The 110,523-nt window shown below is 62.4% G+C and carries 114 protein-coding genes (1 of these 114 only partly in view); 57 read left to right on the top strand and 57 right to left on the bottom strand.

The features are described 5' to 3' along the window. The 4 genes in view from hisB to hisA are tightly spaced (at most 21 nt apart) and all read left to right on the top strand, a layout consistent with a single transcriptional unit that may run on beyond the window. On the top strand, positions 1–179 hold the 3' end of the coding sequence (gene hisB / locus ACTIFE_RS05270; protein WP_439528112.1) for an imidazoleglycerol-phosphate dehydratase HisB. The gene continues 415 nt to the left of window position 1, outside the view; only the last 179 of its 594 coding nucleotides appear in the window; its start codon lies beyond the left edge, outside the window; its stop codon occupies positions 177–179. 12 nt (positions 180–191) lie between these two features. Next, positions 192–692, top strand: a complete 501-nt coding sequence (locus tag ACTIFE_RS05265) for a DUF2628 domain-containing protein (protein WP_439528111.1) — start codon at positions 192–194, stop codon at positions 690–692. Then, the gene (hisH, locus tag ACTIFE_RS05260) at positions 689–1,342 is read left to right on the top strand and encodes an imidazole glycerol phosphate synthase subunit HisH (protein WP_439528110.1); all 654 of its coding nucleotides are present in this window, start codon (positions 689–691) and stop codon (positions 1,340–1,342) included. Before ACTIFE_RS05265 ends, hisH begins: the two co-directional genes overlap by 4 nt. 21 nt (positions 1,343–1,363) lie before the next feature. Continuing rightward, positions 1,364–2,101, top strand: a complete 738-nt coding sequence (gene hisA, locus ACTIFE_RS05255) for a 1-(5-phosphoribosyl)-5-[(5-phosphoribosylamino)methylideneamino]imidazole-4-carboxamide isomerase (RefSeq protein ID WP_439528109.1) — start codon at positions 1,364–1,366, stop codon at positions 2,099–2,101. A 141-nt stretch (positions 2,102–2,242) separates the two neighbouring features. Here the strand turns inward: hisA and ACTIFE_RS05250 are convergent, their stop codons facing one another. Beyond that, the gene (locus tag ACTIFE_RS05250) at positions 2,243–2,980 is read right to left on the bottom strand and encodes a DUF3800 domain-containing protein (protein ID WP_439528108.1); all 738 of its coding nucleotides are present in this window, start codon (positions 2,978–2,980) and stop codon (positions 2,243–2,245) included. A gap of 45 nt (positions 2,981–3,025) precedes the next feature. On the opposite strand from ACTIFE_RS05250, the gene hisF reads away from it, so the two are divergent. From hisF to coaA, 3 genes are all read left to right on the top strand, one after another. Further along, positions 3,026–3,805 carry an imidazole glycerol phosphate synthase subunit HisF gene (hisF, locus tag ACTIFE_RS05245; RefSeq protein WP_268137749.1) on the top strand — a complete coding sequence of 260 codons (780 nt, stop codon included), beginning with the start codon at positions 3,026–3,028 and terminating at the stop codon, positions 3,803–3,805. 54 nt (positions 3,806–3,859) lie between these two features. Continuing rightward, positions 3,860–4,183, top strand: a complete 324-nt coding sequence (locus tag ACTIFE_RS05240; protein ID WP_439528107.1) for a phosphoribosyl-ATP diphosphatase — start codon at positions 3,860–3,862, stop codon at positions 4,181–4,183. Positions 4,184–4,276: 93 nt separating this feature from the next. Next, the gene (gene coaA / locus ACTIFE_RS05235) at positions 4,277–5,242 is read left to right on the top strand and encodes a type I pantothenate kinase (RefSeq protein WP_439528106.1); all 966 of its coding nucleotides are present in this window, start codon (positions 4,277–4,279) and stop codon (positions 5,240–5,242) included. Between the two features lie 92 nt (positions 5,243–5,334). On the opposite strand, the gene ACTIFE_RS05230 is transcribed toward coaA, so the two are convergent. The 4 genes from ACTIFE_RS05230 to ACTIFE_RS05215 form a co-directional block, all read right to left on the bottom strand. Further along, on the bottom strand, positions 5,335–7,020 hold the full coding sequence (locus tag ACTIFE_RS05230) for a methyl-accepting chemotaxis protein (protein WP_439528105.1): 1,686 nt from the start codon (positions 7,018–7,020) through the stop codon (positions 5,335–5,337). 109 nt (positions 7,021–7,129) lie between these two features. Beyond that, on the bottom strand, positions 7,130–8,926 hold the full coding sequence (locus ACTIFE_RS05225; protein WP_439528104.1) for an MliC family protein: 1,797 nt from the start codon (positions 8,924–8,926) through the stop codon (positions 7,130–7,132). Between the two features lie 213 nt (positions 8,927–9,139). Then, positions 9,140–9,697 (bottom strand): ActR/PrrA/RegA family redox response regulator transcription factor, encoded by a 558-nt coding sequence (locus ACTIFE_RS05220; protein ID WP_106754433.1) that lies wholly within the window; start codon positions 9,695–9,697, stop codon positions 9,140–9,142. A gap of 51 nt (positions 9,698–9,748) precedes the next feature. After that, positions 9,749–11,116, bottom strand: coding sequence for an ActS/PrrB/RegB family redox-sensitive histidine kinase (locus tag ACTIFE_RS05215; protein WP_439528103.1), 1,368 nt, complete (start codon positions 11,114–11,116; stop codon positions 9,749–9,751). 170 nt (positions 11,117–11,286) lie between these two features. Here ACTIFE_RS05215 and secB point away from each other — a divergent pair, with 170 nt between their 5' ends. Continuing rightward, the gene (gene secB / locus ACTIFE_RS05210; protein WP_439528102.1) at positions 11,287–11,766 is read left to right on the top strand and encodes a protein-export chaperone SecB; all 480 of its coding nucleotides are present in this window, start codon (positions 11,287–11,289) and stop codon (positions 11,764–11,766) included. Between the two features lie 80 nt (positions 11,767–11,846). Here the strand turns inward: secB and ACTIFE_RS05205 are convergent, their stop codons facing one another. Continuing rightward, entirely contained in the window at positions 11,847–12,608 is a 762-nt protein-coding gene (locus ACTIFE_RS05205) for an SDR family NAD(P)-dependent oxidoreductase (protein ID WP_439528101.1), read from the bottom strand. A 119-nt stretch (positions 12,609–12,727) separates the two neighbouring features. Between ACTIFE_RS05205 and ACTIFE_RS05200 the strand changes: the two genes are divergently transcribed. Then, positions 12,728–13,330, top strand: a complete 603-nt coding sequence (locus ACTIFE_RS05200) for a TetR/AcrR family transcriptional regulator (RefSeq protein WP_439528100.1) — start codon at positions 12,728–12,730, stop codon at positions 13,328–13,330. A gap of 71 nt (positions 13,331–13,401) precedes the next feature. Here ACTIFE_RS05200 and ACTIFE_RS05195 read toward each other — a convergent pair whose 3' ends face one another. After that, on the bottom strand, positions 13,402–13,557 hold the full coding sequence (locus tag ACTIFE_RS05195) for a hypothetical protein (protein ID WP_439528099.1): 156 nt from the start codon (positions 13,555–13,557) through the stop codon (positions 13,402–13,404). Positions 13,558–13,891: 334 nt separating this feature from the next. On the opposite strand from ACTIFE_RS05195, the gene trpA reads away from it, so the two are divergent. The 3 genes from trpA to ACTIFE_RS05180 all read left to right on the top strand — a co-directional run bounded on the left by trpA (position 13,892) and on the right by ACTIFE_RS05180 (position 17,169). Next, positions 13,892–14,719 (top strand): tryptophan synthase subunit alpha, encoded by an 828-nt coding sequence (gene trpA, locus ACTIFE_RS05190; RefSeq protein WP_439528098.1) that lies wholly within the window; start codon positions 13,892–13,894, stop codon positions 14,717–14,719. Between the two features lie 56 nt (positions 14,720–14,775). Next, the gene (gene accD / locus ACTIFE_RS05185; RefSeq protein WP_439528097.1) at positions 14,776–15,690 is read left to right on the top strand and encodes an acetyl-CoA carboxylase, carboxyltransferase subunit beta; all 915 of its coding nucleotides are present in this window, start codon (positions 14,776–14,778) and stop codon (positions 15,688–15,690) included. A 162-nt stretch (positions 15,691–15,852) separates the two neighbouring features. Next, the gene (locus ACTIFE_RS05180) at positions 15,853–17,169 is read left to right on the top strand and encodes a bifunctional folylpolyglutamate synthase/dihydrofolate synthase (protein ID WP_439528096.1); all 1,317 of its coding nucleotides are present in this window, start codon (positions 15,853–15,855) and stop codon (positions 17,167–17,169) included. A gap of 28 nt (positions 17,170–17,197) precedes the next feature. Here the strand turns inward: ACTIFE_RS05180 and ACTIFE_RS05175 are convergent, their stop codons facing one another. Beyond that, positions 17,198–17,998 (bottom strand): DODA-type extradiol aromatic ring-opening family dioxygenase, encoded by an 801-nt coding sequence (locus ACTIFE_RS05175; RefSeq protein WP_439528095.1) that lies wholly within the window; start codon positions 17,996–17,998, stop codon positions 17,198–17,200. Positions 17,999–18,215: 217 nt separating this feature from the next. Here ACTIFE_RS05175 and dut point away from each other — a divergent pair, with 217 nt between their 5' ends. The 3 genes from dut (at position 18,216) to ACTIFE_RS05160 (ending at position 20,314) form a co-directional block, all read left to right on the top strand. After that, positions 18,216–18,665 (top strand): dUTP diphosphatase, encoded by a 450-nt coding sequence (gene dut, locus ACTIFE_RS05170; RefSeq protein WP_439528094.1) that lies wholly within the window; start codon positions 18,216–18,218, stop codon positions 18,663–18,665. A 201-nt stretch (positions 18,666–18,866) separates the two neighbouring features. Next, the gene (gene cysK, locus ACTIFE_RS05165; RefSeq protein WP_439528093.1) at positions 18,867–19,832 is read left to right on the top strand and encodes a cysteine synthase A; all 966 of its coding nucleotides are present in this window, start codon (positions 18,867–18,869) and stop codon (positions 19,830–19,832) included. 71 nt (positions 19,833–19,903) lie between these two features. Next, complete coding sequence (locus ACTIFE_RS05160) at positions 19,904–20,314, top strand: hypothetical protein (RefSeq protein ID WP_439528092.1); 411 nt, start codon at positions 19,904–19,906, stop codon at positions 20,312–20,314. A gap of 308 nt (positions 20,315–20,622) precedes the next feature. Here ACTIFE_RS05160 and ACTIFE_RS05155 read toward each other — a convergent pair whose 3' ends face one another. Beyond that, positions 20,623–22,905: an NADP-dependent malic enzyme gene (locus ACTIFE_RS05155; RefSeq protein WP_439528091.1), complete on the bottom strand. Its 2,283-nt coding sequence runs from the start codon at positions 22,903–22,905 to the stop codon at positions 20,623–20,625. 159 nt (positions 22,906–23,064) lie between these two features. Between ACTIFE_RS05155 and mutS the strand changes: the two genes are divergently transcribed. Beyond that, positions 23,065–25,845 (top strand): DNA mismatch repair protein MutS, encoded by a 2,781-nt coding sequence (mutS, locus tag ACTIFE_RS05150; protein ID WP_439528090.1) that lies wholly within the window; start codon positions 23,065–23,067, stop codon positions 25,843–25,845. A 190-nt stretch (positions 25,846–26,035) separates the two neighbouring features. Further along, complete coding sequence (locus ACTIFE_RS05145) at positions 26,036–27,202, top strand: MFS transporter (protein WP_439528089.1); 1,167 nt, start codon at positions 26,036–26,038, stop codon at positions 27,200–27,202. A gap of 51 nt (positions 27,203–27,253) precedes the next feature. Here the strand turns inward: ACTIFE_RS05145 and ACTIFE_RS05140 are convergent, their stop codons facing one another. Both ACTIFE_RS05140 and ACTIFE_RS05135 read right to left on the bottom strand, forming a co-directional pair. Continuing rightward, positions 27,254–27,898: a DUF2799 domain-containing protein gene (locus tag ACTIFE_RS05140; RefSeq protein WP_439528088.1), complete on the bottom strand. Its 645-nt coding sequence runs from the start codon at positions 27,896–27,898 to the stop codon at positions 27,254–27,256. 111 nt (positions 27,899–28,009) lie between these two features. Then, positions 28,010–28,552: a DUF2244 domain-containing protein gene (locus ACTIFE_RS05135; protein ID WP_439528087.1), complete on the bottom strand. Its 543-nt coding sequence runs from the start codon at positions 28,550–28,552 to the stop codon at positions 28,010–28,012. A 22-nt stretch (positions 28,553–28,574) separates the two neighbouring features. On the opposite strand from ACTIFE_RS05135, the gene nth reads away from it, so the two are divergent. Both nth and ACTIFE_RS05125 read left to right on the top strand, forming a co-directional pair. After that, entirely contained in the window at positions 28,575–29,414 is an 840-nt protein-coding gene (gene nth / locus ACTIFE_RS05130; protein WP_439528086.1) for an endonuclease III, read from the top strand. Beyond that, a complete protein-coding gene (locus ACTIFE_RS05125; RefSeq protein ID WP_439528085.1) occupies positions 29,411–29,977 on the top strand; it encodes a GNAT family N-acetyltransferase in 567 nt (188 codons plus the stop codon). The genes nth and ACTIFE_RS05125 overlap by 4 nt, the downstream gene beginning before the upstream one ends. A gap of 30 nt (positions 29,978–30,007) precedes the next feature. On the opposite strand, the gene irrA is transcribed toward ACTIFE_RS05125, so the two are convergent. Next, positions 30,008–30,463 (bottom strand): iron response transcriptional regulator IrrA, encoded by a 456-nt coding sequence (gene irrA / locus ACTIFE_RS05120; protein WP_341871594.1) that lies wholly within the window; start codon positions 30,461–30,463, stop codon positions 30,008–30,010. Positions 30,464–30,816: 353 nt separating this feature from the next. Between irrA and fabA the strand changes: the two genes are divergently transcribed. The 3 genes from fabA to fabI all read left to right on the top strand — a co-directional run bounded on the left by fabA (position 30,817) and on the right by fabI (position 33,532). Further along, positions 30,817–31,323, top strand: coding sequence for a 3-hydroxyacyl-[acyl-carrier-protein] dehydratase FabA (gene fabA / locus ACTIFE_RS05115; protein ID WP_439528084.1), 507 nt, complete (start codon positions 30,817–30,819; stop codon positions 31,321–31,323). A 117-nt stretch (positions 31,324–31,440) separates the two neighbouring features. Beyond that, complete coding sequence (fabB, locus tag ACTIFE_RS05110; protein WP_439528083.1) at positions 31,441–32,658, top strand: beta-ketoacyl-ACP synthase I; 1,218 nt, start codon at positions 31,441–31,443, stop codon at positions 32,656–32,658. 61 nt (positions 32,659–32,719) lie between these two features. After that, on the top strand, positions 32,720–33,532 hold the full coding sequence (gene fabI / locus ACTIFE_RS05105; RefSeq protein ID WP_439528082.1) for an enoyl-ACP reductase FabI: 813 nt from the start codon (positions 32,720–32,722) through the stop codon (positions 33,530–33,532). A 47-nt stretch (positions 33,533–33,579) separates the two neighbouring features. Here fabI and ACTIFE_RS05100 read toward each other — a convergent pair whose 3' ends face one another. Next, entirely contained in the window at positions 33,580–34,134 is a 555-nt protein-coding gene (locus ACTIFE_RS05100) for an SH3 domain-containing protein (protein ID WP_439528081.1), read from the bottom strand. Positions 34,135–34,418: 284 nt separating this feature from the next. Here ACTIFE_RS05100 and ACTIFE_RS05095 point away from each other — a divergent pair, with 284 nt between their 5' ends. Further along, positions 34,419–35,405 carry a 2-hydroxyacid dehydrogenase gene (locus ACTIFE_RS05095; protein ID WP_439528080.1) on the top strand — a complete coding sequence of 329 codons (987 nt, stop codon included), beginning with the start codon at positions 34,419–34,421 and terminating at the stop codon, positions 35,403–35,405. Between the two features lie 295 nt (positions 35,406–35,700). Here ACTIFE_RS05095 and dnaQ read toward each other — a convergent pair whose 3' ends face one another. From dnaQ to ACTIFE_RS05065, 6 genes are all read right to left on the bottom strand, one after another. Further along, positions 35,701–36,432, bottom strand: coding sequence for a DNA polymerase III subunit epsilon (gene dnaQ, locus ACTIFE_RS05090; protein WP_439528079.1), 732 nt, complete (start codon positions 36,430–36,432; stop codon positions 35,701–35,703). Positions 36,433–36,559: 127 nt separating this feature from the next. After that, positions 36,560–37,147, bottom strand: a complete 588-nt coding sequence (gene coaE / locus ACTIFE_RS05085; protein WP_439528078.1) for a dephospho-CoA kinase — start codon at positions 37,145–37,147, stop codon at positions 36,560–36,562. After that, positions 37,144–37,986 carry a shikimate dehydrogenase gene (locus ACTIFE_RS05080; protein ID WP_439528077.1) on the bottom strand — a complete coding sequence of 281 codons (843 nt, stop codon included), beginning with the start codon at positions 37,984–37,986 and terminating at the stop codon, positions 37,144–37,146. The genes coaE and ACTIFE_RS05080 overlap by 4 nt, the downstream gene beginning before the upstream one ends. Beyond that, positions 37,983–38,576, bottom strand: coding sequence for a Maf family protein (locus tag ACTIFE_RS05075; protein ID WP_439528076.1), 594 nt, complete (start codon positions 38,574–38,576; stop codon positions 37,983–37,985). The genes ACTIFE_RS05080 and ACTIFE_RS05075 overlap by 4 nt, the downstream gene beginning before the upstream one ends. A gap of 24 nt (positions 38,577–38,600) precedes the next feature. After that, positions 38,601–39,449 carry a pyruvate, water dikinase regulatory protein gene (locus ACTIFE_RS05070; protein WP_439528075.1) on the bottom strand — a complete coding sequence of 283 codons (849 nt, stop codon included), beginning with the start codon at positions 39,447–39,449 and terminating at the stop codon, positions 38,601–38,603. A 45-nt stretch (positions 39,450–39,494) separates the two neighbouring features. Continuing rightward, positions 39,495–39,830, bottom strand: a complete 336-nt coding sequence (locus ACTIFE_RS05065) for a hypothetical protein (RefSeq protein ID WP_439528074.1) — start codon at positions 39,828–39,830, stop codon at positions 39,495–39,497. Positions 39,831–39,880: 50 nt separating this feature from the next. Between ACTIFE_RS05065 and hemE the strand changes: the two genes are divergently transcribed. The 9 genes from hemE to ACTIFE_RS05020 all read left to right on the top strand — a co-directional run bounded on the left by hemE (position 39,881) and on the right by ACTIFE_RS05020 (position 49,900). After that, the gene (hemE, locus tag ACTIFE_RS05060; protein ID WP_439528073.1) at positions 39,881–40,909 is read left to right on the top strand and encodes a uroporphyrinogen decarboxylase; all 1,029 of its coding nucleotides are present in this window, start codon (positions 39,881–39,883) and stop codon (positions 40,907–40,909) included. 10 nt (positions 40,910–40,919) lie between these two features. Further along, a complete protein-coding gene (hemJ, locus tag ACTIFE_RS05055) occupies positions 40,920–41,348 on the top strand; it encodes a protoporphyrinogen oxidase HemJ (protein ID WP_439528072.1) in 429 nt (142 codons plus the stop codon). Between the two features lie 269 nt (positions 41,349–41,617). Further along, positions 41,618–42,883 (top strand): transcription termination factor Rho, encoded by a 1,266-nt coding sequence (rho, locus tag ACTIFE_RS05050; protein WP_439528185.1) that lies wholly within the window; start codon positions 41,618–41,620, stop codon positions 42,881–42,883. A 113-nt stretch (positions 42,884–42,996) separates the two neighbouring features. Beyond that, positions 42,997–43,539 (top strand): GNAT family N-acetyltransferase, encoded by a 543-nt coding sequence (locus tag ACTIFE_RS05045; RefSeq protein WP_439528071.1) that lies wholly within the window; start codon positions 42,997–42,999, stop codon positions 43,537–43,539. Positions 43,540–43,796: 257 nt separating this feature from the next. Then, the gene (mnmE, locus tag ACTIFE_RS05040) at positions 43,797–45,149 is read left to right on the top strand and encodes a tRNA uridine-5-carboxymethylaminomethyl(34) synthesis GTPase MnmE (protein WP_439528070.1); all 1,353 of its coding nucleotides are present in this window, start codon (positions 43,797–43,799) and stop codon (positions 45,147–45,149) included. Between the two features lie 351 nt (positions 45,150–45,500). Then, positions 45,501–47,375 (top strand): tRNA uridine-5-carboxymethylaminomethyl(34) synthesis enzyme MnmG, encoded by a 1,875-nt coding sequence (mnmG, locus tag ACTIFE_RS05035; RefSeq protein WP_439528069.1) that lies wholly within the window; start codon positions 45,501–45,503, stop codon positions 47,373–47,375. A 13-nt stretch (positions 47,376–47,388) separates the two neighbouring features. After that, positions 47,389–48,057 carry a 16S rRNA (guanine(527)-N(7))-methyltransferase RsmG gene (gene rsmG, locus ACTIFE_RS05030; protein WP_439528184.1) on the top strand — a complete coding sequence of 223 codons (669 nt, stop codon included), beginning with the start codon at positions 47,389–47,391 and terminating at the stop codon, positions 48,055–48,057. Beyond that, positions 48,057–48,881 carry a ParA family protein gene (locus ACTIFE_RS05025; RefSeq protein WP_106754466.1) on the top strand — a complete coding sequence of 275 codons (825 nt, stop codon included), beginning with the start codon at positions 48,057–48,059 and terminating at the stop codon, positions 48,879–48,881. Before rsmG ends, ACTIFE_RS05025 begins: the two co-directional genes overlap by 1 nt. Positions 48,882–48,973: 92 nt before the next feature. After that, a complete protein-coding gene (locus ACTIFE_RS05020; protein ID WP_439528068.1) occupies positions 48,974–49,900 on the top strand; it encodes a ParB/RepB/Spo0J family partition protein in 927 nt (308 codons plus the stop codon). A 257-nt stretch (positions 49,901–50,157) separates the two neighbouring features. On the opposite strand, the gene holA is transcribed toward ACTIFE_RS05020, so the two are convergent. The 3 genes from holA to leuS are packed head-to-tail and all read right to left on the bottom strand — an operon-like array spanning position 50,158 to position 54,397. Next, complete coding sequence (holA, locus tag ACTIFE_RS05015) at positions 50,158–51,201, bottom strand: DNA polymerase III subunit delta (protein WP_439528067.1); 1,044 nt, start codon at positions 51,199–51,201, stop codon at positions 50,158–50,160. Between the two features lie 9 nt (positions 51,202–51,210). Next, positions 51,211–51,786, bottom strand: a complete 576-nt coding sequence (gene lptE / locus ACTIFE_RS05010; protein ID WP_439528066.1) for an LPS assembly lipoprotein LptE — start codon at positions 51,784–51,786, stop codon at positions 51,211–51,213. Next, on the bottom strand, positions 51,773–54,397 hold the full coding sequence (gene leuS, locus ACTIFE_RS05005; protein WP_439528065.1) for a leucine--tRNA ligase: 2,625 nt from the start codon (positions 54,395–54,397) through the stop codon (positions 51,773–51,775). The genes lptE and leuS overlap by 14 nt, the downstream gene beginning before the upstream one ends. 226 nt (positions 54,398–54,623) lie before the next feature. Here leuS and ACTIFE_RS05000 point away from each other — a divergent pair, with 226 nt between their 5' ends. From ACTIFE_RS05000 to acs, 3 genes are all read left to right on the top strand, one after another. Then, entirely contained in the window at positions 54,624–55,292 is a 669-nt protein-coding gene (locus tag ACTIFE_RS05000) for a YggS family pyridoxal phosphate-dependent enzyme (protein ID WP_439528064.1), read from the top strand. Between the two features lie 27 nt (positions 55,293–55,319). Next, entirely contained in the window at positions 55,320–55,718 is a 399-nt protein-coding gene (locus ACTIFE_RS04995) for a DUF1761 domain-containing protein (RefSeq protein WP_439528063.1), read from the top strand. 130 nt (positions 55,719–55,848) lie between these two features. Next, positions 55,849–57,786: an acetate--CoA ligase gene (gene acs, locus ACTIFE_RS04990; protein WP_439528062.1), complete on the top strand. Its 1,938-nt coding sequence runs from the start codon at positions 55,849–55,851 to the stop codon at positions 57,784–57,786. A gap of 406 nt (positions 57,787–58,192) precedes the next feature. On the opposite strand, the gene ACTIFE_RS04985 is transcribed toward acs, so the two are convergent. From ACTIFE_RS04985 to trmD, 5 genes are all read right to left on the bottom strand, one after another. Continuing rightward, positions 58,193–59,569 carry a pilus assembly protein TadG-related protein gene (locus ACTIFE_RS04985; protein WP_439528061.1) on the bottom strand — a complete coding sequence of 459 codons (1,377 nt, stop codon included), beginning with the start codon at positions 59,567–59,569 and terminating at the stop codon, positions 58,193–58,195. A 142-nt stretch (positions 59,570–59,711) separates the two neighbouring features. Continuing rightward, positions 59,712–60,269, bottom strand: coding sequence for an HNH endonuclease (locus tag ACTIFE_RS04980; RefSeq protein WP_106754474.1), 558 nt, complete (start codon positions 60,267–60,269; stop codon positions 59,712–59,714). A 401-nt stretch (positions 60,270–60,670) separates the two neighbouring features. After that, the gene (leuC, locus tag ACTIFE_RS04975) at positions 60,671–62,083 is read right to left on the bottom strand and encodes a 3-isopropylmalate dehydratase large subunit (RefSeq protein WP_439528060.1); all 1,413 of its coding nucleotides are present in this window, start codon (positions 62,081–62,083) and stop codon (positions 60,671–60,673) included. A gap of 247 nt (positions 62,084–62,330) precedes the next feature. Continuing rightward, positions 62,331–62,813 (bottom strand): 50S ribosomal protein L19, encoded by a 483-nt coding sequence (gene rplS, locus ACTIFE_RS04970; RefSeq protein ID WP_439528059.1) that lies wholly within the window; start codon positions 62,811–62,813, stop codon positions 62,331–62,333. A gap of 251 nt (positions 62,814–63,064) precedes the next feature. Next, on the bottom strand, positions 63,065–63,844 hold the full coding sequence (trmD, locus tag ACTIFE_RS04965; RefSeq protein ID WP_439528058.1) for a tRNA (guanosine(37)-N1)-methyltransferase TrmD: 780 nt from the start codon (positions 63,842–63,844) through the stop codon (positions 63,065–63,067). Between the two features lie 211 nt (positions 63,845–64,055). Between trmD and ACTIFE_RS04960 the strand changes: the two genes are divergently transcribed. Next, positions 64,056–64,574, top strand: coding sequence for a VanZ family protein (locus ACTIFE_RS04960; RefSeq protein WP_439528057.1), 519 nt, complete (start codon positions 64,056–64,058; stop codon positions 64,572–64,574). Here ACTIFE_RS04960 and rimM read toward each other — a convergent pair. From rimM to ffh, 4 genes are read right to left on the bottom strand one after another with little or no spacing between them, the layout of a single operon-like run. Beyond that, the gene (rimM, locus tag ACTIFE_RS04955) at positions 64,520–65,077 is read right to left on the bottom strand and encodes a ribosome maturation factor RimM (RefSeq protein WP_439528056.1); all 558 of its coding nucleotides are present in this window, start codon (positions 65,075–65,077) and stop codon (positions 64,520–64,522) included. The two genes, ACTIFE_RS04960 and rimM, sit on opposite strands and share 55 nt — an antisense overlap. Before the next feature lie 60 nt (positions 65,078–65,137). Further along, positions 65,138–65,509 (bottom strand): 30S ribosomal protein S16, encoded by a 372-nt coding sequence (rpsP, locus tag ACTIFE_RS04950; RefSeq protein WP_439528055.1) that lies wholly within the window; start codon positions 65,507–65,509, stop codon positions 65,138–65,140. A 19-nt stretch (positions 65,510–65,528) separates the two neighbouring features. Then, complete coding sequence (locus ACTIFE_RS04945) at positions 65,529–65,813, bottom strand: chorismate mutase (protein ID WP_439528183.1); 285 nt, start codon at positions 65,811–65,813, stop codon at positions 65,529–65,531. Positions 65,814–65,866: 53 nt separating this feature from the next. Then, a complete protein-coding gene (gene ffh, locus ACTIFE_RS04940) occupies positions 65,867–67,423 on the bottom strand; it encodes a signal recognition particle protein (protein ID WP_439528054.1) in 1,557 nt (518 codons plus the stop codon). A 396-nt stretch (positions 67,424–67,819) separates the two neighbouring features. On the opposite strand from ffh, the gene ACTIFE_RS04935 reads away from it, so the two are divergent. Together ACTIFE_RS04935 and ACTIFE_RS04930 are read left to right on the top strand one after the other, a co-directional pair. Beyond that, on the top strand, positions 67,820–68,203 hold the full coding sequence (locus ACTIFE_RS04935; RefSeq protein WP_439528053.1) for a VOC family protein: 384 nt from the start codon (positions 67,820–67,822) through the stop codon (positions 68,201–68,203). Positions 68,204–68,378: 175 nt separating this feature from the next. Further along, positions 68,379–69,821, top strand: coding sequence for a TrkH family potassium uptake protein (locus ACTIFE_RS04930; RefSeq protein ID WP_439528052.1), 1,443 nt, complete (start codon positions 68,379–68,381; stop codon positions 69,819–69,821). 48 nt (positions 69,822–69,869) lie between these two features. Here ACTIFE_RS04930 and ureG read toward each other — a convergent pair whose 3' ends face one another. The 9 genes from ureG to ACTIFE_RS04885 all read right to left on the bottom strand — a co-directional run bounded on the left by ureG (position 69,870) and on the right by ACTIFE_RS04885 (position 76,226). After that, complete coding sequence (gene ureG / locus ACTIFE_RS04925) at positions 69,870–70,487, bottom strand: urease accessory protein UreG (RefSeq protein ID WP_439528051.1); 618 nt, start codon at positions 70,485–70,487, stop codon at positions 69,870–69,872. Continuing rightward, a complete protein-coding gene (locus tag ACTIFE_RS04920; RefSeq protein WP_439528050.1) occupies positions 70,484–71,197 on the bottom strand; it encodes an urease accessory protein UreF in 714 nt (237 codons plus the stop codon). Before ACTIFE_RS04920 ends, ureG begins: the two co-directional genes overlap by 4 nt. Before the next feature lie 38 nt (positions 71,198–71,235). Beyond that, the gene (locus ACTIFE_RS04915) at positions 71,236–71,814 is read right to left on the bottom strand and encodes an urease accessory protein UreE (protein WP_439528049.1); all 579 of its coding nucleotides are present in this window, start codon (positions 71,812–71,814) and stop codon (positions 71,236–71,238) included. Then, a complete protein-coding gene (locus ACTIFE_RS04910) occupies positions 71,811–72,413 on the bottom strand; it encodes a glutathione S-transferase family protein (protein WP_439528048.1) in 603 nt (200 codons plus the stop codon). Before ACTIFE_RS04910 ends, ACTIFE_RS04915 begins: the two co-directional genes overlap by 4 nt. 52 nt (positions 72,414–72,465) lie before the next feature. Then, positions 72,466–74,178 carry an urease subunit alpha gene (ureC, locus tag ACTIFE_RS04905; RefSeq protein ID WP_439528047.1) on the bottom strand — a complete coding sequence of 571 codons (1,713 nt, stop codon included), beginning with the start codon at positions 74,176–74,178 and terminating at the stop codon, positions 72,466–72,468. A 74-nt stretch (positions 74,179–74,252) separates the two neighbouring features. Then, a complete protein-coding gene (locus tag ACTIFE_RS04900) occupies positions 74,253–74,558 on the bottom strand; it encodes an urease subunit beta (RefSeq protein WP_439528046.1) in 306 nt (101 codons plus the stop codon). Continuing rightward, the gene (locus ACTIFE_RS04895; protein WP_439528045.1) at positions 74,555–74,767 is read right to left on the bottom strand and encodes an LPXTG cell wall anchor domain-containing protein; all 213 of its coding nucleotides are present in this window, start codon (positions 74,765–74,767) and stop codon (positions 74,555–74,557) included. Before ACTIFE_RS04895 ends, ACTIFE_RS04900 begins: the two co-directional genes overlap by 4 nt. Before the next feature lie 317 nt (positions 74,768–75,084). Next, the gene (locus tag ACTIFE_RS04890) at positions 75,085–75,387 is read right to left on the bottom strand and encodes an urease subunit gamma (protein ID WP_439528044.1); all 303 of its coding nucleotides are present in this window, start codon (positions 75,385–75,387) and stop codon (positions 75,085–75,087) included. Between the two features lie 29 nt (positions 75,388–75,416). Beyond that, entirely contained in the window at positions 75,417–76,226 is an 810-nt protein-coding gene (locus ACTIFE_RS04885) for an urease accessory protein UreD (RefSeq protein ID WP_439528043.1), read from the bottom strand. Positions 76,227–76,646: 420 nt separating this feature from the next. On the opposite strand from ACTIFE_RS04885, the gene ACTIFE_RS04880 reads away from it, so the two are divergent. Together ACTIFE_RS04880 and ACTIFE_RS04875 are read left to right on the top strand one after the other, a co-directional pair. Next, on the top strand, positions 76,647–78,032 hold the full coding sequence (locus ACTIFE_RS04880) for a D-alanyl-D-alanine carboxypeptidase family protein (RefSeq protein ID WP_439528042.1): 1,386 nt from the start codon (positions 76,647–76,649) through the stop codon (positions 78,030–78,032). Between the two features lie 30 nt (positions 78,033–78,062). Next, a complete protein-coding gene (locus ACTIFE_RS04875; RefSeq protein WP_439528041.1) occupies positions 78,063–79,313 on the top strand; it encodes a CobW family GTP-binding protein in 1,251 nt (416 codons plus the stop codon). Positions 79,314–79,316: 3 nt separating this feature from the next. Here the strand turns inward: ACTIFE_RS04875 and tesB are convergent, their stop codons facing one another. Then, the gene (gene tesB / locus ACTIFE_RS04870; RefSeq protein ID WP_439528040.1) at positions 79,317–80,180 is read right to left on the bottom strand and encodes an acyl-CoA thioesterase II; all 864 of its coding nucleotides are present in this window, start codon (positions 80,178–80,180) and stop codon (positions 79,317–79,319) included. Positions 80,181–80,371: 191 nt separating this feature from the next. Here tesB and ACTIFE_RS04865 point away from each other — a divergent pair, with 191 nt between their 5' ends. From ACTIFE_RS04865 to ACTIFE_RS04820, 10 genes are all read left to right on the top strand, one after another. Further along, positions 80,372–81,610, top strand: coding sequence for a ubiquinone biosynthesis hydroxylase (locus ACTIFE_RS04865; RefSeq protein WP_439528039.1), 1,239 nt, complete (start codon positions 80,372–80,374; stop codon positions 81,608–81,610). Positions 81,611–81,633: 23 nt separating this feature from the next. Continuing rightward, on the top strand, positions 81,634–82,509 hold the full coding sequence (locus tag ACTIFE_RS04860) for an SDR family oxidoreductase (RefSeq protein ID WP_439528038.1): 876 nt from the start codon (positions 81,634–81,636) through the stop codon (positions 82,507–82,509). An 86-nt stretch (positions 82,510–82,595) separates the two neighbouring features. Beyond that, complete coding sequence (locus ACTIFE_RS04855; RefSeq protein WP_439528037.1) at positions 82,596–82,793, top strand: twin transmembrane helix small protein; 198 nt, start codon at positions 82,596–82,598, stop codon at positions 82,791–82,793. A 31-nt stretch (positions 82,794–82,824) separates the two neighbouring features. Next, positions 82,825–83,400: a cob(I)yrinic acid a,c-diamide adenosyltransferase gene (locus ACTIFE_RS04850; protein WP_439528036.1), complete on the top strand. Its 576-nt coding sequence runs from the start codon at positions 82,825–82,827 to the stop codon at positions 83,398–83,400. A 33-nt stretch (positions 83,401–83,433) separates the two neighbouring features. Continuing rightward, on the top strand, positions 83,434–84,123 hold the full coding sequence (locus tag ACTIFE_RS04845; protein WP_439528035.1) for a rhomboid family intramembrane serine protease: 690 nt from the start codon (positions 83,434–83,436) through the stop codon (positions 84,121–84,123). A 231-nt stretch (positions 84,124–84,354) separates the two neighbouring features. Next, positions 84,355–85,104 carry an electron transfer flavoprotein subunit beta/FixA family protein gene (locus ACTIFE_RS04840; protein ID WP_439528034.1) on the top strand — a complete coding sequence of 250 codons (750 nt, stop codon included), beginning with the start codon at positions 84,355–84,357 and terminating at the stop codon, positions 85,102–85,104. 27 nt (positions 85,105–85,131) lie between these two features. Continuing rightward, positions 85,132–86,070, top strand: a complete 939-nt coding sequence (locus ACTIFE_RS04835) for an electron transfer flavoprotein subunit alpha/FixB family protein (protein WP_439528033.1) — start codon at positions 85,132–85,134, stop codon at positions 86,068–86,070. Between the two features lie 236 nt (positions 86,071–86,306). Beyond that, entirely contained in the window at positions 86,307–87,188 is an 882-nt protein-coding gene (locus tag ACTIFE_RS04830; RefSeq protein WP_106754499.1) for a 3-hydroxybutyryl-CoA dehydrogenase, read from the top strand. Between the two features lie 4 nt (positions 87,189–87,192). Next, entirely contained in the window at positions 87,193–88,683 is a 1,491-nt protein-coding gene (locus tag ACTIFE_RS04825; protein WP_439528182.1) for an acyl-CoA synthetase, read from the top strand. Between the two features lie 57 nt (positions 88,684–88,740). Next, complete coding sequence (locus ACTIFE_RS04820) at positions 88,741–88,938, top strand: hypothetical protein (RefSeq protein ID WP_439528032.1); 198 nt, start codon at positions 88,741–88,743, stop codon at positions 88,936–88,938. A 113-nt stretch (positions 88,939–89,051) separates the two neighbouring features. On the opposite strand, the gene ftsY is transcribed toward ACTIFE_RS04820, so the two are convergent. The 5 genes from ftsY to ACTIFE_RS04795 form a co-directional block, all read right to left on the bottom strand. Then, positions 89,052–90,251 carry a signal recognition particle-docking protein FtsY gene (ftsY, locus tag ACTIFE_RS04815; protein WP_439528031.1) on the bottom strand — a complete coding sequence of 400 codons (1,200 nt, stop codon included), beginning with the start codon at positions 90,249–90,251 and terminating at the stop codon, positions 89,052–89,054. Between the two features lie 47 nt (positions 90,252–90,298). Continuing rightward, on the bottom strand, positions 90,299–91,567 hold the full coding sequence (gene mtaB, locus ACTIFE_RS04810; protein WP_439528030.1) for a tRNA (N(6)-L-threonylcarbamoyladenosine(37)-C(2))-methylthiotransferase MtaB: 1,269 nt from the start codon (positions 91,565–91,567) through the stop codon (positions 90,299–90,301). Next, the gene (dapF, locus tag ACTIFE_RS04805; RefSeq protein ID WP_439528029.1) at positions 91,564–92,475 is read right to left on the bottom strand and encodes a diaminopimelate epimerase; all 912 of its coding nucleotides are present in this window, start codon (positions 92,473–92,475) and stop codon (positions 91,564–91,566) included. The genes mtaB and dapF overlap by 4 nt, the downstream gene beginning before the upstream one ends. A 136-nt stretch (positions 92,476–92,611) precedes the next feature. Beyond that, positions 92,612–93,499: a KPN_02809 family neutral zinc metallopeptidase gene (gene ypfJ / locus ACTIFE_RS04800; RefSeq protein ID WP_439528028.1), complete on the bottom strand. Its 888-nt coding sequence runs from the start codon at positions 93,497–93,499 to the stop codon at positions 92,612–92,614. A gap of 50 nt (positions 93,500–93,549) precedes the next feature. Next, positions 93,550–94,101, bottom strand: a complete 552-nt coding sequence (locus ACTIFE_RS04795; RefSeq protein WP_439528027.1) for a L,D-transpeptidase family protein — start codon at positions 94,099–94,101, stop codon at positions 93,550–93,552. A 158-nt stretch (positions 94,102–94,259) separates the two neighbouring features. Here ACTIFE_RS04795 and ACTIFE_RS04790 point away from each other — a divergent pair, with 158 nt between their 5' ends. After that, positions 94,260–94,943: a response regulator transcription factor gene (locus ACTIFE_RS04790; RefSeq protein ID WP_439528026.1), complete on the top strand. Its 684-nt coding sequence runs from the start codon at positions 94,260–94,262 to the stop codon at positions 94,941–94,943. A 26-nt stretch (positions 94,944–94,969) separates the two neighbouring features. Continuing rightward, on the top strand, positions 94,970–95,473 hold the full coding sequence (locus tag ACTIFE_RS04785) for a cyclic nucleotide-binding domain-containing protein (protein WP_439528025.1): 504 nt from the start codon (positions 94,970–94,972) through the stop codon (positions 95,471–95,473). A gap of 25 nt (positions 95,474–95,498) precedes the next feature. Here the strand turns inward: ACTIFE_RS04785 and ACTIFE_RS04780 are convergent, their stop codons facing one another. After that, complete coding sequence (locus tag ACTIFE_RS04780; protein WP_439528024.1) at positions 95,499–96,548, bottom strand: DUF2125 domain-containing protein; 1,050 nt, start codon at positions 96,546–96,548, stop codon at positions 95,499–95,501. 102 nt (positions 96,549–96,650) lie between these two features. Here ACTIFE_RS04780 and ACTIFE_RS04775 point away from each other — a divergent pair, with 102 nt between their 5' ends. Beyond that, on the top strand, positions 96,651–97,169 hold the full coding sequence (locus tag ACTIFE_RS04775) for a gamma-glutamylcyclotransferase (protein WP_439528181.1): 519 nt from the start codon (positions 96,651–96,653) through the stop codon (positions 97,167–97,169). Positions 97,170–97,178: 9 nt separating this feature from the next. Here the strand turns inward: ACTIFE_RS04775 and ACTIFE_RS04770 are convergent, their stop codons facing one another. The 4 genes from ACTIFE_RS04770 to ftsE form a co-directional block, all read right to left on the bottom strand. Next, positions 97,179–97,949, bottom strand: a complete 771-nt coding sequence (locus ACTIFE_RS04770) for a lysophospholipid acyltransferase family protein (protein ID WP_439528023.1) — start codon at positions 97,947–97,949, stop codon at positions 97,179–97,181. A gap of 69 nt (positions 97,950–98,018) precedes the next feature. Further along, a complete protein-coding gene (locus ACTIFE_RS04765; RefSeq protein ID WP_439528022.1) occupies positions 98,019–98,744 on the bottom strand; it encodes a YdcF family protein in 726 nt (241 codons plus the stop codon). 58 nt (positions 98,745–98,802) lie between these two features. After that, entirely contained in the window at positions 98,803–100,005 is a 1,203-nt protein-coding gene (locus ACTIFE_RS04760) for an FtsX-like permease family protein (RefSeq protein ID WP_439528021.1), read from the bottom strand. Between the two features lie 26 nt (positions 100,006–100,031). Further along, positions 100,032–100,691: a cell division ATP-binding protein FtsE gene (ftsE, locus tag ACTIFE_RS04755; protein WP_439528020.1), complete on the bottom strand. Its 660-nt coding sequence runs from the start codon at positions 100,689–100,691 to the stop codon at positions 100,032–100,034. A 184-nt stretch (positions 100,692–100,875) separates the two neighbouring features. Between ftsE and ACTIFE_RS04750 the strand changes: the two genes are divergently transcribed. Genes ACTIFE_RS04750 through ACTIFE_RS04740 form a run of 3 tightly spaced genes read left to right on the top strand, consistent with a single transcriptional unit; the run spans position 100,876 to position 102,964 of the window. Beyond that, positions 100,876–102,009, top strand: a complete 1,134-nt coding sequence (locus tag ACTIFE_RS04750; protein ID WP_439528019.1) for a zinc-ribbon domain-containing protein — start codon at positions 100,876–100,878, stop codon at positions 102,007–102,009. After that, complete coding sequence (gene hpt / locus ACTIFE_RS04745) at positions 102,006–102,566, top strand: hypoxanthine phosphoribosyltransferase (protein ID WP_439528018.1); 561 nt, start codon at positions 102,006–102,008, stop codon at positions 102,564–102,566. Before ACTIFE_RS04750 ends, hpt begins: the two co-directional genes overlap by 4 nt. Positions 102,567–102,568: 2 nt before the next feature. Next, positions 102,569–102,964, top strand: coding sequence for a response regulator (locus ACTIFE_RS04740; protein ID WP_439528017.1), 396 nt, complete (start codon positions 102,569–102,571; stop codon positions 102,962–102,964). Positions 102,965–103,040: 76 nt separating this feature from the next. Here ACTIFE_RS04740 and ACTIFE_RS04735 read toward each other — a convergent pair whose 3' ends face one another. The 4 genes from ACTIFE_RS04735 to argH form a co-directional block, all read right to left on the bottom strand. Then, positions 103,041–105,620 (bottom strand): TIGR02302 family protein, encoded by a 2,580-nt coding sequence (locus ACTIFE_RS04735; RefSeq protein WP_439528016.1) that lies wholly within the window; start codon positions 105,618–105,620, stop codon positions 103,041–103,043. Between the two features lie 101 nt (positions 105,621–105,721). After that, on the bottom strand, positions 105,722–106,996 hold the full coding sequence (lysA, locus tag ACTIFE_RS04730) for a diaminopimelate decarboxylase (RefSeq protein WP_439528015.1): 1,275 nt from the start codon (positions 106,994–106,996) through the stop codon (positions 105,722–105,724). A gap of 39 nt (positions 106,997–107,035) precedes the next feature. Beyond that, positions 107,036–107,260 carry an LPS translocon maturation chaperone LptM gene (lptM, locus tag ACTIFE_RS04725; protein ID WP_439528014.1) on the bottom strand — a complete coding sequence of 75 codons (225 nt, stop codon included), beginning with the start codon at positions 107,258–107,260 and terminating at the stop codon, positions 107,036–107,038. A 150-nt stretch (positions 107,261–107,410) separates the two neighbouring features. Further along, entirely contained in the window at positions 107,411–108,796 is a 1,386-nt protein-coding gene (gene argH / locus ACTIFE_RS04720) for an argininosuccinate lyase (RefSeq protein WP_439528013.1), read from the bottom strand. Positions 108,797–108,853: 57 nt separating this feature from the next. Here argH and tlpA point away from each other — a divergent pair, with 57 nt between their 5' ends. Continuing rightward, a complete protein-coding gene (gene tlpA, locus ACTIFE_RS04715; RefSeq protein ID WP_439528012.1) occupies positions 108,854–109,510 on the top strand; it encodes a thiol:disulfide interchange protein TlpA in 657 nt (218 codons plus the stop codon). Positions 109,511–109,544: 34 nt separating this feature from the next. On the opposite strand, the gene ACTIFE_RS04710 is transcribed toward tlpA, so the two are convergent. Together ACTIFE_RS04710 and ACTIFE_RS04705 are read right to left on the bottom strand one after the other, a co-directional pair. Beyond that, positions 109,545–109,757 carry a hypothetical protein gene (locus ACTIFE_RS04710; RefSeq protein ID WP_439528011.1) on the bottom strand — a complete coding sequence of 71 codons (213 nt, stop codon included), beginning with the start codon at positions 109,755–109,757 and terminating at the stop codon, positions 109,545–109,547. A 62-nt stretch (positions 109,758–109,819) separates the two neighbouring features. Next, on the bottom strand, positions 109,820–110,068 hold the full coding sequence (locus ACTIFE_RS04705; RefSeq protein WP_439528010.1) for a hypothetical protein: 249 nt from the start codon (positions 110,066–110,068) through the stop codon (positions 109,820–109,822). Between the last annotated feature and the right edge of the window lie 455 nt (positions 110,069–110,523).

Raw genomic sequence — 110,523 nt, 5'->3', positions numbered from 1 at the left:
GGGCCTTTGCCATGAATGCCGGGATCACCCTGCATATCGCCAATCTCTATGGCTCCAACTGCCACCATATCGCCGAAACCTGCTTCAAGGCGGTGGCCCGGACCCTGCGCAAGGCCATCGAGGTCGATCCGCGCCAGGCCGGCCGCGTTCCCACCACCAAGGGCCAGCTCGGCGGCTGAACGAGGCGAGACATGAGCGTTTACATGGTGATGCTTCCGCCCGAAGCGGATGCGGTCGCGCCGTCCGGCCTGCCGTCGCCGCGTGCGGCGGAGCGGGTCGTGTTCGTGCGCGACGGGTTTTCGGCGCTGGCCTTCGTCTTTTCCGGGCTCTGGATGCTCTGGAACCGGCTTTGGCTGCCGTTTCTCGGGTATCTGGTGCTGACGCTGGGCCTGGAGCTCGGCACGCTAGCGCTCGGCAACTCCGTTCCTGGCATTGCGGCCTTCTGCGCCAGCCTGCTGATCGGCTTCGAGGCCGGCACCCTGCGCCGCTGGCAGCTTGAGCGGCGCGGCTACCGCTTTGCCGCGGTCGTCGCCGCAGACACCGCCGAGGAAGCCGAAATCCGTTACTTCATGGGCACGCAGACCCCGCGTCCCGTTTCTCCCCGCCCGTCTGCGCCGGTCGGCGGCATCGTTCCGCGCATCGGCACCCAACCGGTCGTCGGTCTCACGCTTGGCCAGGGAGGCATCCGTTGAGCGTCGCCATCATCGATTACGGCTCCGGCAACCTGCGCTCCGCCGCCAAGGCCTTCGAACGCGCGGCCCGCGAACATGCGCGTGCCCCGGATGTGTTTGTGACGGCCGATCCCGACCGCGTGGCGAGGGCGGACCGCATCGTGCTGCCGGGCGTCGGCGCCTATGCCGACTGCCGCCGTGGCCTTGACGCCGTCTCCGGCATGACCGAGGCGTTGGAAGAGGCGGTCCGTGGCAAGGGACGGCCGTTCCTCGGCATTTGCGTCGGCATGCAGCTGATGGCCTCGCGCGGGCTCGAGTTCGAGACCGTGGCTGGCCTCGACTGGATCCCGGGCGATGTCACGGCCATGCAGCCTTCTGACCCGTCGCTGAAGATACCGCACATGGGCTGGAACACGATTTCCGTCCGTCCGGAGAGCCATCCGGTTCTCAGGGGTCTCGATGTTGGCCCCGATGGCCTGCACGCCTATTTCGTCCATTCGTTCCATTTCGCCTGCACGAAGGACGAGCATCGGCTGGCCACCTTCGACTACGCCGGCAGCTTCACCGCCATGGTGGCACGCGACAACATGGTGGGCACGCAGTTCCACCCGGAAAAAAGCCAGCATCTCGGCCTCGGCCTGATCGCAAATTTCCTGGACTGGGCGCCCTGAGCGGCGCGGGAGCACGACAGCATGATTCTCTTCCCCGCCATCGACCTCAAGGACGGCCAGTGCGTTCGCCTGAAGCTCGGCGACATGAACGAGGCCACCGTCTTCAACGACAACCCCGGTGCCCAGGCCAAGACCTTCGAGGACCAGGGCTTCGAATGGCTGCATGTGGTCGACCTCAACGGCGCCTTTGCCGGCGAGAGCCGCAATGGCGCCGCCGTGGACGCTATCCTCGCTGCAACGAAGAACCCGGTGCAGCTGGGTGGCGGCATCCGCACATTGGCCCATGTCGAGGCCTGGCTTGCCAAGGGCATCGCCCGCGTCATCCTCGGCACAGTCGCGGTGCGTGATCCGGAGCTGGTCAAGGCAGCCTGCAAGGCCTTTCCGGGCAAGGTCGCCGTCGGCATCGACGCCCGCGGCGGCCATGTGGCTGTCGAGGGCTGGGCCGAGACTTCGGAACTCACCGCCGTCGATCTCGCCCGCCGCTTCGAGGACGCCGGTGTTTCCGCGATCATCTATACCGACATCGACCGGGACGGCGTGCTGAAGGGCCTCAACATCCCCTCGACGCTGGAACTCGCCCGCGCAGTCTCTATCCCGATCATCGCCTCCGGCGGGCTTGCCTCCATCGACGACATCCATCGCCTGCTGCAGCCGGATTGCGCCATCCTTGAAGGCGCGATCTCCGGCCGCGCGCTTTATGACGGCCGGCTCAACCCGGCCGAGGCGATGCGCCTGATCCGGGCGGCAAGGGAAAGCTGAATCAGATGAAAGGGTTGGGACTGTTTACTTAAGCCTATGAAAAGGCTTGACAAAATTTGAAAAGCCCTTATCTTTGATCTAAATGGATTGGGGGTTCCCGGTCGGCGTCAGGCTCTGGAGTAATCCGGGGCCTTTCGCTTTTCAGGCGAAGATTCCACGTCCTTTCGCATCCAGGGATATGCCGCCGATCATCTTTTGGGACAGGATCTCGAGGGCCCGGTTCGGCTGACCCTTGCGGAAAACGCTGAGGGCCAGGGGCCGGGCGGTTAGATCAGCAATCTGTAGACCCGTTGAATTGGATTTCTTGTCGAGAAAAATCACCTCAAAACCGGGCATTGGCTTCCGGATCTGGTTGTCTCCGGCAATGATCCGGCGAAAGGCCAGTTCCAGTTCCTGATCCTCACGTGCCCCGCGCTTCTCGAAGATGAAGAACGTCCGCCTGCCGGCTTCCTTCTTCGCCTTGAGGAACTGGTAAACCTTCACAAGACAGACCCCGAGAGCGATGGCGTAGGGATTGTCCGGAAAGAAATCGAGCTTCAGCTCACTTTTCAGGATGACGCATCCGGCGATCCGGACGGACGAAGCCTCGATGCAGTCCGACACATCTTGCAGGAAGCTTTCGCGCAGCCTCTGATCAGTGAAAAGCCTGAAATCGCCCTTCTGCTTTCTGATCTCGTGCTCGTGTAGAATGACCGCATCATGGCCGAAGTAGTGGAACTTGATCCGCTGGAAGCGGGGAACGATCTGACTGCAATAGCTTGATTTTTTAAAGCCACAGAGCGACAAGGCAAAAAGTGGGAAGTTCACGTCGATGGACGTCAGCGAATGATCGCCGCTTTCGTCTGCATAGAAGATGTAAGAGCTGTCTGCCTCTGCCATTCAGATTCCATATCTGCGTGGCCATGAAATTGCAAAGGCCCGCGCATGACCCTCAAGGCCCGCATCATCCCCTGTCTCGATGTCAAGGACGGCCGCGTCGTCAAGGGCGTCAACTTCGTCGATCTGGTCGATGCCGGCGATCCGGTGGAGGCTGCCAAGGCCTATGACGCTGCCGGCGCCGACGAACTCTGCTTCCTCGACATCACGGCGAGCAGCGACGGCCGCGACACGATCTATGACGTGGTGCGCCGCACCGCCGAGGCCTGCTTCATGCCGGTGACCGTCGGCGGCGGCGTGCGCAAGGTGGAAGACATCCGCAAACTGCTCAACGCGGGCGCGGACAAGGTGTCGATCAACACCGCTGCCGTCACCAACCCGGACTTCGTGCGCGAGGCGGCCGAGAAGTTCGGTTCGCAGTGCATCGTCGTCTCCATCGATGCCAAGCAGGTCAGCGCCGAAGGCGAGCCGTATCGCTTCGAGATCTTCACCCATGGCGGACGCAACGCCACCGGTATCGATGCGGTCGAGTTCGCCCGCAAGGTTGTCGAACTGGGCGCAGGCGAGCTGCTGGTAACCTCGATGGACCGCGACGGCACCAAGGCCGGCTACAATATCCCGCTGACCCGGGCCATCGCCGATGCGGTGCCGGTGCCCGTGATCGCCTCGGGCGGTGTCGGAACGCTCGACCATCTGGTGGACGGTGTGCGCGATGGCCACGCCACCGCCGTGCTGGCCGCCTCGATCTTCCACTTCGGCACTTACACCATCGCAGAGGCCAAGGCGCATATGGCTGCCGCCGGGATACCTATGCGAATGGATACCTGATTTGCGAAAAGATCCGGTGTAAGACATTCCCAAACGAGAAAAGACGCTGATCAGATGACCGCCTTTACCCTGGCCGACCTCGACGCCATCGTTGCCACCCGTGCGGCCAGCGAGGACGAGACGTCCTACACCCGCAAACTGGTCGGCAAGGGCGTTGGTAAATGCGCCCAGAAGCTGGGCGAGGAAGCCGTGGAGGCGGCCATCGCCGCTGTTCAGGGCGACCGCGACGGCCTAAAGGGCGAGGCTGCCGATCTTCTGTTTCATCTGCTCGTCGTGCTTAAGGTCTGCGACGTACCTCTGTCTGCCGTCATGGCAGAACTGGCCGCAAGGACCGGACGCACGGGGCTTGAGGAAAAGGCATCCCGCCCGGCGGACTGACCCCGCACCGGCGCCCTAGCCGCTCCCCGGACCATCGGCCCGGGGCACTGCCCCTGAATCGTATGGAACATACGCCTGAAACCGGGACCGCCGATGGACCAGACCACTCCCCGTGCCGACAGCATGGACCTTTCGCCCTACCGGGTTTTCACCATGGCAGAATGGGCGCGTTTGCGTGCCGATACGCCAATGACGCTGACGGCTGTCGAGGTGGACGAGCTGCGCGGCCTCAATGACCCGATCTCGATGGGCGACGTGGAAAGCGTCTACCTGCCCCTGTCGCGGCTTCTGGCCTATTACGCAGAGGCAACACTGATCCTGCATCAGGCGACCAAGCGCTTCCTGGGAGTGGAGGAGGGCAAGACACCCTTCATCATCGGCATTGCCGGATCGGTTGCGGTCGGCAAGTCGACCACATCCCGCATCCTGCGCGCACTCCTTGCGCGCTGGCCCGCGAGCCCGAAAGTCGATCTGATCACCACCGATGGCTTCCTGTTTCCCAATGCGGTGCTGGAACAGGAAGGCCTGATGCAGCGCAAGGGCTTTCCGGAAAGCTTCGACCGGCCGGCACTGCTGAAGTTCCTGTCAGATATCAAGGCCGGCAAGCGCAACGTTGCAGCTCCGGTCTATTCCCACTTCTACTATGACGTGATGCCCGGACAGACTGTAACCGTCGACAAGCCGGATATTCTCATCGTCGAAGGGCTCAACGTGTTGCAGACGCGCGAGCTGCCCAAGGACGGTCGTGCCGTTCCTTTCGTCTCCGACTTCTTCGATTTCTCGGTCTATATCGACGCGCCGGAGGATATGCTGGAGAAGTGGTACATCGACCGCTTCATGCGCCTGCGCGAGACCGCTTTTCGCGATCCCAACTCCTACTTCCACCGCTACTCCCGCATCACGGACAAGGAAGCGCTGGCCAAGGCCAAGAACATCTGGACGAACATCAATCTCCAGAACCTGCGCGACAACATCTTCCCGACCCGGCCGCGTGCGGATCTCATCCTGACCAAGGACGCCAGTCATGGCATCGCCAAGGTGGCGTTGCGCAAGATCTGAGAAGATTAGAGGCCCGGCAGTCCCCTGCATGAAATACAAAACCCCGCCGTGTCCTGCACGGCGGGGTTTGCTTTTTCTGTAGCGACGAGAATTCAGGAAGCCTGACGACGAACACCGCCAAGGAAGTCAGCGACCTGGCGGCGCAACTGGCCGGCATTCTGCTCGAGCTGCTGGGCCGCAGCATCCACCGTGCTGGCGGTCACGCGGGTCGTCTCGGCAGCGCGCGACACTTCACCGATGTTGGACGTCACTTCCATTGTGCCGCGCGAGGCTTCGGTTGCATTCCGGGCGATTTCCGAGGTTGCCGAGCCCTGTTCCTCGACCGACGAGGCAATGGATCCGGCGATGTCATTCATCTGGTCGATGATCTGCGTCACCGAGGAAATCGCCTGGGCGGCCTTCTCGGTTTCCGACTGGATCGCGGAGATCTGGCTCGAGATCTCTTCCGTCGCCTTGGAGGTCTGGGTCGCCAGTTCCTTCACTTCCGCCGCGACGACCGCAAAGCCTCGACCCGCTTCTCCGGCACGGGCCGCTTCGATGGTCGCGTTCAGCGCCAACAGGTTGGTCTGCTCGGCAATCGCCTGGATCAGCGTCACGACTTCGCCGATGCGGCCAGCGGCTTCCGACAGGCCCGTCATGCGCCTGTTGCTGGAACTGGCTTCCGCCGCAGCCTTCGAGGCAATCTGGGTCGACTGTTGCACCTGGCGCCGGATTTCAGCGACGGATGCGGAGAGTTCCTCGGCAGCGGCCGCGACGGTCTCGACGTTGCGGGCAGCCTGTTCCGATGCGGATGTCACGGTTTCCGTTTGACGCGTGGTCCGCTCGGCGCCGCTGATCATCTCGTGAGATGCGTCCTGCAGCTTCTTCACCGATTGCTCGATGACACCCATCATCTGGGTAATCTGGCTGTCAAAGTCGGCACTCAACCGCTGGACTTCCTCGCCGCGGCGCAGTGCTTCTTCCTGACGGGACAACTGGTCACTTTCGAGAGCCTTGCGGGCCTGCTCGTTGCGGACAAAGATCTGCATGGCAGCGGCCATGTGGCCGATCTCGTCGCCGCGGTTCGCGCCCTCGATAGTGATGTTGCTTTCGCCTTCGGCAAGGCGGCTCATGCTTGCAGTCAGGTTGGCAATCGGCCGGCCGATGCTGCGCACAGCGGCAACAGCGACAAGACCGGCGATGACAGCACCCACGGCAGCAATGGCAATAATCACCATCGCCTGGCTCCAGAACGCTGCATCAAGGTCATCTACATAGACACCCGTGCCAATCATCCAGCCCCAGGGAGCAAAACCTTCCGCCCAGCTCCACTTGTCGATGGCAACATCGCTGCCAGGGCGCGGCCAGTCGTAGACCAGTGAGCCACCGCCATTGCGCGCTGCCTTGATCAACTCCATGACAATGCGCGTACCGTCCTGGCTCTTGACCCCGCTCATATCGGTGCCGACGAGTTTGGCGTTGACGTGAACGAGGTTCTTGCCGGCTTCGTCATAGACAAACATGTAGTTGTCGCCGTCGAAACGCATGGCGCCAATCGCCTCCTTGGCGGCGGCCTGCGCCTCGTCGCGAGTCATCGCGCCGCTCTGTTCCTTGGCATGATACCCAGCCGCGATCGCCTGCGATGCCTTGGAGATGGCCCGGATCGAATTCAACCGCTCATCGAGCATAGCCGTGTTCAGCGCGTTCAGGCTGACAAGACCTAGGATCACGGTGAAGGCGAAAATCGTGAAAATCGGTATGGAGATTTTCCAGACCAGGGGCAGGCGGGTAAAAGACATGTTCTGACTTCCCGGTTATTTCTTACCTAGAAGCAGTTTGTTCTTGATAGGTAAATTCTTCCTTTCATTACCTAGGGATATACGTGTTTCGCTTTAACCTTTTCAGCCATCAATTGCGCGCGCAGAATGCATCGTAAAGACCAGGACGCGACCAGGTTGCATTATCGCGTTGCCCGGCAAGACTATAACCGCTGCTCTCATAACGGAAACCTGAGCCACTCGGGACACGGGGCAAGGTGACGGAGATCTGGCCAAACTCGGTCACAACAGCAATGTCCCTAGCCCCGTCAAACTGCACCTGAAGGTCAATGCCGGCCGTGCAGAGATAATTGACCGAATCAACGCCGCCGACCGGGGCGGGCGGCAGGGGACCTGCGGACATAGGCGCCGGAGACCCGAGGGGAGAAGGCCCGCCAGACACCCGATTGCCCACAACCACATCCTGACGCGGGGCTCGGCTGACATAAAGTCCCAGACACTGACCGCTGGCCGCCGTCACCATCCAGGCATTGGACAGGATGGATTCCTGATCAAGGACTTGTCCGGGCAGCAGCCGTGCGTAGAAACGTTGCGCACCGGCGTAGTCAATCCAGAAGACATCAACCGGTTCAATGCGCGCATTGCGAAACAGCATCCTTCCGCGAAAGCCGCCATCCAGCGAACGAACGGATCCGAATTCGGCGCAGGAGAGTTCCCCTGCACTGGCAAGCGCGGGATCCTGGCTGTCCTCGACGATCTTCTGCGGCTCGGCACAGGTCGCGGTGAACAGCCGGACCGGCTGCGCGCTGCCTTTCAGCGAAACGGCCTGCGATACGTCATCGACGATGACATCAAGCTGCACCTTGCGTGCCATCGCGTCCCACAGGAGATCCGTCAGACTGACATTGAACTCCGGCACGGTCTGGCCGGCCACAACGGTGCCGACCGCGTCATAGGTCGCATAGAACTCATCCGCACGGATGGTCACGGGAACCATTGCGCCCGGTGTGGTTCCCGGCGACGGACGCATCAGGCGCAGTGTGGCAACGCCCGACTGCGGCGTACAGGTGGCCTGAAAATCCAGGTCCGTTCCATGTGGCCCGGCATGCACGAGCACCGCAGACTGCGACCCAAGCTGCGTGCCGGTGACGCTCCAGCTGCGCTCGACAGGGAGGGCCGGCAAGATGGGCGCCGCGCCGGGGATGGTACCCGATATTGGGCCTGACGTGACTTGTTGACCTGGGGCCGGTTGGCCGAGCGGCTGGCCAGTCTGTTGCTGCCGGCCCAGCGCCTCGGTTACAGCGGAGGGAACCTCGACCGGAGCCGTCTGCGGGGCAGGCTGGGGTGCTGCCGGCTGGGTCTGCGCTTGGGCCTGCGGTTGCGGGGCAGGCTGAACCGATGGCTTCGTCTCAGCTTGCGGTGCAGGAGGCGACGACGGAGCCTGGGCCTTTGGCGCGGTAGCAGCCCCGGGAGACGGGGCAACAGGCACAGCATCCGTTCCGACAACCCGGGCGCGACCCGGACCGGGATCCTTGTTGACGTCAACGACGACTGTGCCACCCGAGCCACAAATGTCCGCGCTGCGGCGCAGGACCCGGCTGTTTTCGAGCGTTACCTCCAGTTCGACCTGGCAACCGACCGACGCCGTATCGCCGCCGCCGGGCGCTGTCTCGATAACAGCCCCCTCGATACCGCGGGAAATGATGGGGCGATAGCGCTTGTTGAGCAAGATCGAGCGGATACCGGGCTCGGCCGGAACCACCTGGATCCGCATCTGCGATGGCGGCGTCTGGGCCATCCCGGCGACGGGGAGGGCGAGTGATGCCAACAGGCTGCCAGCGAGCACACAGGCGACCTCGACCCGCGACCTGGCGCTGCGGGATGCCACGTCACGCTCCAGCTTTGCGGCGTTCCAGTTCGACAGCATCCGACCCTCACTTCCTTGCCCGCTGCAACTCTCGCGACACCGGGGAAATCGCACGTTCCTGTCGCGGCATTTAGCCGCCCCAGGCGCGCGCGCGCAATGGCACAGGCTCAAGGGAGCGCCAAAAGCACATGTCCTGACGCGCTGTAGAAACAGAACGTGGCAAGCATTTGGCGAAAATGGAGGGTCAGACTGGCGTGGAGCTTGCGCGACCTGTCACCGAGGCGCACGCTTGGCAAGAATGCGCTGCAGGGTCCGGCGATGCATGTTCAGCCGGCGCGCTGTCTCGGACACATTGCGCTCGCACATCTCATAGACCCGCTGAATATGCTCCCAGCGCACCCGGTCTGCCGACATCGGGTTTTCCGGCGGGGTTGCCTTTGCATCGCCCTCGCGCGTCAGCGCCACGAAGACATCATCGGCGTCAGCCGGCTTGGAGAGATAGTCGATTGCGCCAAGTTTAACAGCGGTGACGGCGGTGGCGATGTTGCCGTATCCCGTCAGGATCACGGCCCGGGCGTCCGGGCGGTGCTGCCGCAGGGCCTCGATCACATCGAGCCCGCTGCCGTCGCCAAGACGCATGTCCACCACCGCGAAGGCCGGGGCAGAGGCCGAAATCCGGGCAACCGCTTCCCGAACGCCGTCAGCACAGTCGGTGACAAAGCCACGCTTTTCCATGGCACGGGCCAGCCGCGTCTGGAAGGCCTTGTCATCGTCGACGATCAGGAGGCTCTTGTCGTCGGCCTCGATCTGGCGAAGCTCGGGATCGGTCATGGGTCCTGCAATCCTGTTTTCACGGGTGTACGTTAGTCACATCCTCCCGGTTCACGGCAGCAAGGCGCCGGGAACATTGAAGGAGTTATGGCCGGAATCCTGCGCCGGGTCCATATTGCCCTGCGCCTCGATGCTCGTCCGGGGCCAGGTGATCCGGACAATCGCACCCGTCTCCGGTGGCGGCCGGTTTTCAATCGACAAGCGTGCACCTGTCCGCTCCAGCAGGGTTTTGGCGATGAAGAAGCCCAGCCCAAGACCGCCCCCTGAGTGATTGGCAGGGTTGCGGACGGTTCGCGACGAAATGTAAGGATCACCGATCCGCGACAATACGTCTGCGGAAAAGCCCGGACCATCGTCCGAAATCGAGATGCGGGCGGTGCGTGCATCCCAGGTTGAGCTTACCTGGACTGTGGTACGGGCGAAGTCGACTGCGTTTTCCAGAAGGTTGCCAAGACCATAGCGAATTGCCGGATTGCGCGAGCCGACAGGCTCCGCGCCTTCTCCTGCCATGGAAACCCTGATCGCGATGCCAAAGCCGCGATGGGGTTCGACAACCTCCTCGATCAGCTGCGACATTGGCATGCGCTGGAAATGCATGTCCTTGTCGCTGGACAGGGTCGTCAGCTGGCGCAGGATGTCACGGCACCGTTCGGCTTGGGAACGGATCAAGGCAACATCCTCCGCGCGTGGGTCACTCGGCTCGAACTCGCGGCTCAGTTCCTTGGCGGTGAGAAAGATCGTGGCAAGCGGCGTGCCCAGTTCATGCGCAGCTGCGGCGGCCAGGCCATCGAGCGCGTTGAGATGCTGTTCGCGGGCCAGAACCAGCTCGCTCGCCGCCAAGGCATCTGCCAGCTGACGGGCTTCCAGGGCAACCCGGAACGCATAGGCCGCCATGAACGCAAGCGAACAGACCAGCGCGATCCAGACGCCAACAGAATAGACGATCGGCAGGGCGAAAACGGCTGCATCCGGCCAGGGCAGGGGCATGTGGAAGAAGGCCAGCAGCGTCGCACAGCCCGTCGCGAGCAGGCCCAGCGCCAGGGTGAGCCGGCCGGACAGACCGGTCGCCGATACCATCACCGGCGCCAGCAGCAGAAAGGCAAAGGGGTTGCCGAGCCCACCGGTCAGATAGAGCAGCCCGCACATCTGCAGGATGTCATAGCCGAGCTGGACTGCAGCCGAGCGGTCAGACAGGCGCAAGGTGGCGGGTGAGCGGATCTTGAGAAAGACATTGACCCAGGCCGAGAGCGCGACAAGTGCAAAAGCCGGCGCGACGGGCACCGGATAGCCAAGCCCGAGATGCACTACGAGGAGCGCGACGGTCTGGCCGCCAACCGCAAGCCAGCGCAGCCGCACCAGCGTATCCAGCTTGAGACGACGGTGCGCGAGAAGGAAACCGGGTTCTACATCTTCTGTCATGTGTCAGTATCTGTGCCGGAATTGGCGGCAAGGCAAGGCCTGTCCTCTTGTCTCGTCTGCCGTGAACGTGCTAGCCAGCCGGTCACGATCCTCTGACAGCACCAAGCTGCAGCGGTCCCATGCAATTGCCACCCCGCCCGGGGAGGCAGGTGACAACGGAACCATTGACGATGACCGACATCAATGACGGCGGCGCTGCCGCTCCGGAAGACGAGAACGCCGTGCCGGGCATGAACATCCTGGCCCAGTACATCAAGGATCTCTCCTTCGAGAACCCGAATGCCCCGCGTTCGCTGGCGCAGGGCGAGCAGCCCAAGCTGGACATCGCCGTCAATGTCAGCGCCCAGCCGATGGGTGAAGGCCAGTTCGATGTGGTCCTGTCGTTGACCGCTCGTGCCGAGCGCGACGATTTCCTGATGTTCAACGTCGAGCTGGTCTATGGCGGTTTCTTCCGCATCACCGGTGTGCCGCAGGAGCACCTGCACCCGTTCGTCATGATCGAGTGCCCGCGCATGCTGTTCCCGTTTGCCCGTCAAATCCTGGCTGATGCAACCCGCAACGGTGGCTTCCCGCCCTTGATGCTGGATCCGATCGATTTCGCCCAGCTCTACCGCCAGAACATGTCCCAGGAAGCGCCGCGCGCCAACTGAGGCTGATGGTTCGCCGAAACTGAAAACCCCTCCCCGGGCACAGACTTTGGGAGGGGTTTTTGTTGTCGGATATCGCTGTCTCAGGCCCCACGCATCATATGCCGCGCCAGGCTGGGCGAGAGCCGGTTGATGGCAGCAAGCAGTTTTACTTTTTCTACGAGAACCTCTTCCCGGCCCTGGGCGATGGCCTTCAGCACATCACGCGCCGCCGCCTCCGGCGCATATTTCCGCATCCTGTTCGGACGGGACAGCGTGGTGTCAACGAGAGTCATCAGGACATCGAACACACGTACCTTCAACTGCTTGGCTCGACATTGATCGCGCAAGGCGCGCGAGAAATGCGACAGGGCCGCCTTGGTGGCGCAATAGACCGCCGCGTCCTTCTTCGGCGCGATTGCAAGTCCGGACGAGATGTTGACGATCGCTCCACCTCGCGGACAGCGCGCCAGCGTGGGTAGAAGCAGGCTGCTCAGTTGCAAAGGCGCTGTCAGGTTGATCGCGATCTCTTGGGCAATGTCGGCTGCCCGTGTGTCTGCCGGCTCGGTCAGGTCGTCATACCGCATGATCGCGGCATTGTTGATCACGACACTCAAGTCCGGGTGCTCCTGAGCAACCCAGCCGGAAACGGCCGCTGCCGCGTTTGGATTGGCGAGGTCGATGTCCAGAGCAAAAACCTGATCCGGGTAGAGCTCCACCAATTTCTGAAGCGCATCGGCATTGCGGCCGACAATCAGCACCCTTGCGCCGTGGCCGGTCAATTGCCGCGTCAGCTCCCGGCCGATGCCGCGCGCACCGCCAGTGACCAGAACCGTACGATCGGACAGATCGAACATCTCAAACATGCAAGCCTCCTGTAGCCCTCGGTCCGGCCCGGCCATTCGTGCTGGACATCTGCTGTTTGAAATGTGAGTAATTACTCGCTTTCTTCAACTCGCAATCAGGCGCGACCTTGAGCACAGCCTTGAAGCCCAGAAAACAGCCGCGCCAGGGCCGCAGCCGCCAGACATGCGACGCGATCCTCGAGGCATCTGCTCGCATTCTCGAGGAAGACGGGATCGCCCGGTTCACCACGAACCGGATTGCCGAGCGGGCCGGCGTGTCGATCGGCTCGCTCTATCAGTACTACCCATCCAAGGAGGCAATCCTCGCGGCCCTGATCCGTGGCCTGCACGAAGAATTGCTGGAGGATCTGGGTGCTGCGATCAAAGGGGCAACCGGACGCCCCTTTGCCACGGCCATCGAGATGCTGCTGAAAGCCAGCCTGCTTCATCACGCACGACGTCCGGCACTGGCCTTCACACTGGAGCGTCTCGAAGCGGGCCTGCCCCTCGATCAAGAGACCTTCGAGCTGAAGCAGCGCATTCGTGTCCTGGTCACGGGATTGCTGCAGAGGTTCGGTATTGATGGCGTTGGCCAGACCGCCTTTGACCTGATCGCGATCATCCATGGCCTGGCCCAGGCAGCAACCGCCGCCGGGGAAACGGATATGGATGCGCTCTACCTGCGTCTGCGGCGGGCAGCCTTCGGCTATCTCGGGATGGACTGGCGTTCAACGCCGGAATGACCCCTGGCACGTCCACGTACAATCATCCCGGCATGGGTTTCGGGCACCGGGACATTCCGAACCGATCAGCCTCAACGTCCGCCGAGACCTCCAGCCAACATGGCGGACAGATAAAGCTCGAACTGGCCAGCGCGGGGTTCAGGCCGCCGCTGATGCCGGGGGGCTGACCCTTTGTCACTGAAAATGCGCCCGATGCGGGCAAGACGGGCGGAAACGGGTTCACGCATGACATGCTCCTTCTGGTTTTGGGATCGGGATCGGATCCCTTTGGCACGGATCAGAACCGTGCTGTTGTTAGCCAGATAAGCATGCACTGTGTGCACTTGCACCCCTAGGAATCGCGACCCTGAAGCGCACTGTGTGCATAACTCGGCCTTGACCCCGTCCTATTCGCTTGGCCAAATCTGCAGCGATGCAGCGGACTCGCGTTGACAGAAGCCCCGAAGGGCCCCTACATCCAACCCCCGGATGACACGTGGCTGCCGGTCCCTGTGCGGCCGCGCCCAAGCTCAGAACGGGCGCAACCCGCAGCGGGTGGCCCGCCACAGGATGGAAAGCCGTATGACCGAGACGCGCATCGACCGCCGCTTCAAGGCCTGCGCCGAGAAGGGCCGCCCGGCCCTGGTGACCTTCATCACCGCCGGTGACCCTGACCTCGCCACGTCGCAGGCTGTGCTGGACGCGTTGCCTGCCGCCGGCGCCGACCTGATCGAACTGGGCATGCCCTTTTCGGACCCGATGGCGGAGGGAGTTCCGATCCAGCGCGGCAACCAGCGCGCCCTGGCTGCTGGCCAGACCATGGACAAGACCCTCGACATGGTGCGCAAGTTCCGCCAGTCGGACCAGGACACGCCGATCATCCTGATGGGCTACTACAACCCGATCTATGTCCGTGGCCCGGAAGCTTTCGTTGCAGAAGCTCGGGAAGCCGGTGTCGACGGTCTCATCATCGTCGACATCCCGCCGGAAGCCGATGACGAGCTTTGCATTCCGGCGATGAAGGGCGGGCTGAATTTCATCCGCCTGGCGACGCCGACGACTGACGACCGCCGTTTGCCGGCGGTTTTGAAAAACACCTCGGGTTTCGTGTATTATGTCTCGATAACCGGCATCACCGGCGCCGCATCGGCGGATCCGGAGCGCGTTGCGGCGGCCGTTGGCCGCATCAAAAGCCATACAGACCTGCCGGTTGCCGTTGGCTTCGGCGTCAAGACCGCCGATCAGGCGGCCGAGATCGGTCGCCATGCCGATGGCGTGGTGGTTGGCTCGGTGCTGGTCGAGGCGATCCGCGAAAGCCTGGATGAACACGGCAAGGCGACGGACCGCACCGTCGCGGCCGTCACTGACCTTGTGTCGTCGCTTGCCGGCGGCGTGGCGCGCGCCCGCTGAGGCAAGGACCCGCTGAGGTTAAGGGATAGACCGATCAACAACGGACGGATATTGCCGTGAACTGGATCAACACTGTCGTTCGGCCGAAACTGCGCAACTTCCTGTCGCGCCGCGAGATGCCGGAAAACCTCTGGATCAAATGCCCGGAAACGGGCGAAATGGTGTTCCATCGCGATCTGGAAGCCAATCTCTGGGTTGTGCCGAACTCCGGCTTCCACATGCGCATGCCAGCGCGCAAGCGGCTCGATGCCTTTTTTGATGGCGGCACTTATGAACGGCTGCCGACGCCGGGGGTCACCATCGATCCGCTGAAATTCCGCGACACGAAGAAATACGTCGACCGCCTGAAGGAATATCGCACCCGCTCCGGCGAGGACGACTGTGTCTATGTCGGCCAAGGCAAGGTCGAGGGCATGGACTTCACCGCTGCGGTGCAGGACTTCGACTTCATGGGCGGATCGCTCGGCATGGCTGCCGGCGAGGCAATCCTGACGGGCATGCAGGCAGCGGTCGCGGCCAGGACTCCCTTCGTGCTCTTCGTCGCCTCGGGCGGCGCGCGCATGCAGGAAGGCATTCTGTCCCTGATGCAGATGCCGCGCACCACGGTTGGGGTCCAGATGCTGCGCGAAGCGCGCCTGCCTTATATCGTCGTGCTGACCAACCCGACCACCGGCGGCGTTTCGGCGTCCTACGCAATGCTCGGCGACGTTCACATTGCCGAGCCCGGTGCCGTCATCGGCTTCGCCGGCCGGCGCGTCATCGAGCAGACCATTCGCGAGAAACTGCCCGAGGACTTCCAGAGCGCCGAATACCTGCTCGACCATGGTATGGTCGACATGGTGGTAAAGCGGCACGACATGAAGTCCACCATCGCCCGTCTTGCTGGCATCCTGATGAAGCGCCAGATCGAGCTGCCGGAGATGGATGAGCCGGAAAATGCAGACGAGGTCGTCTCTGACGCTGCTGCCTGATTCACGCAGGACCTGAAATCGGGCCCGGTCCGTCGTGATTATGACACGGCGGGCCGTTCCCGTTTCAGTCGCTTGTCAGGACCTGTGCGCCTCTATATGCGGAAAGAACGCAGAAGCCTCCCGCCCCGCCTGGGTCGGCCCTGTTGAGCCTGAAAGGGCGTCATGGACCAGATCACTGCCATTCTCGACCGGCTGCTCGCCCTGCACCCGATGCAGATCGACCTGTCGCTGGACCGCATGCATCGTCTGCTCGAAGCCTTGGGCCATCCTGAACACCGCCTGCCGCCCGTGATCCATGTTGCCGGCACCAATGGCAAGGGTTCGGTGACCGCAACCATGCGGGCGATCCTCGAGGCCGCCGGCAAACGCTGCCATGTCTATACCTCGCCGCATCTGGTCCGTTTCAACGAGCGCATCCGCATGGGTGGAAACGGTGAGTTCATCGATGATCCGCGCCTGATGGCAGCACTCGACCGCTGCGAGCGTGCCAACGACGGACATCCGATCACGTTTTTCGAGATCACCACGGCGGCTGCCCTGCTGCTCTTTTCCGAGGAACCGGCGGATGTGCTGCTGCTGGAGGTCGGACTTGGCGGACGACTGGATGCAACCAACGTCATCGACAGCCCGCTCGTGTCGGTCATCACGTCGATCTCCCATGACCACGAAAAATTCCTCGGCAACACCCTCACGGAAATTGCAGGCGAGAAGGCTGCGATCATCAAGCCGGGTTGTCCGTCGGTTTCGGCACCGCAGGTTGATGAGGTCACCCGGGTCATTGACCGCGCTGCGGCACGGGTAAAGTCGCGGCTCGGACGCTTTGGCGAGGAATTTGCCGCCATGGCCGAGAATGGCCGCATGGTGTTTCAGGATGACGATGGGCTTCTCGACCTGCCGCTGCCGGCACTTCCCGGCGACCACCAGATCCTCAACGCCGGCGTTGCAATCGCGGCACTGAAGGCGGCCGGGCTGTTGCCAGAGGCTGACGTCATTGCACAAGGCCTGAAGGCCGTGCGTTGGCCGGGCCGGCTGCATTTGCTGCGGCAGGGGCCGCTGTTCGACAAATGCCCCGACGGCGCCGAGGTCTGGGTCGATGGTGGACACAATCCGGGTGCCGCCATCACCATCGCCGCCTACATGGGTGAGTTGGAAGAGAAAAGTCCCAGGCCGCTCTACATGGTTTCGGCCATGCTCACGACCAAGGATCCGATCGGCTTCTTCCGGGCTTTCGAGGGACTGGTCCGGCATGTCGGAACAGTTCCGGTCAACTCGACCAATGCTGCCAGGGATCCGTTCGAACTGGCCGACTTCGCCCGGACGGCAGGCCTTGAAGCCACCCCCTTCGACAGTCTCGACCAGGCACTGGCGGACATCCGGGCCTGCGCGGCCAAGGATGGCGAGCCGCCGCGCATCCTGATCTGCGGCTCACTCTATCTGGTCGGGGATGTTCTGGCCGCAAACGGCACCCAGCCACGCTGATGCGCGGCCGGGCTGCTCCGGCTTCGGCTCAAGCCGCGAAGCGATAATAGGACATCGACAGCGTGCCATATTCATAGCTGCGATGGATCAGATCACCCTTCGCGCCTTCCCCTCCGGCTCCGAGCGCGAAGAACACGGGCAGCAAATGCTCCTCGGTCGGATGCGCCAAACGGAACTGCGGAGCGGCTGCGAGATCCGAAATCCTCTCCCGCTCGCCAGTCATGAGCCCTGCGTCCAGCCACTTGTCGAAGGCAACGGCCCAATCGACAGCCGGTGTCGTCTTCGGCATGATCATCCGCAGGTTATGCGTCGTGCTTCCTGTTGCAAGGATCAGGACGCCATCATCTTTCAACGGACTTAGGGCAAGGCCGAGATCGAACAACTGATCTGGGCCATAGGTGAGGGGCAGGGACAGGGCGACAACTGGAATGTCGGCATCCGGAAAGGCGAGGGACAGCGGCACCCATGCGCCGTGATCAAGTCCCCAGGACGCGTCAACCGCTGCAGAGATCCCCGCCGATGCGAGATGCTGCTTCACGTCGGCAACCAGCGCTTCCGGAGCGTTTGCCGGATACTGGATCTCGAACAGCGCCCGCGGAAAACCGCCAAAGTCATGAATCGTCCGGAGAGGACCAGGCGCGGACACGCGCAGGCCCTCGGTCTCCCAATGGGGTGACAGGACGATGATCGCGCGCGGACGCGGAAGATTGTCGCCAAGCGACTTCAGAAACTGATGCGCTGCGCTGTCTTCGATCGCCAGCATCGGCGACCCATGCGCCAGAAACATCGGGGCAAAGGTGGAAGCTGAATGGGGGGTAATCGCAGACATGGCAGACCTCGGGAGCAACCGGTGTGCTGTAAACTAGGCCGGCCTCGGGGGTGAATGAATACCCGTTTCCGCCAACTGATCGTTCATCAATAGCGAACAGTCGCCCCGGACAGGGGTCTGACCGCAGCCTTTGGCCAATCACTCCTGTGCGCGCCCCTCTTGCGCCAGCGCGGTTGACCTGCCAGCAAGGCGGAAACAGTTCAGAGGGAACCTCTTCATGACCGTATCGGTTCAGATCCAGCGCCTTGCCCATGGTACCGACCTTCCCTTGCCCGCATACCAGAGCCAGGATGCGGCCGGTTTCGACCTTCTGGCGGCAGTCGAGGGCGATGTCGTGCTGCTTCCAGGTGCTTACGCGATGGTGCCAACCGGCCTTGCCATGGCGATCCCGCGCGGCTTTGAGGGACAGGTTCGCCCGCGCTCGGGACTGGCGGCGAAAAACGGCGTTACGGTGCTCAACACGCCTGGAACGGTGGATGCCGACTATCGCGGGGAGGTGAAGGTGATCCTCATCAATCACGGCCTCGAGCCCTTCACCGTCACACGTGGCATGCGCATCGCCCAGATGATCATTGCACCGGTGCTGCAGGCAGCGCTGTTGGAGGTTGCTGGCCTTGATGAAACGGAGCGCGGCAGCGGCGGGTTCGGCTCGACCGGTACCGCTTGAGCCCGGCAGATGCGGCCTTTGCCGGAGCACAGTCTTTGCCAGAGCACGGTATTTGTCTGGGACGCACAGCAGGGGGATGAACATTTCGCGCGCTTCGAAACTTTGGAATGCGTCCTCTCGCCTTGCTTGTCTGTTCCGCCTAGGCTTGGATCACCGTCAGAGGGGCCGCGCCCAGCGCGGACGCCCCTGCATCAGGAGAAAATGATGTCCGACAAGAAGCCCGGCCGAGGCCGGATCTATGGTTCAATCACCGAAACCATCGGCGATACCCCGATCGTGCGCCTGGACCGCCTCGCCGAAAAGCACGGCGTAAAGGCCAACCTGCTCGCCAAGCTCGAATTCTTCAATCCGATCTCGAGCGTCAAGGATCGCATCGGCGTTGCCATGATCGAGGCGATGGAAGCCGACGGTCGCATCCAGGCCGGCAAGACGACGCTGGTCGAGCCGACGTCCGGCAACACCGGCATCGCGCTGGCCTTCGTCGCGGCCGCCAAGGGCTATCGCCTGATCCTCGTCATGCCGGAAACCATGTCGGTCGAGCGGCGCAAGATGTTCAAGATCCTCGGCGCGGAACTGGAACTGACCGAAGGCCCGAAGGGCATGAAGGGCGCCATCGCCCGCGCACAGGAACTGGTGGACGAGATCCCCGGCGCCGTCATGCCGCAGCAGTTCGAAAACGCCGCCAACCCGGACATCCATCGCCGCACCACGGCCGAGGAGATCTGGAACGACACCAATGGTGAGGTGAACGTCTTTGTGTCCGGTATCGGCACCGGTGGCACCATCACCGGCGTCAGCCAGGTGCTGAAGGCGCGCAAACCCGGCCTGCATGTGGTGGCCGTCGAGCCGGCCGACAGCCCGGTCCTCTCCGGTGGCAACCCGGGCCCGCACAAGATCCAGGGCATCGGCGCCGGTTTCGTGCCGGGCGTGCTGGACACGTCGGTCTTTGACGAGATCGTCAAGGTCAGCAATGACGAGGCCTTCGCCACCGCCCGCGAAGTCGCCCGCATCGAAGGTGTTCCGGTCGGCATTTCCTCCGGCGCGGCCCTGACGGCCGCCATCAAGGTCGGCCAGCGCGACGACTTCGCCGGCAAAACCATCGTCGTCATCATCCCCTCCTTCGCCGAACGCTATCTGTCGACGGCCCTGTTCGACGGGCTGGAATGAGAGTGGACTGGCCTGTTTCAAAATGAACAGGCCGGCTCCCTTGCTGAATGCGGGACAACGGGAACCGAAACATGCGTGTTTGCATCTGCGGCTCAATGCTATTCATCGACGCGATGGAGGAAATGGCCGCATCTTTGACAACACTTGGTGTCGTCGCTGTTGCTCCAGTTCGGGATGAGGCCGATCACATTTGGAGCGACTTGTCCGAAGCAGAAGCCATAGAAACAAAGCGCAAATTCATTCGAGACTATCTTGATGAAATACGCACATCTGATGCAGTTCTGATCGCAAATTACACAAAAAATGGCGTTGTCGGTTATATCGGGGCAAATACGCTGATGGAGGCGGCATTCGCTTACGCTCTAGGCAAAAGAGTAAATCTTCTGTTTATGCCGGGCGAACAAGCTTGTCAGTTGGAAGCAATTTCAATCGCGGATACTGTCCTGAATGGTGATATTTCGAAAATTAAAAATATCCCGTAAGTAACCAGCCTAAAGTAGGACAAAACCCTCTGGGGTCACCCCGGGCGGAGCAAAGCGGAGACCCGGGGCCTACTCGTTCGCAGAGCAGTGATTGTCAGACCGCAGCAGTTGCAAGCCTCTCGCTGGCGAGCGTCTGCGCTTCGTGACGACTGCTCTGGAAGCGAGTGGTGCCCGGCTCGGCGCTACGCTTGGCCGGGGTGACACGGAGAGGGACCGGAGTCCAAACACGGACTGTCGGCACTCTGACGGGCCGCCAAAGTGCGGCCCGTTTGCATTTCCGTTGCGCCAACCGGCCGGAGCCGGAGAAGTCACGTCACATTGTACGCGGCCACCGCTGCCATGTTGACGATGTCGCTGTCCTTGGCGCCCATCGGCACGATCTGCACGGGCTTGTCGAAGCCGACGAGCAGCGGGCCGATCACCGTCGAGCCACCCAGTTCCTGCAGCATCTTGGTCGAGATGGATGCAGAGTGGAACGCCGGCATGATCAGCACGTTGGCCGGGCCGGTGAGGCGGCAGAACGGATAAGACGCCATCTTGTCCATGTTGAGCGCCACGTCGGCGGCCATTTCCCCGTCGTACTCGAAGTCGACGCGGCGCCGGTCGAGGATGCGCACGGCTTCCTGCACCCGCTCGGCGCGCTCGCCCTTCGGGTGGCCGAAGGTTGAATAGGCCAGCATGGCCACACGCGGCTCGTAGCCAAGACGCCGGGCAACATGGGCGGCCTCTTCTGCGATATCGGCCAGTTCCTCTGCATTCGGCATGTCATGCACGGTGGTGTCGGCAACAAGCACGGTGCGGCCACGGGCGAGCACCAGCGACACGCCGATGACCCGATGGCCGGGCTTGGTGTCGATGCACTGGCGCACCGTGTCGAGGGCAACAGAGTAATTGCGGGTGATGCCCGTCACCATGGCGTCGGCATCGCCGCGCGCCACCATGATCGCGCCCCAGTAGTTGCGGTCGTTGTTGACCATGCGCTGGCAGTCGCGCAACAGGTACCCTTTCCGCTGCATCCGGCCATAGAGATACTGGGCATAATCGGCATTGCGGGTGGAGTTGCGGGCGTTCTGCAAACGGATGCCGGGTCGGTCGATATCGATGCCCGCTCCCTGGGCCGCTGAGCGGATCTCGTCTTCGCGGCCGATCAGGATGGCTTCACCGAGGCCCTGGTTCACGAAACTCACGGCGGCGCGGATCATCGGCTCCTCTTCGCCTTCGGCAAAGACGACGCGCTTCGGCATCTGGCGGACGCGGGTGAAGATGCGCTGCAGCGTGCCGGCAACCGGATCGCGCCGGGCCGACAGCTGGTGCCGGTACTGATCCATGTCGATGATCGGCTTGCGAGCAACGCCAGAGTCCATAGCAGCCTGGGCCACGGCCGGCGGAATGGTCGAGATGAGCCGGGGATCGAAGGGCACAGGGATGATGTATTCCGGCCCGAACTTCGGCCGGTTGCCGCGATAGGCCGCCGCCACCTCGTCAGGCACTTCCTCGCGGGCGAGTTCTGCCAGCGCATGGGCACAGGCAACCTTCATCTCCTCGTTGATCGTGGTGGCGCGCACATCCAGCGCGCCGCGGAAGATGTAGGGGAAGCCCAGGACGTTGTTGACCTGGTTCGGATAGTCGGAGCGGCCGGTGGCGACGATGGCGTCGTCGCGGATGGCAGCGACTTCCTCCGGCGTGATTTCCGGATCCGGGTTGGCCATGGCGAAGATGATCGGGTTTGGCGCCATCGCTCGGACCATGTCCTCGGTCAGCGCGCCCTTGACGGAGACGCCGAGGAACACATCTGCGCCCTTCAGGGCCTCATACAACGTCCTTGCGTCCGTGCGCACAGCATGGGCCGACTTCCACTGGTTCATGCCCTCGGTGCGGCCCTGGTAGATCACGCCCTTGGTGTCGCAGAGAATGACATTCTCATGCGGAATGCCCATGGCCTTGACCAGCTCGATACAGGCAATGCCGGCAGCGCCCGCGCCATTGCAGACCACCTTGACGGTCTTCATGTCGCGGCCGGTCAGATGCAGCGCGTTGATCATGCCGGCGGCAGCGATGATGGCGGTGCCATGCTGGTCGTCGTGGAAAACCGGGATATCCATCAATTCGCGCAGGCGCTGCTCGATGATGAAACAGTCCGGCGCCTTGATGTCCTCCAGGTTGATGCCACCGAAGGAGGGCCCGAGATAGCGGACCGAGTTGATGAAGGCGTCGACTTCCTCGGTATCGACTTCCAGGTCGATGGAATCCACGTCGGCGAAGCGCTTGAACAGCACGGCCTTGCCTTCCATCACCGGCTTGGAAGCCAGCGCACCGAGGTTGCCGAGGCCGAGAATGGCGGTACCGTTGGAAATCACGGCAACGAGGTTGCCACGCGTGGTGTAGTCAAAGGCGCGGCTCGGATCCTCGGCGATGGCCCGCACCGGTACGGCCACACCCGGCGAATAGGCCAGCGACAGATCCCGCTGGGTGGCCATCGGCTTGGTCGGGGTGATTTCCAGCTTGCCCGGCTTGCCTTCCTGATGGAACAGAAGCGCTTCCTGGTCGGTGAAACTGATGCCGGTCTTTGGCGTCTTCTTGTTGTCGGACATGGCCTTTGGGGTCCTCTGGGCAGATGCGTCGTATGATCGGGCGGCAGGGCGAAGCCACGCGGGGGGAGGCAAACCTTATCCCCTGAAAATTGCCGGCTCAAGGCAGCACAAGGCAGTAGTCGCCATGAAACGACGGAAGCGCTTTGCTACGGTCCGGCCATGTCATTCGAACCCGTCACCCACGACCCTGCTGCCGAGCCATCTGCGCCTGACGCCGCAGGAGCGGACCAGCGCGTCACGCCAATGATGGCGCAGTTCATCGAGATCAAGACCGCAAATCCGGACAGCCTGCTGTTCTACCGGATGGGGGATTTCTACGAGCTGTTCTTCGAGGACGCCGAGATCGCCTCGCGCACGCTCGGCATCACGCTGACCAAGCGCGGCAAGCATCTGGGCGAGGATATCCCGATGTGCGGCGTGCCGGTCCATGCGGCCGATGACTACCTGCAGAAGCTGATCGCCTTCGGTCACCGGGTCGCTGTCTGCGAGCAGATGGAAGATCCGGCCGAGGCCAAGAAACGCGGCTCCAAGTCCGTTGTCCGGCGGGATGTCATCCGGCTGGTGACCCCCGGCACATTGACCGAAGAACGTCTGCTGGATGCTGGAAGCAACAATTTCCTGCTGGCGCTCAATCGCCTGCGCATGGGCTCTGGAGCGGAAGAGGCCGTTTTCGGTCTTGCCTGGATCGACATGTCGACCGGCAGTTTCCAGGTCGGAGAAAGCGATACACTGCGCCTTTCGGCTGACCTGGCGCGGATTGACCCGCGTGAGATCCTGATCCCTGATGCGCTGTTGCAAGAGCAGGATTTGCGCCAGATCGTTGAAGGGCAGGGAGCTGCTCTGTCGCCGGTTCCGCGCGCCTTTTTCGACAGCGCCACGGCTTCGGATCGGCTCGCCGGCTACTTCGGCGTCCGCACGCTGGATGGTTTCGGCACGTTCTCACGGGCTGAGCTATCAGCCGCAGCCGGCGTGCTGGCCTATATAGAAAAGACCCAATTGGGCGAGCGCCCGCCGCTGGATCCACCCGTGCGCGAGGCGGCACGCGGACGCATGCTGATTGACCCGGCAACCCGGGCCAACCTGGAACTGACCCGCACACTGGGTGGAGACCGGCAGGGCAGTCTGCTGTCAGCCATCGACCGGACTGTTACCGGCGCAGGCGCACGTTTGCTGGCCAGCCGGATGGCCGGGCCGCTGACGGATCCGGATGCTATCAACGCCCGGCTCGATTCCGTCGCCTATTTTCTCGATGAAGAGATCCTGCGTGAAGGGCTCAGGCGTGAACTGGCAGCCGCGCCGGATCTCGCCCGCGCCCTGTCACGCATTGCCCTGCAGCGCGGCGGACCACGCGACCTTCTGAGCATCGCGCAGGGCCTGGCCGCGACCCGGTCCATTCTGGCGCTGCTGGAACGCGGCGCCGAAACGCCGGCGGAGCTCTCGGCCGCGCGGCATGATCTTGCTGAAGCCCCGCATGCGCTGGGCGAGGAACTGTCACGGGCGCTGTCCGATGAGCCGCCCCTGTTGAAGCGTGACGGCGGCTTTGTGGCCGAGGGTTATGATGCCAATCTCGACGAGCTGCGCGACCTTCGCGATGCTTCGCGCAAGGTGATCGCACGGCTGCAGGCCGAGTACGCCGAAGAGCTGGGCCTGCGCTCGCTGAAGATCAAGCACAACAACGTGCTCGGCTGGTTCATCGAGGCTCCAAGCGGCCAGGCCGACCGGATGACCGCTGATCCGGCGCGTTTTATCCATCGCCAGACCATGGCCGGGGCGATGCGCTTCACAACGACCGAGCTGGCGGATCTGGAATCGAAGATCGCCAGTGCAGGCGAACGAGCGCTGGCGATCGAACTCGAGATTTTCGACCGGCTCGCCGCTGCCGTCGTTGCAGCTGGCGAGGCAATCAAGGCGGCGGCACGGGCGCTATCCGTGCTGGACGTCTCGGCCGCACTGGCCAAGCTGGCCCAGGACGATGGCTACTGCAGGCCTCAGGTGGATACGAGCCTCGCCTTTACCATCGAGGGAGGACGACATCCGGTTGTTGAACAGGCGCTGCGCCGTTCGGGCGGAAACAGCTTTGTCGCCAACGACAGCAATCTGGGACCAGCTGACGAGGCCATGGCGCATGGGCGCATCTGGCTGATTACCGGTCCGAACATGGCCGGTAAATCGACCTTCCTGCGCCAGAACGCGCTGATCGCCGTCATAGCGCAGACGGGCGCCTATGTGCCCGCGCGCTTCGCGCACATCGGCATGGTCGACCGGCTGTTCTCCCGTGTCGGTGCGGCGGATGACCTTGCCCGTGGCCGCTCGACTTTCATGGTCGAGATGGTGGAGACGGCCGCGATCCTCAACCAGGCGGGCGAGCGGGCGCTGGTGATCCTGGACGAGATCGGCCGTGGCACAGCGACTTTTGATGGATTGTCGATTGCCTGGGCAGCCATCGAGCATCTGCACGAGGTGAATCGCGCGCGCGGGCTGTTTGCGACCCACTATCACGAGCTGACAGCGCTGGCCCAGCGCCTGCCGCGCCTGACCAATGCCACGGTGTCGGTCAAGGAATGGAACGGCGATGTCATTTTCCTGCACGAGATCGTACCCGGCGCTGCTGACCGCTCCTATGGCATTCAGGTCGCGAAGCTCGCCGGCCTGCCGCAAAGCGTGGTCGAACGGGCCAAGGCCGTACTGTCGCAGCTGGAAGAAAAAGACCGCCGCGCGCCGGCCGAAACGCTGATCGACGACCTGCCGCTGTTTGCCGCACTTGCTCCCGCTCCACGAAAACCGCCTTCCCGCCCGGCACACGCCACCGTCGTGGCGGCACCGGAGGCAGATGCGTTGCGGGAGGCATTGGATAGCCTGACACCCGATGACATGAGCCCACGCGAGGCCCTGGAAGCTCTCTATCGGCTGAAGGCCCTGAAAGCGCAAGGTCAGGTCTGACCTGGTGCGGGGGGATGGCCAGCCGCCATCCCGGTGGCAATTGCACACCCATGTGCACACTGCATGGGCAGGGCTTAAATCCATTCAAATTTGCACGTGCAAAGCTGACAAATGGAACTATCCTCAGGCTGTATTTCCTGATTTGCGGCCAGTCGCCCCCGGCTGCCGCCCTGCCTGAAACCGGTTTCCCATGTCCTTCGTGCTGCAGCTCCCGCGCCAGGCGGTGCTGATCCTTCTGCTCGTCTTCTTTGGCGCCATGTGCACGTCGTCGCTGATCCCCGTCATGGGGTTCTTCATCGTCGAGGGCCTTGGCCAGGAGCCCTGGCAGATCGCGCTTTACGCAGGCATCGTCGCGCCGCTGACGATGGTGGTGAACCGGATCTTCGGCGAGCGGCTTGACCGCATGGTCACGGTCAAGCCGCTGCTGCTGGTGTCGATCATTGCCTATCTGGTCATGGCCGTGCTGCTCGCCAGCCTGCCGCCGTTCTGGCTGCTGATCGCGCTGGGCGCTCCTGTTATGGCCGTTGCCAATGGCGCAACCTCGACAGAGTTCACCTATGGCCGCCTTTACGCCGAAAAGACCGGCATCGAGATATCCCAGTACAATGCCTGGCTGCGCATGGGCGTGTCGCTGGCCTGGGTGGTTGGCCCGTCGATGTCTTTCATCGTCATCGATCTGGTCGGTTTCCGAATGGCCTACAGCATCTCGGCCGGGCTGGCGACCATCTGGCTGCTGCTGTGGCATCTGGCGGTTCCGAATGGCTTTCGCGCGCCGCCGCGTCCGCCACGTCCAGCAAGTCTCGAGGGCATCGACTGGCCACTTCTGCTGGCAGCGCTTGTCTGCACGCTGATTGCGATCGGAAACGTGCTGTTTACGGCCGCCATGCCGCTGTATTTCGTACGGGAGGTCGGCCTTCCCGGCTATACGCCGGGACTTGCCATCTCGGCCAAGTGTATCGTTGAAGTCATCGCGATCTTCAGCGCGGCACGGCTGGCCACACGCTTCGGCGCGCGGGCGATCCTGGCCGGTGCTACCGTCATCGCGATCCTCACCTTCGGCGCCTTCACCCAGGTGGAAACCGTGACGCAGGTGGTCATTCTCGGGGCCATCGAAGGTTACTACTACGGGCTCTTTGCCGGCGTGGCGATTTCCTTCGTGCAGAGCTATGCGCCCGACAAGCCCGGCCGGGCAACCGCGCTCTACATGAACTCGCTGTTCCTGGGTGGCTTCATCGGCAATGTCTCGATGGGCTTCATTGCCGATGCGTTCAGTTTTCAGGCCGTGATCGTGGTTGCAGCCTTGAGCGGCCTGCCGGTTCTGGTCGCGTTGCTCTTCCTGCGACCACCACGGTCCTGAAACGCGGGAACCGGTCGCAAGGCGAAGCCGAACCGGTTCCGATCTGCAACTTCAGCGGCCATAACCGGGAAACAGCCGCGCCGCCTCGGTATTGACCGCATACTCTGTCGCCTGCAGATCCTGCTGCTTCTGCAGCACCCGCCAACGCAGGTCCTGGATCTGGAAGCGGGCATCATCGATCCGATCCCGCAACCGGTCGCGGTTGCGGCGGCAATTGTCGCGGTCTTCCGGCTTCACACCGTTGCAGTCCGTTGTGTTGAGCGAAAACCGGTCCCGGTCGATCTGGCTTTCCAGCGACCTGGCACGATCTTCCAGTTGCTTGACCTCGTTACGCGCAGACCAGAGGCGATAGCCCAGCTGATAGGCATAATCGAAGGGAGCGCCCAGCGCCGGCGGACAGATGTTCGACTTCGATGTTCCATCCCGGCCAAGGTTGAAGCCATTGAGCGGCGTACAATAAATCTGCACGCCCTCCTGCCAGCCAACATAATAGGCCTGCGGATCGGGCGTTACACCGTGCCGGCCGCAATCCTTCATGATGTCTTCGATCCGGCTCGAGGGATGGCCCACCGATGCGTCGGCCCGGCCCAAGGCAACCCAATCACCGGCCTGGCACTGTTCCTTCGATACGGTTTCACAGCCAGCCAAGGCCAACGCAAGCAGCGCGCCGCCAGCCATTCCGATCCAGAGTTTCATGATGTTTTGATGCCCCAACTTTGCCTTGAGGCATCCTAGGGGCGAGGCAGGATCGGTTCCAGACTGAAAAATGGCACTTTCCGGGTGTTTTCTACTGGGCCCCAGGCCAGGTCATGCGGGAAGCCCACCCGGCAGGTGCCGTCCAGCCTTGGCAGCTGCGAGCGCTGCCGTCAGGGCCCCGGCAAAACTGGTCCGGTCCGGCGGATTGAGAAAGTCGCCGATCGGCACTGCCTCGCCGCGCGATGTCAGCAGGATCCGGGTCACCCCTTCATCATCCAGCCTGTCAACCGTCAGCCGGACCCAGAACGTGTTGAACCGGTACTCCTGCAGGCGCTTGCCGGGGCCAACCTTCCGGATCACGATCTCGTGAGAGTGAATGATAATTTCTTCATAGGCCCTGGCAGCGGCATAATTCATGCGGAAGGCAAACCAGACCAGCGCGATATCGAGACCGAAAAAAGCCATCACCGGCCAGGCCCCAACGGCGACAAACATCACGCCATGGGCAAGGCAAACAGCGCCGGTGCACAGCATCAGCACAAGAAAGCCGTTTTGCCCCAGGGATCTGTACGGAGTGAGCACAGCCGAGAAGAATGGCCGGTCGCCCGTTGCAGCCCCCTCTTCGGGCGCGTGTTTCGGATTGTCGCTCGTCATGACCTCCCTTTATAGAGGACCTATGAGCGAAGCAAAGATCTCCCGCCCGAAGCAAATTTCCGCTGGACCTGCCAGCGGCACCAAAGCGCCCGCCAAGTCAGACGGAGCGTCGCCTGCTGCCCCCAAACGTCGGAGGGCAAAGCCACGCTACACGCGGGCCGAGGTCGACACGATCTTTACCCGGTTCCACGCTGATAACCCGGAGCCGAAGGGCGAACTCGACCACGTCAACGCCTTCACCCTGCTGGTCGCAGTCGTGCTTTCAGCCCAGGCAACCGATGTCGGGGTAAACCGGGCCACACGAACCCTGTTCAAGATCGCCGACACGCCCGAAAAGATGCTGGCCCTAGGCGAAGACCGGGTGCGGGAAGAGATCCGCACCATCGGCCTCTACAAGACCAAGGCAAAGAACGTCATCCTCCTGTGCGAGCAACTGATCCGCGATCACGGCGGCGAAGTGCCGGAAGACCGCGAGGCGCTGGAAGCGCTCGCCGGCGTTGGCCGCAAGACGGCAAATGTCGTGCTGAACATGGCCTTCGGCCATCACACCATCGCCGTTGATACGCACCTGTTCCGACTCGGCAACCGCATCGGCATTGCCCCTGGCAAGACACCGCTCGCGGTCGAGCTCGCCATGGAAAAGGTGGTTCCGGCCCGCTACGGCCTGTATGCCCATCACTGGCTGATCCTGCATGGGCGCTACATCTGCAAGGCCCGCAAGCCGGAATGCCACCGCTGCCTGATCTATGACCTTTGCAAGAGCGCCGAGCGAGTTGATCTTCCGGACGCGCCTGATATTGCCTTGAGAACGGCCGCAATGGTTCAGGATGCGGCAACACCGGGAGGTTCCGTGTCCGCATGACAACCGGATCACCCAAAGCCAGACTGCCACTCGTCGCCGCGCCCAGCGCCCGGCTCGTCTTCCGGATGATCCTTCCCGCCGACGCAGCGCTGCTGCTGTCGTTGATGAATGATCCGGACTATCACCGCTACATTGGAGATCGTGGCCTGAAAACGGTCGAAGATGCGCGGCGCTACATCCGCGATCATATCGCGCCGCATCACGCCCGGCATGGCTATGGCCTCTGGCTCGCCTCCACACACAATGGAAAACCGGTCGGCATTGCCGGCTTGCTCAAACGTGACCGGTTGGACGCGCCCGATATCGGCTATGCGCTTCTGGCTGATGCACGCGGGAAAGGCTACGGCAAGGAAGCTGCGGCAGCCATGTTGGCGCATGGTTTTTCGGCCCTTGCGGCCCAAAATCTCTACGCCATCACCAACCCGGAAAACGCTGTTTCAAACGGACTGCTGGCCAGTCTTGGCTTTTCGGTGATCGATGGCGCATTTCAGATGACGCCAGATGCAAAACCCGGCTACCTGCACCAACTGAAAAAGCCGGCACCCTTGGCGCCGGCCTTCTGATCCTGCCATGTGTTCCTGGACGAAACGGGCTCAGCTCTTCGGCCGCACCCGGACAACCACATCGATCCGCACGATCTCCATGCCTTCCGGGGCTTGCGGGATACGGCCGATGCCGACCCCGTCGTTCGGGATATCGACCACGCGGTTCTCGCCTTCGATGAAGAAATGGTGATGGTCGTGCACGTTGGTATCGAAATAGGTCTTGGTGCCGTCGATGGCCACTTCGCGCAGGAGACCCACCTGGGTAAACTGGTGCAGCGTGTTATAGACGGTAGCCAGCGATACCGGCACCCGGGCGAGAACCGCCTCCTCATGCAGAATTTCGGCCGAAATATGCCGGTTGCCCTTCGAATACAGGAGCTCCGCAAGGGCAACGCGTTGCCGCGTCGGGCGCAGGCCCGAATGCCGAAGCATTTCGGTGACATCGGGATGCGTATCGCCGGCGTGGGAATGGTGCTCGGTCATGTGCTTTTCTGATCCAGACATTCGATCCGTGACTTCCAGCCGGGGCAGCTACCCGAAGTGCTAAGCCGGCTCTGGCTTTTCAGAACTCGGCATGACTGCACCCTGCCGGCAAGCCGGCTGACGCGGGACTTTCTCTACCTTTGCCATTTCTTGGCCCTGGAATGCAAGTTTTTCATGCCTCAACGAGACGTGAACGCGTGGGTTCTTCAATCGGAAACCAAGGAATACGCTTGGTCCTCTCGGCAAAGGGACGATCTTTCGGAGGAGGGACCACTGTGTTAGGAAGGCCATCGAACCACTTGAACAGAACCCTTCTGGGCGGTTCGGTCGCGTCACCGGCCTGGACCTGCCAGATAAGAAAAAACGGGAATGGAATGACCGAGCGGCGCCCCAGCTACGACTATGAAGACCTCCTGGCCTGTGCACGTGGAGAGTTGTTCGGCCCCGGCAATGCGCAGTTACCGCTGCCGCCGATGCTGATGTTCAACCGCATCACGGAGCTCTCCGAGACCGGCGGCGAGTTCGACAAGGGATTTGCACGCGCCGAGTTCGACATCCATCCGGACCTTTGGTTCTTTCCCTGCCATTTTCAGGGCAATCCGGTGATGCCTGGCTGCCTTGGTCTTGATGCCCTGTGGCAGTTGACCGGCTTCTACCTCGGCTGGCTCGGCCTTGAGGGCAAGGGCATGGCCCTGTCCACCGGCGAGGTCAAGTTCAAGGGCATGGTCACCCCGTCCATCAAGAAGGTCGAGTATGGCGTCGACTTCAAGCGCATCATGCGCGGCCGACTGGTGCTGGGGATTGCCGATGGCTGGCTGAAGGCCGACGGCGAGCAGATCTACAAGGCAACCGACCTGCGGGTTGGTCTGGCCAAGACCTGATCCCATATGTGGAAGCAGAGGCGCGCTTCGGGATGCACGCCTTCATTTTTCTGACGAAATAATACGGCTACTCTCCGGCCCCCGCCGGATGGTGGCATCGAAAGACAGGAGACCCCAATGAGGCGGGTTGTTGTTACGGGCATGGGCATCGTGTCGTCGATCGGCGATACGGCACAGGACGTGCTGGAAAGCCTCCAGTCCGGCCGCTCCGGCATCGTGCGGGCGCAGGAATATGCCGATCTCGGCTTCCGCTGCCAGGTTCATGGTGCGCCGACGGTCAAGCCCTTCGAGGTTCTCGACCGTCGTACCACGCGCTTCATGGGCGAAGGCGCTGCCTGGAACTACATCGCGATGCAGCAGGCAATTGCCGATTCCGGGCTTGAAGCCGGCGATATCACCAACGAGCGCACCGGCATCATCATGGGGTCGGGCGGCCCGTCTACCCATGCCATCGTCGAGGCGGCGGACATCACCCGTGAAAAGGGTCCCAAGCGCATCGGCCCCACGGCCGTGCCGAAGGCAATGTCCTCGACCAACTCTGCAACACTGGCGACCCCGTTCAAAATCCACGGCGTTAATTATTCGATCTCTGCAGCTTGTGCGACGACCAACATCTGCATCGGCAACGCGGCCGAACTGATCCAGTGGGGCAAGCAGGACATTGTCTTTGCCGGCGGCGGCGAGGAACTGGACTGGACGCTCTCCGTGCTGTTCGACGCCATGGGTGCCATGTCCTCCAAGTATAACGACACGCCTTCGACCGCATCGCGTCCCTATGACGCCAACCGCGATGGCTTCGTCATCGCCGGCGGCGCCGGCGTTCTGGTGCTTGAAGAACTGGAGCACGCCAAGGCACGCGGCGCAAAGATCTATGCCGAAGTCGTTGGCTATGGCGCGACATCAGATGGTCACGACATGGTTGCCCCTTCGGGCGAGGGCGCCGAGCGTTGCATGCGTCTGGCGTTGAAGACCGTTGATTGCGAGGTGGATTACATCAATCCGCATGCGACCTCGACGCCGGTTGGGGACATCAAGGAAATCGAAGCGATCCGTGCAGTGTTCGGCGACAAGATCCCGCCGATCTCCGCAACCAAGGCGCTGTCCGGCCATTCGCTCGGCGCTGCCGGCGTGCAGGAAGCAATCTACTCGATCCTGATGATGCAGAACAACTTCATCGCGGCGTCTGCCCATATCGAGACCCTCGATCCCGCCTTTGCTGACATGCCGATCGTGCGCCAGCGCGTCGACAACGCCGAACTCAACTGCGTCCTGTCGAACGGCTTCGGCTTTGGCGGCACCAACGCCTCGGTCGTCTTCAAAAAATACAACGGTTAACGGATTGACGGATCCCTCCTGACGCCCCGCGGGGGATCCGGCAGTCTCACAGGAGTTTTTCATGAACGGGCTGATGAAAGGCAAGCGCGGGCTTGTCATGGGTGTCGCCAACGACCATTCGATCGCTTGGGGCATTGCCAAGACCTTGGCCGACCATGGCGCGGAGCTTGCCTTCACCTATCAGGGTGAAGCATTCGGGAAGCGCATCAAGCCGCTGGCAGAGTCTGTGGGTTCGAAGATCCTGATGCCCTGCGATGTCGAGGACATTGCTTCGGTGGACAAGGTGTTCGAGACGCTGACGAGTGAATGGGGAAACATTGATTTCCTCGTGCATGCCATTGCCTATGCCGACAAGAGTGAACTTCGTGGACGCTATGCGGATACGTCACGGGAGAACTTCAGCAGGGCCATGCTGATCTCCTGTTTCTCGTTCACGGAGATCGTCAAGCGGGCGGCGGCCATCATGCCGAATGGCGGCTCCATCGTGACGCTGACCTATGGCGGAGCGACACGGGTGATGCCGAACTACAACGTCATGGGCGTTGCCAAGGCCGCGCTGGAGTCTTCTGTTCGCTATCTGGCGATGGACTATGGCGTACAGGGTATCCGCGTGAACGCGATTTCCGCAGGGCCGGTGCGAACCCTTGCCGGATCTGTGATTTCGGACTCGCGCCTGATGTACAACTACCAGAAGCGCAACTCGCCTCTGGCCCGCACAGTGACACTGGAAGAAATCGGCGGCTCGGGCCTCTATCTCCTGTCTGGCCTGTCGGGTGGGGTGACCGGTGAAGTCCACTTTGTCGACAGTGGTTACAACACCGTTTCGATGCCTCGTCTTGAGGAGTTGAAACGGCAGGACCGAAGCGACGACTGAGTTGCCATAAAGCAGAAGGGCCGCGACAGCGGCCCTTTTTGTTTCAGCTAGTCGATGACCTCGTCGGGATAGACGCCGAAAAGGCGGGTCTGTTCAATCCAGCCGTCATAGCCGCGTCCTTCAACACGGCACCAGCCTTTGGCACAGGATTTCACGTTCGCCAGCACCTTTGGTGCCAGATAGGCGACAATCCCGGAGTCCACGTCGGCCTTGGCATAGAGTGGCGTATTCTCGCCATTGGCATCCCAGGGGGTTACCAGCACTGTTCGGCGGCCCGACAAAAGCGAGTGGAACAGCCAGCCTTCCTTGCCTTCCCAGTCCCGGACCCGGCGCCAGTTCTCGAACTCCTGGGTAATCTCGATCGGCAGGCCGGACTTCACGTAGGTCCAGGCGACTTCATGGCCGTCGGATGGTCCAAGGCGCACGTTCGAGCGGTCAGACTTGAGACTGACAAATCGCGGAATCGGCTGGCCGCTGCTGCCGGTCCGAGTGGTCTGGCCTTGCGCCAGCGGGGCTGCGATCAGGATCAGCGAAAGGGCGAGAAGGGCGCCAAGACCGTGAGAGATCGTCCGTTTGCGCCGGGGCTTGGATTGCCTGTTCATGCCTTCCTCTTGTTCTGCGATGTTCCCGTTTAGCGGGTTCACGAGACGGATTCCAGATCCGCTCTTGCAGGTTCGAAGGCTTCTGCCCAACCAACCCACCAACCCCGCATTGTCGCACCGATACCCGACCAAGGTCGGGGCCCTGCGCCATTTGGCTCCCCTTGTATCTGGCGGACCATCTGGTAAGGAGAACGGGAGAGGCAGATTGGCGGCAACGCCATCAAGCTGAAGTGTAGGCCTGTTAGGGTTAAGGCGCCCTCAACGCAACGCAGAAGGCAAATGGCATGCCGAAGAAGAAGCCTGTGGTCGTCGTCACGCGCAAACTTCCGGATGTCGTCGAGACCCGGATGCGGGAACTGTTCGAGACGCGCCTGAACGAAAGCGATCGTCCTTACACGCAAGCCGAACTGGTCGAGGCGGTAAAGACCGCCGATGTCCTGGTCCCGACGGTCACCGACCGGATCGATGCCGCGCTCCTGTCGCAGGCTGGTCCGGATCTGAAACTCATCGCCAACTTCGGCAACGGCGTCGACAACATCGACGTGGTCAGCGCCAACAACCGCGGCATCAACGTCACCAACACACCGGGCGTCCTTACCGAAGACACGGCTGACATGACGATGGCGCTCATCCTGGCCGTGCCGCGCCGTCTTGCCGAAGGCATCAAGGTGATGAACACCGGCGAATGGTCGGGCTGGTCTCCGACCTGGATGCTCGGGCACCGGATCTGGGGCAAGCGCCTCGGCATCATCGGCATGGGCCGCATCGGTCAGGCGGTGGCGCGCCGCGCCAAGGCGTTCGGCATGTCGATCCACTATCACAACCGCCGGCGGCTGCATTCCGACATCGAGGAAAACCTGGAAGCCACGTACTGGGAAAGCCTCGACCAGATGCTCGCCCGCATGGATGTGGTGTCGATCCACTGCCCGCATACGCCGGGAACCTATCACCTGTTGTCCGCGCGCCGGCTCAAGCTCCTCAAGAAAGATGCCTATGTGGTCAACACGGCCCGCGGCGAAGTGATCGACGAGGCAGCGCTGATCCGGCAGCTGGAATCCGGGGATCTGGCTGGGGCCGGGCTTGATGTGTTCGAGCACGAGCCGGCCGTCAACCCGAAGCTTGCCCAAATGGACCGCGTGCTGCTGCTGCCGCATATGGGCTCGGCAACGCTGGAAGGCCGTATCGAGATGGGCGAGAAGGTCATTATCAACATCAAGACCTTCATGGACGGCCACCGCCCGCCGGACCGCGTCCTGCCGTCGATGCTTTGAACTGAGGAACCCCGGCCTTGCCGGGGTTTCGTTTATGGCAAACACGTCGGCGTCATCCCCCTCCCAGCAAAGCGGAGATCCGGGACCGGAGAGCCGAGGTCCACCCCACCCTCGGCAGTCATACCCGCCTTGTGCGGGGATGACTGCTCCCTGGACCGCCTTCAGAAGCTATTGGTACGCCCTAGCCTGATGCCTGACAGCTGGATCCCCGCACAAGGCGGAGATGACCACTGAGGCTCGGTGTTTGACGGTGGCTATCAGCAGGTTTCGTCTGGATGCCGGCTGCAGTGCGCCGTCAGCCGGCGTCCTTTGCCTCATATTTCTTCCAGATCGCGCTGTCGCCCATGCCCTTGATGAAGCCCGCATGCCGGTCGAGGTCCTCAGGGGTGAGGCGAGAGGGCAGGGGCGTGGGGCGGGGGCGCGCCGGGGCGGACGTCATCTGACCGTCTGCGCCACTTTCATCCCCTCTTCGGGATGACGACCCGGACTGATCGATCTCGAAACCGAGTGCCCGCTGCCGGCCGCCGATCAGCTCAAGATAGACCTCTGCCAGCAGTTCGCTGTCGAGCAGGGCGCCGTGCTTGGTGCGGCGCGAGTTGTCGATGCCATAGCGCGAGCAGAGCGCGTCGAGCGAATTCGGCCCCATCGGATGCTTGCGGCGGGCCAGTTCGAGCGTATCGATGACCTGGGTGCGCGGGATCGGCGGACGGCCGACACGGTTCAGCTCCATGTTGATGAAGCCCATGTCGAAGGACGCATTGTGGATCACGAGTGTCGAGTCCCCGACGAAGGTCAGGAAATCTTCTGCAACCGCTGCAAATTTCGGCTTGTCCGACAGGAACTCGGTCGACAGGCCGTGCACCGCAAACGCGCCCTCCGGAACATCCCGTTCCGGGTTGATGTAGACGTGAAACGTCCGCCCGGTCGGGACGTGGTTCATCATTTCCACGCCGCCGATTTCAACCAGCCGATCACCGTTGCGCGGATCAAGGCCGGTGGTTTCCGTATCGAAGGCAATTTCACGCATAGGCTGGGTCCGAAGGGTCGGGCAGGGCTAGCCGCAAGACTCGCCGCTTCCGAGCGGCCATGCAATCCGAAAACATCGTTATCCTGTCTTGCTTGCAAGCTGTTCCCGGCCTTTGGCTGCCGGGGTTCTAGCCCCGGCCGGCCAGCGCGCGCAGGATGCTGGTCACGGTGCGCCGCGCAGCGTCCACACCATGATCGGTCTCGATGAGGAAATGCGCCCGGCGGCGCTTCTCGGCGTCCGGCATCTGCCGTGCGAGGATCGCCTCGAAGCGTTCAACCGTCATGCCCGGCCGCGCCAGGGCCCTTGCGCGCTGCGTCTCCGGCCTGGCCGTGACCACGGCAACGGCATCGACGCGGTGCTCCCCACCCGTCTCAAACAGCAACGGGATGTCGAGGGCGACAATGCGTCGCCCTGCCACGCGGCATTTTTCAAGAAACGCCAGTTCCTCCTCGCGGACCAGCGGATGCACGATGGCCTCGAGCCGGGCAATCGCCTCGGGTTTGCCGAGCACCGCATTTCCAAGGCGTGTCCGGTCGACGATGCCGCCAGCGACGGTGCCCGGAAAGTCGGCCTCGATCAGCGGCGCCGCCCGGCCAGAATACAGCACATGTACCGTCGCGTCGGCGTCGTGCACCGGAACCCCGGCCTCGGCAAACAGCTTGGCCGTGGTCGATTTGCCCATGGCAATCGAACCCGTGAGCCCCAGACGGATCATTTGGCGGCATCCAGATCGGCGAGGATCAGGTTGCGCAGCTCTGCATCCACCTCTGGCCGGAAACCAAACCAGCGTTCAAAGCCATTTACAGCCTGGTGCAGCAGCATGCCGAGACCATCGACGGCGATGTTGCCACGTGCTCTTGCTGCGCGCAGGAGGCCGGTTTCCAGGGGTACATAGACCGCATCGGTCACCAGGGCATCCTGCGGCAGTCCGGACAGGTCGATGTCCAGCGCGGGCTTGCCCATCATGCCGAGCGATGTGGTGTTGACCAGAACCCGGGCTTGTCCAAGCACAGTCCCCAGCTTATCCCAAGCATGAGCCACAACGTCGCGACCGAAATGATCCGCGATTGCCTTGGCCTTTTCCTCGGTCCGGTTGATCACGTGGACTGGTGCGAAGCCGCGCGACAGCAAGGCCCAGACGATCGCCCGCGCAGCACCGCCCGCGCCCAGGACCACGGCCGCTCCCTTGGTCTTGTCCCAGCCCGGGGCAGCCTCGTCGAGGTTGCCCAGAAAGCCGAGACCATCGGTGTTGGCGCCGCACAGCCGGCCGTTGTCCAGCCAGAGCGTGTTCACCGCTCCCATGGCCGTGGCCGCCGGATCGAGCCAGTCGCAGAGCGAAGCCGCCAACTCCTTGTGCGGCACCGTGACATTGCAGCCGGTGAGCCCGGAGGCGGCCAGATCGCGGTAGAACCGTTCGGCATCTTCCGGGGCCACGGCTACGCGGCCATAATCGCCGGCAATGCCATGCTTCTTCAGCCAGTAGCCTTGAATGAGCGGGGAGCGCGACTGGGCGACAGGCCAGCCGGTGATCGCGGATCGGCGGAGGTCGGTCATACGTCGGTCTCCCCAAGGGCCCGAAGCTCGCCCAGCAGCGGCAGCAAGGGCAGGCCGAGAATGGTGAAATAGTCGCCTTCAATCCGCTCGAACAACCGGACGCCGACGTTTTCCAGCTGATAGCAGCCGACGCTGGACAGGACCGCATCCCCGGCCAGCGCCAGATATTTTCCGATCTCGGCCGGGCTCAAGGCCCGCATCGTCAACCGGGCAGTCGAGACGTGCCGCCAGAGGACCTCGCCGCCGCGCGCCAGGACGACCGCAGAATGCAGTTCGTGGGTTTTGCCGGACAGGTCCAGCAGCTGGCGGCGGGCAGCGTCCATGTCGGCCGGCTTGGTGAAGCGTGCGTTGCCAAGGCCAAGCACCTGGTCTGCGCCGATCACCAGATCCTGCGGCCGGCGGCCGGCGACATCGAGGGCCTTGGCCTCGGCCAGCACCTGGGCGATATCCTCAGGGGGGAAACCGGCCTCCAGCAGCGGCGCTTCAACGGCGCGTTCATCGACGGTGGCCGGGTCGACCATGAAATCGAGCCTGGCATTTGCAAGCAGAGTTGCGCGAATCCGGCTTCCGCTGGCGAGCACAAGAGCCATGAGAGTTTCCGTTTGCTAAGCCGGTCAGGTGAGGGTCTGGGCCTCTCCGGCGTTCTTGAAGTGGCGATAGAGTTCCATGATCTCTGCCGCAGTCTCTTCAATGGAGCGGCGGGTGACATCGATCAAGGGCCAGCCCTGTTCGACGCAGAGGCGGCGGGTAGCGGCAATCTCGCGGGCGATCTCGCGTCTGTCGATGTAGAGATCGTTATATCCCTCGGAATTGAGGGACAGAACCCGGTTCTGCCGGATCTGCTGGATTCGCTCAGGCGAGGCGATAAGGCCAACGACAAGCGGGTGGGTCAGCTTCGTCAGATCATCCGGCAACGGAATGTCGGGCACGATCGGCACGTTGGCGCATTTGATGCCGCGATTGGCGAGATAGATGCAGGTCGGCGTTTTGGAGGTGCGGCTGATGCCGACAAGAACGATGTCCGCCTGGTTGAGGTTTTCCGCGATCTGCCCGTCGTCATGCATCATCGTGTAGTTCAGCGCATCGATACGCTTGAAATACTCCGCGTCCAGCGCGTGCTGTCCGCCGGGACGACGGGTGAAGGGCACATTCAAGTAGGATTGAAAAACAGCAAAGACAGGTTCGAGAATGTTAACGAAAGGGATACCAATTTCGCGGCAAAACCGTTCCAGCCGCTCGGCGATCTCCTTGTCGACGAGCGTGTAGAGCACGATGCCTGGTGCCTGCTCGATCTGGCCGATGACACGGTCGAGCTGCTTGTGAGAGCGAACCAGCGGATACATATGTTCGATCGCCTGAACGGCTTCGTATTGAACTGTCGCGGCGCGCGCCACCGTCATCAGGGTTTCGCCGGTCGAATCGGACACCAGATGAAGGTGGAAGTAGTGTCTCGATTTTCCCACAACAAATCCTCTCGCATGTGGATGGCGGGGGATAAACCTGCCCCTTCAGCCCCGGGCAGGAAAACTCATCCCCGCTGAGCCGAATTCATTAACAGATCGTAAAATCGCGGCAAGCGATGCCGAAACGGTTCGGCACTCATGTGGATCAACAGGGCCTTCCACCGTCACCCTCAGTTTATCCACTTTGGCCATAAGTCTTAAGGAAGCATTAACAACAGGCCAAGCTTCTGTTTTCGCTTCTTTTTTTGATCCAACCGGATTCATTCCCCATTGCTTGTCCAGACAGCGCGACGATTCATCCCGGCGCGAAAATCGAGAGAACGGATTGTGGACAACGAATGATCCCGGTAATCCACCCTCAATAATAAGAAACAGATTCAAATCTACCGAGACTCCCTTACTGGAGCCCTGACGGGAAAAAGGACTGATCCATGAATTCCAAGGACCGGGCCGTCATGCGCGTGCTTTCTGGTGAGCGGCTCTATCCGCCACCCGTCTGGATGATGCGACAGGCTGGACGCTATCTGCCTGAGTACCGGGAGACCCGTGCGAAATCGAAAAACTTCCTCGATTTCTGCTACAATCCCGATCTGGCAACCGAAGTGACGCTTCAGCCAATTCGTCGTTATGGCTTCGATGCATCGATCCTGTTCTCGGACATCTTCGTCGTCCCTGATGCAATCGGATATCCCGTTCGCTTTGAAGAAGGACGTGGCCCGGTTCTTGAACCTCTGTCGCAGAATGTGCTGGACCGGCTTGAGCAGGGACGAGCAGAGGCTCATCTGGCGCCGGTGATCGAAACGGTCCGCCGTCTGCGCCGCGAACTCCCGGAAGAGACCACATTGCTCGGCTTCTGCGGAGCGCCCTGGACAGTCGCCTGCTACTCGGTCGCAGGTCATACCACCCAGGACCAGACAGCCGCCCGTGTCGGCGCCTATCGCGATCCGGCCCTGATGCAGCGGTTCATCGACGAACTCATCGTCGCATCTATCGCCTATCTGATCCGCCAGCTCGATGCCGGCGCTGACGCCCTGCAGATCTTTGACACCTGGGCAGGTGTTCTCGACGACGCCGGTTTTGCCCGCTGGTCGATCGAACCGACCCGCCAGATCGTTGCCGGCGTGAAGGCAGCACGGCCAAATGCCCGGATTATCGGCTTCCCGAAGGCCTCGTCAGCCCGGCTGGCGGCCTATGTGACAGGAACCGGCGTTGATGCTGTGGGCCTCGACTGGACCGCGCCGGACCATATCGCCCAGTCGATCCAGAAGTCCGTGCCGATCCAGGGCAATCTCGATCCGATGCGGCTTGTGGCTGGCGGCGCAGCGCTGGATGACGGCATCGCCCATGTGCTCGAAGCGCTGGGGCAGGGGCCGCTGATCTTCAATCTGGGACATGGTGTGACACCGGAGACCGATCCAGCGCATGTGGCCAGGATGGTCGAGCGTGTAAGGCAGGGATGAGGCACGTCTGATGGATCTCTATCTCTGGCTCAAGTCGCTGCACATCATCGCCATCATCGCCTGGATGGCGGGAATGCTGTATCTGCCGCGCCTCTTCGTCTACCACGCCGACGTTCCTGTCGGGTCGCCCCAATCCGAGACCTTCAAGGTGATGGAACGGCGCCTGCTGAAGGCAATCATCAATCCCGCGATGATTGCGGCCTGGATCCTCGGGCTTTGGCTGGCGTATGAACTGGATGCGTTTCGAGACGGCTGGTTCCATGCCAAGCTGACGCTGGTGCTTGTGATGTCCGGCGTGCATGGATACCTGTCCCGCTGCGTCAAGGTCTTTGCCAAGGACGAAAACACGCGCACGACCCGGTTCTATCGTGTCCTGAATGAAGTTCCGACGTTGCTGATGATTGGCATTGTCATCCTGGTTGTCGTGAAACCGTTCTAAGTGCCGCTACGTATGCAATCGGTTCCAGGTCCCGAAGCAGAGAATACGCTCTTGCGGGACCTGGACGAAGCAGTTATGGTCGCTGCCAACTTCTCGAAAGGCGCGCGGGGTGCACCTCCAGACCGCGCCTAATGGCGAAGCTAGTCGGCATCCCACACGCTGGCACACGCCGAGACTTCACTTCTGTTGCCGATGTCAATCGCGTTTCGGAAATCAGAAGCGTCCTTCCGCGTACACATCTCCCACCTAACAGAGAACGACCCCAATTTATGCGGGAAATGAAACTCAAAGATCTGAAAGCAAAATCGCCGACCGAGATTCTGACCTTTGCGGAAGAACTCGAAGTTGAGAACGCCAGCACCATGCGCAAGCAGGAGCTGATGTTTGCGATCTTGAAAAACCTCGCGGCGCAGGATGTCGAGATCATCGGCGAAGGCGTGGTCGAAGTGCTCCAGGATGGCTTCGGCTTCTTGCGGTCGCCGGATGCAAATTATCTCCCCGGACCCGACGACATCTATGTCTCGCCGTCGCAGATCCGACGGTTTTCCCTTCGCACCGGAGACACGGTCGAAGGCCAGATTCGCAGCCCGAAAGAAGGCGAACGCTATTTCGCGCTGCTGAAAGTCAACACCATCAATTTCGAGGATCCGGAGAAGACCCGGCACAAGGTCCACTTCGATAACCTCACCCCGCTTTATCCTGATGAGCGGTTCAAGATGAAAATGGGCGATCCGACCTCGAAGGATCTCTCGTCCCGCATCATCGATCTTGTTGCGCCGCTCGGCAAAGGCCAGCGCGCCCTGATCACCGCACCGCCGCGCACCGGCAAGACGGTGTTCCTGCAGAACATCGCCAAGTCCATCACGACCAATCACCCTGAGTGCTATCTCATCGTTCTGCTGATCGATGAGCGTCCGGAAGAAGTCACGGACATGCAGCGGACGGTGAAAGGCGAAGTCGTTTCTTCCACTTTCGATGAACCAGCCACCCGCCACGTCCAGGTCGCTGAAATGGTCATTGAAAAGGCAAAGCGCCTCGTCGAGCATGGCCGTGATGTCGTCATCCTGCTGGATTCGATCACTCGCCTCGGCCGCGCCTACAACACCGTCGTACCGTCTTCAGGCAAGGTCCTGACCGGTGGCGTTGACGCCAACGCCCTGCAGCGCCCGAAGCGCTTCTTCGGTGCTGCGCGCAACATCGAAGAAGGCGGCTCGCTCACCATCATCGCCACCGCGCTGATCGACACCGGCAGCCGCATGGATGAAGTCATCTTCGAAGAGTTCAAGGGAACCGGTAACTCGGAAATCATCCTGGACCGCAAGATCTCCGACAAGCGCGTCTACCCGGCGATCGACATTCAGCGCTCCGGCACCCGCAAGGAAGAGCTGCTGGTTGCACCGGAACGTCTCAAGAAGACTTTCGTCCTGCGCCGAATCCTCAACCCGATGGGCACGGTCGACGCCGTTGAGTTCCTGCTCGACAAGCTCAAGCAGACCAAGTCGAACGACGATTTCTTCGACAGCATGAATACCTGATCCGAATCGGATGCGGTTCAGTTCCAAAGGCGCCGGCGGCAACTCCGGCGCCTTTTGTTTGGACAGCGCTCCGTCACAGAATTTGAATCGGTCGCGTATCGAAAGGCTTTCCAATGATCCATCTTGAAACCGAACGCCTCATTCTCCGCCCCTGGGAAGACAGGGATCTCGACGCGTTTGCAGCGATGAATGCTGACCCGGATGTCATGCGCTATTTTCCAGCGGTTATGAGCCGGGACGAGACGGCGGCCATGATCGAGAAGGCTCGCGCACGGACGGTGACAGATGGCATCTGTTTCATGCCGGTCGAGCGCAAGGCTGACAGGGTGTTTCTCGGCTTCGTCGGTCTCAGCCGTCCGGCTTACTTGAACCCGCTACCTTTTGATCCTTGCGTCGAAATCGGCTGGCGATTGGCTCGCCACGCCTGGGGGCAGGGCTATGCGACCGAGGCCGCGCGCGAATGGTTGCGATTCGGCTTCGGAACCCTTGGCGTTGACGAGATCGTTTCCTTCACGGCACGGGGCAATCTCCCGTCCCAGAAGGTGATGCAGCGGCTGGGAATGGCTCGTAACCGGGCCGATGATTTTCTCCATCCGATGCTCGAGTCGGATCACCCTCTCGCGTCGCATGTGTTGTATCGGCTGGCGCGGACATAGACCTCAGGTGTGACCTCCCCGATTCACGTGAAACAGGTGCCGTGAAACCAATTTGCCGGCGAGTACCGAAAATGATGCCCCTGATTTGAATCGGTTGCGGATTGATCGGGCAGCAACACGAGACGAGGCATCTCGTCGCCGTCGGATCGAATCGGTTACGCATCGATCACGGCACATGACTAGGCATCTGCTGCGGAAGCCTGTATGCGGCTTGCTCAAGCTTGTTCCCATGTTGCAGTCAGGTTCGGTTCAATTCGATGCGTGACACGATCTATGCCCTCTCCAGTGGTGCGCTGCCGTCCGGCGTTGCGGTGATCCGTCTCAGTGGCCCGTCGGCGCTGGCGGCCCTGTCGGCGTTGACTGGCCGGTCGTTTCCGGCGCGCAAGGCAAGCCTCAGTTCTCTCAAGGATCCGCAGACCGGCGAGGTGCTGGACCAGGCCCTTGTTGTCGTGTTCCCGGGACCAGCCAGCTTCACGGGCGAGGATGTGGTGGAGTTGCAGTGTCACGGTGGCCGCGCCGTCGTGGCTGCTGTTCTTGGTGCTCTTGGGCGGCTTCCAGACCTTCGGCCCGCCGAAGCCGGGGAGTTCACCCGTCGGGCCTTCGAACAGGGACGGATGGACCTGACGGAGGTCGAGGGTCTTGCCGATCTCATTGCTGCCGAGACCGAGGCGCAGCGACGCCAGGCTTTTCGGCAGATGGATGGCGCCCTTGGCCGGCTCTATGAAGGCTGGCGCAAGCAGCTGCTGCATATGCGGGCGATGATCGAAGCGGACTTTGACTTTGCCGATGAGGACGATGTTCCCGGCAGTGTTGCCGATACGGTCTGGCGCGAGGCAGCGACCTTGCGCGATGAGGTGGCTGCCCATCTGGCAACCGGTCCGCGCGGTGAACGTTTGCGTGAAGGCCTGCAGGTCGTTCTGCTGGGAGCGCCCAACGCCGGCAAGTCGAGCCTGCTCAATGCCATTGCCGGCCGGGATGTCGCCATCGTCACGGAGGAGGCGGGGACCACTCGCGACGTGATCGAAGTGCACCTCGACCTCGGTGGCTATCCTGTCACGCTGGCCGACACCGCGGGGCTTCGAGGCGATGCTGGCCGGATAGAGCTGGAAGGCATCCGCCGGGCAACCGAGCGTGGTCGCGCAGCTGACCTGGTTCTCTGGCTGCAGGAACCAGGAGGGCCAGGGCCAGAGGATCGGGAGAACGGCCTGCCGGATGCGATCCGGATCGAGTCGGTTCCGGTTTGGTTGGTTCGGACCAAGACCGATCTTGAGACTCCTTCGAAACGAGACTCTTCCGAAACAGAACAGGAGTTTGCTTTGTCCATTGCCAAAGGGGAGGGGCTTGCCGGGCTGCTGTATGCGCTTTCTCATTTTGCTGGCGAGACGTTTGGGAGAGGTGAAGCGCTGGTGGCGACACGGCAGCGACATCGGCATCATCTCGCTTCCTGTCTTGAAGGGCTCAACGATGCCCTACGGCATAGCCATTTGCCAGCAGAACTCAGGGCTGAGGATCTGCGCCGCGCCGGTGACAGTCTGGGCCGGATCACCGGGAGGATCGACGTTGAGGATCTGCTCGATGTGATCTTCAGCGAGTTTTGCATTGGCAAATGAGTGTTTCACGTGAATCCGGTTCGCTTTCGAACCGACCCATGTTTCACGTGAATCATTTCTGATGCGACCCGAATTGTTTCACGTGAATCAGCGGTCGGGCGATGTATGGCTCAGACGGCGAGTGTTTCACGTGAATCCGCGTGGCCTTGGCAATTGTCCGGGTTGATTCACGTGAAATCACTTTGACCAGAGCGGGTTGGATTCCCTATAAGGAAGCGAATACGTGAACCGGTTTGGCCGGAGAGGCGCGCTGTCCGTAAGATGGGCAGGCAGGTCAGGTTCCGGGCGTTCCTTCCAATTGAAACACGGTGACGGGCAGGCATTGGTCTGCGTCGAATGGGTGCAGTGCGGATGACTGAGGCGTTGCGGTTTGATGTGGTGGTGATCGGCGGTGGTCATGCCGGTTGCGAAGCGGCTGCGGCTGCGGCGCGGCATGGTGCGCGCACCGCTCTTGTCACGCATCGGTTCGAGACCATCGGTGTGATGTCCTGCAATCCAGCTATTGGCGGATTGGGGAAGGGGCATCTCGTGCGCGAGATCGATGCGCTGGATGGTCTGATGGGCCGGGTCGCTGATCGGGCCGGCATCCAGTTCCGCATGCTCAACCGGCGCAAGGGTCCGGCGGTGCGTGGGCCGCGTGCCCAGGCGGATCGCAGGCTCTACCGGGAGGCGATGCAGGCGGAGATTCGGGCGGCTGCAAATCTCGAAGTCGTCGAGGGTGAGGCGGATCAGCTGTTGCGCCAGGATGGCATGATTTGCGGTGTGGCGCTCAAGGATGGCCGCGCGATCAGCTGCGGGTCCGTGGTGCTGACGACAGGTACATTCCTGCGGGGGCTGATCCATATTGGTGATCGCAAGATCCCGGCCGGTCGTGTCGGTGAGGGGCCTGCGCTGGGTCTGTCGGCGTCGCTCGAAGACATTGGCTTTGCACTCGGGCGCCTCAAGACCGGAACGCCGGCGCGTCTGGATGGTCGCACCATCGACTGGGCGCGACTTGAAGAGCAGCCGGGTGATGATGAGCCGGTTCCGTTCTCCACCTTGACGACCGCAATCACGACGCCGCAGATTTCGTGCCACATCACCCGCACGACGGAGGAGACGCATCGGATCATTCGCGAGAACCTGTCCCGGTCAGCGATGTATTCCGGCGAGATCAAGGGGCGCGGTCCGCGCTACTGCCCGTCGATCGAGGACAAGATCGTCCGCTTCGGCGATCGTGACGGACATCAGATCTTTCTGGAACCGGAAGGGCTCGATGACCATACGGTCTATCCGAATGGCATTTCCACCTCTCTGCCAGAGGATGCGCAGCTGGCGTTTCTCAAGACCATTCCGGGTCTTGAAAACGTGTCAGTGCTGCAGGTCGGTTATGCCATCGAGTATGATCACGTGGATCCACGTGAACTGACGACGACGCTGGAGGCCAAGCGCTGCAAAGGACTGTTCCTCGCCGGGCAGATCAACGGCACAACCGGCTATGAAGAGGCGGGGGCGCAGGGGTTGGTCGCTGGCCTTAATGCCGCTTTGCGCGCGGGCGGATCGGCCCAGGATTTCGTCGTGGATCGGGGGCAGGGCTATATTGGCGTCATGATCGACGATCTGGTGACGCGTGGCATCACCGAGCCCTATCGGATGTTCACCTCTCGCGCCGAGTATCGTCTGTCGCTGCGGGCCGATAATGCGGATCAGCGCCTGACGCCTGCCGGCATCTCGCTTGGCTGCGTCGGAAAAGAGCGCCGCGTATCCTTTGATGCAAAACTGCGCGCACTCGATCATGCGCGCGAGATGATGCAGACCCTGACGGTAACGCCGGCGCAAGCGGCGCGTCAGGGGTTGCCGGTCAATCAGGATGGCATCCGGCGCAGCGCCTTTGATCTTCTGTCCTATCCGGACATGACGGTGGATCAGCTCTATCCGGTCTGGCCGCAGCTTGCGGACATCCCGGCCTCGATTGCCGAGCAGGTGGCGACGGATGCGCTCTATGCGGTGTATCTGGATCGCCAGGCGGCCGATATTGCGGCCCTGCGCCGGGATGAGGCTCTGGCCATTCCAGAGGCGTTTGATTTCTCGGTGCTGGCCGGGCTGTCGAACGAGATCAAGCAGAAACTCGAAACGGTGCGGCCATCGACCATAGGTCAGGCATCGCGCATGGATGGCATGACACCTGCTGCGTTGACCTTGCTGCTGTCCCAGGTCAAGCGGCAAGAGCGACGTGGTGCGGCGTGAAGGACCTGTGCATATGACTGGGACAACGCCCAAGGATGGCCCGCATATTCTGCGGGATTTCGCTTCTGTTTCACGTGAAACTGAACAGCGGTTGAAAACCTATGTCGATCTGGTTTTGCGTTGGCAGCCGGCCCAGAATCTGATTTCGCCGGCGACGATCCCGGAGATCTGGCGGCGGCACGTGGCTGATAGTCTACAGCCGCATCTGGTGCTGCCGGAGGCGAAACGATGGGTGGACCTGGGCAGTGGGGCAGGGTTCCCCGGGATCGTTACGGCGATCCTGCTTGCGGATACGCCTGGCGCGCATGTCTATTTCGTCGAGAGTAACCAGCGCAAGGCAGCGTTCCTGCGCACGGCGCTGAGGGAGACCGGATCCAATGGCACGGTCATTCCGGCCCGGATCGAGTCGGCGGCGGAACAATGGTCGCATGGTCCTGTTGATGCGGTCTCGGCGCGGGCACTGGCTTCGCTGGATCTGCTGCTTGGCTTTTCTCGGGCCTTTATGGATGAGGGGGCTGTGGCTGTTTTCCACAAAGGGCGCGATTTTCAGCGCGAGGTTAACGAAGCGTCTCACGCCTGGGGCTTTGATCTGGTAGAAAAGGTCAGTCTCATTGATCCTGACAGCCGCATGTTGATCCTCTCCAACCTGACGGCCCGATCCGCCGAGGAAGGCTCCCGCTGATGAACAGGCTTCCTGAAACCCCGCGCGTCCTCGCGTTGGCCAACCAAAAGGGTGGCGTCGGCAAGACGACCACGGCTATCAATCTTGGTACTGCGCTTGCCGCAATCGGCGAGCGCGTGCTGGTCGTCGATCTTGACCCGCAGGGCAACGCCTCGACCGGTCTCGGGATTGATCGTCGCGACCGGGCGTTGTCCACCTATGACGTGCTCTGCGGTGACTGCAGCATGGAAGAGGCGGTGAAGGAAACGGCGGTGCCGCGTCTCTGGGTCGCACCGTCGACGATGGATCTTCTCGGCCTCGAGCTGGAAATTGCCTCAAGCGCCGACCGCGCCTATCGCCTGCGCAAGGCCATTGACGAGTTTGCCTCGTCGCGGCTGTTTCGCGAGATGGGCTTTTCCTATGTGCTGGTCGACTGCCCGCCGTCGCTGAACCTTCTGACGATCAATGCGCTGTCGGCGTCGCACTCGATCCTGGTGCCGCTACAGTGCGAGTTCTTCGCGCTGGAAGGTCTGTCGCAGCTGCTGTCGACGGTCGAGCAGGTGCGCAACGCCCTCAACAACGAGCTGACGATCCACGGCATCGTGCTGACCATGTACGACAGCCGCAATAATCTCTCGAGCCAGGTGGTGGCGGACGTGCGCGAGACGATGGGCGATGCGGTCTACGAGACCATCATCCCGCGCAATGTCCGGATCTCGGAAGCGCCGTCCTACGGCAAGCCGGCGCTGCTCTATGACCTGAAGTGCTCGGGCAGCCAGGCCTATCTGCGGCTTGCTTCCGAAATCATCCAGCGGGAACGGGAACTGCGCCGCGTCGCAGCCTGAGACCGGGGCCTTGCCGAAACGAAATTCAACGCGGCGGCAGCGCCGCGTTTTCCATTCCGAAGACACGACCAGCGCGCAAGCGGAGAAGAACCATGGCTGAAGACGGCGGACGCAACAAACGGTTGGGCCGGGGACTTGCGGCCCTTATCGGGGACGCTGGCATCGTTCCGGCTTCGCAGGATCAGGCTGCGGCCCAGGCGGACAAGACCCCGCCGCGTGACACCCGCAAGGTACCGGTCGAGTTCCTGGAGCCGAACCCGCGCAACCCGCGCAAGAGCTTCCACGAAAAAGATCTGACCGAGCTGACGGATTCCATCCGGGAGAAGGGGATCATCCAGCCGATCCTCGTCCGTCCGGCGGCCGGCAAGCCGAACCATTTCGAGATCATTGCCGGCGAGCGACGGTGGCGGGCGGCGCAGCGTGCCGGCCTGCATGAGGTGCCGGTGCTGATCCGCGAGATCACCGACCAGGAAGCGCTTGAGCTGGCGATCATCGAGAACGTCCAGCGCGCGGATCTCAACCCGATTGAAGAAGCGCTCGGTTATGAGCAGCTGACGGCCGAGTTTTCCTATAGCCAGAATGATCTGGCACGTCTGATCGGCAAGAGCCGCAGCCATGTGGCCAACACCATGCGCCTGCTGAAGCTGCCGAATGCGGTGAAAGACTACCTGTCCGAAGGTCTGATTACCGCCGGCCACGCCCGGGCTCTCATTACCCTCGATGACCCGTCGGCCCTGGCCGAGTTGATCGTCGAGAAGGGGCTGTCTGTCCGCGAAGCCGAAAAACTGGCGCAGGATCCCGAGATCCTGTCGAAGCTGTCCGGCAGCAAGGACACGGCGGCGAAGGTCGAGAAAGATGCCGATACCCGCGCCCTTGAAAAGCGCCTGACCGACAGCCTCGGGCTGAAGGTCGCCATCGGCCACAAGGCCGGCAAGGAAGCCGGCGAGATGAAAATCAAGTATGCCTCGCTCGAGCAGTTGGACGAGCTGTGCCGCAAGCTCGGCATCGAAACCCGTTAAGGTCTCGTTAGGACTTTCGAATCGGAAGCGGTCCGGAATGTCCGGGCCGCTTTTGTATTGGATGAGCCATCACATCTTAGGCGTCATCCCGGACGAGCGTCAGCTCGAGCCGGGATCGGAGAGCTGAGGTCTGGCTATTTCAAGGAGCTGAATTTCTAAGGCTCTTGGCTCTCCGGTCCCGGATCTTCGCTTCGCTCTCGTCCTGGATGACGATGGAGAGACTGTTGGCGGTCCGGAATTTCCGGGCCGTTTTCTTTTTATCGGCGGGATCTGCTGCGGGCGGTGGCGACGCGAGCCAAGGTCAGCAGGGCTTCGGACAGGACGGGCATCCCGATCCGATCATTGAGGCGGGCAATCTTCATCGCGTCGCTCAGCCGGTCCATCGCCTTTTCCAAGTCGGGGGAATTCCAGATCGAGAGTTGCCGCGTCAGAGTCGCCTTGCGCTTGAAGAACACCGGTGGCTTCACCATCTCGATCACCTGAGAGGCCGGGGTGCCGCCGTCCACATCTGCCCGCAGCCGGTGCAGCCACTGGAAATGCGCCAATGTCTGGCCGGCGATGACTGACGCATTGCTGCCGGCCGCCTCTAGCCGCTCAAGCCCGTGATCAAGGGCGGGCAGGTCGCCACCGGCTGCCGCGTCGATCAACTCGGAGAGTTCGAAGGCGGACGCGTCGCCGATGATCGCCTCGATATCGTCGGTGTCGATGCGGCCCTTGCCATGGGCATAGAGGCAGAGCTTGCGCAGCTCGCCGCGGCTGGCCATCCGGTCTGCGCCCAGGAGCCCGTGCAGGCTCGCGCGGGCTTCCCGGGTGATGGTGAGGCCGGCAGCCCGTGTTTCCTCGTCGATGAGCGTTTCCAGGTCCCTGGCTGTGTCCGCATAGCAGGGCACGGCAACAGCGCGCTTGTCGCTTTCGAACAGCTTGCGCAGGCCGGTGCCCTTTTTCAGATCACCGGCCTCGATCACCACAACGGCGGGGCAGTCGAGCAGGTTGACCACAGGGGTGACGGCGGGCAGCAGGTTGCGACCGCCACCATCCTTGACCCATATGGTGCGACGGCCGCCGAACAGGGGAATGGTGAGGGCTTCGTCGATCAGCCGATTCGGATCTGAAACGAGATCGCCGGCATCCAGCTTTGCCTGGCTGAAGGGGTCGTCGTTGCCGGCGCTGTAAGCGGCAACAAGGGCCTGTGCCCGTTCGGACACAAGCCCCGTATCGGGCCCGTAGACCAGGATCGCGTGGACATTCGCCGGCGGCTTGGCGACAAAACGATCAATGTCGCCGGCTTTCAGCGCGACCACGGGATCACCTCACTTGCGAGTGGCAAAGTAACCGGCGATGCGCGCCTGGACGTCCTCGGCAACGATCTTCGCCGCCCGCTCCTCCGCATCCCGGCGGGCGCGCAGATTGGCGAAGCGCTGGCTGGAGAAGTCATAGGAGGCGGTTGCGAAGGACTTGCCCGTCATCAGGGTGCGGTTGTCAGCGGCATCCGAGAGGACAAAAGACACATTCATGGTGGTCGAGTAGGCCGAGGGAACGTCTGCCAGACGTTCGACACCGACCTCGGACACGCCGATGTTCATCACCATGCGCAGGCGATACTTCTTCGCCGGTGCATAGCCACCCCGTTCAAAGCCGAATGTCAGCTCGTTATAGAGGACACGGCGCGCGTCGGAGAGGCGCATTTCGTTGACGGTATCGATCTTCTCGATCTCGATTGCCGCCAGTTCCCCCTGCACCGTTTCTCCTGCCATTCCCGCCGGGGTCGGCAGCTGGCCATAGAGCGGCCGGACCTGACAGCCGGCCAGCAGCACGCTGCTGGCCAGAACCAGGGCAATCCCGAAAGAGGTGCGGCGCCCGCGCGCCCAAGCGTCAGCCAACGACATTCACGATCCTCTGCGGCACGACGATGATCTTGCGCGGAGCACGGCCTTCCAGCGCCCGCTGGACGAACTCCTGTGCCACTGTGGCTGCTTCGACGTCCGCCGTCGAGGCATCCCGCGCAACAGTGATCTCACCCTTCTTCTTGCCGTTCACCTGAACCGGCAGGACAATGCTGTCCTCGACCAGCAGGCTTTCGTCCAGAGCGGGCCAGCTGGCCTCGGCAACCAGACCGTCATGGCCCAGTTCGGTCCAGCACTCCTCGGCAAGATGCGGCATCATGGGTGCCATCATCATGACAAGGTACTCACAAGCCTCGCGTGCCGCCCAGGCGGTGTCGGCATCACCCAGGCCGTTGTGGACGGTCTTGCCGATCTGGTTCACCAGTTCGTAGATGCGGGCAACGGCACGGTTGAAGCCGAGGCCTTCGATGTCGCGTGACACGGCAGCCAGCGTCTTGTGGGTGGCACGGCGCAGCTCCAGCGCGGCTTCGCCCATCTGCGGGGCCTGGGGGCCGCGCTTCGGCGTGGCAGCGACTTCGCCGACCAGACGCCAGACGCGCTGCACGAAGCGCCAGGAGCCCTGAACGCCTTCCTCGGTCCAGATCACGTCACGCTCGGGGGGCGAATCCGACAGCATGAACCAGCGAGCCGTATCGGCGCCGTAGGTCTCGATGATGTCGGTCGGGTCCACCGTGTTTTTCTTCGACTTTGACATCTTCTCGATGGAGCCGATGGTGACCGGGGCGCCGGTGGCAATTTCCACGGCACTGCGCTCGGCGCCTTCAACAAAGCTGATTTCAGCCGGGCTCAGCCACTTGCCCTCTGCGCTCTTGTAGGTCTCGTGCGTCACCATGCCTTGCGTGAAGAGGCCCTTGAACGGCTCCTTCAGATCCAGCGCGCCGACCTTCTGCATCGCGCGGGTGAAGAAGCGCGAGTAGAGCAGGTGCAGGATGGCGTGCTCGATGCCGCCGATATACTGGTCCACCGGCAGCCAGCCGTTTGCCGCAGCCGGATCGGTCGGCTGATCGCACTGCGGGGCGGTGAAGCGGGCGAAATACCAGGAACTGTCCACGAAGGTGTCCATGGTGTCGGTTTCGCGCCGGGCCGGCTTGCCGCATTTCGGGCAGCTGCAGTCGCGCCAGGTGGGGTGGCGGTCCAGCGGGTTGCCCGGCTTGTCGAAGTTGATGTCGTCCGGCAGCTTGACCGGCAGGTTCGCATCGTTCTCCGGCACCACGCCGCAGTCATCGCAATGGATGACCGGGATCGGGCAGCCCCAGTAGCGCTGGCGCGAAATGCCCCAGTCACGCAGGCGGTAATTCACCTGACGGGCGGCTTGAGGCGCACCATCGATCTCGATGGCTTCCAGCTTCTTCGCTACCGTGTCCTTGGCTTCAGCGATGCTGAGGCCGTCGAGGAAGGCAGAGTTGAAGATGGTGCCGTCATCCGTATAGGCCACGTCGGCGACGGTGAAGCTGGCCGCATCGGCGTCCTTCGGCAGCACCACGGGGCGCACCGGCAGGCCGTACTTGCGGGCAAAATCAAGGTCGCGCTGGTCATGCGCCGGGCAGGCGAAGATCGCGCCGGTGCCGTAATCCATGAGGATGAAATTGGCGACATAGACCGGCAGCTCGATGGAGGCATCCAGCGGATGCTTCACGCGCAGGCCGGTGTCCATGCCCTTCTTCTCGGCCGTCTCGATGGCTTCGGCCGAGGTGCCGATGCGGCGGCAGTCCTCGATGAAGGCAGCCAGATCCGGATTGCTCTCGGCAAGCTTCACCGAAATCGGGTGATCCGGCGACAGGCCCATGAACGAGGCCCCGAACAGCGTGTCCGGACGGGTGGTGAAGATCTCGAGGGTCTTGTCGCCCGTCGGGGCCGGAGCGGTGAACTCGAAGCGGACGCGCAGGCCTTCCGACTTGCCGATCCAGTTCTTCTGCATCAGGCGGACCTTTTCCGGCCAGCGGTCGAGCGTGTCGATCGCCTCCAGCAGATCCTCGGAATAATCGGTGATCTTGAAGAACCACTGGGTCAGCTCGCGCTGCTCGACAAGCGCGCCGGAGCGCCAGCCGCGGCCGTCAATGACCTGCTCGTTGGCCAGCACGGTCATGTCGACCGGGTCCCAGTTGACCTTGGACTTCTTGCGGTAGACGAGGCCGGCTTCCAGGAACTTCAGAAACAGGCGCTGCTGTTGGGTGTAATACTCCACGTCGCAGGTCGCGAACTCGCGGCTCCAGTCCAGCGACAGGCCCATGATCTTGAGCTGGCCGCGCATGAAGGCGATGTTCTCGTAGGTCCAGTCCTTCGGATGGACGTTGTTCTGCATGGCCGCGTTTTCGGCCGGCATGCCGAAGGCGTCCCAGCCCATCGGGTGCAGCACGTTGAAGCCGCGCGCGCGCTTGTAGCGGGCGACGACGTCGCCCATGGCGTAGTTGCGCACATGGCCCATGTGGATGCGGCCGGACGGGTAGGGGAACATCTCCAGCACGTAGTATTTCTCGCGCGGATCCTCGTTGGACGTCTTGAAGACGTCCTTGTCGTCCCAGACCTTCTGCCAGCGCGCTTCGACGTCGCGCGCGTTGTAGCGTTCCCGTTCCGTAACCATCAATTTCGCCATTTCACTGGCGCCCGCGAACCGGGCGCACTTCAAACAAACACCTGCCGGACTGTCACCAGAATTTCCCGCAAGGGTCAACATGATTGGCTGAAATTGCGGCGCTTTTCGCGCCCGTCTGACTTGCGGCGGCGAGGGCCCGGAAATGCTATCACTTGAACCGTACCGGCTTGCCGCCGTATCAGAGCGGTCGGGGACCAATATGGTCCGCTTTTGCCGGAGTATTCTTATGGCCGCCACCGCCACCGACCGACTTGCCACCGTCCAGTCCGACATTCGTGCGGCGGAGGCGGAATACAACCGCAGTGCCGGCTCCGTGACCTTGGTCGCCGTCTCCAAGACCTTCGAAGCGGAAGAGATCCGTCCGGTGCTGGAGGCCGGGCAGCGCGTGTTCGGTGAAAACCGTGTTCAGGAGGCCATGGGCAAATGGCCTGCGTTGCGGAGCGATTTCACTGGAATTCAGTTGCATCTCATCGGGCCGCTGCAGTCGAACAAGGCAAAGGAGGCTGTTGCGACTTTCGATGTCATTCACACCATTGATCGTGAGAAGATCGCCCGGGCACTGAAGGCCGAGATGCTGGCGCAGGGCCGGGAACTTCCCTGCTTCATCCAGGTCAACACGGGTGAGGAGCCACAAAAGGCCGGGATCTCGCCTAAAGATGCTGATGCCTTCATTCGCCTGTGCCGGGAGGATATCGGCCTCTCCGTCGTCGGCCTCATGTGCATTCCGCCGGTCGAAGAGGCGCCAGGGCCGCATTTCGCCCTGCTTGAGAAGATTGCTGCCCGCAATGGCCTGTCGCAACTGTCCATGGGCATGTCGTCCGACTATGAAACGGCCGTTTCCTTCGGGGCGACCCATGTCCGGGTTGGTTCGGCAATCTTCGGCGGGCGCGGTTGAACAGTCTCAAGGGGGAGGAACTCCATCATGATGTTTGACGGCATCAACCTGCTCGGCGTTGCCGCTGCTGCTGTGGCCAGCTTTGCATTCGGCGTACTGTGGTATGGCCTGCTTGGATCGGTGTGGCAGCGCGCCGCCAGGCTTTCCGCCGATCAGGCGCGCCCAACCGCGATCACCATGCTGGTGACCTTTGTGGCCGACCTGTTGATGGCTTTTATCTTCGCTGGCGTCATCTATCACGCCGGTGGTCTCAGCGTGAACAGCGGCCTGATTTCAGCCGGCATGATCTGGACCGGCTTCTTCCTCACATCGCTGGTTGTGTCGCAGCGTCACCAGAAGCTCAGCCCGCTTCTCACCATGATCGACGGCGGGCACTGGCTCGGTGTCCTGGTGATCCAGGGGGTCGTCATTGGACTTGTCGGGTGACCTGACGGTCAAAATCGCCTACGAACGTTCGACTTATCCCTAATGGACGCCATCTGCTTCGCCGAGCATAATGCCGCCGAAACGGAGGTGTCCTTAGGGCAACCAGCCGGAAGTCTGTAGGGAGGATGGCATGTCTGACAACGTGTTCCCGGTGTCGGCGGAAGTGGCGGCGCACGCCCTCGTTGACAACGCGAAATATCAGGAAATGTACCGCCAGTCGGTGGAAAACCCGGACGCATTCTGGGGCGAACACGGCAAGCGCCTTGACTGGATCAAGCCCTACACCCGGGTCAAGAACACCTCCTACGACTACCACAACCTGTCGATCAAATGGTTCGAGGACGGCACCCTCAATGTCGCGGCCAACTGCATCGACCGGCATCTGGCCCGGCGCGGTGACCAGCCGGCAATCATCTGGGAAGGCGATGATCCGTCCGAGCACAAGATCATCACCTACAAGGACCTGTCGCGCGAGGTGAACCGCTTTGCCAACGTCCTGCATTCCAAGGGCGTCAAGAAGGGCGACCGCGTTACCATCTACCTGCCGATGATCCCGGAAGCAGCCTATGCCATGCTGGCCTGCGCCCGGATCGGCGCCGTGCACTCGATTGTCTTTGGCGGCTTCTCTCCGGACAGCCTCGCGCAACGCATTGCCGATTGCCAGTCGACCTGCCTCATCACGGCTGATGAGGGCCTGCGCGGCGGACGCGCAGTCGCGCTCAAGGCCAATGCCGACAAGGCGGTTGAGAAGGCCCCGGTCGAGACCATGATCGTCGTCAGGCGCACCGGTGGCACTGTCACGATGAAGGACGGCCGCGACGTCTGGTATCACGAGGAAGTCGAGCGGGTTTCTGATGAGTGCGAACCGGTGGAAATGAACGCGGAAGATCCGCTGTTCATCCTCTACACCTCCGGCTCCACCGGCAGCCCGAAGGGCGTGATGCACACCACCGGCGGTTACCTCACTTATGCCTCCATGACGCATCAATATGTCTTCGACTACCATGACGGCGACGTCTACTGGTGCACGGCGGATGTGGGCTGGGTCACTGGCCACAGCTACATCGTCTATGGCCCACTCGCCAATGGCGCGACGACGTTGATGTTTGAAGGCGTTCCGACCTACCCGAATGCTGGCCGCTTCTGGGACGTGGTCGACAAGCACAAGGTCAACATTTTCTACACCGCCCCGACCGCGATCCGGTCGCTGATGGGCGCTGGCGATGATCATGTCACCCGCACGTCCCGCAAGAGCCTGCGCCTGCTGGGCTCCGTGGGTGAGCCGATCAATCCCGAAGCCTGGATGTGGTACTACAACGTGGTCGGCGACAAGCGCTGCCCGATTGTCGACACCTGGTGGCAGACGGAAACGGGCGGCATCCTGATCACGCCGCTACCGGGCGCGACGGCGCTGAAGCCGGGTTCGGCGACGCGGCCATTTTTCGGCGTTCAGCCGGCTGTGGTCGACGCGGAAGGCAACATCCTCGAGGGTGCGACCGAGGGCAACCTCGTCATTCTCGACAGCTGGCCCGGACAGATGCGCACCGTCTATGGCGATCACGAGCGCTTCGTGCAGACCTACTTTGCCACCTACAAGGGCATGTATTTCACCGGTGACGGCTGCCGCCGCGACGCTGATGGCTATTACTGGATCACCGGCCGCGTCGATGACGTGATCAATGTGTCCGGTCACCGCATGGGCACGGCCGAGGTGGAAAGCGCCCTCGTTGCCCATCCGAAGGTGTCGGAAGCCGCCGTCGTCGGCTATCCGCATGACATCAAGGGGCAGGGCATCTACGCCTATGTCACGTTGATGGACGGCGAGGAGCCGAGCGAGGCGCTGCGCAAGGAACTGGTCGCCCATGTGCGCAAGGAGATCGGTCCGATCGCCTCGCCGGATCTGATCCAGTTCTCCCCCGGCCTGCCGAAGACCCGCTCCGGCAAGATCATGCGCCGCATCCTGCGCAAGATCGCCGAAGACAGCTTCGACAATCTCGGCGACACCTCGACCCTGGCTGATCCGACCGTGGTCGAAGACCTGATCGAGAACCGCCAAAACCGTAGCTGATCCGTCTCAGGCTTTCGGAAATCAATAAGGGCCCGCCGGATGGCGGGCCCTGAGGGGAATGGCAATTCAGGCATGTTTCTCATTCGTCATGGTCGGGCTTGTCCCGACCATCTGCAAGCCTTTGATTTGTATAAATCCTCGACACAAGGCCGAGGATGACGATGGAGAGGCTGCTGATAAACCCTCTATCGTCATCCCGGACGCAGCGAAGCGGAGATCCGGGACCGGAGAGCCAAGGTCTCATCTAGGGTAACTCATTGAAAGATAGAGGCCTCGGCTCTCTGGTCCCGGCTCGGCGCTTCGCTTGGCCGGGATGACTTCGGTGAGGTCGAGGTTTGTCATCAAGCTCGGGCCCGCCAGATGGCGGGCCCTTTTCACTGTGGTTCGCGAAGCCGATAAGCCAAGGTCACTTTGACAGGTAGATCGACTGGATCTGGTTGGCGATCTTCTGGAACGCACCGATCAGGGCTTGGCCATTTGTCGCCATGAAATACGTTCCCGGATCGGAAGCGCAGTATTGCATGACTTTGGCGCCTGCTGAGTTAGGGCTGCTCCCGAAGTAGACGGAATAAATACGAATTTCTTTTGCTTTCATTCCGTCACACATTTCTTTTGCTATTAACGATGGCTTTCCATTGTAGCCACTGTAATCAAAGTGCTCTATCCAGTATGTATTTGTTCCATTCACGCAGTTTTTGTCAATTTCTTTGTTGTCGTACCAGTTATTTTTAATTGATTGACACTGATTTCTAGTTAAATTTTCTTTGTAATAGTATACGTTAAAGTCTCCATCTGTCATAATAAGCGCTATTTTTTGAAGTTTTTCTTTGCCATATGCAGCTGACTTATTATCCGTCTTCCAGAGATTGTTCCAGTTTGGAGATAGAGTGTACCAACCGATTGAGATTCCTGTTTGGCCAGCCGTTCCTCCACTGGCCACAAGGCTGCTGATTGCAGAAATTAGCGTACTTCTTTTGTTTGTAAGCGGCTCGATTTTAGGGCTAGAAGCGCAGGAGTTTGTGCCGCCACCAAAAAACTCAGATGAGTTTCCAGCATAATCATACTTTTCATCTGTGTATTTTTTCGGACCAGATCTTTCTGTGACGCAATTTCTGCTTCCGGTATTATTTTTGGTCATTTTCCCTGCATACTCTCCCATGTTGACCCCTTGGCTATAGGGCGTCAGAGAGATGCGGACCTTGGATTCATCTGGATCAGTGCCAATTGGGATCAGAATGTCGACAATCGCTTGAGCGGCTGTACGCAAGCTGCCCATGTAGGACCTCATCGATCCGGTAACGTCGACGATCATCGCCAGTTCCACATCAAACAGCGAGTAGGTCGATTGCGCGTCCACGGAGACCGGGATGTCTTTTGGGCCGACGCCGCCCATGAAGATGAAGCTGGTCGGGACATTGGCCGTTGCGGTTGCCGAGACGATCCCTTGCTCCGGATTGATGCTGAAGGTGATCGGGCTCATGCTGACGCCCGTCAGGCCGGCCGAGGCAAGGTTGGCCTCGAAGGTCTTGTTGATGGCGGTCGAGACTTCCGCATCGGTCATCAACTTGACGGACAGTTCGCGGGCAACAGTCAGAACTGCCGAGTCCAGAGCATTGGCGATGGTGGAGCGGGCCATCACGGCGCGGCCATAATCGACCCCGGCGCCGCCGATGACGATCATCAGCAGGATCAGCAGAGCGAACAGGGGCATGATCGACGCGCGCGTTTCGCTGCGGAACAGGCGCAGCTTCTTGGTCAATCGCATCAGGGACGCGGAACGCATGACATCTCTCCAGATTAGTTTCTGGGTGAGATATTCAGCGAATTGTCTTCTCAATCACTAAAATTCGAGACAAATCGCTGCGTCATCTTCTGCGTTGGTTGACGCCAGCTTAAGCCTTGGAATGAAAACCACTTAACATCTGTTAAGGTTCCAGTTCCGTGTCCCAGTAGAGGAAATCCAGCCAGCTGTCGTGCAGGTAATTGGGCGGGAAGCCGCGGCCATTGTTGTGCAGGTCCTGGATTGTCGGCTGGAATGGCATGTGCATCGGCCACATGTCGAGCTGCTCGCAGCTCTTGTTCGACTTGCGCAGATTACAGGGGGAACAGGCGGTGATGACGTTCTGCCAGGTGGTCTGGCCACCGCGGGAGCGCGGGATCAGATGATCGAACGTGAGGTCATCCTTCGAACCGCAATACTGGCACTGGAACCGGTCACGCAGGAACACGTTGAAGCGGGTGAAGGCGGGGTATCGGGATGGTTTGACAAAGGTCTTGAGCGAGACAACGCTCGGCAGTTGGAACTCGAAGCTCGGACTTCGAACCGCCGTGTCATAGACCGACACGATATTGACGCGGTCAAGGAAGACCGCTTTCACCGCGTCCTGCCAGGACCACAGGGACAGCGGATAGTAGCTTAAGGGCCTGTAGTCCGCATTCAGCACGAGGGCCGGATGGGCGCCCGAGGGTACGGCTATCGTCACCTGCGGCTCCTTGCCTTATTCATCCTTGTCATCACAACCAGGACCGGCACCGGCACCCCGACGCCGGGTACTACCTTCACATGATGCTCATATAGTAGTGCCGAGGTGACAGTCTTGTGAAGCCCGTAAAATACATGAGGCGGCAGGTAGGGGAGGGGCCGTCCCGTAGCGGAAAACAAGATGTCATATCTTTGAATTCAATGATTAATCCGCGTTGCCGGCGCAGGGATTGTTGAAACTCGAAGCCGCCTTTTTCCCCCATTTGTCTGTAGCAGCTGGCGGCCGATGGCGGCGCTGTGCCGCAAGGTGTTCGCCTGCTTCGTCGGAGAAGCGCGGCCTCAAACAGAAAACCCCCGGATTTACCGGGGGTCTGCCGCAGAACCTGCATTCGTTGCCGCGAATCAGGCCATCTGCCATTCGCGGATGTCGACGAAATGGCCTGCGATGGCTGCGGCTGCGGCCATGGCCGGAGAGACCAGGTGCGTGCGGCCCTTGAAACCCTGGCGGCCTTCGAAGTTGCGATTCGAGGTCGAGGCGCAACGCTCGCCCGGCTGCAGCTTGTCGGCGTTCATCGCCAGGCACATGGAGCAGCCCGGCTCCCGCCATTCGAAGCCTGCCGCCTTGAAGATCTTGTCGAGGCCTTCGGCTTCCGCCTGTTCCTTCACGAGGCCGGATCCTGGCACGACCATGGCCTTGATGCCGTCCTTGACTTTGCCAGTGCCGATGGCAACGGCGGCCGCGCGCAGGTCCTCGATGCGGCCGTTGGTGCAGGAACCGATGAACACCACGTCGACCGGAATGTCGGTGATCTTTGTGCCCGGCGTCAGGCCCATGTATTCCAGCGCGCGCCACTTGGACTTGCGGGTGTTCTCGTCGGCGATCTCGTCCGGGTTCGGCACGACGCCTGTGACCGAGACAACGTCTTCCGGGGAAGAGCCCCAGGTGACGATGGGCGGCAGATTGGCGGCATCGAGATTCACCACCTTGTCGAAATGGGTACCTTCGTCGGTGTGCAGTGTCTTCCAGTAGGCAATCGCCCGCTCCAGGGCCTCGCCCTTGGGTGCTTTCGGCCGGCCCTTGATATAGGCGAAGGTGGTTTCGTCCGGCGCGATCAGGCCAGCGCGGGCGCCGCCTTCGATCGACATGTTGCAGACCGTCATGCGGCCTTCCATGGACAGCGAGCGGATGGCCTCGCCGGCATATTCCATGACGTAACCGGTGCCGCCGGCGGTACCGATCTCGCCGATGACAGCCAGGATGATGTCCTTGGCGGTCACGCCGGCCGGGATCTTGCCATCCACCTGGATCAGCATGTTTTTGGCCTTCTTTTGGATCAGCGTCTGGGTGGCCAGAACATGTTCCACTTCAGACGTGCCAATGCCATGCGCCAGCGCGCCGAATGCGCCGTGGGTCGAGGTGTGGCTGTCACCGCAGACAATGGTCATGCCCGGCAGGGTAAAGCCCTGCTCCGGCCCGACGATATGCACCACGCCCTGGCGGTGATCCAGCTCGCTGTAATACTCGACGCCAAACTCGGCGGCATTGTCCGCAAGGGTCTGCACCTGCAGCGCGGATTCCGGATCGTCGATGCCCTGGCTGCGATCGGTGGTCGGCACGTTGTGGTCGACGACGGCGAGGGTCTTTTCCGGCTGGCGCACCTTGCGCCCCGTCATGCGCAGGCCTTCGAAGGCCTGCGGGCTGGTCACTTCATGCACCAGGTGGCGGTCAATGTAGAGCAGGCCCGTGCCGTCTTCCTGCATGTCGACGACGTGATCATCCCAGATCTTGTCGTAAAGGGTCCGCGCTTTCGTCATGGCTTGTCTCCTGAAACCTGGCCGGGTCACGCTTGTACCGCCGATGCGGCCGGTGCCCTCGTTCATGCCGCCGGCCGGCAATTTGCCGGCTCGGGTGTTGTCCGATTCAATGCCTTGAAGCAGGGCCAAGGGTCAAGCGCGTTCGGTGCCGCGAACTCTTGAGCTTTGTTCAAGTGAGCCGATCTTGTCGGCAAAAAAGAAAGGCGGCCCGATGGACCGCCTTTCAAGATCGGAATTGAACCGGAGATTATTCGGCGGTGCCGGCAGCAGCAGCGGCAGCAGCTTCCGCGGCTGCAACCTTGGCAGCAGCAGCGCTTGCCTTGGCAGAAGCGGCTTCAGCGCGCACTTCTTCGTTGAGGCGCTTGGCGCGGGCATTGGTTGCCTCGACGATACGGGCCGACTTGCCGCGACGGTCGCGCAGGTAATACAGCTTGGCGCGGCGGACCTTGCCGCGGCGGACCACTTCGACGCCCTCGATCAGCGGAGAGCAGGTCGGGAACACGCGCTCGACGCCTTCGCCATAGGAGATCTTGCGAACGGTGAAGCTCTCGTTGATGCCGCCGCCCGAACGGGCAATGCAAACGCCTTCATAGGCCTGGGTACGGGTCCGCGTGCCTTCGACGACCTTGACGTTCACCTTGACGGTGTCGCCCGGCGAGAATTCCGGCAGCTTGCGGACGGCTTCAACCTTCGCCTGTTCTTCGGCGTTGATCTGTTCGATGATGTTCATGGCAGTTTTTCCTTGTCAGTTGTGCGGTCAGAGCGTCCCGGCGCATCCCTTTTCAGGGCGTGCATCGGGGCGGGTGCACCGTCTTGGCCATGGCCTTGGATCAGGGCCTGCCAGTTCGAAGCACAGTCATCCTTGAACAGGCGACGCTTCGGAACCGGCACTTCTTCGGGTCTGTCCGCGCGTGCAAAAGCACGCCACCGGGCGAAATCCGTTGAACGCGAGCGGGGACATACCCCATCTTCACCGGAATGTCATGCAGAATCTGGCGTGTTTGCAGGCTTTGCCTCGGGCAAGTCCTTCGTTTTTGACCGTATCCGCCTGGCGGGCTTTGGCGGGTGCGTCGCCTCATAGACCGCCCAAAGGTCCGGTCGGCGTGCGGCCGTCAGTGCCATGGCCTCGCTCAGCCGCCATTCCGCGATCTTCTTGTGATTGCCGGTGGTCAGGATCTCGGGGATGCCGCACCCCTCGAACACGGCCGGGCGCGTATAATGCGGGTGCTCCAGCAGGCCGGTCTCGAAGCTCTCGGTTTCCCCGCTCTCCTGGTTGCCCATGACGCCCGGTAACAGCCGGATCACCGCGTCGAGCAATGTGATTGCCGCGATTTCGCCGCCGGAGAGAATGTAGTCGCCAATGGAGACTTCCTCGAGCGACCGCGCCTCGATGACGCGCTGGTCGACGCCCTCGAAGCGGCCGCACACAATGATAACACCCGGGCCGGCTGCCAGTTGCCGCACCCGTTCTTGCGTCAGTGGTTTGCCGCGTGGACTCATCAGCAAACGCGGCCGTGTGTCCTCTGGCAAGGTGGCGGCATCGATGGCGGCAGCGAGTATGTCGGCGCGCAGCACCATTCCAGCCCCGCCGCCCGCCGGCGTATCGTCGACGGATCTGTGCCGGTCCGTGGCATGGTCGCGGATCTGCCGGGCATCCAGCGACCATTTTCCATCGTTGAAGGCACGACCGGACAGGCTTTGTCCGAGCGGTCCGGGAAACATGTCGGGATAAAGCGTCAGGATTGTCGCAGCAAAAGTCATGGAGTTGGTTCCGGCCTTCTCGTCGATCCATAGGCGACACGCTGCAAAAAGGAAAGTCGCGCCGAGATCGGTAAAATTTGACGGATCAGGATTCAGATCTCTTAACTATATGAGATCAAATGTGAATTTTTAGGATAGCTGGTGCTTTGACCTAACCCCGGCTTAACTTCACCGGGTGATGCTGATGGCAAATCTAAGGAGATGCCGTCCCGTGCCGTCCATCCGTTTTCACCTGCCCGCCTTTGTTCGTCGCCATGTTGATGCGCATTACATCGACATTTCGCTCAGTCGCGTGCTGCCGCTGGCTGCGTTGATTGTGTTTGGGCTGGCTGTAGGAGTGGTGTTCAACCACGGCCTGTCGCATCCTTTCGACAAGGTGCTGCATGTGGCTTTCTACGGCCTCTTGACCTTGTCGATCCACGCCTTCTTCTGCTGCCGGTTGCGCATTTCAGCACTTGTTGCCTTCGGCTTCGGCATCGGCGGAGAAATCCTCCAGGCGTTCATTCCGGGCCGCGATGCGTCGCTGCTGGATGCGGCAGCGAATGGAATTGGGGTTGCGCTGGTGGTCTTTGGCATTGCCTTGTGGCGGTCTGAGCAGCGCCGGCTTGCTGCGGAAGCTGAGAGCCGTGAACAGCTGATGGCCAGAATTGGTCCGGTTCTCAACCGCGTCCAGGTTCAGCGGGCCTTGGCATCGTCCCTGCCGTCATCGCGCGGCGTTTCAGACAGGTAATCGGGCGGCAGCACGCAGATGACGCGGTTGCCGGCCATGTCCACCGTCGGGACAAACTCCCTGGTAAACGGGATGTAGTAGGATTTGCCGCTCGGCGGCCGGATCTCGATCAGATCGCCAGCCCCGAAGTTCTGCACGGTGACAACACGTCCCAGCAGGGTTCCGGCCTCATCTTCGGCCGTCAGTCCGATCAGGTCGGTATGGTAGAATTCATCCTCTTCCGGCTCCGGGAACCGGTCGCGCGGGATGTAGAGTTCAAGCCCGTTCAGCGCCTCTGCGGCGTTGCGGTCGTTGATCCCCTTGAACTTCGTGACGACAACCGTCTTCTGCACCCTGGCATTGACCACCGTGAAGTGGCGGGATCCGTCTTCTGTTTCCAGTGCGCCATAGTCAGTGAAGGATAGCGGGTCATCGCCATAGGGCTTGACCCGTACCTCGCCGCGGATGCCGTGGGCGGCTCCCACCACAGCCATCAGGATCTTGTCCGTCGGAGCGTTGATCATGCCTGCGCTCCGACTGCTTGCGTCCTGATGCCGATCTGGAAAGCCGCCCGCGTCACGGGATTATTCCGCGCCAGCTGCAGCAGCAGCGGCTGCTTCTTCGGCCTTCTTCTTGGCAGCAGCGGCCTTTTCGGCGGCCTTCTTGCCCATTTCGGCCTTCTTCGGGTTGTTGCGGGCTTCGCGGGTCACGAGACCGGCATCGTTCAGGAAGCGCAGGACGCGGTCGGTCGGGGTCGCGCCATTGGCGAGCCAGTACTTGACGCGCTCGACGTCGAGAACGACGCGGGTTGCGGATTCCTTGGCCTGCATCGGGTCATAGGAACCGACCTTTTCGATGAAGCGGCCGTCGCGCGGGGCGCGGACGTCGGTCACGACGATGCGGTAGAACGGACGCTTCTTGGCGCCGCCACGGGCGAGACGGATCTTGGTAGCCATTTCAGTTTCTCCAGTTGTTTCAGTTGCCGGTCTTTGCGGCAATGGCTTCATGGTGCCGGATCACTTCCTTGACGATGAACGCCAGGAACTTCTCGGCAAAGTCAGGATCAAGATTTGCGTCGACGGCCAGCCGGCGCAGTCGCTCGATCTGAATCTGTTCGCGCGCCGGGTCGGCCGGCGGCAGGTCGTGGGTCGCTTTCAGGTGTCCCACTTTCTGGGTGCACTTGAACCGCTCGGCCAGCATATGGATGAGCGCGGCGTCGATGTTGTCGATGGACGCGCGCAGGGCCCGCAGTTCCACCATCGCGGCGCTGTCACTCAGCTGGGCATCGGCACCGGTCTTCAGGGCGTCGGTCATCACTTCTTGCCCTTTCCGAAGCCGGGCAAGCCGCCGAGCCCGCCGAGGCCGGGCAATTTGGGACCGCCAAGACCTGGGAACCCGCCAGGAAGCCCGCCCATTCCGCCGGAAAGCCCTTTGGCAAGTTCGGCAGCGCCGGGAAGTTGGCCGCTCTTGGCCAGCTGCTCCAGCTGCTTGGGATCGATGTTCGGCATGCCGCCGCCCATTCCACCCATGCCGCCGCCGAGCATGCCCATCATCTTGCCCATCATGCCCTTGTTCTTGCCCATCATTTTCATGACGTCGGCCATCTGGCGGTGCATCTTGAGCAGCTTGTTGACTTCGGAGACGTCAACGCCGGAACCGGAGGCAATCCGTTTCTTGCGGCTTGCCTTCAGGAGGTCCGGCTTGCGCCGTTCGGTCGGCGTCATCGACTGGATGATGGCGACCTGGCGCTTGAACATGCGCTCGTCGAGATTGGCCGCGTCCAGCTGCTTCTTCATCTTGCCGATGCCGGGCAGCATGCTCATCATGCCGGACATGCCACCGAGCTTTTCCATCTGCTTGAGCTGGTCGGCCAGGTCTTCCAGGTCGAAGGTGCCCTTCTGCAGCTTGGCTGCCATCTTCGCCGCCTTTTCGGCGTCAATGGCTTCGGCGGCCTTTTCGACCAGGCTGACGATGTCGCCCATGCCGAGAATGCGGTCCGCGATGCGGCGCGGATGGAAGTCTTCGAGCGCGTCGGATTTTTCACCGGTGCCGATCAGCTTGACCGGCTTGCCGGTGACCGCGCGCATCGACAGGGCCGCACCGCCGCGACCGTCACCGTCCATGCGGGTCAGCGCGATGCCGGTGATGCCGACGCGCTCGTCGAAGCTCTTCGCCAGATTGACGGCATCCTGACCGGTCAGCGAATCGGCAACCAGCAGGATTTCATGCGGATTGGTTGCCGCCTTCACCTCTGCCATTTCCAGCATCAGCGCTTCGTCGATGTGGATCCGGCCGGCGGTGTCGAGCATGACCACGTCGTAGCCGCCGAGGCGAGCCGCCATAATGGCGCGCTTGGCGATGTCCACCGGACCCTGGCCTGCGACGATCGGCAATGTGTCGACGCTGTTCTGCTCGCCAAGGACCTTCAGCTGTTCCTGTGCTGCCGGACGGCGCGTGTCGAGCGAGGCCATCAGCACCTTGCGCTTGTCGCGCAAAGTCAGGCGCCGGGCGATCTTGGCCGTGGTCGTCGTCTTGCCGGAACCCTGCAGGCCGACCATCATGATGGCGACAGGCGCGGGGGCATTCAGGTCGATTGGCTCGGCCTCGGCGCCGAGCATGTCCACGAGCTGGTCGTGGACGATCTTGATAACCATCTGGCCCGGGGTGATCGACTTGACCACCTCGGCGCCGACTGCTCGGTTGCGAACCTTGTCGGTGAAGGAGCGGACCACAGGAAGGGCGACGTCGGCTTCGATCAGCGCGCGGCGCACTTCGCGCATCGCCTCGTTGACGTCGGCCTCGGACAGCGCGCCACGGCCGGTGAGCTTGTCGAGAATGCCGCTGAGGCGTTCGGACAGACTTTCAAACATGCGCGGGTCCTTCCGGGTTGCGTCCTGACATCCGGCCTCATGGCCGGTGCCCCTTCATCTGGGGTGGCGCAGCTCCGGGAACCAGCCGCCTTGCTGCGCGAAAGCCGCGCGCAAAGCAGTTTCGCACCCGAGGGCGCAACGCGCTGTCGGGTGTTGACCTCCGGGCGCTCTTTATACCTGTGCGGGTCCCGGTCGGCTGATCAGATCTGTCGTCACTTTCGTGAAGTAGCCGGGACATACATCAGGATCGCTACCAGAGTCAAGGAATGGGCTGGTTTGCCCCGGATCGACGTCCGGATCTGCATCTGTTGGCGCAGTGCATCGAGAAGTTTGTTCTTTTTTTGTTCTCGGTTTCGCGCTAGCGTGCTGCTGGTGTTTTTTGGCAGGAGAATGATCATGGACCTATATGTGACACTGGGCGCGCGGGATGTTGAGACCGCACATGCCTTCTACGACGCGGTGCTGGCGACAATCGGTTGGTCGGCCCATGCGAATTTTCCAGGGTGGCGGGGATATTCCGCTGGCGGGCTCGGCAAGGGGTCCACAGTCTGGATTTGCCAGCCCTACAATGGCGAGCCAGCAAGCGCCGGGAACGGCACGATGGTCGCTTTTCCGGCAGCAACGCCGGCTGAGGTTGATGCTTTCTATGCAGCGGCTTTGGCGCGCGGGGCAATGGATGAAGGTCCGGCCGGCCCGCGCCCGGACTACACCCCGACCTGGTATTCCGCGTATATGCGCGATCTGAGCGGCAACAAGATCGCCGTCGTCTACAACGGCTGATCCCAGGACGGACCCGATCGGCGGGTGCTCTGCGTCAGCCTGAGGCTTGCAATCGGCAGCGGAACGGGGAACATGCGCGAAAGGCATCGTGCGCGCCGTTCTGCGCCATGCCGTTGCGAAGCTTCAGACTGGACGAGCCGGCAAACATGCCCGGCGCGCCAGTGAAAGAGACCCGATGAACTTTCGTGCCGTCATCCTGCCGATTGGCCGTCTTCTGATCATTATCGCCCTGTTCATGCTGCTTCCTGCCGGTGCTGATCTGATTGCAGGCCACAATGACTGGGCTGTCTTCGCAGTAACGGCGCTGATCCTGGGGGCAATCGGGGCGCTGATCTCGGCGGCTCTGGAGGGGCAACAGTTCCAGTTCCGCCCCAAGGAAACGTTTCTCTTCGTCAATGCAGCCTGGCTGGTGTTCAGCCTGGCCGGGGCTATTCCCTTCTACCTGAGCGAAATAGGACTGAGTTTTTCCGAGGCGTTCTTTGAGAGCGTGTCCGGGATCACCACCACTGGCTCCACGGTCATCACCGGGCTCGATACCCAGCCCCCGGGAATTCTGCTGTGGCGGTCGCTGCTGCAGTGGATTGGCGGTATCGGGATCGTCGTCATTGGCATCTGGCTGTTGCCGGGCCTGCGCATCGGTGGCTCGCAGCTCTTCGCCATCGAATCCTCCGAGAAGATGAGCAAGCCCTATGGCCGGGTCGAGCCTTTCGTGGCGCGGTTGCTGATGTTGTATCTGACGCTCAGCGTGTTTTGCGCTCTTGCCTATTATCTCGCCGGCATGACCGCCTTTGATGCTATCAATCACATGATGACGACGGTCGCAACAGGTGGGTTTTCAACGTCTGACAGTTCATTGGGCAAGTATCCGACAAATACAATCCTTTGGATCGCGACTGTATTCATGCTTTTGTCGTCTCTTCCCTTTCTCTATCTTATCCGACTGGCAGAGTGGCGAGATAATCCCCACAGGGGGCAGGTTCGATTTTATCTGGCCCTGATTGCAGTGATCAGCTTTGCCCTGTTCCTCGCAATCAACAGCCGCATCGAAGGCGATCCCTTCCGGCTCCTGACCCTGGCCACGTTCAACGTCGTCTCGGTGATCACCACGACCGGTTATGCTGCGGGTGATTATCTGCTCTGGGGCAATTTCGTCATTGCCGTGTTCTTCTTCACCACCTTCATCGGCGGTTGTTCCGGGTCGACGTCCGGCGGTTTCAAGATCTTCCGGATCCAGATTCTGCTCAGCGCTATCCGCACCATGTTGAAGCGCGCCGTCCACCCAAGCCGGGTGATCGAACCGAGCTATGCCGGAACGCCCGTGTCGCCAGGCGTCCTTGAAGGTGTCCTCGTGTTCTCGGTGCTCTACACCGCCACCTTCGCCGGCTTTGCCTTTCTCTACATGATGCTCGGCCTGGACATCGAAACGGCTCTGAGTGCCTCGATCACGGCGCAGGCCAATGTTGGTCCGGGCATCGGCCCGATCATCGGTCCAGCCGGCAACTTTGCTCCCCTGTCCGATACAGTCACCCTGCTGCTCGCTTTCCAGATGATCCTCGGCCGGTTGGAACTGATCGGCGGTCTGCTGGTCTTCAGTCCGTATTTCTGGTCCCAGAATTGATCCAGGACAGGCGGGTCAGGTCGGAACTGCTCAGGCAAGGCCATGGCTTCAGTGTCCGAGTCCACCCTTCTGGACAATGAATTCCGCAATTTCGGTCACACCCTGGCCGGCCTTTGTGTTGGCGAAGAGATACGGCCGGTCCTTGCGCATGCGCTTGGCGTCCCGGTCCATGACCGAGAGGTCGACTTCGACATAGGGGGCGAGGTCCGTCTTGTTGATCACCAGCAGGTCGGAGCGCGTGATGCCGGGGCCGCCTTTGCGCGGGATCTCCTCGCCGGCCGCAACGTCAATGACGTAAATCGTCAGGTCCGCCAGTTCTGGTGAGAACGTGGCGGCTAGATTGTCTCCACCCGATTCAATCAGGATCAGATCCAGATCCGGAAATGCTCGGGTCAGGTCATGCACGGCCGCGAGATTGATCGAGGCGTCCTCGCGGATCGCCGTGTGCGGGCAGCCGCCGGTCTCGACGCCTCGGATGCGTTCGCTCGGCAGCGCCTGTGAGCGCATCAGCGCCTCCGCATCCTCGCTGGTGTAGATGTCGTTGGTGATGACAGCGAGGGAAAAGCGGTCCCGCAGCGCCTTGCAGAGCCGGTCGGTGAGCGTGGTCTTGCCGGCGCCCACCGGGCCGCCGATGCCGACGCGAAGGGGTCCGTTCGGGGATGTCATGAGCGGAAGAGCCTCGTGTACTGGGTTTCATGGAGCATCGATGCAATGTCAGTGGATAGTCCCGCGCTGCCGATGTCGGACAAGTGCGCCTTGTCGGCTTTGCGGCAGACTTCGGTGATCACGCCTTCCAGACGGTGCAGCACGCGCTGCCCGTCAGTCTGTCCAAGTGGCACGGCGCGAATGGCGGCAGAAATCAGCGAGGCCGCAAACGCCTGCAGAAAGGCGGTCAGCGTCGGACCGCAGGGGATATTCCAGGCGGCGGCTGTCAGCCCCACAGCAACCGGATAGGGCCAGGCCGGCAGCAGGCCCTGCTGCGGCACCAGAGCAGCAAACACCTGTCCTGCGGGCGTTTCCGCCGAGGGAAGCCATGCCTTTCGGCATGTATCCAGGAAGGCCGTGCCCTGTGCGCTGGTTTCCAGATGCCGCTCCTTTGACGGGGCAAGCGCCAGTCCGAGTGCGGCGGTTTCGCGAACGCCATCCGGGTTGCCCTGCCGTGCTGCGGTGTGTGCAACCGACAGAAGGATGGCGTCTGCCTGACCCGAGCCGAAGCGCAGCAGAGCGGCAAGACAGTCTTCCAGACTGGCGGCGTCGCGGATGTCGCCGTCCTCGATGACACGCTCCAGACCGTGGCTGTAGGTAAAGGCACCAACCGGAAATGCCGGGGAAAGCAGCGCAAACAACCGGTAGAGCCCGGCGCAGGTGACGGGCACCGGCGATGTTTCACATGAATCAGGGGGCACGTGGCCGTTCAATGGTCGTGCCCGCCATTGCCATGGGAATGCCCATGGTGATGGTGCCCGTGGTCATGGGTGTGATCATGCCCGTGGTTGTGAAGGCGGGTGTCTTGATGAAGGTGACTGTGACCATGGTCATGCCCCTGTGTCCGGCCGTGGCCATAGGCACCGCCTTCAGGATCGAACGGCGCCGATCTGAAGGTCAGTGTTCCGCCGAGCAGTTCCGCCATCGCCTCGATCACATGGTCCCGGCGAATGCGCAGCGCATCTCCAAGCAGTTGGGTGGGCAGGTGGCGGTTGCCAAGATGCCAGGCGATACGCAGCAGGCCGGCCGGGGAGGGGGCTGTGATGTCGACAACGTCTTCCGGGGCCGCCTGAACCTTGATCATCCGGCCATCATCCAGCTGCAGCCCGTCGCCATGGCGCAGCCAGGTCGCATCGGGCAGATCCAGCAGGAACTCCGTGCCGCCATCGCTGGTCAGCAGGGCCCGACGCCGGTGCCTGTCCTCGCCGTCCAGCGTGATGGTATCGAGGCACCAGTCCGGCCAGGTTCCAACCGGGCGCACCAACCCGGCGCGAAGTGACTTTGTCATTGCAGCGCCTCCGCCACGCGCTTGCCCATGGCGACATAGGCCGGGCGTTCGCGCAGCCGTTTGAAGTAGTCGTACAGCGGCCCGTCCTTCGGTACGGGAAACTTCGACATCGCCGCCCAGCCGCCGCAATGGCCAAGGATCAGGTCCGGGACGGTGAATGTATCACCCATGACATAGGCGTTGTTCCCCAGCCGCTTAGCCAGTGTGTCGAGGGCCTTGGCAAACTCTTTCTTGCAGATTTCCTGCATCGGCGGGGCTGCGTTCTCATAGAACATGCCCTGCTTGGCAGCGGTCCAGAGCGCGCCCTCGACCTCGTCGACACAGAACTGGGTGAAGCTGTCCTGGATCGCACGGTTGACGGTTCCGGCTGCGAAGGTGCAGCCGTCATGCTTGTCCGCCAGATACTGGACGATGGCGACGCTGTCAGTCAGGGCTGCGTCACCGTCAATCAGGACAGGGATCTTGCCGCCCGGATTGAGGGCAAGGACCTCAGGGCTGTGCGGCTTGGCCAGCACGATCTCATAGGGCTGGCCGAGTTCCTCCAGCATCCAGTAGATGCGTGCGGCGCGGCTGCGCGGATTGCCGATGACCTTGTACATGTTTCCCCGTTCTTTCCCGTGACACGCTGGCTGCGGCTGTTTCCAGCGCACCCTAGAACAGGAAATAGCGCTGGGCCATGGGCAGCACATCTGCTGGCTCGCAGGTCAGCAGTTCCCCGTTCGCCCGTACCTCATACGTCTCCGGGTGAACCTCGATCACCGGCAAGGCATCGTTGTGGATCATCGAGCGCTTGGAAATGCCTGAGCGTGTGTTCTTCACCGGCAGCACCAGACTGTCCAGTTCCAGCCGGTCCTTGATGTTCTGCTCATGTGCCGCCCTGGAGACGAAGGTCACGCGGCTGGCGGTCATTGCCTTTCCGAAAGCACCGAACATGGGACGGTAATGCACCGGCTGCGGCGTCGGGATCGAGGCATTGGGATCGCCCATCGGCGCTGCGGCAATGGTGCCAAGTTTCAGGATCATGTCCGGTTTCACGCCGAAGAAGGCGGGTGACCAGAGCACCAGATCCGCCAGCTTGCCCACCTCGACGGAACCGATGTGCTCGTCCAGACCATGGGCGATCGCCGGATTGATCGTCACCTTGGCGATGTAGCGCTTCACGCGCATGTTGTCATTGTTGCCGGTTTCCTCTGGCAGACGGCCGCGCTGCACCCGCATCTTGTGCGCCGTCTGGAAGGTGCGGATGATCACCTCGCCGACGCGGCCCATGGCCTGGCTGTCGGATGCGATGATCGACATCGCGCCCATGTCGTGCAGGATATCCTCTGCTGCGATGGTTTCGCGGCGGATGCGGCTCTCGGCGAAGGCCACATCCTCGGGAATCGACGGATCGAGGTGGTGGCAGACCATCAGCATGTCGAGATGCTCGTCGATGGTGTTCTTCGTGTAGGGCCGGGTCGGATTGGTGGAGGACGGGATAACATTCGCCTCGCCGCACACCTTGATGATATCGGGGGCGTGGCCGCCGCCCGCGCCTTCCGTGTGGAAGGCATGGATCGTCCGTCCCTTGAAGGCGGCCTTTGTGTCCTCTACGAAGCCGCTCTCGTTCAGTGTGTCGGTGTGGATCATCACCTGTACGTCATAGGCATCGGCAACACTCAGGCAGGTGTCGATTGCTGCGGGTGTCGTGCCCCAGTCTTCATGCAGTTTCAGCGCGCAGGCTCCGGCCAGGATCTGTTCCTCGAGCGCGGCCGGCAGGGAGGCATTGCCCTTGCCGGCAAATCCAAGGTTCATCGGAAAGCTGTCGGCCGATTGCAACATTCGTGTCATGTGCCACGGGCCGGGGGTGCAGGTCGTGGCGTTGGTGCCTGTTGCCGGTCCCGTGCCTCCACCCAGCATGGTGGTGACGCCCGACATCAGCGCCTCGTCGATCTGCTGCGGGCAGATGTAGTGGATATGCACATCCAGCGCGCCGGCCGTCAGGATGCGCCCTTCGCCGGCGATCACTTCCGTGCCCGGGCCGACGATAATGCTCACGCCCGGCTGCACGTCCGGATTGCCCGCCTTGCCAATGCCGGCGATACGTCCGTCCTTGAGGCCGACATCGGCTTTCACGATGCCCCAGTGATCGATGATCAGCACATTGGTGATCACGGTATCAACGGCGCCGGCGGAGCGCGGATGCTGCGACTGGCCCATGCCGTCGCGGATGACCTTACCGCCGCCGAACTTCACCTCCTCACCATAAAGGGTGAAATCCTTCTCCACCTCGATGATCAGGTCGGTGTCGGCAAGACGCAGCCGGTCGCCGGTGGTGGGACCGAACATGTCGGCATAGGCAGCGCGGGACATCTTGAACGGCATGGTTTTCCTCGCGTGTCGCGGTGTCGGACGGTTGGGATCAGGTCAGGGTATTGATCAAGTCAATCGGCTCAGGGTCACAAAGCCCCCATGACTTTCTGGTTGAAGCCGTAGACGGTGCGGTCGCCGCGATAGGGCACCAGATGCACACGTTTCGTCTGGCCTGGCTCGAAGCGCACCGCCGTTCCGGCCGGTATGTCCAGCCGCAGTCCGTGCGCCGCAGCCCTGTCAAAGCTCAGGCCGGCGTTGGTTTCAGCAAAGTGGTAGTGACTGCCGACCTGGATTGGCCGGTCGCCCGTGTTGGCAACGTCCAGTTCGACAACGGGTTGGCCGGCATTGAGTTCGATCTCGCCCTCGGCGGGGAACAGCTCTCCAGGGATCATTTCTTCATCTCCTTGCGGCGGCGGATGAACCCGATCACTCCGCCGATAACTAGACCGGCAATGCCGATCAGGATGACTGTCGGGGTGAACAGGGTTTGCGTGGTCTCTGTTCCCTGGGCGATGGCCGGGACCGGGATGAGGGTGGCAAGGGCGAGGCTGCTGACAGGGCTTGGCCCAGCCGCTAAGCGGCGCCGCTTGGTGACTTGCACTGAGGCGCCGTGCTCCCCTCCCCCTCGTGGGGAGGGGATGGGGGTGGGGGGCAACGGACTAAAACGACGAGGAAACCGACATTTTTGACCATAGGCTCCCAAGGTATTTGGTGATCCGACTGGGTTCCGGGCGGCCCCCCACCCCTTACCCTGCCTGGGTCGAGCCACGGGTCTCGCCCCGCCTTCGGCCCCCACAAGGGGGCGGGGGGCTGAAACGCCCGGACCCACCTGAGGGGCGCCGGTTTTGGCGGCTGCTAACCATGCGGCTGGCATGTCATGTGTCTCAAGGCTCAGCATTCGTTTCATGAATTGACCCCTTATCGGATCGGCTGATGCACGGTGACGAGCTTGGTGCCATCGGGGAAAGTCGCCTCCACCTGCACGTCATGGATCATCTCGGCAATGCCGGGCATCACCTGATCGCGCGTCAGCACATGGGCGCCTGCTTCCATCAAGTCGGCAACGGTTCGGCCATCGCGCGCGCCTTCGACAACGAAATCGCTGATCAACGCGATCGCTTCCGGGTGGTTCAGTTTCACGCCGCGTTCCAGCCGCCGGCGCGCCACCATCGCAGCCATGGAAATCAGCAGCTTGTCCTTTTCGCGCGGGGTCAGGTTCACCGGCGTTCTCCGTCAATGTTGGTCGTGGATCAGCAATGCCAGACACGGGGCAGGGACGCGCCGCGATAGGCTTCAAGAAATGTGATGAGACTGTCACGCAGCGCCCGGCTGCCCGGGCTCAGGAACCGGGCGACGAGTTGGCCGTTCCAGGCACTGACACCGGCACGCACGGGAAGCGCTGCGACCAGATCACGAGCCTGGACAAGCCGGCCCTCGGCCTGCGGTCCGCAATCGACAAAGGTCGCGAATGCCCTGGCACCGCGCGCTGTCGCCAGATGATCTAGCATCGCCATGTCCGGCCCAAACCGGACCGTGTCGGCATAGACAAGACGCCCGTCGCGGCGGATGCGCCAGGCGTCGCGAAAGCTACAGGTGGTGACTGTCTCGCCCATGGCCTCCCGTCCGAGCACAACCATCTCCAGTCCGATGAACCGGGCTGAGCCTGAAAGATCCACGGTCAGGCTGCGGTCGAGGTGGGAATGCTCGAACAGCATGGTTTCTTGGGGCAACCATTCGACCGTCGCACTGTCGCCGGCCATAACCGCATTGTGGACTTCTCCGGCGCCGGATTGGCTGCGATAGGCGCGCTCCGCTGCCTGGGTGGTGATGACAGCATGGCAGCCGCTTGTGAGCGTTGCGGCAAAGCTGAGCCGGTCACCGCCGGTAATGCCCCCGGCTGTGTTCAACAGCACGGCCACCGGCACCCCATCATAGACCTTGGGCAACCGGATCTTGGCCGAACCGGATTGTGCGAGCCGGGCAAGGGTTGTGACGTCCGCCCCGTCTGGCGTTCTGGTGTGAGAAAACACGACGCTGGCCCGACCTTCGGCGCGTTGCATGCGCAAGACTCGGGAAATGGCCCTCCCTGGCGCTGCTTCTGCCGTTGCTGCCTCAGCCGCGCTCATCATGGTAGGCCTGTCTCCCCGTCATTCCTGCAGTGATCATGATGACCTGTTGTCCGCGCTTGCAAGGGGGCAATGGCGCTTGTTGCTCTTGTCAGGGTGCTTAGCAAGGCGCGGGCCACTCCCTCAAAACCGGCAAAAGACGGCGGCAAGACCCGCAACGGGTTGTCGATCAGGTGCCGGATTTGGCGGCGATTGCCCATTCTTGAGGCAGGGGCGGTCGCCCCTGCAAAGGCGTCCCGCCGGTTTTTCCCGATGATGGCCGCTTAGACTTTGCAATCCTTAACCACTATCGTTTATTGAAATTCGGGGTGTGGCTTTCGGGCCTGTGGGGCATTCTTTCACGACGAGGGCATCGTGCTCGGTGGATTTTACAAGGCGCGTGCGCTGGGCTTGGCGGCGCTGGCCGGCCTCAGCGTCCTATCTGCAACCCTGACGCCGGCTCGGGCGGATATCGGTCCGTATCTGGTGATCGATGCGGCCACGGGCGCCGTGCTGGAAGAGCACGAGGCAACCCGGCAATGGTATCCGGCCTCGCTCACCAAAATGATGACGGCCTATGTCACATTGCGTGCAATCCGTGACGGTCGGCTTTCGCTGCAATCTCCGGTCATCCAATCCGCCAATTCGCTTGCCCAGCCTCCCAGCAAGATGGGCTTCAAGGTCGGCACACAGCTTTCGCTTGAGACAGCGCTGAGGATCCTGATGGTCAAGTCGGCCAATGACATTGCTGTCGCGGTGGCTGAAACCGTTGGCGGTACCGAAGCCAATTTCATCGCCATGATGAATGCCGAAGCCCGCCGCATGGGGATGCGCGACACCAATTTCGTCAACCCGCATGGCCTGCCGGACAACCGGCAGATTTCCTCCGCCGCCGATCTCGCTCTTCTGGCGATGGCCTTGAAGCGCGATTTTCCGGAGGCGCATTCCTTCTACCGTCACCCGGGCCTCAAGTTCGGCAAGCAGACCCTGCGTTCGGCCAATCGTGAGTTTCTGCAGCGCGTGCCCGGGGCTGACGGCCTCAAGACCGGCTACATCTGCAACTCCGGTTACAATGTCGCTGCATCCGCCACACGCAACGGCCGCACGGTGATCGCCATCGTCCTAGGTGCTGGATCCGGTCTCGAGCGCACGGCGTTCTCGCGCCAGGTCATAGATCGTGGCTTCCGCACGCGCGGTTCCAGCACAACGGTCACCATGTTGCCACGGGCCGGCACGCCGCCTCCGGCTGATGGTTATTGCAAGCGCAATCGCAAGCCGGGTCCGGACGAGATCCTTGCCCGCTTTGATATGGCCAGCCCGCAGAAGTCCCGTTCAGCCGTCATGGCTCTCAGCAACCTCGACGACAGCAAGCCGATCATGCCTGGCATGCCGCAGCAGAGCGGCAGTGAACCGGGGGAAGACGGTGAAGATGTGCCGGCCAGCAAGGGGAAGGGCAAGGTCGACTGGGCCATGATTCTTGATCGCACCGTTGGTGTCGAACAGATTGCCTACGCCCCTGCGACCGTGTCCGTCGGTGTTGCGAAGGGTCAGGCACCGGCAGCACCAGTTGCTCCGAATGCGCCTGCAGCGCCCGCCTTGGCCGAAGTTGCAGGCTCGGCCCGGCCTGCTGTGCGCCTGCCGGTTTCCAAGCCGCTGGACCTGCGGCCCTCGAGCCTTGTTCCCGGTGCTGTTGCCGAGCCGGCTCCCGGTGCCATATTCAGGGCCTTGAACCCCCCGGTCAAACCTGCGCCCAGGCCGTAGCACCGGGCTGCCCGCCTGAAGGATAAGCTCATGTCCGCCGAACCGACCGCCGCCGCGCAGCCGCGCGGACCGAAGCCACCCATTCCGCTGTCGATCATCACCGGCTTTCTCGGATCCGGCAAGACAACGCTGCTCAACCGGATCCTCAAGGATCCGGTGATGGCGGACACGGCCGTCATCATCAACGAGTTTGGCGACATCGGCCTTGACCACCTGCTGGTCGACCGGTCCGATGATGGCGTGATGGAGCTGTCCTCCGGCTGCCTGTGCTGCACCATTCGCGGCGATCTGATCAACACGCTGGAAGACCTTTTGCGCCGTCTCGACAATGGCCGGATGGATAAGCTTGCCCGGGTGGTGATCGAGACGACGGGTCTGGCTGATCCCGCGCCGATCCTGCATACGGTGATGCTGCATCCTTATCTGATGCTGCGCTATCGCCTCGACAGCGTCGTGACCCTGGTCGATGCGGTCAACGGCATGTCGACGCTGGACGAGCATGTGGAATCCGTCCGCCAGGCCGCCGTGGCCGACCGCCTTGTCCTGACCAAGACGGATCTTCTGACCGGGCCGGAAGGCCAGGTATCGCTCGCGGCGCTTCGCAGCCGGCTGAAGACGCTCAATCCCGGAGCGCTGCAGTTGGAGGCCGCGCAAGGCGAGGCCGAGGCTGTGCACCTCTTCAATGCCGGGCTGTATGATCCTGCGACAAAGATCCCCGATGTGGCGCGCTGGCTCAATGCTGAGGCCTATGAGCCTAAGCCCGCGACGGGCCACGATCATCATCACGACCATGAACATGACCACGCGCATTGCCATGACGAGAATTGTGGTCATGACCACCATGATCATCACGCTCATGACCATACCCATCACGGCCACCATCATCACGATGTAAACCGCCATGACGACAAGATCCGCGCGTTCACGCTCGCGGCGAGCCGTCCTGTGCCGGCCGCAGCGCTGGAGATGTTCATTGACCTTCTGCGCTCGGCGCATGGGCCGAAGTTGCTGCGCGTCAAGGGCATCATCCAGATCGCCGAGGATCCGGACCGGCCGGTGGTGATCCACGGCGTCCAGCACGTGTTCCACCCGCCGGTGACCCTGCCCGCCTGGCCGGATGCCGATCATCGCTCGCGGCTGGTGTTCATCACCTCCGACCTGCCGGAGGGCTTTGTCCGCCGTCTGTTCGATGCCTTCACCGGGGCGCTGCAGCCGGATACGCCGGATGCCCAGGCGATGATGGACAATCCGCTGGCGATCTCCGGCTTCTCGCCGCGCTGAAGTTCAGCTCCGCTTCAGCCGGATCAGCCCTTCTTGTGCCGTGGTGGCGATGAGCTGGCCGTCGCGGGTGTAGAGTGTGCCCCGATTCATGCCGCGCCCGCCCGAGGAGGACGGGCTGTCGGTGGTGTAGAGCATCCACTCGTCCGCCCGGAACGGCCGGTGGAACCACATCGAGTGGTCAAGGCTGGCCGGCTGGATGTCCGGGCTGAACACCGATTTGCCGTGCGGAAACAGGGATGTGTCCAGCAGGGTCATGTCCGAGGCATAGGCCAGCACGCACTGGTGAATGCGCTGGTCATCCGGCAGCGGGTTTGTCGCGCGCACCCAGACATGCTGCACCGGATCCAGCTTCTTGGAGCTGAAATAATGGGTGAGGTCCACGGGCCTCAGTTCGATCGGCCGCTCCCGCTCCCAGTATTTGCGCACGTTGGGCGGGGCTACCTGCAGCAGCTTTTCCTTCAGGTCCTGCTCGCTTGGCAAATCCTCCGGCATTGGCACATCGGGCATGTCGACCTGGTGTTCAAGCCCGTCTTCCAGCGTCTGGAACGAGGCGGACATGGAGAAGATTGCCTGGCCGTGCTGGATCGCCACCACGCGCCGTGTGGTGAAGCTGCCGCCGTCGCGAATGCGGTCGACGTCATAGATGATTGGAACGGACGGATCGCCGGGTCGCAGGAAATAACCGTGCAGCGAATGGATGTGCCTGTCCTCGGTCACCGTGCGCGAGGCCGCCACCAGCGCCTGGCCGATGACCTGCCCGCCATAGACCCGCTGCCAGCCGACCTGGGGGCTGCGACCTCGGAACAGATTGTGTTCGAGCGGTTCGAGGTCGAGAATGGACAAAAGTGTCTCGATGGCCGTGTTCATCGCCGCAATCCTTGCTACATGATCCTTGGGCTGCAGCAGCCCTTGAGGGGGTGGGGATAACGGTGACCGGCCGGCCACCGTACGTCTTTTTCTGACTTGGACGTGCGCCGGGACTACAAGTCAATGCTGTCCAAAGGGAAGGGGTCGCCCCATATCAGGGTATGGCCTTTCGGGATCTGAAGGAGAATACCATGGGCATGTCCGTTGCGGATGCCGAACGGTTTGATGTTGCCATTGCCGGTGGCGGCTATGTCGGGCTTTCGCTGGCGCTGGCGCTGAAGCAGGCGGATCCTTCGATGGCGGTTGCTGTCATCGATCCCAAGCCCATGGACACGCTTGGCAAGGATCCCCGCGCCTCCGCCATTGCCGCAGCAGCCTGCCGCATGCTGGACCAGCTCGGCATCTGGCAGGACATCAAGGCCAGGGCACAGCCAATCAATGAGATGATCGTCACCGACAGCCGCCTGCGCGATGTCGTCCGTCCGGTCTATCTTACCTTCGCCGGCGACCGCGATGCAGGTGAACCCTTCGCTCACATGGTGCCCAATGGTGTCATGCTGCCGGCTCTGCATGCCGCTGCCGCTGCGCTGGGCGTTGTATTCCATGCGCCCGATACCGCTCGCGATTTCAGCACCGGGCCTGATCAGGTCCTGATTCACACTGCCTCCGGCAAGTCCCTTTCGGCCAGGTTGCTGGTTGCTGCCGATGGCGTGAAGTCGCGGCTTCGGGATCTGGCCGGCATTCGCACAGTGCACTGGGCCTATGGCCAGTCCGGCATCGTCACCACGGTCAAGCACGAGCGCCCGCACAACGGCCGCGCCGAGGAACATTTCCTGCCCGCCGGCCCCCTTGCCATTCTGCCACTGCCCGGCAACCGGTCCTCGCTGGTCTGGACCGAGCGCACCGCCGATGCGGACCGCCTGGTGCGCGGCGATGACTTTACCTTTGAGATCGAGCTGGAACGCCGCTTCGGCCATCACCTCGGCAAACTGGAACTCGACGGTCCACGCCACGCCTATCCGCTGGGGCTGACCCTCGCGCGTGAATACATTCGTCCGCGCTTCGCCCTTGCCGGCGATGCGGCGCACGGCATTCACCCGATTGCCGGCCAGGGGCTCAACATGGGCTTCAAGGATGTGGCGGCGCTGGCGGAGGTGCTGGTGACCGCGCGCCGGCTTGGCCAGGACATCGGCGCGCTCGATGTGCTGGAACGCTACCAGACCTGGCGCCGCTTCGATGCGTTCCAGATGGGAGTGGTGACGGATGTGCTCAACCGGCTGTTCTCGAATGATATCGACATCTTGCGCGGAATCCGCGACTTTGGCCTTGGCCTTGTCGAGCGGATGCCGCGCCTGAAGACAGGCTTCATCCGCGAGGCGGCGGGCTTTGCCGGTCCGGCGCCGAAGCTGTTGAGCGGCGAACCGATCTGACGCTTGGAGAATGATCTGCCTTCATGACGGACCTTGCAGAACCGGGCAGCGGCGCGGCCCGCAGCATTCTCATCACGGGCTGTTCCAGCGGTATTGGGGCCTCTGCTGCCCGGCTTCTGCGTGGCCGCAACTGGCGCGTCTTTCCGACAGCCCGCAAGCCGGAGGATGTTGCCGAGCTGCGGGCGCAAGGGTTCGAGGCCTTCCTGCTCGACTACGAAAACGAAGCGACGATCCCGGCCGCGCTGGGCGAGATTCTCGAACGCAGCGGCGGCCGGCTCGATGCGCTTTTCAACAATGGCGCTTACGCCGTTCCCTGCGCGCTGGAGGACCTGCCGACGGAAGCCCTGCGGCAGCTGTTCGAGGCCAATTTCTTCGGCTGGCATACGCTGACCCGTCAGGTGGTCCCCGTGATGCGGACGCAAGGGGCGGGGCGCATCGTGCAGTGCTCGTCCATTCTCGGTTTCATTGCGGTCAAATACCGGGGCGCCTACACCGCATCGAAATTTGCCCTTGAGGCCTATTCCGACACCCTGCGGCATGAGTTGCACGGCACGGGCATTCATGTGGCGCTGATCGAGCCGGGGCCGATCGATACCGCCTTCACGGCCAATGCGATGGCCAATTTCCATCGCTGGATCGGGCGTGAGGGGCTGGAGGCGTCGGTGCACCGCGCCGCCTATGAAAGGCGGCTGAAGCGGATGGAAAACGGTGAGCCTGGCCGCTTCAAGCTGCCGCCAGAGGCGGTTGTCGAGCAGCTGATCCATGCCCTCGAATCACCCCGGCCAAAGCCGCGCTATCGCACAACGGTTCCGACCAAGGTCATGACCGTGCTCAAGCGCCTGCTGTCGACCCGGGCGCTTGATCGTGTTCTGATCAATGCGGCCGACAAGGAAGAATAATCAATCAGTGAGGTCTGCCGGCGCAGCGCCGGCGTAAGACGACATCCGCTGCCGGGGCTGCGGCGGACGACAGGACGGACATCATCATGGGTAGTATTCTCTACAATCTCGTTCCGATTGCGGTGGGAGCCGTTGCGGTCGTGCTGTTCCTCGGGCTGTGGAACATGTTTCGCGGCGGGTCCGCCAGCAAGTCGCAGCAATTGATGCGCTGGCGCGTTGGCCTGCAGTTTCTTGCCATCGTCATCATCATGGCAACGCTCTATTTCCTCGGGCCGAAGCCCTGAGTGGTAGCATTTGGAAGGGCAGGGGGAAGACATGGTTGTTCTGAACAAGATCTACACCAAGACCGGCGACAACGGCACGACTGCGCTGGGCTCTGGCGAACGCCGTCCGAAATATGACCTGCGCATCGAAGCCTATGGCACCGTCGATGAGACCAACTCGGTCGTCGGGCTCGTGCGTCTAGCCCTTGGCGAATCAGATCCGCAGGTGGATGGCATCCTGTCGCGGATCCAGAACGACTTGTTCGATCTTGGCGCCGATCTGGCGACACCGGATACCGGCCAGGACCTTGGCTATGAGCCGCTGCGCATCACGGATCACCAGGTGACCGCCATCGAGGAGGCCATCGACCTGCTCAATGCCGACCTGACAACCTTGCGCTCCTTCGTGCTGCCGGGCGGTACGCCGGCCGCGACCTATCTGCATCTTGCCCGCACAGTGTCGCGCCGCGCCGAGCGGCTGATGGTCGAACTGGCGGACCGGGAACAGGTCAATCCGGCCGCAACGCGCTACATGAACCGCCTGTCGGACTTCTTCTTCGTCGCATCGCGCTACCTCAATGACAAAGGCGCGCTTGACGTTCTGTGGGTGCCGGGCAAAAACCGTTAGGGCCTTTTCCGGCCCTAGGGAGCTGCGGCGGGTATGTTCATTCCCCTTCACGATCACAACCCTTTGCGGCATGTGCTGCGTCCCTATGTCACATGGGGGCTGATCTTCGCCAATGTGCTTGCCTTTGTCGTTCTGCAGGGCGCGGGACTGGGAGAGGCCGTCGAAGCCGGTGCTTTCTCCTTCGGGTTGATTCCGTCCGTCCTGTTCGACATTCGTGATCTGTCACCGGAGCTGATCGCTGTCCCGGAGCAGGCAACACTCGTGACTTATTCCTTCCTTCATGGCGACATCTGGCATCTGGGCGGAAACATGCTGTTCCTGTGGGTCTTCGGTGACAATGTCGAGGATGCCCTGGGCCATGTGAAATTTCTGCTCTTCTACCTTTTGTCAGCGGCAGCAGGAGGTCTTGCCTATGCGCTCCTGGCACCGAATTCGGACATGCCATTGATTGGCGCTTCCGGGGCTGTTTCTGGCATTGTCGCGGCCTATGTCATGTTGCATCCGCGCGTGCGTGTCTGGGTGCTGGTGCTCGGCCGTATACCCTTGCCGATCCCCGCGCTGTGGGCACTGGGGGCCTGGATCGGGCTGCAGTTCTTCAATCTCGTCACCGATGGCGACAGCCAGGTAGCCTGGTCCGCCCATGTCGGTGGGATTGTTGCGGGTGCCGCTCTGGTGATGGCGTTGCGCCGGCGCGGTGTGCCATTGTTTGACAAAGGGCTCTGAGACGGGCCCGAATGACCTGGCCAAAGGGATGCTGCTGGCTCCTGCAATGCAGCAAATGGCCGATGCAGCTTCCCTTGCGCCATCGTTGACACCTGACCTGCGGGTGATTACCGTCGCCCGCCATACGCAGAGTTTGGCTGAAATGCGCCGTTTTCCGGGACGGATCCTAAGCCGGCTTGAACAGTTGATGCGGTGCGGCAGAAAAGCCGTCCGAGCGGGAGGATAAAACCGATGAAGATCCTTGTGCCCGTGAAGCGGGTGATCGATTACAATGTGAAGGTCCGTGTGAAGCCGGATGGCTCGGGCGTTGACCTTGCCAACGTGAAAATGTCGATGAACCCCTTCGACGAGATTTCCGTCGAGGAGGCGCTGCGTCTCAAGGAAGCCGGCAAGGCGACCGAAGTGGTTGTCGTGTCTGTTGGCCCGGCCCAGGCAACCGAGACCCTGCGCACGGCGCTGGCGATGGGTGCCGACCGCGGCATTCTCGTGAAGACCGATGCGACCACCGAGCCGCTCGCCGTCGCCAAGATCCTCAAGGCGCTGGTCGACGCGGAAGCACCTAGCCTCGTCATCGTTGGCAAGCAGGCCATCGACGACGATTGCAACCAGACCGGCCAGATGCTGGCGGCGCTGCTCGGCTGGGGCCAGGGCACCTTCGCCTCGAAGGTCGATCTTTCCGCTGAAACCGTCGATGTGACCCGCGAAGTCGACGGCGGCTTGCAGACCGTGAAGCTGAAGCTGCCGGCCGTGGTCACCACGGACCTGCGCCTCAACGAGCCGCGCTATGCGTCGCTGCCGAACATCATGAAGGCGAAAAAGAAGCCGATCGACGAAAAGACACCGGAAGAGATGGGCGTCGACATAGCGCCGCGGCTGGCCGTGCTGAAGACCGTCGAACCGGCGTCGCGCCAGGCCGGCGTCAAGGTCGGCTCCGCCGCTGAACTGGTCGCCAAGCTGAAGAACGAGGCCGGCGTCCTCTGAGGGACCCGTCGCAGGAGGAACTGATCCATGACCACCCTTCTCGTGGCCGAACATGCCGGTGGCGCGCTGAATGACGCGACGGCCAAGGCCCTGACTGCTGCTGCCAAGCTTGGCGGCGATGTCCATGTCCTGGTTGCCGGCAGCGGGGCCCGTTCGGCAGCCGCCGAAGCGGCCAAGCTGTCCGGCGTTGCCAAGGTTCTCGTTGCCGAGAGCGATGCCCTGTCGCATCAGCTGGCTGAACCGCTGGCCGACCTGATTGTCTCGCTCGCTGGCGGCTACTCCGCCATCGTTGCCCCGGCAACGGCCAGCGGCAAGAACACCCTGCCGCGCGTTGCAGCCCTCATCGACGTGATGCAGATCTCCGAAGTCACCGCCGTGATCGACGCCGATACGTTCGAGCGTCCGATCTACGCCGGCAACGCCATCCAGACCGTCAAGTCCAGCGATGCCAAGAAGGTTCTCACCGTGCGCACGGCGTCCTTCCAGGCAGCTGCCCAGGGCGGTGCAGCGGCGATCGAAGATGTCATGGTTCCGGCAGACAAGAGCCTGTCGTCCTTCGTTGGCGAAGAGCTGTCGAAGTCCGACCGTCCGGAACTGGCTTCTGCGAAGATCATCATCTCGGGTGGCCGCGCGCTGGGTTCGGCGGAAAAGTTCCAGGAAATCATCCTGCCGGTGGCCGATGCGCTGGGCGCTGCCGTTGGCGCGTCCCGCGCTGCCGTCGATGCGGGCTATGCCCCGAACGACTGGCAGGTCGGTCAGACCGGCAAGGTCGTCGCCCCGCAGCTCTACATCGCCTGCGGCATTTCCGGCGCGATCCAGCATCTGGCCGGCATGAAGGACTCCAAGGTCATCGTGGCGATCAACAAGGACGAAGAAGCCCCGATCTTCCAGGTGGCGGACTATGGCCTCGTCGGTGACCTGTTCGACATCCTGCCGCAGCTCAAGGCAGAGCTGGAAAAAGCCTGATGCAAATGACCCGCGGCGGTTTCCGGCGCGGGTCATTTTGTGTCCTTGATCCTGTGCCGGGCTGCAATGCCACAGCCATGACACATAACTTAACGAAAACTTCAGGGCGGGCCGCTTTTCCGCCGGGAGTTCTTGCCGCGGCGCGCCAGTCTTGTAAAGAATAGCGCGGTTCGAGCGAGGGTCCGTCAACGACCTTGCCCGTGTCACCGTGGCTTGCAACAGAATCGGATTGAACGATGGTGGTCGAGATCAGGAAAATCGGCGTGATCGGATCGGGCCAGATGGGCAGCGGCATCGCCCATGTCTGCGCCCTGGCAGGGTACCAGGTCATTCTCAACGACCTCTCCCGCGACCGGATCGAGTCCGGGCTTGCCTCGATCAATGGCAACCTGGCGCGTCAGGTCGGCAAGGGACAGATTGCCGAGGAAGAACGCTCCGCAGCCCTCGACCGACTGTCGGGCGCGGAAAACCTCGACATGCTCGCCGACGTTGACCTGATCATCGAGTCCGCTACCGAAAACGAACAGGTCAAGCGCAAGATCTTCGCCCAGCTCTGCCCGGTGCTGAAGCCGGAAGCCATGCTGGCGACCAACACCTCCTCAATCTCGATTACGCGCCTTGCCGCAACGACGGACCGGCCGGAGCGCTTCATCGGCATCCACTTCATGAACCCGGTTCCGATCATGGAACTGGTCGAGCTGGTGCGTGGCATTGCCACCGAGGACGAGACTTTCGAAGCGGCCAAGGGCTTTGTCTCGCGCATCGGCAAGACGGTTGCCGTTGCCGAAGACTTCCCGGCCTTCATGGTCAACCGCATCCTGCTGCCGATGATCAACGAAGCCATCTACACGCTCTATGAGGGCGTCGGTTCGGTCGAGGCCATCGACACGGCGATGAAGCTCGGCGCGAACCATCCGATGGGCCCGCTGCAACTGGCTGATTTCATCGGTCTCGACACCTGCCTGTCGATCATGCAGGTGCTCTATGAGGGCCTCGCCGACAGCAAGTACCGTCCGTGCCCGCTGCTGGTGAAATATGTCGAGGCCGGCTGGCTGGGCCGCAAGACCCGCCGTGGCTTCTACGACTATCGCGGCGACACTCCGGTTCCGACCCGCTGACGCGATGAACCTTGCCCGCTACTGCCTCACCAACGCCGCGCCGTCTGCCACGGATGTCGCGCTTGAGGTGGTGGGGCAAGCGGGTGCTCCGCTTGAGACCTGGACCTATGGCCGCCTAGAAGACACGATCCTGCGTGTCGCCGGCGGCCTTCGTCGTCTCGGGCTGATGCAGGGCGACCGGATCCTACTGCGCATCGGCCATTCCAGTGACTTTCCGCTGGCGTTCTTTGGCGCCATCGCCGGGGGCTTCGTGCCGGTGCCGAGTTCCGCGCTGCTCACAGCGCCGGAGTGCGACCTGATCCTTGCGGACAGCGGTGCGGTCTGCGTGCTGCATGACGGTGCGACAAGCCTGCCCGTCGACCGCCCCGGCGTCCGCTTTCTCGGGCCCGATGTGCTCGCGGGTCTGAAGGCGGCACCTGCAGATAAATATGCAGAGACGCAGCCGGATGATCCGGCCTTTCTGATCTACACGTCCGGCACCTCCGGCTATCCCAAGGGCGTGCTGCATGCCCAGCGTGCCGCACTTGGACGCCGGCCAATGGATCGCGGCTGGTATGGCATGACCCGTCACGACAGGCTGCTGCATGCCGGCGCCTTCAACTGGACTTACACGCTGGGCGTCGGGCTGATGGACCCCTGGGCCAATGGCGCGACGAGCATTGTCTATGACGGGCCGCGCGATCCTGACGTCTGGCCCGGCGTTCTCGAGGGCTGCCGGGCGACCCTTTTTGCCGCTGTGCCCAGCCTCTACCGGCGCTTGCTGAAATACGGCGCGGTGACCCCTGCCTCATTTCCCTTGCTGCGCCATGGCCTGACGGCGGGCGAGGCCCTGTCGGTGAGCCTGCATTCGGACTGGTGCGAGAAGACAGGCCGCCCGCTCTACGAAGCGCTCGGCATGAGCGAGATCTCGACCTATGTCTCTAGCAGTCCCGAGGTGCCGACGCGTCCGGGCAGTCCCGGCAAGCCGCAGGACGGCCGCCGTGTTGCCGTGCTCGACGAAGCCAGCGATGAGGCCCGGCTTCTGCCCGCTGGTGAGGTCGGGCTTCTCGCCGTGTATCGCTCCGATCCCGGGCTGATGCTGGGCTATTTCCGCCGGAAGGCGGAGACGGAGGCAGCTTTTCGGGGTGACTGGTTCCTGACGGGCGACCGGGCCCGTTTCGATGCGGATGGCTATCTCTGGTACGAAGGTCGGGCCGACGACGTGATGAACGCCTTCGGTTATCGGGTGGCGCCCGAGGAGGTCGAACGTGTGCTTGCCGCCCATCCGGATGTTGCCGAGGTTGCTGTGACCACTGTGGTTGCCGGCCATGGCGTTGATCTGATCGCCGCCTTTGTTGTCATGCGGCAGGGCAGCGCAGGGGACGAGGCAGCTATCGCCGCCGTGGCTGCTGCCGGTCTGGCCGAGTATAAGCGGCCGAAGCTGTATCGCTTCGTCGACGAGTTGCCGCGCACCCCGTCCGGCAAGCTTCTGCGCCGCAGTCTGCAGAAGGGTTAACTGCCTGTTAACCCGATTGGTCGAAACTGAAGCAACTCACAATCAGTCGGTGGTGTCATGGACAGCGTTTCGATTGCCACATCGCTCGTCTCCGCGCAGCAGGCCCAGACCAGGGACCAGCTGCAGACGAAGATGACGAAGATGGCGCTTCAGTCAGACCAGGCCATCGTTACCCTGCTTGACCAGGCAGCGCAGAGCGGTGCGGCACGGTCCGCTCCCGCCGGCATGGGCGGCGCCCTTGATGTAATCGCCTGATTGTTTTGTCTATCCCCGCTGCCGATCCTCGTCCGGCAGCCGACTGAACCCGCGCCCGGCGCGGGTTTTTTGTTGCCGTTGCCGTTCTCCGACATCACTCGAAGCGGGCTTCCTCAGGCCAGTCCGGCAATCGCTTCGGCGAAGTCGCGGGCAGAGAAGGGCTCGAGGTCATCGATGCCTTCGCCGACGCCAATGAAATGCACGGGCATGCCAGACTTTGCCGCAATTGCCACGAGAATGCCGCCGCGCGCAGTGCCATCCAGCTTTGTCATGACGAGGCCGGTAACCCCGGCCACCTTGCCGAAAATCTCCACCTGGTTCATGGCGTTTTGGCCGGTGGTCGCATCAAGGGTCAGGAGCACGTCATGCGGCGCGGTCGGGTCGACCTTGCGGATGACGCGGATGACCTTTTCCAGCTCCGCCATCAGCTCGGCCTTGTTCTGAAGCCGGCCGGCGGTGTCGATCAGCAGCACGTCGACATTCTTGTCCTTGGCCGCTTGCATGGCGTCAAAGGCGAGCCCGGCCGCGTCGGCTCCGGCGTCCCGGGCAACGACCTCCGAGCCGGTGCGACTGCCCCAGATCTTCAGCTGTTCGACAGCAGCGGCGCGGAATGTATCGCCGGCTGCCAGCATCACCGTCTTGCCCTCGGCGGCAAGGCGCGAGGCGAGCTTGCCGATGGTGGTGGTCTTGCCGGTGCCGTTGACGCCAACCATCAGCACCACATGCGGCCGGATGCCCCTGTCGAGATCCAGCGGCTTGGCCACCGGGACCAGCACTTTCTCGACTTCGTCGGCAAGGATGGCGCGCACTTCCTCCGGCGAGATCTCCTTGTCGAAGCGCCCCGACCCCAGCCGCTCGGTGATCGAGCTGGCAGTATCGAGCCCGAGATCGGCCTGCAATAGGATGTCTTCCAGCTCGTCCAGCATCGACTGGTCGAGCTTGCGCTTCGTGAAGATCGAGGCAATGCCCTCGGTCAGCGCGGAGGATGAGCGGGAAAGGCCACGGCGCAGACGCTGGAACCAGCTGAGCTTTTCCGTTGGCTGGAGCGTTTCGGCCACAGGGGCCGGAACGGGAACCTCGGCGGGTTCCACAATCGGCGCGTCGGGCTCCACCTCAATCGGCGAAGGTTCGCTCTGCTCGGTCGGCTCCGTGACGTCGGGCAGCGGTTCTGGCAGGGATTCCGGGCGGGAGTCCGGTTCGCTGATCGCTTCCAGATCCGTGGCCAAAGCCTCCGTACCCTGCTCGATCTGCGCCTCGTCCGCGTCCTTGCCACCGAACAGGCGGCCGAAAAACCCGCGCTTCTTCTCGCTCATCGTGTCGCGTCCTGCGTATTGGTGTCGGGTCCCGCGGCCTTCAGGTCTCAGGCAGCCTGGGAGACGAGCGCGCCGAGAAGATGGCGGCCGGTGTGTCCGGTGATCCGGGTCTGAAGGATCTGGCCGGCTTCGCCGCCCTCCACCTCGACCTGGGTGAATTGTTCAGTGCGGCCAAGGCCTTCGCGCTCCATCAGGATCGGACGCAGACGACCTACCTCGGCGCCCAGATGCGCGGCCAGCACGATCTCTCCCTTGGCGCGCAGGCGCGCTGCGCGCTCCTTGACCAGAGCCTTTTCCAGCTGCGGCATGCGCGCGGCCGGTGTGCCCGGGCGCGGGGAGAAGGGGAAGACGTGCAGATGCGTCAGGCCGCATTCGTCGACGATCGCCAGCGTGTTGGCGAACATCTCTTCCGTCTCGGTCGGGAAGCCGGCGATGATGTCGGCGCCGAAGACCACATCCGGCCGCATGGCGCGGACCTCATCGCAAAAGCGGATGCTGTCGGCGCGCAGGTGCCGCCGCTTCATGCGCTTCAGGATCATGTCGTCACCGGCCTGCAGCGACAGGTGGAAATGCGGCATCAGCCGTTCGTCCTCGGCAATGACCCGCATTAGCTCCGGATCGGCCTCGATGGAATCGATGGAGGACAGGCGCAGGCGCTTCAGCTCCGGCACCAGCTTGAGGATCTTGGCGACCAGCGTGCCGAGCTTCGGGGTGCCGGGCAGGTCGGAGCCATAGGAGGTGATGTCGACGCCGGTGACGACGATCTCGTTGTAGCCATTCTCCACCAGCCGGCGGACCTGATCGACCACGACGCCCATCGGCACCGAGCGGGAATTGCCGCGGCCGAAGGGGATGATGCAGAAAGTGCAGCGGTGGTCGCAGCCGTTCTGCACCTGGACGAAGGCGCGGGCGCGGCCTTCCAGTCCGTCGATGAGATGGCTGGCGGTCTCGCGCACGCTCATGATGTCGTTGACGCGGACCTTTTCGCTGGCATCCAGCCCGAACTGTGCCACGCGGCCATAGGAGGCGCGCTCCAGCTTTTCCGAATTGCCGAGGACGAGATCGACCTCCGGCATTTCGGAGAATTTCGAGGTCTCGGTCTGGGCGGCGCAGCCGGTGACGATGATCTTGGCGCCCGGATTGTCGCGGCGGGCCTTGCGCACGGCCTGACGTGCCTGGCGCACGGCTTCCGACGTAACGGCACAGGTGTTGATCAGGATCGCGTCCTTGAGGCCGGCGGCCTCCGCCTCGCGCTTCATCACTTCGGACTCATAGGAATTGAGCCGGCAACCGAAGGTCACAACGTCGATGCTCACCGGGCAACCTCCAGCGAGGCTGCCTGCAGGTCCGCGTCGCCCGGTCCGGTCTTGACGAAGGTGAGGCTGTCGAAATCAACTTCGCCCTCGAATTCGACTTCGGTGGCGCCGGTCATCAGGACGTGGTCGTCGCTCTCGCGCCAGGTGATCGAGATGGCGCCGCCCGGCAGGTGAATGACCGAGCTGCGGCCGGCGCGACGATCGCGCGCCGCAGCCACGGCCACGGCACAGGCGGCGGTGCCGCAGGCCCGCGTGAGGCCCGCTCCACGTTCCCAGACCCGCACGCGGATCTGGTTCGGGGCAAAGATATGGGCGAGCGAGATATTCGCGGCTTCCGGGAAGATCGGATGGTGTTCGAGCAGCGGCCCGATGCGGCCGAGATCATAGGCATCGACATCCTTGACCCAGAAGATCGCATGCGGATTGCCCATGCTCACGGCAGCCGGCGTGTGCAGGATCGGCGCGTCTATGGGGCCGATCTGCAGCTCGATCGCACGGGTGTCGGCAAACTCTTCCGCCAGCGGGATCTCGTTCCAGGCGAAGCGCGGCTTGCCCATGTCGACGGTGACGCTGAGCGGTGCCTCGGCCTTGCGGGCGATCAGCAGACCGGCGCGGGTCTCGATGGACACGGCGTCCCTCTCTGTCTCCTCCATGAGCAGGCGGCCGATGCAGCGCGTCGCGTTGCCGCAGGCGGAGACCTCGCTGCCGTCGCAGTTGTGGATGCGCATGAAGGCGTCGGCGCCCGATGGCGAGCGTTCGACCGTGATCATCTGGTCAAAGCCGATGCCGGTCTCCCGGTTGCCGAGCGCAGCGATGACGTCCGGCGTCAGGGCAAGTTTCTCCGTGCGGGCGTCCCACACGACGAAGTCATTGCCAAGGCCATTCATCTTCAAAAACGATCTGCGCATGTCGGGTCCGAGAGAGGCAGGGGGAAAACCGGGGCTGGGTGACGCCCCTATATGCTCTATATGGCGGAAAAGCTGCCGAAATACCAGCTGTCACCCTTGCATATGGTTTCAGCCGGTCCGGCTTCGCATCATGTCCTCACAGGCGGCGGGCGTTGAACGTGTCGCAGCTGCCCATCTCGCCGGAGCGGAAGCCTTCGCGGAACCACCGGGCACGCTGGTCCGACGTGCCATGGTTGAAGCTCTCGGGAACCACATAGCCCTGGGCCTGGCGCTGCAGCGTGTCATCGCCAATGCGGGAGGCCGCGTTGAGCGCTTCCTCGATGTCGCCATCCTCGACAAAGCCCTGCTGCCGGGCGGCGTGATGGGCCCAGACACCGGCAAGGCAATCGGCCTGCAGTTCCACCCGCACGGAAAGAGCATTGGCATCTGCCTTGCTGAGGGAGCGCCGTACGCGCTGGTATTCCGGCAGGATGCCGAGCACGTTCTGGACGTGATGCCCGACCTCATGCGCCAGCACGTAGGCCTGGGCAAAATCCCCCGGCGCACCAAGCTCCTGCGACAGCTGGCGGTAAAACGACAGGTCGATGTAGATCTGCTGGTCAGCGCCGCAATAGAACGGACCGGTGGCCGAACTCGCCTGGCCGCAGGCCGAGGGGACATAGTCGGTGAACAGGACAAGCCTTGGCTCGGGGTAGTCTCGCCCCTCCGCCTGCATCAGCTGGGTCCAGGTGGTCTCGGTATCGGCGAGCACTACAGATACAAAGCTGGCGAGTTCATCCTCTGCGGCCGGTCGGGGCCCCGACGTCTGGCGCGTTTCGACGGATTGCGTCCCGCCGTCCATCGTGCCCAGCAACTCGAGCGGACTGATGCCGGTGACCCAGGAAATCAGCAGCACAACGACAATGCCGCCGATGCCGAGACCGCCACCGGCCTTGACGCCCCGGCGTGGCGCGCGAAAGCCGCCACCGCCCGACCCACGCCGGTCATCCACATTGCTGCTTTCCTGACGGCCTTTCCAGCGCATCGCGGTCTCCTTGAACCCTGAACGGCTCTGCTGCTCACACTACAGCGTTTTCACAAGATCTCCATGACCGCACCGGGCCGGAGCTGCGCCAGGATCTGTCGCATGTGCTGCGGGCTGACCGCGACACAGCCAAGCGTCGGGCGCCAATCCTCCCGCGCGATGTGGAAAAAGATCGCGCTGCCACGTCCGCGCACCGCCGGATGAAGATTGCAGTCCAGTACCACGATAATGTCGTAGAGCCGATCCTGGCGCCACATGGCCTCGTGGCTCGCCGAAAAGGGCAGGGGGACCGGCCGGTTGTAGCGTGGATGGTCCGGTTCGTCGCACCAGCCATCGTCCGGGTGAAGTGCAGCAACGGGAAGCCCCGTCTTCGGCCGCCGCCCACGATCGGCGCGGAAATAGACGTCCAGCACCTCGAACCGGCCTGCCGGTGTTGCTCCGTCGCCTTCGCGCTTGCGGCGCGTGATGCCGCCGCGGCCAAGGGCGCAGGGAAACACCAGTTGGCCAAGCTGCACCGTGCCCAGGCTGCGCTGCCCTGGCCTTGCCCGGACCTGCAGCACCTGATGCCGCCCGCCTGCAGGCCGGCTGCGTGTCTCTGTCATGCGGATTTCGCCCCTGGATAACCGGACCGTGAAGCAGATTTGACAAGGTGCCCTCTCGCCGGTGATCGTTTTTTCTCGCGCAACATTGCGTAAGACTGCAATGTGCTGCAAGCCGGCCTATATGAGTGAGGCGGAAAAAAACAGGCGAGGACAAGGACATGACTGCCCGTACCCTGCTGATCGTCGATGACGACAAGGACCTGCGCGAAGCTTTGGTCGAGCAACTCTCGCTGTATGATGAATTTACGACCCTTCAGGCAGACACGGCGGCTTCTGGAATTGCCAAGGCCAAGTCCGAGCATGTCGACATGCTGCTGATGGACGTCGGCCTGCCCGATATCGACGGCCGCGAGGCGGTGAAGTTGTTGCGCAAGGCCGGATTCAAGTCGCCGGTGATCATGCTGACCGGGCACGACACGGACAGCGACACAATCCTCGGCCTTGAGGCCGGTGCCAATGACTATGTCACCAAGCCGTTCAAGTTCGCGGTGCTGCTGGCCCGCGTGCGCGCACATTTGCGCCAGCATGAACAGAGCGAGGACGCCGTCTTTGCGATTGGCCGGTTCTCTTTCCGACCGGCGGCAAAACTGATGCTCGACGAGCGCGGCGCCAAGGTGCGGCTGACCGAAAAAGAGACCTCGATCCTGAAGTATCTCTACCGGGCCGGCGAGAAGCCGGTGACCCGCGATGTGCTGCTGCACGAGGTCTGGGGCTACAATTCGGGGGTCACAACGCACACGCTGGAGACCCATATCTACCGCCTGAGGCAGAAAATCGAGCGCGACCCCTCCAATGCAGAGCTTCTGGTGACAGAAGCCGGTGGATACAAGCTTGTGCCCTGAGGGGTTTGCGGCTTAACACTTGAGCCATGAGCCTCATTCAGGACATCGCGATTCTGCGCCAGATCCCCATGTTGTCGGATTTCTCCGACGACCAGTTGCGCCTGCTTGCCTTCAGCGCCGAAGCGATGGACATGATCTCCGGTTCCTTCCTCTTTGACGAGGGCGAGCGGGCCGACAGTGGCATCGTCATTGCCAAGGGCAATGTCAGCCTGCAGGTGCGCGGGCCGCACGGGTTCAAGGAAGTCGAAAGCGTCGGCCCCGGTGTCCTGCTGGGGGAAACCGCGATGCTGGTGGAGACCCGCCGTCCGGCCCGGGCCGTCTGTATCGGACCGGTGCGTGTCATCCGCATCCGCCGGGCGCTGTTCAAGCGCATGATCCAGGAATTCCCGGAACTCGCCAGGCGCTTGTTCGAGGTCCATGCCGCCCGTTTTCAAGCGACGGTCACCGCCCTTGCTCCCATTGGCGACAAGATGCAGGAGCTGAGCGACATCGCAGATGCTGCATCCCTGCGCGGCAGCCGGGACGACTGATCGTCCCGGCCGATAGATCCCCGTTTTACTGGTCGCCGTAGAGCGACTGCATCTGGGCTACCGGCAACATGCCGATCCGGGCTGTTCCCCCAGAGAGCGTCAAAGTCGCATCAATGGCCGGCTTGCCGTCGTGCTCGGTCTTCTTGCCAAAACTGACCAAAGCCCCCTGCAGGGCTTCCGGGAAGGGTGTGGCCGGCGGGAACAGCGGTGCGATCACCTGACCGGATTGCTCCGGCTGGATCGCGACAAGCGGGAATTCGCCCGTCAGATACCCGTCGCTCGGCAGTTTCAACGTGCCGGACGTGCTCAGCGACGCTTCACCCGAGGCAAGCCGCAGCTGCGACAGCGCGATGGCCGGCACGCCGTCTGTTGCGGCGAACAGACCGAGCGGGATCGTCCCCGTCAGCAATGGAGCGGCACCCGACACCGTGCCGACCAGCAAGCCGTCCGTACCGGGATGGGTCGGATCGCCTGTCTTGAGGCCGGTAAAGGACAGGGCGACATCGAGGTCCGTCGGCTGTTCGGGCGCCGGCCGCAGATGCAGCTCGGCGGTGGCCATCGTCACTTCGCCCTGGGCCGGGTTGTCGGACGAGAAGAAGCGCGGCGTCTCGATCACCGCATCAAGCTTGGTCAGCCCTTGCGTGGTGAAACGAACGCTTGCGCGGAACGAGCCCCAGGTCGCCTCCTGGATGGGCGAATCACCGGAGCGGAAGGCCGCCATCGGGCTGTCCGCCTCGATGATCACATGCATCGGATTGTAGACCAGTGCGACGGCGCGCAGGGTCGCGACCGAAAAGAACCCGCCGAACGGATCGCGCAGGACGAAATCCTTGCATCTCAGTTCGAAGCGGAAGGGAAAGCCGCCAAGCTCCCGCTCGAAACAGGCCAGCTCCGCGCCACCCTGCGCTGCCAGTTCCATGGCCTTGTTGATCTCGGCGTCAACATAGCTGCGCGCCGTGTACCAGGCTGCACTCCAGCCTCCGATGACCACGGCAACGGCCGTTGCGAGATAGGCGTATTTCCGGTTCCTCCGCTTCGGCAAGGGAGTTCCTGCCGGGGTCTTCTCACGTGTCATTCATGTCCTCGTCCGCGCGGGTCGGTTCCCTGCAGCGATTGAAAGTTCGCCGCGCCATTGCTATTGCCGGCATATCCGCCGAAGCAGAGTTTCATGACCGATATGGGCGATTTGTGGGTGTTTGGCTACGGCTCCTTGATGTGGAAGCCGGGTTTTGAGTTCGAGGACAAGCGTCCCGCGCTTCTGCGCGGCGCGCACCGCTCGCTTTGCGTCTATTCCTGGGTGCACCGGGGCACGCAGGAACGTCCCGGACTGGTGTTTGGCCTTGATCGTGGCGGAGCCTGCCGGGGCATGGCGTTCCGCGTGAAGGCCGAGCGGGCCGAGGCGACCATCGCTTACCTGCGCGAGCGCGAACAGGTGACCATGGTCTATCTCGAAGCCCATCGCCGGATTGCCTTTGCCGATGGCAGCACGACGACGGCTGTGACCTATGTGGTCAACCGCTCGCATCCGCAATATGCCGGAATGCTGCCGCTGGACCACCAGCTGGAGCTGGTGCGGGGGGCTGTCGGCCAGTCCGGAGCCAACCCCGAATATGTGTTGAACACCGCCAGCCATCTTGGCGAACTGGGCATTCATGACGTCCGGGTGTCGTGGCTGGCGGACCGGCTCAAGGGCTGACAGACGCCGTCAGGCCTTTGTTCGCGGGCTGATATTCCGCAGTACGGGAGAGGGAGACGGCGCCTGCCGGGCTTCCTCGATCAGCCGGTCGGATGCGGTCTCGATGGTGTCGACGAGCTGGCCGAAAAACACGTCTGCCGGCAAACCAGCTTCAATCGGCGGCAGGAATTCCATGATGACGGTGCCTGGATAGATGAAGAAGCTTTGCCGCGGCCAGAACAGCCCGGCGTTGAGGGCAACCGGCAGAACCGGGCAATCCAGTTCGCGATAAAGATGCGAGATCCCGAACTTGTAACCGGGCTCTACGCCGGCAGCGCGGCGGGTGCCTTCGGGAAAGATCAGAATCTGTCGCCCGTCGCTGATCGCTTCCTTGGCTGCTTCCATCATCGCCGCAAGGGCTGCTGCCCGCTTGCCCCGATTGATCGGGATTTGCTTCATCTTGGCGGTGTACCAGCCGAAGATCGGGATCCAGCGCAGTTCCCGCTTCAGGATGTAGGTCGGATCGGGAAAATACGGGATCAGGGCGAAGGTTTCCCACACCGACTGGTGCTTGGACGCAACGATGAAGCCGCCTTGCGGGATGTTCTCAAGCCCCCGGACTTCGAACCGGACGCCGGCAATCCAGCGCAGGAAGAACAAGTGTGCCTTGGCCCAGAACGGCACCACGACCCAGGCCCAGCGACGCGGCGTCAGAAAAACAAAGGGCGCGAACACGACCATCATGATGAGCGTGCCCAGATAGAAGGCGATCTGGAAAAGCAGCGAGCGCAGGAACAGCATGAGTCTTGGAAGCCGGCCGATTGGAGGGACTGCGGTCCGGGCTGTTTTCGGGGGTGACGAAACCGGAGACTAGTCTCCGTCCGGCAGACCGATGGTGCTGACCCGGGCCCGCGCGAGGGTATACTTCACAAACTCCCGCAAGAGAAGGCGGATTGTCTGCGGCCGCAGATACCAGTCCTCCAGCTGCAGTTCCTCCGCCACCACCGGATAGGCGACAAGCTGCAATTCCGGCATGGCGGCCGACAGTTCCATGGTCGCACGCGGCATGTGATAGGCGCTGGTGACCAGCATCAGCGAACTGAAGCCATGTTCCCTGGCCCATAGGGTTGTTTCGTTGGCGTTGCCGATGGTGTTCAACGCTTTGCGGTCAAGATCAACGCAGCAGGCAAACAGGTCCTTGTCCGTGGCGGTGCGGGCGCTGATCTGGCGCGCTGTGGTGCCGGGATAGACACCGGAAATCAGCAGACGCTGCGCCCGTTGCTCGCCCAGAAGCGCCACGGCCTTTTCGATCCGCTCCTGTCCGCCGGTCAGGACGACAATCGCATCGGCGCGCGGATCCTGCGGCGGACGCATGCGCGAAACCTCAGCGGTAAAGGAGAGAAAGGCGGCGATCAGCCAGATCCCGGCGGCGCTCACGAGGCAGCCGGCAATCCACCAGCGCTTCCGGAACCGGCGCGCGGGTTCCCCGCCTGCGCCGATACGTCGGGAAGACGCAGATACCCCGTGTCCTGTCCCGGCCTCCGGGGCCTGCGGGTAGGACTGCGGATCGGCGTCTGGCCGCTGATCGTTGGTCACAAGCGTCATTCCTTGCAGATACTATCCGATTCGGCTGAATTTGGGGCGCGGCGCTTTGTCAGTCGATCCGGGCCAGCTGGGACTTTACTGCAAGACCCGAGGTGAGTGCAGTCAGCACCGCCACAAGAAACACGATCCCGATGACGCCGAGATAACCGGGCGTGCTGACCGCGACCGGGCCGAACAGCGCCGACATCTGGTCCGAGCCGGCAAGCCCTGTTGTTTGCCGGGTGAACATTTCCAGAAGCAGAAAACAGAGGCAGGCGAAAACGCCGCCGGAAATCCCGCCGCGCAGGCCGAGCACCAGAAAATGCCGCTGGAACTCGCGGGCGATGAAGCTGTCCTCTGCGCCAACGAAATGCAGAACCGATACGACATCGCGGTTGCTGGCGACGGCAGCGCGGGTGGCAAAGACCACGCTCAGCACCATGGAGAACAGCACCAGGGCGAGAATGCCGAAGCCGCCGGCGACAACGGCCCCGGCCATGGCGGCCAGGCGCGAAGTCCAGACCGAGTGGTCATCGAGGCTGGCGCCGGTTACCTCCTGTTCGATGCGTTGCTTCAGCGCGGGCAAATCCAGCGCTGACGGATCATCCACCATCACCTGCACCAGACGGGGAACGGGCAAGGTATCAAGGTCCAGCCCGGACCCGAGCCAGGGTTGCAGCAGGGCTTTGGTTTCGTCGTCCGAAAGGGCGCGGACGGTGCCGACGCCCTGGAACCGCTGCGTGATGGTCACCGCGCTGTCGATCTGGCGCAGCATGTCGACGCCGTCTGCCGGGCGGATCTGGATCGTCACCTCGCGAACCAGGTCATTGCTCCAGTCCTGTGCCGCGTCCCAGACCACCGAGACCGAGCCAACCGTCAGGCAGGCAAGGTAGCTCATGATTGCCACCACCAGCGTCAGCGCACGCCCGGCAACCGATTGCGGCGGAACAATAGGTGCGTTGGGGCGCAGGCGTTCCTCGCCAGAGGCATTGGCTGTCCGTTTCAGGCGTTGAGGCAGACGCGGTTTGGGAAGACTCATGCGCGAGGCAAAGTCACCGGCGGCCCTGGCCGCTCCGGCCATCTTGCCGGACCCTGCGGACTTGCCAGGCGACGACGGGGTCCTGGCAGGGGCTTTCGGTTTGGCTTTTCCCGGCGCACCGGCAGCCCGGTTTGTGCCCAACTCGACCGCCGGCGCGCGCGATGATCCGTTCTGGTTCTGTGATCCAGTCTCCTGCCCGTCATCTGGCGGTCGCTTCGGGGTCTTCGGGGCCATGGGCTCGGGGTCCGCTTTCACCGGCTTCAGTCAAACACGCTGAGCCGGCCATCTGCCAGCACCATCCGGCGTGCCTCGACCTGTTCCAGCAGGGTGATGTCGTGGGTGGCAATCACAACCGAGGTTCCGAGCCGGTTCAGCTCGATGAACAGGCGCAGCAGCCTTCGCGCCAGTGGCGGATCTACGTTACCGGTCGGTTCGTCCGCCAGCAACAGGTCCGGCCGGGTAATCAGGGCCCGCGCGATCGCGGCGCGTTGCTTTTCTCCGCCCGACAGGACCGGTGGCAGCACATGCATGCGCTCGCCGAGCCCCACCCATTTCAGCAACTCGACCACGTCGGCCCGGTACTCGCTCTCTTCCTTGCCGAGAACCCGCAAGGGCAAGGCAACGTTCTCATAGGTCGTCAGGTGGTCAAGCAGGCGGAAGTCCTGGAACACGACGCCAACCCGGCGGCGTAGTTCCGGCAGTTCCTTCTTGTTGATCGTGGCCATGTCGCGGTTGAAGACATGGATCAGCCCGCGCGTCGGGCGCAGGGACATGAAAAGAAGGCGGATCAGGCTGGTCTTGCCGGCCCCGGACGGGCCGGTGAGGAACTGGAACGATTGCCGCTCGATGTTGAAGGTGACATCGCGCAGGATCTCCGGTCCCATGCCGTATCGCAGCCCGACATTCTCGAAACGGATCACGCAAAACCTCCGTGGACGGCGGTTACCCTACCCCCACCTTGTTAACGCTTCATTAAACATATGAATGTCCTCTTAACCAGACTGGGGATTTGCGCGCGACCTTTGATCCCCGCAAAACAACGCCGGACTGGTATCATCCGCACCCGAAGCGGTGCACAGACCGTGGAGCGAGAGCAATCGTCCCATGAAGATCACCTGTCCGGATTGCGATACCTCCTACGAAATCAAGGCGGAGCTGGTTGGCACCGAAGGGCGGAGCGTGAAATGCGCCCGCTGCGGCAACCGCTGGTTCATCAGTCCGCGCAAGGAAACCCTGGTCGAGGCGAAGCCTGCCGTGGACCCAAAGGCCGCTGCCGCCCGTGCAAAGGCGGATGCCAAGGCCGCCGTGGCCGCGAAGGCATCGGATGAGGAGGATATCGACGAGGACGACTGGGGCCTTGACCCCAAGAAGGCCGAAAAGCCGAAGGACGACGACTGGGCCAGCGCCATGGACGAGGACGCTGAGGATCCTGATGCCTGGTCTGACCAGGAAAAGGAAACGGACGAACGCACCAGGGCTGCGGCCCGTGCCAGGGAAGAGGCCGAGGCTGCGGCGATGGCTGAAGACGCCATCGAGGACGGAGATGATCCTTTCGCAACCGAAAAAGCATCAGAGAACGAGACGCCGTCTGGCAGCTTCAAGGGTTCTGGCGGATCCGGCTCTGCAAATGCTGCAGGCGATGACGGGAACGATGATACGGACGACGGCAAACGCACCGTGGATATCGAGTCCCTCGCCAAGCGGAAGAAGATCAAGGTCAACCCGAACAAGATGCGAAAACGGCGCGACTGGTCGAAGCTCCGCCGCTACGTCAACGCCCAGACACTGCGCCGCGCTGGCGGCCTGATGATCCTGCTTCTGTCGCTGGGCATCGGTGCCTGGCTGTTCCTCAACCGCACGGCGGTTGTGCGGCAGGCACCGGACCTTGCCAGTCTTTTTGAGCTCATCGGATACAAGGTGAACTTGCGCGGGCTCGAGTTCCGTGATTTGAGGACCTTCCGGGAAATTGAAGGGGGCGCTGCAGTCCTGGTGGTGGAAGGCACCATCCAGAACATCAGCAACAGCCCTGTTGCCGTGCCCGCCGTGCGCCTTGCGCTGCGCGGTGAGGACCAGCAGGAGATTTACGCCTGGACCCTGGAGCCAAGGGCGGTCGCGCTCGAGCCCCTGGCCAGCACCCGGTTTCGCACCCGGTTGGCGGATCCTCCGGAGACCGCCGCCGACATCCAGGTCCGGTTCATCGACCGGACCAGAAGACAGGCAACACTTCAGAGCCAATGACGCCACAGATCAACACCCTTTTCGACGAAGCGCAGATCGCGGACCGCGTTAGCACCCTGGCGCAGGAAATTGCGGCGGATGCCCCGCATCGCCTGCTCGTCGTCGCGGTCCTGAAGGGCAGCTTCATCTTTGCAGCCGATCTCGTGCGCGCCCTGCACCGGGTCGGGCAACAGCTCGAGATGGAGTTCATGCACCTGTCCAGCTATGGCGCGGGCACGACGAGCACCGAGCTCAAGGTGCTGCGCGATGTTGAAAGCGACGTCGGCGGACGTGACATTGTTCTGGTCGACGACATTCTTGAATCCGGTCGCACGCTGTCCTTTGCCAAGGAACGGCTGCTGTCGCGGGGCGCCAGGTCGGTGAAGATTGCCGCCCTGCTCGACAAGCCCGAGCACAGAAAGGCCACGATCGAAGCCGACTACGTTGGGTTCGTCTGTCCGGACAAGTTCGTTGTGGGATTCGGCATGGACATGGGCCACGCCTGGCGGCAGTTGCCCTATATCGGTTATGTGGTCGTGGACGATGAGCCACGGCCGGACAAGGCTACGGGAGGGTGAGCATGGCCCGCATTCTTCTGACCGAGGATGACGAAGCTGTCCGCACATTCGTGAAACGGGCGCTCGAGCTCGATGGACACGAAGTTCAGGCGGCAGAAGATGGCGGCGAGGCACTTGAGGTGCTGACCCGCGAAGCTGGCCGTTTTGATCTCCTGCTCTCCGACATCAAGATGCCGGTGATGGATGGCATTGCCCTGGCGCTCGCCACCGCGCGCGACTGGCCGAGCCTGCCGATCCTGCTGATGACCGGCTTTGCCGACCAGCGTGAACGGGCCAATGGCCTCGATGCGCTGGTGCATGATGTGGTGACCAAGCCGTTCTCCCTGGCCGATATTCGTCAGGCCGTGCGCGATGCCCTGACCGGCACCGTTCGCGAACCCAAGCGCCTGTCTGCCTGAGGCAGGCATCGATCTGAACGAAGAAAAAGGCGCGGTGTTCCGCGCCTTTTTCGTTTTCGATGGGGCCATTGCGGGTTCAGTAGTTCTTCAGGAGCCGTTCAAGATAATCCAGTTCGAGTCGCGGCCGTCCAGGATCGGAGAAGCGGCGACGCAGTTCCTCGATGATCCGGCGGGCCCGCTGGACGTCGATCTCGTCGGGAACCTTCACCTGGCTGCCCAGGTCAGGCCCTTCGGTGCGGCGCGGGCGACCGAGGGGATCCTCGTTCAGCGGTGAGCGCTGGGCCATGCCGGGGCCTTCGCCTTCGCCCATCATCTGCTCGCCAAGCTGCTGTGCTCCACGGCGCAAGGCATCAAGCGCATTGCCCTGCTGGCCGGCTGCCTGCTCGCCTTCGCCCTGGCCCAGCGATTGCTGCGCCTGCCCCATGGCATCTCCGGCCTCTCCGAGACCGTCATTCTCGCCAAGGCCGTTGCGGCCCATCTGTTCCATCAGCTGCTGCAGCCGTTGCGCCAGATTGCCCTGTCCCTCTGCCAACTGGTCGAGCAGCTCGCGCAGCTGTTCGGCGGTCATCGGCTGCTGGCCGCCTTCACCCGGCTGCCCTTGGTCTCCGGGTTGACCAGGCTGACCCTGCTGGCCTTGCTGACCCTGCTGCTGCTGGCGTTGATCCCGGTTGAGGCGATTGGTCTCGTCCATCAACTCCTGTTGCCGCTGGATCATTTCGCCGAGCTGATTGAGCATCTCCATCATTTCGCTGGTCAGGCCATCCGGTGCCATCTGCGGCCGGCCGGTCTGGAGGTTTTCCAGCATGCGCTGCATCTGGGCCAGCAGCTCGCGCGCGGCATCGCGGGATCCGGTCTTGGCCAGTTCCTCGATGCGCTTCAGCATGTCTTCCAGATCCTGCGGCCGCATGGTCTGCTGGTTGGGATTGAAGGGCTGCATCGCCTGCGGGTTCTGGCGCAACTGTTCGGCCAGCGCCTGCATGTAGTCCTGCAATGCCTTGCGCAACTCGTCCGTCAGCCGGGCAATCTCCTCGTCTGACGCTCCTTCCTCCAGTGCCTTGCGCAGGTTCTCCTGCGCCTCGCGCAGGGCGCGTTCCGCCAGAGACAGGTCACCATCCTCGATGGTCAGCGCCAGATCCCAGAGCAGTGGCAGCAATGTGAGAAGATCTTCGTCTGTCCGGGCCGCGACCAGGTTGCGATAGGCGAATGTCAGGCCGAGATGTGCTTTCGGCCGCACCTCGAACACATCGGGGGCCAGCAGCAGCACATCAAAGGCATTGATGACGCGGGAATGGGAGTTGGCGTCAAGCGCCAGTTCGCGGCGTTGTTCGACCACAGCCCGGGCGAGCGGCTTGGAAAAATTCCGTTGCGGCAGCGTGAAGCGATGCGGCGTGGACTGCCCGGTCTGGCCGGCTTCGTCGCGTGCAATCAGGGTCAGGTCCACCAGTGATCCTGCCCAGGGATGCGAGGTCAGGTCGCGGATGGTCTCGGCGTTCTGCGTCGCGGCACTGCGCGGCGGCAGGGCCAGGGGAAATTGCGGTGCCTCGACCAGCGGGCGGGGGGTGGCGGAGCCTTCGCCCTCCGGCTTCGGTGCCGGGGCAATGGCAGCTTCCGCCGACAGGACGCGGTAGTCGTCCATGGCCAGGTAGCTGAGTTTCAGCGCGCCGCTGAGCTGGGTCTCGGGGTCATCCAGCAGGCGAATGGTGGGGGGAGCGTCCGGCTCCACCTCGAACAGCCAGCCGGCGATCTTGCCGCCATCCGTGGCCAGGTCGACGGGGCCGGTTTCTGAGAGGACCAGCCGCGTCTCGAAAATCCCGTCCGGAGGGACCGCTGTCGCTGCCGTGTCACCAGCCGTTTCGTCTGTCGCTGGTTTGGCGACCGGCGCGGTTACGGTGAAGCCGGTATGGCCCTGGGCCCGGATGATCAGTTCACTGCCCGCCGGCACGCGGATCGGGGCCAGAGGGTCGCGCAGGACCGCCGTTTCGCCGGTGAGATAGACCGGTGGCCGGCCGGTATAGAGCGGCGGTGTCACCCAGACATCGAGCCGGGTGGCAATTTCAATCGTCTGCAGTGGTGCCCGAAACGCCGAGGCAAGCCGGTCCATCCGGTCACCCGAGGCAACGGCAGCGCCGACGATCAGGCTGAGGAAAGCGACGACCCGCAGCGCATAAGGGTCGCGGCGGAAGGCCTTGGGATGGGCAAAGCCGGCGCGCAGATTGCGCAGCGCTTCGGCCATGCGCTGCTTGTGCAGCTGCCACAGGGCGAGTGTCACCGGATCCGAAGACGGGGCCGGAAGATCATCAGTCAGTGCGGTCAGGGGGCGATGGTCATGTCCGCTGGCAAGCTCAACCCGGTGCAAGGTTTCCGCAGCCGAGGGCAGGCGAACCCTCGCAAGGCCGCGCAGGCTGACCAGAAATGCGATTGCAAAAGCCACAACACCGGCAAGTCGCGCCCAGCCCGGCAGCAACAGCCAGAGGCCAAGCCAGGACACGCCGACGAACAGCGCCGCAAGGATCAGGGGTTGATACAGTTCAGGCCAAAGCCGCTCCCACAACAGCGCGAGGCGACTGCGCCCGAGAACAGTTCTCAAGCGACGTTCCGCCTCGGCCTTGCCGGGCACTTCATCAGCGGCCGTTGCCGCCCTGTCTGTCTGCGCCAAGCTTCATGCCTCCGCGAACCGCCAGTCCAGCCCGGACTTAGGGTGAGGCATGAAGCCTGATCCGGCAAGCTGTCGAAACCACCAAATGACGCGTCGGGCGGTCACGCTTTGGAGAGCCACTCCGGCACATGGTCGAGACCGATCATGTCCTGGTAGCTCGGACGTGACCGGACAACGGCATATTCAGCGCCGTTTACAAGCACTTCCGGGATCAGCCGGCGGGTATTGTAGGTCGAGGCCTGCACCGCGCCATAGGCTCCGGCCGAATAGACTGCCATCAGATCGCCGGCAGCTACGGCCGGAATTTCCCGGGACAGGGCCAGATAGTCGCCGGTTTCGCAGACCGGGCCAACCACATCAGCGATGATTCGCGGCGTGTCCAACCCGGCTTCGACCACCGGACCGACCTCATGATGCGCCTCGTAGAGTGTCGGACGGATCAGGTCATTCATCGCCGCATCGACGATGACGAAGGTCTTGCCTTCGCCTTCCTTCACATAGATCACCTCGGTCACCAGAATCCCGGCGTTGCCGGCAATCAGGCGGCCCGGTTCGAAGATGATGCGGCAGTCCAGTTCGCGCACATGATGCTTGACCACCTCGGCATAGGCGTCTGGATGCGGCGGCGGGGTGTTGTTGGTGACATAGGGAATGCCCAGACCGCCACCCAGATCGACATGCTCGATGTGATGGCCGTCCGCGCGCAGGTCGCGGATCAGGTCGCCCAGGCGCGAGAATGCAGCGTCAAACGGGGCAAGCTCGGTGATCTGCGAGCCGATATGCATGTCGATGCCGGACACCTCGATGTTCGGCAGCTTGGCCGCTTCGGCGTAGACTTCCCGGGCGCGCTTCCACGGAATGCCGAACTTGTTTTCCGACTTGCCGGTCGAGATCTTGGCGTGGGTCTTGGCGTCTACATCCGGGTTGATGCGGATCGAGACGCGGGCCGTCTTGCCCATCGACTGGGCGACAGTGGAGAGCTGGATGAGTTCCGGCTCGGATTCGACATTGAAGCAGAGAATGTCTTCAGACAGGCCGAGCGCCTGTTCGGCCCGCGTCTTGCCGACGCCGGAGAACATGATGCGTTCGCCCGGCACCCCGGCGGCGCGCGCCCGGCGCAGCTCGCCCTCCGATACGACATCCATGCCGGCGCCGAGTTGCGCCAGCGTGGTCAGGACAGCCTGGTTGGAGTTGGCCTTCATCGCATAGCAGACCAGCGCCGGAATATCGCCGAAGGCCGACGAGAACACGTTGTAGTGACGGGTCAGGGTCGCGGTGGAATAGCAATAGAACGGCGTACCGACCGCGCGGGCGATCTCGGTCACATCGACGTCCTCGGCATGAAGCATGCCGTTTCTATAGGCAAAATGATGCACGGCGAAAAACCCTGACCTGCGGCGCCTGGAGAAGCGCGATTACTGGATGAGAGCGTCGAGGATAAACCGTTCGGTCATCGGCTTTGCCTCGGTCGCCGCGCTTGCGGACGGCATGGCCGTCGATGCGCTTGTGGTCTGTTGCGGCGCCGGACCAGTTGCAGCGCCGGGCGCTTCAAGTGGCCCGCGGCGGCCGCATCCGGCAATCCCCAGCGCCATACACAGACCGAGGGCCAGCACGGCCCGATGACGGGAAGTGAACTTCATTCCGGCTGAACCCCTGTTCGCGGCACGGCACTGCCTCAGTATGCCGCTCACTCCTCGCATGACCTACGGCTTCGGGCAAGGGCGGATGCGCCTTGTCTCGCGAACCGTGCAAGCTTGACCGCCCGGAGCTGTCCGGGCGGTGCAGCACCATCAGGCCTTGCCGAGGCTCTTCAGCCAGCGGCGGGCTTGCTTGCGCACATTGGCCGGTGCGGTGCCGCCGTAGCTGGTACGGCTCTTGACCGACTTGTCGACGGTCAGCACGGCATAAACCTCCCGCGTGATGCGCGGTTCGATCTCCTGCATCACGGCAAGCGGTACCTTGTCGAGGTCGATGCCTTCGGTCACCGCATAGCCGACGATCTTGCCCGTGACATGATGGGCATCGCGGAACGGCATGCCGAGGACGCGCACCAGCCAGTCGGCAAGATCGGTCGCCGTGGCATAGCCGGCACCGGCCGATTTCTTCAACCGTTTCACCTGCGGTTCCATGTCCCGCACCATGCCGGTCATGGCGGCCAGCGCCAGCGACAGGGAGGGCAGGGCGTCGAAGGCCTGTTCCTTGTCTTCCTGCATGTCCTTGGAATAGGCGAGCGGCAGGCCTTTCATCATGACGAGCAGCGCGACCATGCCGCCATAGATACGGCCCGTCTTGGCGCGCACCAGTTCGGCGGCGTCCGGGTTCTTCTTTTGCGGCATGATCGAGGAGCCGGTCGAGAACTTGTCCGACAGCTTGATGAAGCCGAACTGGGCCGAGCACCACAGCACGATTTCCTCGGCAAAACGGGACAGGTGCATCGAGCAGATCGATGCGGCAGCCAGTGCCTCGATTACGAAATCACGATCCGACACGCCATCCAGCGAGTTGGCCATCGGCCGGTCAAAGCCGAGCGCCTTGGCCGTCATCATCCGGTCGATCGGAAATGAAGTGCCGGCAAGCGCGGCCGAACCGAGCGGGCATTCGTTCATGCGTTTGCGCGCATCGGTAAAGCGGCTGCGATCGCGGGCAAACATCTCGACATAGGCCATCATGTGATGGCCGAAGGTCACCGGCTGGGCCGATTGCAAATGGGTAAAGCCCGGCATGACGTCGCCCGCGTGCTGCTCGGCCTTTTCGGCGAGCGCCACCAGCAGGTCGGCGATCTGGCCATCCAGCGTGTCCAGCGTGTCACGCACCCAGAGCCGGAAATCGGTCGCGACCTGGTCATTGCGCGAACGGGCCGTGTGCAGGCGTCCGGCCGGGGCGCCAATCAGCTCGGCAAGCCGCGCCTCGATGTTCATGTGGATGTCTTCAAGGGCGCGGGAGAAGGTGAACTTTCCAGCCTCGATCTCTGACAGGATCGTGTCGAGACCGTGAGCGATTTTCTCGGCATCCTCACCCGCGACGATCTGTTGCGCTGCCAACATGCGGACATGGGCTTTGGAACCCTCGATGTCCTGTCTATATAGCTTCTGGTCGAAACCGATGGACGCGTTGATCTCTTCCATGATTGCGTCCGGGCCTTCGGCGAACCGGCCGCCCCACATGCGGTTGCTCATTGGATTGTCCCTTGGTAGACGCCCCCGGACGAGGTGCTGTTGGCAGGTGAAAACAACATGACGACGCCGAACGAACCGCGGGCAAGATCCGCCAGGCCCATCGTGCTTGCCGGTGTTGCCGGCATTCTGGCCGTCATCGGGGCGGTATACGTGATTGGCCTGCCCGGTGGCAACTCGCCAGCCGGGGAAAGCTGCAAGGCAAGCCTCGAAACCGCTGCGACACTCAAGGACCTGGCAACAGGCGAAGTCGCGGCTTTCCTGCCGGCGCAGAAGCCGCTTTCACTGGCAGATCTCAGCTTTGATGCGCCGAATGGATCGAAGGTTTCGATTGGCGACATGAAGGGCAAGACGCTGCTGGTCAATCTCTGGGCAACCTGGTGTGCCCCGTGCCGCAAGGAAATGCCGGCGCTCGATGACCTGCAGAAACAGTTGGGCGGCGCCGAATTCGAGGTCGTCGCCGTCAACCTGGATCGCGGCGGTCCGGACAAGCCAAAGGCTTTCCTGGAGGAAATCGGCGTGACGAACCTTGCCTATTATTCCGACGCCACGAACAAGGTCTTCAACGAGTTAAGGACCAAGGCGCGGGCCACCGGCCTGCCGACGACTTTGCTTGTCAGTGCGGAAGGCTGCGAGCTTGGGACGCTGTACGGTCCCGCTGAATGGGCTTCGCCCGATGCAAAGGCACTGATCACCGCCGCCCGGCCTAAGGGCTGAGCGCGGCGGCGATCTGTCTGGTCAGATGACCGGATCAGGCCGTGATGTCGACAGCATTGCCGAGGCCCGGGATCTTGCGGGCTTCGCGGCGCTCTGCGTCCTGCGGCACGGCGGTGCGTTCGGTTTCTGTCCGCTCTTTGCGCTCCTGGGCCTGGGTCTCGCGCGCCTGGGCGGCCTGTGCAACCTGGTCGTTGCGCCGGCTGGAAGCCGACAGATCCGCAGAGGTTGTACCTGATATTGCGGTCATGGCTTGGTCCTTTCATCCCTGGCTGGTGCAGGCGCGGAACTGCGCCTGCTGGTCAGCGGTCGTCAGATAGAAATATCGACACGCTCGCCGAGCCCGTTGCTCCTGGCCTTGTTGTCGATGCGTTCGGCGTTCAGCTGCAGTTCTTCGGCCCGGTTGGCCTTGATCTCTGCCTGCTGGCGCACGGCGTCCGCCTGCGCGGTCGACCGGTTCTGGTTGATTTCATCGAGGCGCGCATTGCGCCGCTCGACGAGACTGCGTTCGGCATCGAGCGCTGCAGGAGCGCCGGTGCGATAGGTCGTGATTTCCGCCATTCTGGCCTCCTTCTCTCCAGATGCTTTGGAAAGGTTTCTCATTAGATAGGTGAGGCCATATGAAAATGTGTAAACGCGACGCGTAAACCAGTATGTATGGTTTTCAATATTGAAATTTACTTTGGGGAATTGATTCAAGTTTGAATCGAATTGCTTCTTCCTGCTTGCTTCAATGCTTGCAAGTTTGGCAAAGACGTTTCGTCAGACGGGGGAACCCGCTGGCGTCCAGAATTGGGAAAACAACAGGACGAGGCCCCTTCAGTTGCCCGAAACAGCGGCCGGTGTTTGCCGTAGGGCGCAGTCCGGAACCAGGGATGGGCACTCTCGCATATGAAGTCTGGCACCTGTTCGATAAGAACGACTGTACCCGGATACTTTTTACCTTGTCGAAGCCTCTCCGCTCCCCTCCCCCGCGGGGGGGGGGGGGGGGGGGGGGGGGGGGGGGGGCAAAAAAA

This window comes from Pannonibacter sp., from assembly GCF_051860505.1.
In the GTDB taxonomy this organism is placed as follows: Bacteria; Pseudomonadota; Alphaproteobacteria; order Rhizobiales; family Stappiaceae; genus Pannonibacter.
This window is presented reverse-complemented; position numbering and strand designations above follow the sequence as displayed.

Bases quoted from the DNA above. Each gene is read 5' to 3' on its own strand.
- acs (WP_439528062.1), top strand. From the start codon at position 55,849: ATGTCTGACAACGTGTTCCCGGTGTCGGCGGAAGTGGCGGCGCACGCC.
- ACTIFE_RS05205 (WP_439528101.1), bottom strand. From the start codon at position 12,608: ATGTTTGAGATGTTCGATCTGTCCGATCGTACGGTTCTGGTCACTGGC.
- mutS (WP_439528090.1), top strand. From the start codon at position 23,065: ATGTCATTCGAACCCGTCACCCACGACCCTGCTGCCGAGCCATCTGCG.
- leuC (WP_439528060.1), bottom strand. From the start codon at position 62,083: ATGACGAAAGCGCGGACCCTTTACGACAAGATCTGGGATGATCACGTC.
- ACTIFE_RS05020 (WP_439528068.1), top strand. From the start codon at position 48,974: ATGGCTGAAGACGGCGGACGCAACAAACGGTTGGGCCGGGGACTTGCG.
- ACTIFE_RS04835 (WP_439528033.1), top strand. From the start codon at position 85,132: ATGACCACCCTTCTCGTGGCCGAACATGCCGGTGGCGCGCTGAATGAC.
- ACTIFE_RS04935 (WP_439528053.1), top strand. From the start codon at position 67,820: ATGGACCTATATGTGACACTGGGCGCGCGGGATGTTGAGACCGCACAT.
- ACTIFE_RS05075 (WP_439528076.1), bottom strand. From the start codon at position 38,576: ATGGCTCTTGTGCTCGCCAGCGGAAGCCGGATTCGCGCAACTCTGCTT.
- rplS (WP_439528059.1), bottom strand. From the start codon at position 62,813: ATGAACATCATCGAACAGATCAACGCCGAAGAACAGGCGAAGGTTGAA.
- hemJ (WP_439528072.1), top strand. From the start codon at position 40,920: ATGGATCTCTATCTCTGGCTCAAGTCGCTGCACATCATCGCCATCATC.
- ACTIFE_RS04945 (WP_439528183.1), bottom strand. From the start codon at position 65,813: ATGGTGGAACTGCGGGCCCTGCGCGCGTCCATCGACAACATCGACGCC.
- ureG (WP_439528051.1), bottom strand. From the start codon at position 70,487: ATGACATCCCCGAACGGACCCCTTCGCGTCGGCATCGGCGGCCCGGTG.
- ACTIFE_RS04820 (WP_439528032.1), top strand. From the start codon at position 88,741: ATGGACAGCGTTTCGATTGCCACATCGCTCGTCTCCGCGCAGCAGGCC.
- hisF (WP_268137749.1), top strand. From the start codon at position 3,026: ATGACCCTCAAGGCCCGCATCATCCCCTGTCTCGATGTCAAGGACGGC.
- ACTIFE_RS04750 (WP_439528019.1), top strand. From the start codon at position 100,876: ATGAAGATCACCTGTCCGGATTGCGATACCTCCTACGAAATCAAGGCG.
- ACTIFE_RS05240 (WP_439528107.1), top strand. From the start codon at position 3,860: ATGACCGCCTTTACCCTGGCCGACCTCGACGCCATCGTTGCCACCCGT.
- dapF (WP_439528029.1), bottom strand. From the start codon at position 92,475: ATGCGCAGATCGTTTTTGAAGATGAATGGCCTTGGCAATGACTTCGTC.
- trpA (WP_439528098.1), top strand. From the start codon at position 13,892: ATGACCGAGACGCGCATCGACCGCCGCTTCAAGGCCTGCGCCGAGAAG.
- ffh (WP_439528054.1), bottom strand. From the start codon at position 67,423: ATGTTTGAAAGTCTGTCCGAACGCCTCAGCGGCATTCTCGACAAGCTC.
- ACTIFE_RS05215 (WP_439528103.1), bottom strand. From the start codon at position 11,116: ATGACAGAAGATGTAGAACCCGGTTTCCTTCTCGCGCACCGTCGTCTC.
- mnmG (WP_439528069.1), top strand. From the start codon at position 45,501: ATGACTGAGGCGTTGCGGTTTGATGTGGTGGTGATCGGCGGTGGTCAT.
- ACTIFE_RS05025 (WP_106754466.1), top strand. From the start codon at position 48,057: ATGAACAGGCTTCCTGAAACCCCGCGCGTCCTCGCGTTGGCCAACCAA.
- ACTIFE_RS05155 (WP_439528091.1), bottom strand. From the start codon at position 22,905: ATGTCCGACAACAAGAAGACGCCAAAGACCGGCATCAGTTTCACCGAC.
- ACTIFE_RS04795 (WP_439528027.1), bottom strand. From the start codon at position 94,101: ATGACAGAGACACGCAGCCGGCCTGCAGGCGGGCGGCATCAGGTGCTG.
- hisA (WP_439528109.1), top strand. From the start codon at position 1,364: ATGATTCTCTTCCCCGCCATCGACCTCAAGGACGGCCAGTGCGTTCGC.
- dnaQ (WP_439528079.1), bottom strand. From the start codon at position 36,432: ATGCGTGAAATTGCCTTCGATACGGAAACCACCGGCCTTGATCCGCGC.
- ACTIFE_RS04780 (WP_439528024.1), bottom strand. From the start codon at position 96,548: ATGACACGTGAGAAGACCCCGGCAGGAACTCCCTTGCCGAAGCGGAGG.
- ACTIFE_RS05265 (WP_439528111.1), top strand. From the start codon at position 192: ATGAGCGTTTACATGGTGATGCTTCCGCCCGAAGCGGATGCGGTCGCG.
- fabI (WP_439528082.1), top strand. From the start codon at position 32,720: ATGAACGGGCTGATGAAAGGCAAGCGCGGGCTTGTCATGGGTGTCGCC.
- ACTIFE_RS05100 (WP_439528081.1), bottom strand. From the start codon at position 34,134: ATGAACAGGCAATCCAAGCCCCGGCGCAAACGGACGATCTCTCACGGT.
- ACTIFE_RS05095 (WP_439528080.1), top strand. From the start codon at position 34,419: ATGCCGAAGAAGAAGCCTGTGGTCGTCGTCACGCGCAAACTTCCGGAT.
- ACTIFE_RS05045 (WP_439528071.1), top strand. From the start codon at position 42,997: ATGATCCATCTTGAAACCGAACGCCTCATTCTCCGCCCCTGGGAAGAC.
- argH (WP_439528013.1), bottom strand. From the start codon at position 108,796: ATGAGCAACCGCATGTGGGGCGGCCGGTTCGCCGAAGGCCCGGACGCA.
- rho (WP_439528185.1), top strand. From the start codon at position 41,618: ATGCGGGAAATGAAACTCAAAGATCTGAAAGCAAAATCGCCGACCGAG.
- hemE (WP_439528073.1), top strand. From the start codon at position 39,881: ATGAATTCCAAGGACCGGGCCGTCATGCGCGTGCTTTCTGGTGAGCGG.
- ACTIFE_RS04830 (WP_106754499.1), top strand. From the start codon at position 86,307: ATGGTGGTCGAGATCAGGAAAATCGGCGTGATCGGATCGGGCCAGATG.
- ACTIFE_RS05175 (WP_439528095.1), bottom strand. From the start codon at position 17,998: ATGTCTGCGATTACCCCCCATTCAGCTTCCACCTTTGCCCCGATGTTT.
- leuS (WP_439528065.1), bottom strand. From the start codon at position 54,397: ATGGCGAAATTGATGGTTACGGAACGGGAACGCTACAACGCGCGCGAC.
- dut (WP_439528094.1), top strand. From the start codon at position 18,216: ATGACCGTATCGGTTCAGATCCAGCGCCTTGCCCATGGTACCGACCTT.
- ACTIFE_RS04930 (WP_439528052.1), top strand. From the start codon at position 68,379: ATGAACTTTCGTGCCGTCATCCTGCCGATTGGCCGTCTTCTGATCATT.
- coaE (WP_439528078.1), bottom strand. From the start codon at position 37,147: ATGATCCGTCTGGGGCTCACGGGTTCGATTGCCATGGGCAAATCGACC.
- fabA (WP_439528084.1), top strand. From the start codon at position 30,817: ATGACCGAGCGGCGCCCCAGCTACGACTATGAAGACCTCCTGGCCTGT.
- irrA (WP_341871594.1), bottom strand. From the start codon at position 30,463: ATGTCTGGATCAGAAAAGCACATGACCGAGCACCATTCCCACGCCGGC.
- ACTIFE_RS05135 (WP_439528087.1), bottom strand. From the start codon at position 28,552: ATGACGAGCGACAATCCGAAACACGCGCCCGAAGAGGGGGCTGCAACG.
- mnmE (WP_439528070.1), top strand. From the start codon at position 43,797: ATGCGTGACACGATCTATGCCCTCTCCAGTGGTGCGCTGCCGTCCGGC.
- ACTIFE_RS04850 (WP_439528036.1), top strand. From the start codon at position 82,825: ATGGTTGTTCTGAACAAGATCTACACCAAGACCGGCGACAACGGCACG.
- tlpA (WP_439528012.1), top strand. From the start codon at position 108,854: ATGACGACGCCGAACGAACCGCGGGCAAGATCCGCCAGGCCCATCGTG.
- ACTIFE_RS04995 (WP_439528063.1), top strand. From the start codon at position 55,320: ATGATGTTTGACGGCATCAACCTGCTCGGCGTTGCCGCTGCTGCTGTG.
- ACTIFE_RS05000 (WP_439528064.1), top strand. From the start codon at position 54,624: ATGGCCGCCACCGCCACCGACCGACTTGCCACCGTCCAGTCCGACATT.
- ACTIFE_RS05250 (WP_439528108.1), bottom strand. From the start codon at position 2,980: ATGGCAGAGGCAGACAGCTCTTACATCTTCTATGCAGACGAAAGCGGC.
- ACTIFE_RS05225 (WP_439528104.1), bottom strand. From the start codon at position 8,926: ATGCTGTCGAACTGGAACGCCGCAAAGCTGGAGCGTGACGTGGCATCC.
- ACTIFE_RS05140 (WP_439528088.1), bottom strand. From the start codon at position 27,898: ATGAAACTCTGGATCGGAATGGCTGGCGGCGCGCTGCTTGCGTTGGCC.
- ypfJ (WP_439528028.1), bottom strand. From the start codon at position 93,499: ATGCGCTGGAAAGGCCGTCAGGAAAGCAGCAATGTGGATGACCGGCGT.
- ACTIFE_RS04840 (WP_439528034.1), top strand. From the start codon at position 84,355: ATGAAGATCCTTGTGCCCGTGAAGCGGGTGATCGATTACAATGTGAAG.
- ACTIFE_RS04740 (WP_439528017.1), top strand. From the start codon at position 102,569: ATGGCCCGCATTCTTCTGACCGAGGATGACGAAGCTGTCCGCACATTC.
- ACTIFE_RS04770 (WP_439528023.1), bottom strand. From the start codon at position 97,949: ATGCTGTTCCTGCGCTCGCTGCTTTTCCAGATCGCCTTCTATCTGGGC.
- ACTIFE_RS05180 (WP_439528096.1), top strand. From the start codon at position 15,853: ATGGACCAGATCACTGCCATTCTCGACCGGCTGCTCGCCCTGCACCCG.
- rpsP (WP_439528055.1), bottom strand. From the start codon at position 65,509: ATGGCTACCAAGATCCGTCTCGCCCGTGGCGGCGCCAAGAAGCGTCCG.
- ureC (WP_439528047.1), bottom strand. From the start codon at position 74,178: ATGCCGTTCAAGATGTCCCGCGCTGCCTATGCCGACATGTTCGGTCCC.
- rimM (WP_439528056.1), bottom strand. From the start codon at position 65,077: ATGATCAACGCTCCGACGGACAAGATCCTGATGGCTGTGGTGGGAGCC.
- ACTIFE_RS04875 (WP_439528041.1), top strand. From the start codon at position 78,063: ATGTCCGCCGAACCGACCGCCGCCGCGCAGCCGCGCGGACCGAAGCCA.
- ACTIFE_RS05125 (WP_439528085.1), top strand. From the start codon at position 29,411: ATGACAACCGGATCACCCAAAGCCAGACTGCCACTCGTCGCCGCGCCC.
- ACTIFE_RS04790 (WP_439528026.1), top strand. From the start codon at position 94,260: ATGACTGCCCGTACCCTGCTGATCGTCGATGACGACAAGGACCTGCGC.
- ACTIFE_RS04885 (WP_439528043.1), bottom strand. From the start codon at position 76,226: ATGCAACGCGCCGAAGGTCGGGCCAGCGTCGTGTTTTCTCACACCAGA.
- tesB (WP_439528040.1), bottom strand. From the start codon at position 80,180: ATGAACACGGCCATCGAGACACTTTTGTCCATTCTCGACCTCGAACCG.
- cysK (WP_439528093.1), top strand. From the start codon at position 18,867: ATGATGTCCGACAAGAAGCCCGGCCGAGGCCGGATCTATGGTTCAATC.
- ACTIFE_RS05220 (WP_106754433.1), bottom strand. From the start codon at position 9,697: ATGACCGATCCCGAGCTTCGCCAGATCGAGGCCGACGACAAGAGCCTC.
- ACTIFE_RS04845 (WP_439528035.1), top strand. From the start codon at position 83,434: ATGTTCATTCCCCTTCACGATCACAACCCTTTGCGGCATGTGCTGCGT.
- ACTIFE_RS05230 (WP_439528105.1), bottom strand. From the start codon at position 7,020: ATGTCTTTTACCCGCCTGCCCCTGGTCTGGAAAATCTCCATACCGATT.
- ACTIFE_RS05160 (WP_439528092.1), top strand. From the start codon at position 19,904: ATGCGTGTTTGCATCTGCGGCTCAATGCTATTCATCGACGCGATGGAG.
- secB (WP_439528102.1), top strand. From the start codon at position 11,287: ATGACCGACATCAATGACGGCGGCGCTGCCGCTCCGGAAGACGAGAAC.
- ftsY (WP_439528031.1), bottom strand. From the start codon at position 90,251: ATGAGCGAGAAGAAGCGCGGGTTTTTCGGCCGCCTGTTCGGTGGCAAG.
- lptE (WP_439528066.1), bottom strand. From the start codon at position 51,786: ATGTCGTTGGCTGACGCTTGGGCGCGCGGGCGCCGCACCTCTTTCGGG.
- ACTIFE_RS04910 (WP_439528048.1), bottom strand. From the start codon at position 72,413: ATGTACAAGGTCATCGGCAATCCGCGCAGCCGCGCCGCACGCATCTAC.
- nth (WP_439528086.1), top strand. From the start codon at position 28,575: ATGAGCGAAGCAAAGATCTCCCGCCCGAAGCAAATTTCCGCTGGACCT.
- ACTIFE_RS04915 (WP_439528049.1), bottom strand. From the start codon at position 71,814: ATGACAAAGTCACTTCGCGCCGGGTTGGTGCGCCCGGTTGGAACCTGG.
- ACTIFE_RS04825 (WP_439528182.1), top strand. From the start codon at position 87,193: ATGAACCTTGCCCGCTACTGCCTCACCAACGCCGCGCCGTCTGCCACG.
- ACTIFE_RS05195 (WP_439528099.1), bottom strand. From the start codon at position 13,557: ATGCGTGAACCCGTTTCCGCCCGTCTTGCCCGCATCGGGCGCATTTTC.
- trmD (WP_439528058.1), bottom strand. From the start codon at position 63,844: ATGACTTTTGCTGCGACAATCCTGACGCTTTATCCCGACATGTTTCCC.
- ACTIFE_RS05145 (WP_439528089.1), top strand. From the start codon at position 26,036: ATGTCCTTCGTGCTGCAGCTCCCGCGCCAGGCGGTGCTGATCCTTCTG.
- fabB (WP_439528083.1), top strand. From the start codon at position 31,441: ATGAGGCGGGTTGTTGTTACGGGCATGGGCATCGTGTCGTCGATCGGC.
- hpt (WP_439528018.1), top strand. From the start codon at position 102,006: ATGACGCCACAGATCAACACCCTTTTCGACGAAGCGCAGATCGCGGAC.
- ACTIFE_RS04860 (WP_439528038.1), top strand. From the start codon at position 81,634: ATGACGGACCTTGCAGAACCGGGCAGCGGCGCGGCCCGCAGCATTCTC.
- ACTIFE_RS04855 (WP_439528037.1), top strand. From the start codon at position 82,596: ATGGGTAGTATTCTCTACAATCTCGTTCCGATTGCGGTGGGAGCCGTT.
- ACTIFE_RS04900 (WP_439528046.1), bottom strand. From the start codon at position 74,558: ATGATCCCTGGAGAGCTGTTCCCCGCCGAGGGCGAGATCGAACTCAAT.
- ACTIFE_RS04785 (WP_439528025.1), top strand. From the start codon at position 94,970: ATGAGCCTCATTCAGGACATCGCGATTCTGCGCCAGATCCCCATGTTG.
- rsmG (WP_439528184.1), top strand. From the start codon at position 47,389: ATGACTGGGACAACGCCCAAGGATGGCCCGCATATTCTGCGGGATTTC.
- ACTIFE_RS04985 (WP_439528061.1), bottom strand. From the start codon at position 59,569: ATGCGTTCCGCGTCCCTGATGCGATTGACCAAGAAGCTGCGCCTGTTC.
- ACTIFE_RS05080 (WP_439528077.1), bottom strand. From the start codon at position 37,986: ATGACCGACCTCCGCCGATCCGCGATCACCGGCTGGCCTGTCGCCCAG.
- ACTIFE_RS04705 (WP_439528010.1), bottom strand. From the start codon at position 110,068: ATGGCGGAAATCACGACCTATCGCACCGGCGCTCCTGCAGCGCTCGAT.
- ACTIFE_RS04760 (WP_439528021.1), bottom strand. From the start codon at position 100,005: ATGGCCCCGAAGACCCCGAAGCGACCGCCAGATGACGGGCAGGAGACT.
- coaA (WP_439528106.1), top strand. From the start codon at position 4,277: ATGGACCAGACCACTCCCCGTGCCGACAGCATGGACCTTTCGCCCTAC.
- ACTIFE_RS04865 (WP_439528039.1), top strand. From the start codon at position 80,372: ATGGGCATGTCCGTTGCGGATGCCGAACGGTTTGATGTTGCCATTGCC.
- lptM (WP_439528014.1), bottom strand. From the start codon at position 107,260: ATGAAGTTCACTTCCCGTCATCGGGCCGTGCTGGCCCTCGGTCTGTGT.
- ACTIFE_RS04710 (WP_439528011.1), bottom strand. From the start codon at position 109,757: ATGACCGCAATATCAGGTACAACCTCTGCGGATCTGTCGGCTTCCAGC.
- ACTIFE_RS04775 (WP_439528181.1), top strand. From the start codon at position 96,651: ATGGGCGATTTGTGGGTGTTTGGCTACGGCTCCTTGATGTGGAAGCCG.